The 115,343-nt window shown below is 46.5% G+C and carries 113 protein-coding genes and 1 riboswitch (2 of these 114 only partly in view); of the genes, 57 read left to right on the top strand and 56 right to left on the bottom strand.

All coding sequences use genetic code 11. The annotated features are described in order from the left end of the window. The 5 genes from KNP98_RS07505 to KNP98_RS07485 form a co-directional block, all read left to right on the top strand. Positions 1–43 carry the end of a methyltransferase gene (locus KNP98_RS07505; protein ID WP_214766294.1) on the top strand. The gene continues 590 nt to the left of window position 1, outside the view, so only the last 43 of its 633 coding nucleotides appear in the window; its start codon lies off the left edge, out of view; its stop codon occupies positions 41–43. A 42-nt stretch (positions 44–85) separates the two neighbouring features. After that, positions 86–967 (top strand): ABC transporter ATP-binding protein, encoded by an 882-nt coding sequence (locus KNP98_RS07500; protein ID WP_214802345.1) that lies wholly within the window; start codon positions 86–88, stop codon positions 965–967. Beyond that, positions 964–1,767 (top strand): ABC transporter permease subunit, encoded by an 804-nt coding sequence (locus KNP98_RS07495; protein WP_214811029.1) that lies wholly within the window; start codon positions 964–966, stop codon positions 1,765–1,767. Before KNP98_RS07500 ends, KNP98_RS07495 begins: the two co-directional genes overlap by 4 nt. 145 nt (positions 1,768–1,912) lie before the next feature. Beyond that, positions 1,913–2,986: a dual-specificity RNA methyltransferase RlmN gene (gene rlmN, locus KNP98_RS07490; protein WP_088838241.1), complete on the top strand. Its 1,074-nt coding sequence runs from the start codon at positions 1,913–1,915 to the stop codon at positions 2,984–2,986. A gap of 123 nt (positions 2,987–3,109) precedes the next feature. Further along, entirely contained in the window at positions 3,110–4,555 is a 1,446-nt protein-coding gene (locus tag KNP98_RS07485) for a DEAD/DEAH box helicase (RefSeq protein ID WP_214766300.1), read from the top strand. A gap of 34 nt (positions 4,556–4,589) precedes the next feature. Here the strand turns inward: KNP98_RS07485 and KNP98_RS07480 are convergent, their stop codons facing one another. The 5 genes from KNP98_RS07480 to KNP98_RS07460 all read right to left on the bottom strand — a co-directional run bounded on the left by KNP98_RS07480 (position 4,590) and on the right by KNP98_RS07460 (position 9,085). Further along, positions 4,590–5,912 carry an NAD(P)/FAD-dependent oxidoreductase gene (locus KNP98_RS07480; protein ID WP_214811028.1) on the bottom strand — a complete coding sequence of 441 codons (1,323 nt, stop codon included), beginning with the start codon at positions 5,910–5,912 and terminating at the stop codon, positions 4,590–4,592. Between the two features lie 556 nt (positions 5,913–6,468). Beyond that, positions 6,469–7,104: a nitroreductase family protein gene (locus KNP98_RS07475; RefSeq protein WP_029332098.1), complete on the bottom strand. Its 636-nt coding sequence runs from the start codon at positions 7,102–7,104 to the stop codon at positions 6,469–6,471. Positions 7,105–7,157: 53 nt separating this feature from the next. After that, positions 7,158–7,793 carry a nitroreductase family protein gene (locus KNP98_RS07470; protein WP_088838238.1) on the bottom strand — a complete coding sequence of 212 codons (636 nt, stop codon included), beginning with the start codon at positions 7,791–7,793 and terminating at the stop codon, positions 7,158–7,160. 17 nt (positions 7,794–7,810) lie between these two features. Next, positions 7,811–8,260 carry a MarR family winged helix-turn-helix transcriptional regulator gene (locus tag KNP98_RS07465; protein WP_239456778.1) on the bottom strand — a complete coding sequence of 150 codons (450 nt, stop codon included), beginning with the start codon at positions 8,258–8,260 and terminating at the stop codon, positions 7,811–7,813. Positions 8,261–8,416: 156 nt separating this feature from the next. Continuing rightward, complete coding sequence (locus KNP98_RS07460) at positions 8,417–9,085, bottom strand: YczE/YyaS/YitT family protein (RefSeq protein ID WP_088838236.1); 669 nt, start codon at positions 9,083–9,085, stop codon at positions 8,417–8,419. 158 nt (positions 9,086–9,243) lie between these two features. Here KNP98_RS07460 and KNP98_RS07455 point away from each other — a divergent pair, with 158 nt between their 5' ends. The 6 genes from KNP98_RS07455 to KNP98_RS07430 all read left to right on the top strand — a co-directional run bounded on the left by KNP98_RS07455 (position 9,244) and on the right by KNP98_RS07430 (position 15,059). Further along, positions 9,244–10,023 carry a DUF817 domain-containing protein gene (locus KNP98_RS07455; protein WP_214811026.1) on the top strand — a complete coding sequence of 260 codons (780 nt, stop codon included), beginning with the start codon at positions 9,244–9,246 and terminating at the stop codon, positions 10,021–10,023. Between the two features lie 92 nt (positions 10,024–10,115). Beyond that, positions 10,116–11,384 carry a DUF2325 domain-containing protein gene (locus KNP98_RS07450; protein ID WP_214811024.1) on the top strand — a complete coding sequence of 423 codons (1,269 nt, stop codon included), beginning with the start codon at positions 10,116–10,118 and terminating at the stop codon, positions 11,382–11,384. Between the two features lie 67 nt (positions 11,385–11,451). Further along, positions 11,452–12,126, top strand: coding sequence for a DUF975 family protein (locus KNP98_RS07445; protein WP_088838233.1), 675 nt, complete (start codon positions 11,452–11,454; stop codon positions 12,124–12,126). 190 nt (positions 12,127–12,316) lie between these two features. Next, a riboswitch (SAM riboswitch) is annotated at positions 12,317–12,421 on the top strand. 72 nt (positions 12,422–12,493) lie between these two features. After that, complete coding sequence (locus KNP98_RS07440) at positions 12,494–13,552, top strand: LLM class flavin-dependent oxidoreductase (RefSeq protein ID WP_214770232.1); 1,059 nt, start codon at positions 12,494–12,496, stop codon at positions 13,550–13,552. Continuing rightward, positions 13,549–14,496, top strand: a complete 948-nt coding sequence (locus KNP98_RS07435) for an ATP-grasp domain-containing protein (RefSeq protein WP_214811023.1) — start codon at positions 13,549–13,551, stop codon at positions 14,494–14,496. Before KNP98_RS07440 ends, KNP98_RS07435 begins: the two co-directional genes overlap by 4 nt. A gap of 104 nt (positions 14,497–14,600) precedes the next feature. Beyond that, positions 14,601–15,059: an SRPBCC family protein gene (locus KNP98_RS07430; RefSeq protein ID WP_088838230.1), complete on the top strand. Its 459-nt coding sequence runs from the start codon at positions 14,601–14,603 to the stop codon at positions 15,057–15,059. Between the two features lie 129 nt (positions 15,060–15,188). On the opposite strand, the gene KNP98_RS07425 is transcribed toward KNP98_RS07430, so the two are convergent. Beyond that, a complete protein-coding gene (locus tag KNP98_RS07425; protein WP_088838229.1) occupies positions 15,189–16,811 on the bottom strand; it encodes an ABC-F family ATP-binding cassette domain-containing protein in 1,623 nt (540 codons plus the stop codon). Between the two features lie 294 nt (positions 16,812–17,105). Between KNP98_RS07425 and KNP98_RS07420 the strand changes: the two genes are divergently transcribed. The 4 genes from KNP98_RS07420 to KNP98_RS07405 all read left to right on the top strand — a co-directional run bounded on the left by KNP98_RS07420 (position 17,106) and on the right by KNP98_RS07405 (position 21,528). After that, entirely contained in the window at positions 17,106–17,972 is an 867-nt protein-coding gene (locus KNP98_RS07420; protein ID WP_088838228.1) for a prohibitin family protein, read from the top strand. 255 nt (positions 17,973–18,227) lie between these two features. Continuing rightward, positions 18,228–19,775, top strand: coding sequence for a hypothetical protein (locus KNP98_RS07415; protein WP_214811020.1), 1,548 nt, complete (start codon positions 18,228–18,230; stop codon positions 19,773–19,775). A 15-nt stretch (positions 19,776–19,790) separates the two neighbouring features. Further along, complete coding sequence (locus KNP98_RS07410) at positions 19,791–20,498, top strand: WxL domain-containing protein (RefSeq protein ID WP_088838226.1); 708 nt, start codon at positions 19,791–19,793, stop codon at positions 20,496–20,498. Positions 20,499–20,514: 16 nt separating this feature from the next. Then, a complete protein-coding gene (locus KNP98_RS07405) occupies positions 20,515–21,528 on the top strand; it encodes a WxLIP family cell surface protein (RefSeq protein ID WP_214808454.1) in 1,014 nt (337 codons plus the stop codon). Between the two features lie 48 nt (positions 21,529–21,576). On the opposite strand, the gene pepT is transcribed toward KNP98_RS07405, so the two are convergent. Then, positions 21,577–22,809 carry a peptidase T gene (pepT, locus tag KNP98_RS07400; RefSeq protein WP_214802319.1) on the bottom strand — a complete coding sequence of 411 codons (1,233 nt, stop codon included), beginning with the start codon at positions 22,807–22,809 and terminating at the stop codon, positions 21,577–21,579. A gap of 108 nt (positions 22,810–22,917) precedes the next feature. Here pepT and KNP98_RS07395 point away from each other — a divergent pair, with 108 nt between their 5' ends. Then, the gene (locus KNP98_RS07395) at positions 22,918–23,907 is read left to right on the top strand and encodes a zinc-binding dehydrogenase (RefSeq protein ID WP_214805325.1); all 990 of its coding nucleotides are present in this window, start codon (positions 22,918–22,920) and stop codon (positions 23,905–23,907) included. A 110-nt stretch (positions 23,908–24,017) separates the two neighbouring features. Here the strand turns inward: KNP98_RS07395 and KNP98_RS07390 are convergent, their stop codons facing one another. Then, positions 24,018–25,205: a class I SAM-dependent rRNA methyltransferase gene (locus KNP98_RS07390; RefSeq protein WP_214770221.1), complete on the bottom strand. Its 1,188-nt coding sequence runs from the start codon at positions 25,203–25,205 to the stop codon at positions 24,018–24,020. 447 nt (positions 25,206–25,652) lie between these two features. Between KNP98_RS07390 and KNP98_RS07385 the strand changes: the two genes are divergently transcribed. Next, positions 25,653–26,057, top strand: a complete 405-nt coding sequence (locus KNP98_RS07385) for a (deoxy)nucleoside triphosphate pyrophosphohydrolase (protein WP_088838220.1) — start codon at positions 25,653–25,655, stop codon at positions 26,055–26,057. Here KNP98_RS07385 and KNP98_RS07380 read toward each other — a convergent pair. From KNP98_RS07380 to KNP98_RS07360, 5 genes are all read right to left on the bottom strand, one after another. After that, entirely contained in the window at positions 26,032–29,193 is a 3,162-nt protein-coding gene (locus KNP98_RS07380) for a DUF3427 domain-containing protein (protein WP_214811017.1), read from the bottom strand. The genes KNP98_RS07385 and KNP98_RS07380 overlap by 26 nt on opposite strands. Before the next feature lie 439 nt (positions 29,194–29,632). Next, positions 29,633–30,079 (bottom strand): OsmC family protein, encoded by a 447-nt coding sequence (locus KNP98_RS07375; RefSeq protein WP_029332077.1) that lies wholly within the window; start codon positions 30,077–30,079, stop codon positions 29,633–29,635. A gap of 109 nt (positions 30,080–30,188) precedes the next feature. Beyond that, positions 30,189–31,121, bottom strand: a complete 933-nt coding sequence (locus tag KNP98_RS07370; RefSeq protein WP_088838216.1) for an aldo/keto reductase — start codon at positions 31,119–31,121, stop codon at positions 30,189–30,191. 14 nt (positions 31,122–31,135) lie between these two features. Then, positions 31,136–32,026, bottom strand: a complete 891-nt coding sequence (locus KNP98_RS07365) for an aldo/keto reductase (protein ID WP_214811015.1) — start codon at positions 32,024–32,026, stop codon at positions 31,136–31,138. A gap of 75 nt (positions 32,027–32,101) precedes the next feature. Beyond that, on the bottom strand, positions 32,102–32,587 hold the full coding sequence (locus tag KNP98_RS07360) for a cupin domain-containing protein (RefSeq protein ID WP_214805316.1): 486 nt from the start codon (positions 32,585–32,587) through the stop codon (positions 32,102–32,104). A gap of 145 nt (positions 32,588–32,732) precedes the next feature. Here KNP98_RS07360 and KNP98_RS07355 point away from each other — a divergent pair, with 145 nt between their 5' ends. From KNP98_RS07355 to KNP98_RS07345, 3 genes are all read left to right on the top strand, one after another. Then, entirely contained in the window at positions 32,733–33,014 is a 282-nt protein-coding gene (locus tag KNP98_RS07355) for a putative quinol monooxygenase (protein WP_088838213.1), read from the top strand. Positions 33,015–33,186: 172 nt separating this feature from the next. Further along, positions 33,187–34,593 carry a YfcC family protein gene (locus KNP98_RS07350; protein WP_088838212.1) on the top strand — a complete coding sequence of 469 codons (1,407 nt, stop codon included), beginning with the start codon at positions 33,187–33,189 and terminating at the stop codon, positions 34,591–34,593. 102 nt (positions 34,594–34,695) lie between these two features. Further along, on the top strand, positions 34,696–35,517 hold the full coding sequence (locus tag KNP98_RS07345; RefSeq protein WP_214811013.1) for a DUF1028 domain-containing protein: 822 nt from the start codon (positions 34,696–34,698) through the stop codon (positions 35,515–35,517). A gap of 40 nt (positions 35,518–35,557) precedes the next feature. On the opposite strand, the gene KNP98_RS07340 is transcribed toward KNP98_RS07345, so the two are convergent. Next, on the bottom strand, positions 35,558–37,192 hold the full coding sequence (locus tag KNP98_RS07340; RefSeq protein WP_214811012.1) for a glycoside hydrolase family 55 protein: 1,635 nt from the start codon (positions 37,190–37,192) through the stop codon (positions 35,558–35,560). A gap of 145 nt (positions 37,193–37,337) precedes the next feature. On the opposite strand from KNP98_RS07340, the gene KNP98_RS07335 reads away from it, so the two are divergent. The 3 genes from KNP98_RS07335 (at position 37,338) to KNP98_RS07325 (ending at position 40,200) form a co-directional block, all read left to right on the top strand. Next, entirely contained in the window at positions 37,338–38,108 is a 771-nt protein-coding gene (locus KNP98_RS07335; RefSeq protein WP_214811011.1) for a hypothetical protein, read from the top strand. Positions 38,109–38,283: 175 nt separating this feature from the next. Further along, positions 38,284–39,267: a YhdH/YhfP family quinone oxidoreductase gene (locus tag KNP98_RS07330; protein ID WP_214811009.1), complete on the top strand. Its 984-nt coding sequence runs from the start codon at positions 38,284–38,286 to the stop codon at positions 39,265–39,267. Positions 39,268–39,336: 69 nt separating this feature from the next. After that, positions 39,337–40,200 carry a hypothetical protein gene (locus KNP98_RS07325; RefSeq protein WP_214811008.1) on the top strand — a complete coding sequence of 288 codons (864 nt, stop codon included), beginning with the start codon at positions 39,337–39,339 and terminating at the stop codon, positions 40,198–40,200. Positions 40,201–40,451: 251 nt separating this feature from the next. Here KNP98_RS07325 and KNP98_RS07320 read toward each other — a convergent pair whose 3' ends face one another. The 3 genes from KNP98_RS07320 to KNP98_RS07310 all read right to left on the bottom strand — a co-directional run bounded on the left by KNP98_RS07320 (position 40,452) and on the right by KNP98_RS07310 (position 44,351). After that, complete coding sequence (locus KNP98_RS07320) at positions 40,452–41,987, bottom strand: M4 family metallopeptidase (RefSeq protein ID WP_214802294.1); 1,536 nt, start codon at positions 41,985–41,987, stop codon at positions 40,452–40,454. A gap of 413 nt (positions 41,988–42,400) precedes the next feature. After that, entirely contained in the window at positions 42,401–42,835 is a 435-nt protein-coding gene (locus tag KNP98_RS07315) for a GyrI-like domain-containing protein (protein ID WP_214805305.1), read from the bottom strand. 22 nt (positions 42,836–42,857) lie between these two features. Further along, positions 42,858–44,351, bottom strand: coding sequence for an HD domain-containing phosphohydrolase (locus KNP98_RS07310; RefSeq protein ID WP_214805303.1), 1,494 nt, complete (start codon positions 44,349–44,351; stop codon positions 42,858–42,860). Positions 44,352–44,596: 245 nt separating this feature from the next. On the opposite strand from KNP98_RS07310, the gene KNP98_RS07305 reads away from it, so the two are divergent. The 5 genes from KNP98_RS07305 to KNP98_RS07285 all read left to right on the top strand — a co-directional run bounded on the left by KNP98_RS07305 (position 44,597) and on the right by KNP98_RS07285 (position 50,237). After that, on the top strand, positions 44,597–46,975 hold the full coding sequence (locus KNP98_RS07305) for an immune inhibitor A domain-containing protein (RefSeq protein ID WP_159173227.1): 2,379 nt from the start codon (positions 44,597–44,599) through the stop codon (positions 46,973–46,975). A gap of 260 nt (positions 46,976–47,235) precedes the next feature. Beyond that, entirely contained in the window at positions 47,236–47,436 is a 201-nt protein-coding gene (locus KNP98_RS07300; protein ID WP_012371797.1) for a cold-shock protein, read from the top strand. Positions 47,437–47,557: 121 nt separating this feature from the next. Then, positions 47,558–48,523 carry a ring-cleaving dioxygenase gene (locus tag KNP98_RS07295; RefSeq protein ID WP_088838202.1) on the top strand — a complete coding sequence of 322 codons (966 nt, stop codon included), beginning with the start codon at positions 47,558–47,560 and terminating at the stop codon, positions 48,521–48,523. A 76-nt stretch (positions 48,524–48,599) separates the two neighbouring features. Beyond that, a complete protein-coding gene (locus KNP98_RS07290; protein ID WP_088838201.1) occupies positions 48,600–48,899 on the top strand; it encodes a DUF3817 domain-containing protein in 300 nt (99 codons plus the stop codon). 102 nt (positions 48,900–49,001) lie between these two features. After that, on the top strand, positions 49,002–50,237 hold the full coding sequence (locus KNP98_RS07285) for a DEAD/DEAH box helicase (protein ID WP_088838200.1): 1,236 nt from the start codon (positions 49,002–49,004) through the stop codon (positions 50,235–50,237). A gap of 84 nt (positions 50,238–50,321) precedes the next feature. Here KNP98_RS07285 and KNP98_RS07280 read toward each other — a convergent pair whose 3' ends face one another. From KNP98_RS07280 to KNP98_RS07270, 3 genes are all read right to left on the bottom strand, one after another. Beyond that, the gene (locus KNP98_RS07280; RefSeq protein ID WP_088838199.1) at positions 50,322–50,729 is read right to left on the bottom strand and encodes a DUF2231 domain-containing protein; all 408 of its coding nucleotides are present in this window, start codon (positions 50,727–50,729) and stop codon (positions 50,322–50,324) included. 80 nt (positions 50,730–50,809) lie between these two features. After that, the gene (locus KNP98_RS07275) at positions 50,810–51,976 is read right to left on the bottom strand and encodes a sensor histidine kinase (RefSeq protein ID WP_214766346.1); all 1,167 of its coding nucleotides are present in this window, start codon (positions 51,974–51,976) and stop codon (positions 50,810–50,812) included. After that, complete coding sequence (locus KNP98_RS07270) at positions 51,969–52,646, bottom strand: response regulator transcription factor (RefSeq protein WP_214766348.1); 678 nt, start codon at positions 52,644–52,646, stop codon at positions 51,969–51,971. Before KNP98_RS07270 ends, KNP98_RS07275 begins: the two co-directional genes overlap by 8 nt. 112 nt (positions 52,647–52,758) lie before the next feature. Between KNP98_RS07270 and KNP98_RS07265 the strand changes: the two genes are divergently transcribed. The 3 genes from KNP98_RS07265 to KNP98_RS07255 are packed head-to-tail and all read left to right on the top strand — an operon-like array spanning position 52,759 to position 54,526. Further along, on the top strand, positions 52,759–53,064 hold the full coding sequence (locus tag KNP98_RS07265; protein ID WP_214770178.1) for a hypothetical protein: 306 nt from the start codon (positions 52,759–52,761) through the stop codon (positions 53,062–53,064). Between the two features lie 11 nt (positions 53,065–53,075). Next, on the top strand, positions 53,076–53,966 hold the full coding sequence (locus KNP98_RS07260; RefSeq protein ID WP_214766352.1) for an FAD:protein FMN transferase: 891 nt from the start codon (positions 53,076–53,078) through the stop codon (positions 53,964–53,966). Then, the gene (locus KNP98_RS07255) at positions 53,954–54,526 is read left to right on the top strand and encodes a ferric reductase-like transmembrane domain-containing protein (RefSeq protein WP_214766354.1); all 573 of its coding nucleotides are present in this window, start codon (positions 53,954–53,956) and stop codon (positions 54,524–54,526) included. Before KNP98_RS07260 ends, KNP98_RS07255 begins: the two co-directional genes overlap by 13 nt. A 17-nt stretch (positions 54,527–54,543) precedes the next feature. Here KNP98_RS07255 and KNP98_RS07250 read toward each other — a convergent pair whose 3' ends face one another. From KNP98_RS07250 to KNP98_RS07235, 4 genes are all read right to left on the bottom strand, one after another. After that, positions 54,544–55,329, bottom strand: coding sequence for an alpha/beta hydrolase family protein (locus KNP98_RS07250; RefSeq protein ID WP_214805299.1), 786 nt, complete (start codon positions 55,327–55,329; stop codon positions 54,544–54,546). 1,165 nt (positions 55,330–56,494) lie between these two features. Then, complete coding sequence (locus KNP98_RS07245; protein WP_214766358.1) at positions 56,495–58,051, bottom strand: ABC-F family ATP-binding cassette domain-containing protein; 1,557 nt, start codon at positions 58,049–58,051, stop codon at positions 56,495–56,497. A 35-nt stretch (positions 58,052–58,086) separates the two neighbouring features. Next, positions 58,087–58,260, bottom strand: coding sequence for a hypothetical protein (locus KNP98_RS07240; RefSeq protein ID WP_012371785.1), 174 nt, complete (start codon positions 58,258–58,260; stop codon positions 58,087–58,089). 87 nt (positions 58,261–58,347) lie between these two features. Beyond that, a complete protein-coding gene (locus KNP98_RS07235) occupies positions 58,348–58,794 on the bottom strand; it encodes a hypothetical protein (protein ID WP_214766360.1) in 447 nt (148 codons plus the stop codon). Between the two features lie 144 nt (positions 58,795–58,938). On the opposite strand from KNP98_RS07235, the gene KNP98_RS07230 reads away from it, so the two are divergent. The 4 genes from KNP98_RS07230 to KNP98_RS07215 all read left to right on the top strand — a co-directional run bounded on the left by KNP98_RS07230 (position 58,939) and on the right by KNP98_RS07215 (position 62,850). Next, positions 58,939–59,268: a hypothetical protein gene (locus KNP98_RS07230; protein ID WP_029332046.1), complete on the top strand. Its 330-nt coding sequence runs from the start codon at positions 58,939–58,941 to the stop codon at positions 59,266–59,268. Further along, the gene (locus KNP98_RS07225; RefSeq protein WP_214811007.1) at positions 59,265–60,473 is read left to right on the top strand and encodes a glutathionylspermidine synthase family protein; all 1,209 of its coding nucleotides are present in this window, start codon (positions 59,265–59,267) and stop codon (positions 60,471–60,473) included. The genes KNP98_RS07230 and KNP98_RS07225 overlap by 4 nt, the downstream gene beginning before the upstream one ends. A gap of 14 nt (positions 60,474–60,487) precedes the next feature. Continuing rightward, positions 60,488–61,123, top strand: coding sequence for an NAD-dependent epimerase/dehydratase family protein (locus KNP98_RS07220; RefSeq protein ID WP_214805295.1), 636 nt, complete (start codon positions 60,488–60,490; stop codon positions 61,121–61,123). Between the two features lie 233 nt (positions 61,124–61,356). After that, positions 61,357–62,850: a peptide MFS transporter gene (locus tag KNP98_RS07215; protein ID WP_088838189.1), complete on the top strand. Its 1,494-nt coding sequence runs from the start codon at positions 61,357–61,359 to the stop codon at positions 62,848–62,850. 61 nt (positions 62,851–62,911) lie between these two features. Here the strand turns inward: KNP98_RS07215 and KNP98_RS07210 are convergent, their stop codons facing one another. After that, the gene (locus tag KNP98_RS07210) at positions 62,912–64,183 is read right to left on the bottom strand and encodes a purine/pyrimidine permease (protein ID WP_029332042.1); all 1,272 of its coding nucleotides are present in this window, start codon (positions 64,181–64,183) and stop codon (positions 62,912–62,914) included. 161 nt (positions 64,184–64,344) lie between these two features. On the opposite strand from KNP98_RS07210, the gene KNP98_RS07205 reads away from it, so the two are divergent. After that, complete coding sequence (locus KNP98_RS07205) at positions 64,345–65,040, top strand: alpha/beta hydrolase (RefSeq protein WP_088838188.1); 696 nt, start codon at positions 64,345–64,347, stop codon at positions 65,038–65,040. 55 nt (positions 65,041–65,095) lie between these two features. Here KNP98_RS07205 and KNP98_RS07200 read toward each other — a convergent pair whose 3' ends face one another. The 5 genes from KNP98_RS07200 to KNP98_RS07180 form a co-directional block, all read right to left on the bottom strand. Beyond that, positions 65,096–66,031, bottom strand: coding sequence for a carbohydrate kinase family protein (locus tag KNP98_RS07200; RefSeq protein ID WP_214811005.1), 936 nt, complete (start codon positions 66,029–66,031; stop codon positions 65,096–65,098). Further along, entirely contained in the window at positions 66,031–66,870 is an 840-nt protein-coding gene (locus KNP98_RS07195) for a PRD domain-containing protein (RefSeq protein ID WP_353048586.1), read from the bottom strand. The genes KNP98_RS07200 and KNP98_RS07195 overlap by 1 nt, the downstream gene beginning before the upstream one ends. Positions 66,871–66,982: 112 nt before the next feature. After that, positions 66,983–68,395: a sucrose-specific PTS transporter subunit IIBC gene (locus KNP98_RS07190; RefSeq protein ID WP_214811003.1), complete on the bottom strand. Its 1,413-nt coding sequence runs from the start codon at positions 68,393–68,395 to the stop codon at positions 66,983–66,985. Between the two features lie 175 nt (positions 68,396–68,570). Next, positions 68,571–69,374 carry an endonuclease/exonuclease/phosphatase family protein gene (locus tag KNP98_RS07185; RefSeq protein ID WP_214802262.1) on the bottom strand — a complete coding sequence of 268 codons (804 nt, stop codon included), beginning with the start codon at positions 69,372–69,374 and terminating at the stop codon, positions 68,571–68,573. A 92-nt stretch (positions 69,375–69,466) separates the two neighbouring features. Then, positions 69,467–71,122, bottom strand: coding sequence for a PTS transporter subunit IIBC (locus KNP98_RS07180; protein ID WP_214811001.1), 1,656 nt, complete (start codon positions 71,120–71,122; stop codon positions 69,467–69,469). A gap of 255 nt (positions 71,123–71,377) precedes the next feature. Here KNP98_RS07180 and KNP98_RS07175 point away from each other — a divergent pair, with 255 nt between their 5' ends. Beyond that, a complete protein-coding gene (locus KNP98_RS07175; RefSeq protein WP_088838182.1) occupies positions 71,378–71,662 on the top strand; it encodes a helix-turn-helix domain-containing protein in 285 nt (94 codons plus the stop codon). 90 nt (positions 71,663–71,752) lie between these two features. Here the strand turns inward: KNP98_RS07175 and queF are convergent, their stop codons facing one another. The 9 genes from queF to KNP98_RS07130 form a co-directional block, all read right to left on the bottom strand. Further along, the gene (gene queF, locus KNP98_RS07170; RefSeq protein ID WP_029332033.1) at positions 71,753–72,241 is read right to left on the bottom strand and encodes a preQ(1) synthase; all 489 of its coding nucleotides are present in this window, start codon (positions 72,239–72,241) and stop codon (positions 71,753–71,755) included. A gap of 15 nt (positions 72,242–72,256) precedes the next feature. Beyond that, on the bottom strand, positions 72,257–72,973 hold the full coding sequence (gene queE, locus KNP98_RS07165) for a 7-carboxy-7-deazaguanine synthase QueE (protein WP_088838181.1): 717 nt from the start codon (positions 72,971–72,973) through the stop codon (positions 72,257–72,259). Further along, positions 72,970–73,425 (bottom strand): 6-carboxytetrahydropterin synthase QueD, encoded by a 456-nt coding sequence (gene queD / locus KNP98_RS07160; RefSeq protein WP_029332031.1) that lies wholly within the window; start codon positions 73,423–73,425, stop codon positions 72,970–72,972. The genes queE and queD overlap by 4 nt, the downstream gene beginning before the upstream one ends. Continuing rightward, entirely contained in the window at positions 73,409–74,077 is a 669-nt protein-coding gene (queC, locus tag KNP98_RS07155; protein WP_088838180.1) for a 7-cyano-7-deazaguanine synthase QueC, read from the bottom strand. Before queC ends, queD begins: the two co-directional genes overlap by 17 nt. A 256-nt stretch (positions 74,078–74,333) precedes the next feature. Beyond that, positions 74,334–74,990, bottom strand: coding sequence for a bacillithiol biosynthesis deacetylase BshB2 (gene bshB2, locus KNP98_RS07150; RefSeq protein WP_353048339.1), 657 nt, complete (start codon positions 74,988–74,990; stop codon positions 74,334–74,336). Further along, positions 74,990–75,355, bottom strand: a complete 366-nt coding sequence (locus tag KNP98_RS07145; RefSeq protein WP_088838178.1) for a YojF family protein — start codon at positions 75,353–75,355, stop codon at positions 74,990–74,992. The genes bshB2 and KNP98_RS07145 overlap by 1 nt, the downstream gene beginning before the upstream one ends. A gap of 64 nt (positions 75,356–75,419) precedes the next feature. Then, positions 75,420–76,235 (bottom strand): bifunctional hydroxymethylpyrimidine kinase/phosphomethylpyrimidine kinase, encoded by an 816-nt coding sequence (locus KNP98_RS07140; protein WP_214810998.1) that lies wholly within the window; start codon positions 76,233–76,235, stop codon positions 75,420–75,422. A 132-nt stretch (positions 76,236–76,367) separates the two neighbouring features. Beyond that, positions 76,368–77,372, bottom strand: coding sequence for an inorganic phosphate transporter (locus tag KNP98_RS07135; protein WP_088838176.1), 1,005 nt, complete (start codon positions 77,370–77,372; stop codon positions 76,368–76,370). A 16-nt stretch (positions 77,373–77,388) separates the two neighbouring features. Further along, entirely contained in the window at positions 77,389–78,006 is a 618-nt protein-coding gene (locus tag KNP98_RS07130; RefSeq protein WP_029332023.1) for a DUF47 domain-containing protein, read from the bottom strand. A gap of 335 nt (positions 78,007–78,341) precedes the next feature. Between KNP98_RS07130 and cbpA the strand changes: the two genes are divergently transcribed. The 5 genes from cbpA to KNP98_RS07105 all read left to right on the top strand — a co-directional run bounded on the left by cbpA (position 78,342) and on the right by KNP98_RS07105 (position 84,624). Continuing rightward, on the top strand, positions 78,342–78,980 hold the full coding sequence (gene cbpA, locus KNP98_RS07125) for a cyclic di-AMP binding protein CbpA (protein ID WP_088838175.1): 639 nt from the start codon (positions 78,342–78,344) through the stop codon (positions 78,978–78,980). Between the two features lie 64 nt (positions 78,981–79,044). Beyond that, positions 79,045–79,809 carry a pyrroline-5-carboxylate reductase family protein gene (locus KNP98_RS07120; RefSeq protein ID WP_088838174.1) on the top strand — a complete coding sequence of 255 codons (765 nt, stop codon included), beginning with the start codon at positions 79,045–79,047 and terminating at the stop codon, positions 79,807–79,809. A gap of 174 nt (positions 79,810–79,983) precedes the next feature. Continuing rightward, a complete protein-coding gene (locus KNP98_RS07115) occupies positions 79,984–80,547 on the top strand; it encodes a TetR/AcrR family transcriptional regulator (protein WP_088838173.1) in 564 nt (187 codons plus the stop codon). 38 nt (positions 80,548–80,585) lie between these two features. After that, positions 80,586–83,729 carry an efflux RND transporter permease subunit gene (locus KNP98_RS07110; protein ID WP_088838172.1) on the top strand — a complete coding sequence of 1,048 codons (3,144 nt, stop codon included), beginning with the start codon at positions 80,586–80,588 and terminating at the stop codon, positions 83,727–83,729. A 232-nt stretch (positions 83,730–83,961) separates the two neighbouring features. Beyond that, positions 83,962–84,624, top strand: coding sequence for a C40 family peptidase (locus tag KNP98_RS07105; protein ID WP_088838171.1), 663 nt, complete (start codon positions 83,962–83,964; stop codon positions 84,622–84,624). Between the two features lie 59 nt (positions 84,625–84,683). Here KNP98_RS07105 and KNP98_RS07100 read toward each other — a convergent pair whose 3' ends face one another. Then, positions 84,684–85,655 carry a LacI family DNA-binding transcriptional regulator gene (locus tag KNP98_RS07100; protein WP_088838170.1) on the bottom strand — a complete coding sequence of 324 codons (972 nt, stop codon included), beginning with the start codon at positions 85,653–85,655 and terminating at the stop codon, positions 84,684–84,686. 18 nt (positions 85,656–85,673) lie between these two features. Beyond that, the gene (locus KNP98_RS07095; protein ID WP_088838169.1) at positions 85,674–85,928 is read right to left on the bottom strand and encodes a hypothetical protein; all 255 of its coding nucleotides are present in this window, start codon (positions 85,926–85,928) and stop codon (positions 85,674–85,676) included. Positions 85,929–86,098: 170 nt separating this feature from the next. On the opposite strand from KNP98_RS07095, the gene KNP98_RS07090 reads away from it, so the two are divergent. Together KNP98_RS07090 and KNP98_RS07085 are read left to right on the top strand one after the other, a co-directional pair. Next, positions 86,099–86,557 (top strand): MarR family winged helix-turn-helix transcriptional regulator, encoded by a 459-nt coding sequence (locus KNP98_RS07090; protein ID WP_088838529.1) that lies wholly within the window; start codon positions 86,099–86,101, stop codon positions 86,555–86,557. A 171-nt stretch (positions 86,558–86,728) separates the two neighbouring features. Continuing rightward, positions 86,729–87,361: an NAD(P)H-dependent oxidoreductase gene (locus KNP98_RS07085; RefSeq protein WP_029332013.1), complete on the top strand. Its 633-nt coding sequence runs from the start codon at positions 86,729–86,731 to the stop codon at positions 87,359–87,361. Between the two features lie 49 nt (positions 87,362–87,410). Here KNP98_RS07085 and KNP98_RS07080 read toward each other — a convergent pair whose 3' ends face one another. Beyond that, positions 87,411–88,133 (bottom strand): WecB/TagA/CpsF family glycosyltransferase, encoded by a 723-nt coding sequence (locus KNP98_RS07080; protein WP_088838168.1) that lies wholly within the window; start codon positions 88,131–88,133, stop codon positions 87,411–87,413. A gap of 81 nt (positions 88,134–88,214) precedes the next feature. Between KNP98_RS07080 and KNP98_RS07075 the strand changes: the two genes are divergently transcribed. Next, positions 88,215–88,874: a uracil-DNA glycosylase gene (locus KNP98_RS07075; RefSeq protein ID WP_088838167.1), complete on the top strand. Its 660-nt coding sequence runs from the start codon at positions 88,215–88,217 to the stop codon at positions 88,872–88,874. A gap of 156 nt (positions 88,875–89,030) precedes the next feature. Here the strand turns inward: KNP98_RS07075 and KNP98_RS07070 are convergent, their stop codons facing one another. Then, positions 89,031–89,837, bottom strand: coding sequence for a Cof-type HAD-IIB family hydrolase (locus tag KNP98_RS07070; RefSeq protein ID WP_214808382.1), 807 nt, complete (start codon positions 89,835–89,837; stop codon positions 89,031–89,033). Between the two features lie 126 nt (positions 89,838–89,963). Here KNP98_RS07070 and KNP98_RS07065 point away from each other — a divergent pair, with 126 nt between their 5' ends. From KNP98_RS07065 to KNP98_RS07040, 6 genes are all read left to right on the top strand, one after another. Next, the gene (locus tag KNP98_RS07065; protein WP_214808378.1) at positions 89,964–91,226 is read left to right on the top strand and encodes a hypothetical protein; all 1,263 of its coding nucleotides are present in this window, start codon (positions 89,964–89,966) and stop codon (positions 91,224–91,226) included. 23 nt (positions 91,227–91,249) lie between these two features. Then, positions 91,250–91,942: a response regulator transcription factor gene (locus KNP98_RS07060; protein WP_088838164.1), complete on the top strand. Its 693-nt coding sequence runs from the start codon at positions 91,250–91,252 to the stop codon at positions 91,940–91,942. Continuing rightward, a complete protein-coding gene (locus tag KNP98_RS07055) occupies positions 91,939–93,324 on the top strand; it encodes a sensor histidine kinase (RefSeq protein WP_214766385.1) in 1,386 nt (461 codons plus the stop codon). Before KNP98_RS07060 ends, KNP98_RS07055 begins: the two co-directional genes overlap by 4 nt. 97 nt (positions 93,325–93,421) lie before the next feature. Further along, positions 93,422–93,802 carry a DUF1499 domain-containing protein gene (locus KNP98_RS07050; RefSeq protein WP_088838162.1) on the top strand — a complete coding sequence of 127 codons (381 nt, stop codon included), beginning with the start codon at positions 93,422–93,424 and terminating at the stop codon, positions 93,800–93,802. Then, the gene (locus tag KNP98_RS07045; protein WP_029332004.1) at positions 93,799–95,226 is read left to right on the top strand and encodes a dihydrolipoyl dehydrogenase family protein; all 1,428 of its coding nucleotides are present in this window, start codon (positions 93,799–93,801) and stop codon (positions 95,224–95,226) included. Before KNP98_RS07050 ends, KNP98_RS07045 begins: the two co-directional genes overlap by 4 nt. A gap of 3 nt (positions 95,227–95,229) precedes the next feature. After that, positions 95,230–95,763, top strand: a complete 534-nt coding sequence (locus tag KNP98_RS07040) for a DUF420 domain-containing protein (protein WP_088838161.1) — start codon at positions 95,230–95,232, stop codon at positions 95,761–95,763. Positions 95,764–96,003: 240 nt separating this feature from the next. Here KNP98_RS07040 and motB read toward each other — a convergent pair whose 3' ends face one another. The 3 genes from motB to KNP98_RS07025 form a co-directional block, all read right to left on the bottom strand. After that, positions 96,004–96,777: a flagellar motor protein MotB gene (gene motB / locus KNP98_RS07035; protein WP_088838160.1), complete on the bottom strand. Its 774-nt coding sequence runs from the start codon at positions 96,775–96,777 to the stop codon at positions 96,004–96,006. After that, complete coding sequence (gene motA / locus KNP98_RS07030) at positions 96,752–97,537, bottom strand: flagellar motor stator protein MotA (protein ID WP_088838159.1); 786 nt, start codon at positions 97,535–97,537, stop codon at positions 96,752–96,754. Before motA ends, motB begins: the two co-directional genes overlap by 26 nt. Positions 97,538–97,637: 100 nt before the next feature. Then, a complete protein-coding gene (locus KNP98_RS07025; RefSeq protein ID WP_029331998.1) occupies positions 97,638–97,877 on the bottom strand; it encodes a hypothetical protein in 240 nt (79 codons plus the stop codon). Positions 97,878–98,037: 160 nt separating this feature from the next. Here KNP98_RS07025 and KNP98_RS07020 point away from each other — a divergent pair, with 160 nt between their 5' ends. Further along, positions 98,038–99,429, top strand: a complete 1,392-nt coding sequence (locus tag KNP98_RS07020; RefSeq protein WP_088838158.1) for a TrkH family potassium uptake protein — start codon at positions 98,038–98,040, stop codon at positions 99,427–99,429. A 75-nt stretch (positions 99,430–99,504) separates the two neighbouring features. Here the strand turns inward: KNP98_RS07020 and KNP98_RS07015 are convergent, their stop codons facing one another. The 3 genes from KNP98_RS07015 to KNP98_RS07005 are packed head-to-tail and all read right to left on the bottom strand — an operon-like array spanning position 99,505 to position 103,462. Continuing rightward, positions 99,505–100,245, bottom strand: a complete 741-nt coding sequence (locus tag KNP98_RS07015) for a sugar nucleotide-binding protein (protein WP_214810996.1) — start codon at positions 100,243–100,245, stop codon at positions 99,505–99,507. Next, positions 100,242–101,327 carry an SDR family oxidoreductase gene (locus KNP98_RS07010; protein ID WP_088838156.1) on the bottom strand — a complete coding sequence of 362 codons (1,086 nt, stop codon included), beginning with the start codon at positions 101,325–101,327 and terminating at the stop codon, positions 100,242–100,244. The genes KNP98_RS07015 and KNP98_RS07010 overlap by 4 nt, the downstream gene beginning before the upstream one ends. Continuing rightward, positions 101,324–103,462, bottom strand: a complete 2,139-nt coding sequence (locus tag KNP98_RS07005; RefSeq protein WP_088838154.1) for a PAS domain-containing sensor histidine kinase — start codon at positions 103,460–103,462, stop codon at positions 101,324–101,326. Before KNP98_RS07005 ends, KNP98_RS07010 begins: the two co-directional genes overlap by 4 nt. A 191-nt stretch (positions 103,463–103,653) precedes the next feature. On the opposite strand from KNP98_RS07005, the gene KNP98_RS07000 reads away from it, so the two are divergent. Together KNP98_RS07000 and KNP98_RS06995 are read left to right on the top strand one after the other, a co-directional pair. After that, the gene (locus KNP98_RS07000) at positions 103,654–104,178 is read left to right on the top strand and encodes a restriction endonuclease (protein WP_088838153.1); all 525 of its coding nucleotides are present in this window, start codon (positions 103,654–103,656) and stop codon (positions 104,176–104,178) included. A 171-nt stretch (positions 104,179–104,349) separates the two neighbouring features. Next, entirely contained in the window at positions 104,350–104,826 is a 477-nt protein-coding gene (locus tag KNP98_RS06995) for an LURP-one-related family protein (protein WP_088838151.1), read from the top strand. 43 nt (positions 104,827–104,869) lie between these two features. Here the strand turns inward: KNP98_RS06995 and KNP98_RS06990 are convergent, their stop codons facing one another. Then, positions 104,870–105,490 carry a DUF1836 domain-containing protein gene (locus KNP98_RS06990; RefSeq protein ID WP_088838149.1) on the bottom strand — a complete coding sequence of 207 codons (621 nt, stop codon included), beginning with the start codon at positions 105,488–105,490 and terminating at the stop codon, positions 104,870–104,872. Between the two features lie 117 nt (positions 105,491–105,607). Between KNP98_RS06990 and KNP98_RS06985 the strand changes: the two genes are divergently transcribed. After that, positions 105,608–106,255, top strand: a complete 648-nt coding sequence (locus KNP98_RS06985) for a diacylglycerol/polyprenol kinase family protein (protein WP_214766390.1) — start codon at positions 105,608–105,610, stop codon at positions 106,253–106,255. A gap of 112 nt (positions 106,256–106,367) precedes the next feature. Here the strand turns inward: KNP98_RS06985 and ald are convergent, their stop codons facing one another. Together ald and KNP98_RS06975 are read right to left on the bottom strand one after the other, a co-directional pair. Next, positions 106,368–107,492: an alanine dehydrogenase gene (ald, locus tag KNP98_RS06980; RefSeq protein WP_088838147.1), complete on the bottom strand. Its 1,125-nt coding sequence runs from the start codon at positions 107,490–107,492 to the stop codon at positions 106,368–106,370. A 101-nt stretch (positions 107,493–107,593) separates the two neighbouring features. Next, complete coding sequence (locus tag KNP98_RS06975; RefSeq protein WP_214810994.1) at positions 107,594–108,841, bottom strand: PucR family transcriptional regulator; 1,248 nt, start codon at positions 108,839–108,841, stop codon at positions 107,594–107,596. Positions 108,842–109,009: 168 nt separating this feature from the next. Between KNP98_RS06975 and KNP98_RS06970 the strand changes: the two genes are divergently transcribed. Further along, positions 109,010–110,386: an alanine/glycine:cation symporter family protein gene (locus KNP98_RS06970; protein ID WP_088838145.1), complete on the top strand. Its 1,377-nt coding sequence runs from the start codon at positions 109,010–109,012 to the stop codon at positions 110,384–110,386. A 64-nt stretch (positions 110,387–110,450) separates the two neighbouring features. Here KNP98_RS06970 and KNP98_RS06965 read toward each other — a convergent pair whose 3' ends face one another. Next, positions 110,451–111,305, bottom strand: coding sequence for a sulfite exporter TauE/SafE family protein (locus tag KNP98_RS06965; protein WP_088838144.1), 855 nt, complete (start codon positions 111,303–111,305; stop codon positions 110,451–110,453). A 633-nt stretch (positions 111,306–111,938) separates the two neighbouring features. Beyond that, on the bottom strand, positions 111,939–112,583 hold the full coding sequence (locus KNP98_RS06960) for a TVP38/TMEM64 family protein (RefSeq protein ID WP_088838142.1): 645 nt from the start codon (positions 112,581–112,583) through the stop codon (positions 111,939–111,941). 239 nt (positions 112,584–112,822) lie between these two features. Between KNP98_RS06960 and trhO the strand changes: the two genes are divergently transcribed. Beyond that, positions 112,823–113,740: an oxygen-dependent tRNA uridine(34) hydroxylase TrhO gene (trhO, locus tag KNP98_RS06955; RefSeq protein WP_088838140.1), complete on the top strand. Its 918-nt coding sequence runs from the start codon at positions 112,823–112,825 to the stop codon at positions 113,738–113,740. A 109-nt stretch (positions 113,741–113,849) separates the two neighbouring features. Here trhO and KNP98_RS06950 read toward each other — a convergent pair whose 3' ends face one another. Both KNP98_RS06950 and KNP98_RS06945 read right to left on the bottom strand, forming a co-directional pair. Next, positions 113,850–114,626, bottom strand: coding sequence for an alpha/beta hydrolase (locus KNP98_RS06950; RefSeq protein WP_214766394.1), 777 nt, complete (start codon positions 114,624–114,626; stop codon positions 113,850–113,852). Between the two features lie 15 nt (positions 114,627–114,641). Next, positions 114,642–115,343: the end of a GGDEF domain-containing protein gene (locus tag KNP98_RS06945; RefSeq protein WP_214802229.1), read on the bottom strand. Its footprint extends 975 nt past the window's final position; 702 of the gene's 1,677 nt are visible here — the last part of the coding sequence; its start codon lies off the right edge, out of view; the stop codon is at positions 114,642–114,644.

Raw genomic sequence — 115,343 nt, 5'->3', positions numbered from 1 at the left:
TTATCGATTCGCTACGTCCGACACGATGACAGAACGGGTATAACTAACTGTAGCCATTTCTTAAAAAAGAAATGAGGCGGTTGAAGTGATTCATCTCGAACATGTCACGAAAGCGTTCGCGTCGGGTAAAGGAATATTCGATGTCAGTTTTTCTGTCGAGCCGGGAATGGTCTTTGGTTTCATTGGTCCGAATGGGGCAGGGAAATCAACGGCACTTCGTCAATTGATGGGCTTGATTGCTGCTGACTCCGGTCATGCGACGATTGGTGGATTTGATTGCTGGGTTGAAACAAAAGAAGTGAAACGACTCGTCGGTTATCTGCCGGGAGAAATCAGTTTGCCGGGAGACTTTACGGGAGACCACATCTTACAGTTGATGCAACAATTGCATGGTGGGGACCGGAAGCGTCAAGCGGATTTACTTGAGCGCTTTCCGTTCGATCCGAAAACGAAGGTGCGGAAGATGTCTAAAGGTACAAAACAAAAACTCGCACTCGTCGGATGTTTCATGAAGGACGCACCGGTCTATCTCCTTGATGAGCCGACGAGCGGACTTGATCCGCTGATGCAGGAACGATTTCTGACGTGGTTAGAGGAAGAACGTCGCCTCGGAAAAGCAATCTTGATGAGTTCGCACCACTTCCCGGAGATGGAGAAGTCGTGCGACCGGGCAGCGTTGATAAAAGACGGACGAATCATCGTTGAATCCGATATCCATGAACTGATCCGGTCGAGCCGGAAACAGTATACGGTCGAATTCGGTCTTGCTGCACAGGCGGAACAATTTGCGATTCAAGTCGGGGCGACGCAAAAACAACAACGTGTCTCCTTTTTGACAAGTGACCAATTGACACTGAATCAAGTTCTCCGTCTTCTGACTGCATACGATATTCGTTCGATTCAGACGGCGGCTGATGATTTGGAGCATGTCTTTTTGCACTATTACGGGGAGGGTGACGAATCATGAGCGTGGTCGTCTGGTCTTTACTCAAGCAGAACGTCAAACCGATCGTTGCCTATTCACTTGGTACCAGTTTGTACTTATTGTTGCTCGCCGCCTTGTATCCATCGATGATGAAGACCGGTCTGCTCGAGGCAAAACTCGAAGCTCTCCCAAAAGAATTGTTACAGGCATTCCAATATGACAAGGTGACGTTCAATAATCTGCTCGATCTCTTAGCCGGCAATTATTACGGCTTGATTTTTCAAGTCATTGCGACGTTTTATATGTTGTCCCTCGCGGCACGGTTACTTGCCCGTCCGATCGACAATGGCGAATTGATTTTATATCTAGCATCCCCGATCACGCGGATTCAATATACGGCAGCAGCGCTCATCGTCATGCTGATTGCGAGTACCTGTCTCATTCTATTGAATGGGCTCGTTTTACTGATGGCGGACTGGACGATGTCTGGTATCTCGATTGATGGTATGACTTTATTGCGACTGCAAGTCAATGCCTTGTTTTTGCTGTATGCGGTTGCTGGTTTCACGTTGTTTATCGCGACACTCTTTGACGATGAGCGTCGTGCCTTTTCCGTCGCTGCCGGTGTCCTCGTCTTCTCGATTGTCTTGACGATTGGAGCGGGCTTAAGTGAAAAAACGGACTGGGTGCGTTATGGATCGATCTTCAGTTTGTTTGATACGGGACGATTGCTGGCGGGGACAGAACATTTACTGTTGCACATCCTTCTACTTGTGCTAATCTGTCTGATGTTCAGTAGTTTTGCTTTTATCAGTTTTCGAAAACGGAATTTATCGATTTGAGGCATTTTTTTGACAAAACAAAGCGAAACAGCCTTTCGAAATCTACAGAAAGTGAACATTTAGGATTTGAACGTTGCGTAAGTGCCCGATTTTTACTAAGATAAAGGAATGTTATAGTTCTGGAAAAAGAAATGAGGTCTCACTAATGAATAAACCATCCATTTATGGATTAACAATTGAGCAGATGACAGACTGGTTATCGCATCAAGGTCACAAGCCGTTCCGTGCGAAGCAGGTTTGGGATTGGCTTTATCGTAAACGTGTCACTACTTTCGCTGAAATGACGAATGTCAACAAGGATTGCCTTGAGTTGTTAGATCAGAGTTTTGCGATTGGCTCGATGACAGAATCAGTTAAACAAGAATCAGCGGACGGAACAATCAAGTTCCTCTTCAAGTTGTATGACGGCAGTTTGATTGAAACAGTCCTCATGCGTCACAAATACGGACTCTCTGTCTGTGTGACGACACAAGTCGGTTGTAACATCGGCTGCAGCTTCTGCGCGAGTGGATTGATTAAGAAGAGCCGCGATTTGTCAGCTGGTGAAATCGTCGAACAAATCATGAACGTCCAACATCACCTCGATGCTGTCGGTAAAGAAGAACGTGTCAGCCACGTCGTCGTCATGGGTATCGGTGAGCCGTTTGATAACTTCGACAACATGGTCGACTTCTTGAACGTCATCAAAGATCACAACGGTCTTGCGATCGGTGCACGTCACATCACTGTTTCGACAAGTGGTCTTGCTGATAAAATCTACAAATTCGCAGATTTAAAACTTCAAGTGAACTTGGCGATTTCATTGCACGCACCAAACAACGAGTTGCGCACACAAATCATGAAAATCAACCGTGCGATTCCACTCGAAAAATTGATGCCTGCCATCGATTATTACGTGAAGACGACGAATCGTAAAATTACGATTGAGTACATCTTACTTCGTGGAGTCAATGACCAAAAAGCACAAGCAATCGAACTTGCGAAATTATTCGAAGACAAACGTCACTTGACGTATGTCAACTTGATTCCGTACAACCCGGTTGATGAGCATGGTCAATATCAACGGAGTACGTCAGAAGATATCTCGACATTCTACGATACGTTGAAAAAGAACGGTCTCAACTGTGGTGTTCGTCTCGAGCACGGGACAGACATCGATGCAGCATGTGGACAGTTACGTAGTAAACAAATCAAAAAAGATAAAGTCGCAGCAAAATAAGCAAGTGGAGCTTCCTGTCACTCTGACGGGAAGCTCTTTTGACGTCCTGCGGAAAGTAGCGCATAATGAGAGGTCATGAGATGTACGGTCAATTCGAAACTATATAATAAATGAGGGATTCACATGCCAAAAAAACCATTCACTGATTTTCAACTCAGTTCACCAATTTTAAAAGCGATTGAACAACTTGGTTACCATACTCCGACGGATGTCCAACAAGCCGTCATTCCGGTCGCCTTGTCTGAAAAAGATATCATCGTCAAATCACGCACAGGAAGCGGGAAAACGGCATCGTTCGGCATTCCACTCTGTGAACTCGTCGAGTGGGAAGAAAATAAACCACAAGCGCTAATTTTGACACCGACACGTGAACTGGCGCTGCAAGTCACGGAAGACGTGATGAACATCGGGCGTTACAAGCGGATTAAAGCGACAGCCGTTTTCGGGAAACAGCCGTTCCGTGGTCAGGTCACGGAATTAAAACAGAAGACCCATATCGTCGTCGGAACACCAGGTCGTGTGCTCGATCACCTCGAGCGAGGGACACTTTCGCTTGAAAAGGTCAAATACCTTGTCCTGGATGAAGCGGATGAGATGCTGAACATGGGCTTCCTCGAGCAAGTCGATACGATTTTAAAACAACTGCCGACACAACGGACGACGATGTTGTTCTCAGCGACGTTCCCGCAAGACATTCACAAGCTGAGCGAACGTTACATGCAGTCGCCGAAAGAGGTCGAAATCACGACAAATGCAACCGAAATCGCTCAAATCGATCACAGTTATATTTCTGTAACCGATAAGACGAAATTTGCAATCCTGAAAGACGTCACGGTCGTCGAAAATCCGGACCGTTGTATGATTTTCTGCCGGACGAAGGAACATGTCGATTTCGTCGCCCAAGGACTGACGGCAATGGAGTATCCGGTCGAGAAAATTCACGGCGGAATGGAGCAGGACGAGCGCCTTGCGGTCATGAAGGCATTCCGTGCAGGCGAATTCCGTTACTTGGTCGCGACAGACGTCGCAGCACGTGGAATTGACATCGAAAACATCACCCACGTCATCCAGTACGACATGCCGGTCGAAAAAGAAAGTTATGTGCACCGTACGGGTCGGACAGGGCGTGCCGGCGCAATGGGGAAAGCAATCAGCCTCGTGACGGAAGCGGATATGCGCCGTCTTCGTGAAGTCGAACAGTACCGTGGCGAAGCAATCGAAAAACGTCAAGCACCGACGGAACGTGAATTGATTCGGACGGCAGATGCGTTCGAAGAGAAAATCACGACGACGGATGTCCGCACATCAAAAACACAACAACTGAACGCTGACATCATGAAGCTCTATTTCAATGGCGGGAAGAAAAAGAAACTTCGGGCCGTTGATTTTGTCGGAACGATTGCGAAAATCGAAGGGATGACTGCTCAGGATATCGGGATCATCACGATTCAAGATACGGTAACGTATGTCGAGATTCTGAACGGTAAAGGACCACTCGTCTTACGCGCGATGAAGACGACGAAGGTCAAAGGGAAACAACTGAAAGTATATGAAGCGTTTAAAAAATAAGAACTGAATGAAAAACAGCCGTTTTGAGAGAGCTTTACTCTCCCGAAACGGCTGTTTTTTGCTGTAAGACTTGTCCGAGGTGGAGACCGCTCGCCGCTGCTTGCGAAAGCGAATGGGTCGCGCCAGAACAATCCCCGATTGCATACAGTCCCGTGATGTCTGTTTCGAAGTCACGGGAGGTCGCGAGGACCGGAGCGTAAAACTTCCCGTCCATTCCGTAAAGCAATGTATCAGGGGAGAGCGGAGTTTCGAGCAAACGTTCGAGCCGCTCGAAAAATCCGAGTAACACGGTGAGATCTGTGTCCGGGACCTCGTCGAGCAGGTTTCCTGGTGTTGCTTCGAGCGTCGGGACGACTTGATTGTGAGCGATTCCGGTTGCTGTAGAAGCTACACCGGCAAGCAAGTCACCGAGACGTTGGACGACAATCCGGTCCGACCCCTGGTTGATTTGTCCGATGACTGAAGTCGCAAATTGATTCGCTGCGGTCAACGTATCGAAATAGCGTGGTAAAAACAACGTGAAGTTTAAATTTGCCGTCCCCGTCGTCTGTTCGCGGAAATTTTGTCCGTCCGGCATGACGAGACCTTCTTGATATTTGCGGATGATCCGACCGGTCGGATTCATGCAGTAGGTGACGGCCGTTCCAGCGTCAGATGCGTATGCCAGTTTCGTTTCGAACGTGTCCTGTAATACAGTCCGAAAAGGCGCTTCATCCATTTCAATCCGAATCCCGAGGTCGAGTCGTGTTTTCGTTTGCACCAGACCGAGCTGCTTTAGCTGCTGGCGCATCCAGTCCGTTCCGGAACGTCCGGTCGCAAGCACGACTCGTCGGCTCGAGAACGTCTCTGACGCTGTTTTGAGTGTGAATGTAGTATCCGCTTGTTTCTGTATCTGTTCGACTTGCGTCGAAAAGCGGAACGTGACCGTCTGCATCAACATGTCCTCCAGTCGGGCGAGCACCTGTTTCGTAAGTGAAGTTCCGAGATGACGGACGGACGTCTCGATTGTATGTAAACCAGCGTCTTCAGCACGCGCCGCAAATGACGCATTATGAGTGGAATACAAAGGGACCTCCAGTGCTCCGTACTGACACAGGACAGCATCGACTTGTTGCATTAAGCGAAGTGTCGCTTCCGGACCTAACTTTTGTTCCAGTTCGCCCCCGAACTCTGTTGAATAATTGTATTTTCCTTCTGATTTACCGAGTCCGCCAAAGCCGAGGTAAGCGTCTGTCACGGTTCTTTCGGCTAACGGTTTTCCGGCGTCAATCACTAAGACGGATTGTCCGTCCTGTACGAGTTCGTGTGCCAGAAAAATTCCGGCGACACCTGCGCCGATGATCGTTACGTCATACACCTGCATCCGCTCCTTTTTCGTTCAGTATACAAAAGGATTGAGCCGAATTGAACTTTAATGCAGAGTAGGGACAGGAATATAGCAAAAAAAGCACCCCGTAAAACGAGGTGCTCAGCGTGTAGACAAACGCTTATGAAGCGTGAACATGTTATATCGAGAGGCAATCCGTTTGCGCTTCCCTGTCACGCCTCGTCTTCAAAGCGGCAATCTTCCGCGCCGCTACAGCAAAGCTGCAGGGTCGCGACCGATTGCTTTTCGCGGTTCTAAGCGATTCGAGACGGATTGCGTTCTAAACCGTCTGCCATCCCGGCTTTGCGTCACGACGTTACCTAAAAAGCGTCATTTTTCTGTGGACTCCTACGGGGAAAAGTGCGTTTTTAACGCACGTTCAGAGGCAGGCAAGACCCTGCTCATTGTCCGTGAGGATCAAGGAGCAACGGCTTCCGCCTCGCCCGAGGAAAGCAACGAAAAAAGACGCTTTTATCTCCCGATAGAACTTTGTCTACAGTCGGAGCACCCCGTTAAAACGAGGTGCTCTCTTCGTCGTGCGGATTGCTTATTTCCAATCTGTGATGTCGTTGATTGGAAGACGGACTGATGGATATCCTGCGTCAACGGCTTTCCCGATTGAAAGGAGCATGACAGGGAGGTAACGATCTTTATCCATGCCGAAAGCTTCAGCGATTTGATCTTTTTCGTACCCACCGATTGGGTTCGTATCGTAACCGTGCGCACGAGCGACGAGCATCAATTGCATGGAAACAAGACCGGAGTCGATCAAGATGCTGTCACGAAGTGTGTCTGTATCTTCTGGGCTGTAGAATCCTTTAATTGCTGGTACTTGGCGATCGCGGACTTCTTGCGGCATAAGCCCTTTTTCAACAGCCATGTCGTAGATTGTATCGATGCTATCAACCGCATTCATGTCGCCGAACACAGCGATGACAGCAGATGATGTCTCGACTTGGACTTGGTTGAACTTCGCGAGTGGAGCGAGTGTCGCTTTTCCTTCTTCGCTGTCGATGACGAGGAAACGCCATGGTTGCATGTTGACGGAAGACGGTGCGAGTGTTGCTTCTTCAAGAATTTGTGTCATTTCTTCTTTTGAGATTTTTACGTCCGTGTCGTAGTTGCGGATTGAGCGACGGCCTTTTACGATTTCCATAAAGTCAGTAGTTGTTTGAGTTGTCATAGTATTCAATCTCCCTTGTTGTGTTCTCTATTTTTTGATGAAGCGAATCGAACTTATTTCCAGTCTGCGATATCGTTGATTGGAAGACGGACTGATGGGTATCCTGCATCAACAGCTTTCCCGATTGAAAGGAGCATGACTGGTACATAACGATCTTTATCCATGCCGAAAGCTTCAGCGATTTGATCTTTTTCGTATCCACCGATCGGGTTCGTATCGTAACCGTGTGCGCGAGCGACGAGCATCAATTGCATGGAAGCAAGACCTGAGTCGATCAAGATGCTGTCTTTAAGTGCACTAGCAGGAACGTTTTCATACATACCTTTGATTGCCGGAACTTGACGATCGCGGACTTCTTGCGGCATAAGTCCTTGTGCGACGGCCGTATCGTAAATGTTTTCGAGTTGATCGATGGCGTTCATGTCACCGAAGACAGCGATGACAGCAGATGATGTCTCGACTTGGACTTGGTTGAACTTCGCGAGTGGAGCGAGCGTCGCTTTTCCTTCTTCGCTGTCGATGACGAGGAAACGCCATGGTTGCATGTTGACTGAAGACGGTGCGAGTGTTGCTTCTTCAAGAATTTGTGTCATTTCTTCTTTTGAGATTTTTACGTCCGTGTCGTAGTTGCGGATTGAACGACGGCCTTTTACGATTTCCATAAAGTCAGTAGATGTTTGTGTTGTCATGAGTAAGCTCTCCTTTTTTATCGTGCAGTAGTTTTAGGTAATGTTAACGCGTTATCTTCAATGCGCTGAATCATTTGTGCGAGTTGATCTTGTTCTTCTTCAGTAAAGCCGGTTAACAGACTTTCCAAGAAGTCATCTTTTTGCTGGCGCAATTGTGTGATACGCGTGGCACCCTCTGCAGTTAATGAGACGAGGATGACACGGTTATCGCTCTCAGAACGGACACGTTGAATCATTCCGTTCGTTTCGAGATGTTTTAAATGTCGCGTCACAGCAGCGTTGTCGACATTGACGCGTTGCTGCAATTCTTTTTGACTAATCGTCTTTCCGACCTCGAGTTGGGCTAGTAAGTCCATCCGAGTCTGACTGAAGCCATCTGTACATAAATCAAATTTTTGCGCAATCGTCTTATTGACCGAGACGAGCGCATAAATGAGGCGTCCTTTTTCCGTACAAGAAATACTCAAATCATCACATCCTTCCCTTCGTTCCAAGAAACCTTTGACGTATCAAAGATTGATATGTAAACGAATATAACGTGTATTTTTTCTAGGTGCAACTAATCTGCTTCATCCACGAAAAAAAGATACCATTTCTTTCGAAACGATATCGAGTCAGGCGGCTCAGCTGATTTTTTGTTCGTTCGGTCGAACGACCCCAGCATCGATTGCGGCAATCATCCGCCGGAAATAGACTAACCAAAATTGAAGAAACGGTCCAATCAAAAAGATCGAGAGGATGGTCCCGAAAAAGACGGGGCCACCGAGTAACCAACCGAGACCACATGCCGTTATCTCCATGATTGTCCGCATCATCCGGATTGAGGTTCCGAAACGATCCGCTAACGTCAAGGTCAATCCGTCACGTGGACCGGCGCCGTATCCGACGGCGACGTAAAGTCCTGCCCCCATGCCGATGATGAAAATACCGAAGATGAGCCATACAGCGTTTAGCCAGACAGCTGAAAACGACGGAAGCAAATGAGAACCAAGTACGAGGTTCATGAAGACACCGACGAAAATTGCATTGACGAGTGTCCCGACTTGCGGTCGAATCCGGTCGAGTAAGTATTTGACGAGGACGAGCAGCAGACCGACGAGAAGAATGACCGTCCCGACTGACAAAGGTGTTTTGTTTTGAAGACCGAGATGCAGGACATCCCAAGTCGAGACACCGAGGTTAGCGGTGATCATGATGGAGGAACCGACGGCGAGTAAAAAGAGACCGCTTAAAAATAAGAACCACTTCAACGTTGCGCGCAGCAACCAGGACGTATGGAAACGTTTGAACATCGTTGCGTGTCACCTCGATTCAATAAGATACGTATTCGTTAACTGTATCACGTTCGTGGACTAAAGCAGAAGCAACAAATTGTCGAATGTCCAACTTGAGAAGGAGGGAGGTACGGCGAACGTCTCGTATACTTAAAGAAAGAAGAGGAGGGACGTCGATGCGATTGATCCGCCATCTCATCCGTTTTACATATCTTGAAGCGCTCTGTTGTATCTTTCCAGTAGCCATCTTTGCTGCACTCGCCTTGTCACGTTATTTGCCGAGTGAACCGATTGCCCGTTATGACATCCTGTTACTGTGGTGTCTGTTCGTCCAAGTCGCTTTACTCGTGACCCGTTATGAGACGAAAGAAGAGTTCAAGCTGATTCTTATTTTTCACGTCATCGGGTTAGGACTTGAGCTGTTTAAAGTCCATGTCGGTTCATGGAGTTATCCGGAAGACGCATTTTCGAAGGTGCTGGGTGTTCCGCTCTATGCGGGCTTCATGTATGCCAGTGTCGCGAGTTACATCTGTCAGGCGTTTCGGCGACTTGATCTTCGGTTTACGTCCTTTCCACGTCCGACCCTCGCACTTGCTGTCGGGAGTTTGATTTACTTAAACTTTTTTACGCACCACTGGATGCTCGATTTACGGTGGTTCTTGATGGGACTCGTCATCGTCGTCTTCTTTAAATCGTGGGTCTACTTCCGACTAGAGGATACGGTTTACCGTCTCCCGCTTGTCTTATCATTTTTACTAATTGCCTGGTTCATTTGGCTGGCGGAAAACATCGTCACCTTTTTTAAGGGCTGGGTCTATCCGCATCAGCAAGAGGGGTGGGCACTTGTCGATTTTGGCAAATTATCGTCTTGGTTCTTACTCGTCATCATTACCGTCTTGATTGTCGTCGTCGAAAAATACCGAAGTGGCGACTCCGCAGTCGAAGTTAAATCGTAACCCATAACAAAAAAATACCAGGTTGTTTTTTTGCGCGGGTGAAGCATCATGACCTTGCTATAGTTGGAAAAAATAGCAAAGGGGTTTTTAACATGATGCATCACGTAATCGAACGAGCGAAGGAGTTAGTTACAAGCAAACTGAACATCGTCGAGACAGCAGACGACTGGGGTTTGTTACTTGAAGAAATCAACGGAATCGATGAATGGGTCCAGCTGTCGCAGTACTACGCGCCACGTCAAACAACGACGAAACTAGTAGAACGTCCGGAAACACCATCTAGCCTCCCGATCAAAATGATCCAGGAACGGAAGGAAGAAGTTGAACGGATTGTCGAACAACGGTATTCCTATACGTTCGAACGGCAATTAAAGGGCGGCTCGTTACGGGAATGGCCAAACAGTCATGTCTCAGAAACAGAAATCCGTGACTGGAACCTGGAGCATGGGATGGAAGTCCGTGTCCAAGTCCTACATCAAGATGAGCGCCGGACGTCGCTTGAAATCTTAGCCGTCGTCGCGACGGATCAAGTAAAACCACTTGCAGAGCGAATCGTTTTTGAAAAGTGTATCGTCAAGAACCATGGCATCATCGAAGCAACGATTGACGGTCCACTGCAAGATGAGACGGGAAAACCGTTCTATTACACGACACCACTCGAAGACATGCGGTTCTTCCAACTGAAAGCAGGTCAACTCGTCGACCTCGTCATGTGGAAAGGTCATCCGGAGACATTGACGATTGTCTGGAAACACGCATTTCATTACGAAGTACCGACCATGACGGAATTACCGGCACGCGACGTATCGAGTGGTTCGCCCGAGTCCGCCACTGCGTCACCTGCAAACAAACAGGCGAAAACAGGACGCTACGACAAGATGATGCAACGGAAACCGAAGGCGAAGAAAGTCAAAAAAGAGCGGCGCCTCCGGGAAAAGAAAGTCCAGCAACTCGAACGTCTCGATACGACGACATTACCAGGTCAACCAATCGAATTCGTCGATAAAACGGCACTCGATTTTGCTTCCTACGACGGCATGCGTCTCGTCATCGTCGGTAATGAGCAACAGCGCGCCGTCTACCGCGACTTCTTTGCGGAGACGGGAGTCGAATTAATCCATCTTGGCGGTGATGCCCAAGCTGCGAAAAAAATTGCCTGTCTCGCGAAAAAGACAGATGCGATTGTCGTCATCAAAAGTCGCGTCTCCCACGCAGCAGCGGCACATGTCCTCGTGCAAGCAAAAAAGCACGATATTCCGTTTGCGATTGAACGACTCGATGGACGACGCTCTTTGTATACGGCGTGCCAGCAACAACTTGAAAAAGCAATGGTCCAACGTTTACTAAAAGACGAGCGTTAAAAAGTGAAACCTCCTCAAAAATAAACCGTAAAGAAAGGTAGCACTTATTTTTGAGGAGGATCTTTCGATGTCAAAACAATTAAAATTAGCAGCGCGCGAGTCGTTGCAGGGACGATGGGGCTTCATGGCATTAATGATGTTGTTGTTCTTAATCATTCAAGGCGTTCCGAACGGATTTGCGTCCTCACCCGAAGAGGATTTCCAATTTATCGACTTGATTGGTATGCTCTTGACGGTGTTGACCTTACCGGTTGCAATGGGATGGTCATGGCTCGCCCTATCTGTCGCCCGAGACGAGCAGACGAAAGTCGCCGATTTGTTTGAGCCGTACAAAATGTTCTTGAAAGCCATTGGAGTGTCAATCGTCCAAACCTTTTTCTTAGGGCTATGGTTCTTACTTTTCATCATTCCAGGAATCATTAAGTCATTCTCTTACATGTTGACGTATTACATCATTCGGGACGAACCATCGATTGGCATCCTTGATGCCATTACACGTTCACGCCAAATGATGGATGGACACAAAAAAGAGGCGTTTTTCCTCGTCCTTTCGTTCATCGGTTGGTTCTTGCTCGGAATTGTTACGATCGGAATCGGTTTCCTCTGGATTGGCCCGTACTTCAGCGTCACAATCGCGAAGTTCTACGATCGCGTGCGTGGGGAAGAAGTTTCGACGACTGGTCACCGGACAGCCATGATGGATGCAAATCACAATGACTCACCGTTCGTATCACCAGAATGAATTGATTTTGAACAGCACCATACAAAGCAGGGATTGCCATCTTAAACCGATGTGCAATTCCTGTTTTTAGCTTCTAGACAAAGAAGTATCAAGAAACAGAGTGATTTTCCAAATGTTTTTTAATTCCGATAGGAAAAGAAGGTTTAAAGGTTGCTTTACTCTGCTAAAAGATGTACGCTAATTTCAATTATTCTTATCACGAGAAGTCGAGGGACTGGCCCGACGACACTTCAGCAACCCCGCATGAGCGGAAGGTGCTACTTCCAAGAGGAATTTATTCCTTTGAAGATAAGAGCCGACAGTAGATATTCGTCGCTCTTTTCTAAACGAAAAGAGCGATTTTTTATGCAAAAAGGGGGCACAGGGGATGGAATACGGATTTTGGTTACCAATCTTCGGGGGTTGGTTACGAAACGTCGAGGAGGAACAAATGCCAGCGACATTCGATTATGCGAAACAAGTCGCACAGACGGCAGAACGGATTGGCTTTTCTACGACATTGATTGCAGAATTGAACTTAAACGACATTAAAGGAATAGCCGAACCGAGTCTTGAGGCGTGGACGACGGCAGCGGCGATTGCGGCGACAACGGAACGGTTGGAAATCATGACAGCCGTCCGGCCCGGTTTTCATAATCCGGCGACGACAGCAAAAATGGCGGCGAACCTCGATCAGTTGAGTAACGGACGTTTTACGCTCAACGTCGTCTCGGCCTGGTGGGAGGAAGAAGCCCGTCAATACAATGGGATTTTTACAGCCCATGACGAACGATATGCCCGGACGGAAGAATTCGTGACGGTCATGAAAGGATTATGGGCGGACGCATCACCCTATAGTTTTGATGGGGCGTACTATCAGCTGGAACGGGCAGAGCTTCACCCGAAACCCGTTCAGCGTCCCGGAATCAAGCTCTACGCTGGTGGTGAGAGTGAGACGGGGAAACAGACGATCGTCAATCACTGTGATGCCTATGTCATGCATGGAGGAACGGTCGATGAAGTCGCGACGAAAATTACGGATATGAAAACCCGCCGCGCGGCGACCGGGAAGCAGCCGCTTGCGAGTTTCGGACTGGCGGCCTACATCATCTGTCGCGAGACGGAAGAAGCGGCGCTCGAAGAATGGCACCGGATTACGAACGTTAAAGAAGACGGTGCCGGATATGCCGGGTATGACGACTTCGTCAGTAAATCGCAACTCGAACAACAGGTCAAACGAAATGACTATTCGGTCTCAAACCGGGGACTGCGTCCGAACTTGATTGGGACGCCGGATCAAATCGCAGAACGGATTCTTGAATTTGAAGCAGTCGGCGTGACATTGCTCTTGCTTCAATTTTCTCCGCAACTCGAAGAAATGGAACGCTTTGCCCGCGAGGTCATGCCACGCGTCGAAGCGAAACGAAAGGTAGGTCAACTAAAATGACGAAAATTCATATCTTACACGAAAATCAGGAATGGACGGATCATTTAATCAAGCGACTCGAGGAACTCAACTTACCGTATGAACAGTGGCACCTCAACGAAGGGGTCGTCCCACTCGATGAAACACCACCGGAAGGCGTTTTTTACAGCCGGATGAGTGCCTCGTCCCATACGCGCGGGCACCGCTATGCACCAGAATTGACGGAAGGGTTCCTCGCTTGGCTCGAAGAACATGACCGGACCGTTTTCAACGGAACCCGTGCGTTACGACTCGAGGTCAGTAAGGTCAACCAATACACCGCCTTACGAAAAGCAGGTATCCGTGTTCCGAAAACGACGGCAGCCGTCGGACGTGATCAAATCGTCCAAGCCGCTCAAAACATCGGAGTATCGTCGTTCATCACGAAACACAATCGTGCCGGTAAAGGACTCGGCGTTCAATTGTTCCACTCGATTGAAGCACTCGAGACGTATCTTGACGGACCGACATTCGATGAGCCGGTCGACGGCATCACGTTGATTCAAGAGTACATTCAAGCACCTGAACCCTACATTACGCGTTGTGAATTCGTCGGTGGTAAGTTCGTCTATGCGGTCCGTGTCGATACGTCGGAAGGATTCGAGCTCTGCCCCGCGGATGTTTGTGTCATCGATGATTTGTTCTGCCCGGTCGGAGAAGAGGCGGCAGAGACACCGATGAAATTCCAAATTGTCGACGGGTTCGATGACCCGATCATCGCCCAGTATGAAGCGTTCCTGCAAGAAAATAAAATCGCGGTCGCCGGGATTGAGTTCATCAAGGATGCAGACGGGACGATTTATACGTACGACGTCAATACGAATACGAATTACAATTCGGACGCTGAAGCGGCAGCTGGGAAGTTCGGGATGCTGGAACTCGCAACATTCCTTGGTCATGCGTTAGAACGTCAAACCGTGAAGTGAACATCAAAAACCACTTGAAGTAAGAAAAATACCCTGATTGTGCCGGAGTCGAGCGTTAGAACGACGGACATCAGGGTATTTTTAAACTAAAAGGAGGTGGTGTCATGGTGACGTGGCGTGAAGAAAAAGTACTTGCGATTCCAATCGAACAGGCGTGGCATCTGTTTGATCACGATCGACTGCAACGACTCATTCCGGGTGTCGTCCAGCATGAGGTGATTGAACGTAAGCCGGGCGTCGTCGGATCGACGTACCGGCAAACCTACATGCAAGGGAATCGTCTTGAAACCTACATCGTGACCGATCTCGCTTATACGAATGAACCGGACTATAAACAAAATACGATTGGTTTTACGTTAGCGAAGATGTTTCGCCTTGAGATGTCGTTTGCGCTGAAGCGAATTGATGCGACGAGCTGCCGTTTGATTTACACGGGGAAAAATGAAGGCGTCAACTTCGTCGGTCGCAGTCTCTTATCGTTAGGCGGAGAACGTGAAAACGAGAAAATCGTCAAAGGATTTCTCGAGCGGCTCGAAAAAGAAGTGAAGCAAATCCAAGAATAAAAAGGTACGCTTACTCTCGATTACTGCGAGAATAGGTGTACCTTTTTAAGTAAGGAAGATGATACTTAACAAAAAAATATAAACGTATTTACAAAAAACTGCCCCCGATTAACGAGGACAGTAGACAAATCAATGTGCGTATAACGCAGTCAATTGTTGTTGGATTGAATCGTTGTTGAGGTACTCATCGTACGTCGTTTCTTTATCGACGATTCCGTTTGGTGTGAGTTCGATGATGCGGTTCGCAATTGTTTCGACGAACTGATGGTCATGCGAGCTGAAGAGCATCGCACCTTTGTAAGCAATCAAGCCATCGTTGAGTGCTGTGATTGATTCGAGGTCTAAGTGATTCGTCGGATCGTCAAGGACGAGGACGTTTGAACCACTGAGCATCGCTTTCGATAACATACAACGGACTTTTTCTCCCCCAGAGAGGACTGACGCTTTTTTCATGACTTCTTCTCCGGAGAAGAGCATCCGACCGAGGAAACCACGGAGGAATGTGTCACTTTCATCAGCTGGTGAGTATTGGCGCAACCAATCGAGAATCGTTTTGTCAGACCCTTCGAAGAACTCCGAGTTGTCTTTTGGCAAATACGATTGTGACGTCGTAACACCCCATTTGAATGTCCCGCTGTCTGCTTCCATTTCACCCATTAAAATTTTAAACAGTGTTGTGATGGCGATATCGCTTTGGCTGATGAATGCCACTTTGTCTGTTTTATTTAATGAGAAACGGACGTTGTCGAGGACTTTGACGCCATCGATTGTCTTCGAGAGACCTTCAACCGTCAACAAATCGTTTCCGATTTCACGTTCCGGTGAGAAACCGACGAACGGATAGCGGCGTGATGACGGACGGATGTCGTCAAGTGTGATTTTATCGAGCAACTTCTTCCGTGACGTCGCTTGTTTCGCTTTTGAAGCATTCGAGCTGAAACGCGCGATGAAGGCTTGAAGTTCTTTAATTTTTTCTTCTTTTTTCTTGTTTTGGTCGCCAGCCATCCGTGAAGCGAGTTGGCTTGACTCATACCAGAAATCATAGTTCCCGATATAGAGTTGAATTTTCCCGTAGTCGAGATCGGCCATGTGCGTACAGACGTTGTTGAGGAAGTGACGGTCGTGGGAAATAACGATGACCGTGTTCTCAAACCCGATCAGGAATTCTTCGAGCCATTTGACGGCTTTCAAATCAAGACCATTGGTCGGCTCATCGAGTAACAGAATATCCGGCTTACCGAACAACGCTTGCGCGAGCAAGACTTTAACTTTTTCTCCACCTGTTAATTCAGCCATTGTTTTTGTGTGCAGGCTTTCTTTGATTCCGAGACCTTGAAGGAGCATCGCAGCTTCAGACTCAGCTTCCCAACCATTCATTTCTGCGAATTCTCCTTCGAGTTCAGCGGCACGCATGCCGTCTTCATCCGAGAAGTTTTCTTTCATATAAATTGCATCTTTTTCTTTCATGACTTCATACAGACGTTTGTGTCCCATCATGACGGTTTCGATGACTTGGAACTCTTCATATTCATAATGGTTCTGACGGAGTACGCCAAGACGCTCACCCGGTGTGATGATGACATCGCCTTGTTGTGCTTCGATGTCTCCTGCAAGAATTTTGAGGAAAGTCGATTTACCGGCGCCGTTCGCACCAATCAGACCGTAACAGTTACCTGGTGTGAACTTGATGTTGACGTCTTCGAATAATTTGCGGTCCGCAAAGCGGAGGCCGACGTTTTGTACTGTAATCATATAGAGATGAACCCTCGTTTCTAGTGTGTGATGTGCTGTTACGAGTGTACCACAAAATGATACGGCTCGTTTCAAGGACAAAGTTCTTTACATGTTAAGACAGATTCTAAAAATAAGCAACCATGGTCATGAAACATTTTCTGAAATCAACCGTATAAGTTAAAGAGGCAGGATGAAGGAGGGATGAGAAATCATGGCAACATTGTTTACCTTACTGTTTTTCGCACTCATCGCCTTGTTAGGAATCGAACTGTATAAATATATCCAAGACAAAATTGACAAAGGGGACTCATAATGAGAGAAATCAAACCAAAGAAAAGAATTAACCCAGCGATGATCATCGCCGGTGTCATCGTCGTTGCACTCCTTGCCATGACACCGTTCATCGTCGAACAGATTGAACCGGGGCAAGTCGGTGTCGTCTACAAACCGTCAAGCGGTGTCCAGGACGAAACACTTTCGCAAGGGTGGCACGTCGTTTCACCGATCACACGTGTGACGGAGTATCCGATTCGGACACAAACGAAGTCGCTCGACAATATGACACTCGCGACAAAAGACGGGAAGAACATTGTTGTCGACTTTACGTACAGTTTTGCAGTCTCTCCCGATCAAGTCACGAAAGTATTCAATAAGTTCGGACCGATCGATATCGATGAAATCGCAGATGGCTATTTGAAACAACGTTTATATGATGCGTCACGAGAGCAAATTTCGAAAGTAACGGTACTCGAATTGTTCGGTGAAGAGTCAGGAAATGTTTCGACGAGCATCCAAACGCAATTTGCAGAAGACGTTAAAAAAATCGGTTTCATCATTGAGGACGTTGCACTCGGTGCTCCGAAACCAGATGAAAAAACACAAGAAGCCATCGATTCTCGTGTTAAAGCCTCACAAGAGCTAGATAAGAAGAAAACGGATCTCGCGATTGCCAAAGCTGAAGCAGAACGACTTCGTGTCGAGGCACAAGGGGAAGCAGATGCGCGTTTGATTGAAGCGCAAGGTTTGGCGAAAGCACAGAAGGAACTTCAAAAAACGTTGACTGCCGAAATGATTCAATATGAAGCTGTCAAGAAGTGGGACGGAAAGTCACCACTTGTGAGTGGATCGGGCAGCATGGTGCAGTTGCCGCTTCCGGATCAGGAAACAGAGAAGGAATAAGTAATGGAATACACCTTCCGATGGGAAGGTGTATTTTTTTGAAGATTTTAAACAGTAAATTATAATTTTGATAAAGTGATACGAGAGAATAAATGAGTTATATCAAGCATATAAACATATTTCAGGAAAAAAATAAGAAAGATACATCTTTTAAATTGTAAAATAATTGGTTTATTTTAGTGTTTATAAGGTAATTGTTGAAGTAAGTCGTGAATGAGTTAATCGTAATCGGTCGTTAGGAGGGGGAGGTAGTGGTTGATAAAAAAATCTCCAATCCAATCTATCCCAACAATATTAGTGCTTATTATTTTCTTGTCAGGCACACACGCTTTAGCGAATGCAACTTCGATTACGATTAAAGGTAATCCGACGTTAAAAGAATGTGTAAGCATTCTCGAAGCACAACCGCCACCTGACCAAAATGCAATCGATGTAGTCGATTATTGTGAAAACACCTTGAATGAAGCAGAAAATGAATCCAACGAAGAAGCAAAAAAGGAAGAAGACGATAGGGCAAAAGGTGAGGATCAAGCGGTCGTGCCACCAGAAAACGACGAACTTGATCACGCAGAGCCTGCGTCACCGGAAGCATCTTCAACACCCGAGAGTGAAATACCCCTGACACCAGAACCTCAAGCACCAGAAGAGGAAGAGTCCCCAACACCCGAGAGTGAAATAGCCCTGACACCAGAACCTCAAGCACCAGAAGAGGAAGAGTCCCCAACACCCGAGAGTGAGATACCCCCGACACCAGAACCTCAAGCACCAGAAGAGGAAGAGTCCCCAACACCCGAGACTGACATACCCCTGACACTAGATCCTCAAGTACCTGAAGAGAAAGAATCACTAGAATCCGAGGATGAATCATCAACTGCATCAAAGTCACAAAATCCTGCATTAGAGGATAAGGAAATACCTGTCGACGAAGGAGCGGAAAAAGCAGAACAAAGAGGAGCACTCGATGTCGCGTTGGTAGGATCGGTCAACCTGACCGCCGCCTATGAAGCAGCGCAAAGGAAAATTACGTTGACTGCGGATATGCAATCCGTTTTGAGTTTAGGATTAGGAAGCAAATACGTGATTTTTCAACTCCCACAGGAAGTGATGCAATCGATTCAGGCAGGGACAATCAGTTTGAGTTATTCCTATACAGGATTGCTGGGCGCGAAGGTTGCAAATGTACCGGCCAGTTCGATTCAACAAAACGGTAATCAAATTTATGCAGAAGTCGGTTCTTTGCTTGCACTCTCACTTTTATCAAAAGATATCTTTACGTTAAGTTTCAAAGTCAATCCACTTCCGGTCGGAACAAATTCAGTGTATACATTTGAAAGTTCATTGACGAGTAGTGTAGTCGATTTGGATGTTTTAAATAGTGGTTTTGGAATGGCGACTTTAACAATCGGTCCCGTATTTAACCTTAAAGTACCTGAAGTTCTCGATTTTGGAACACAGGAAATCAAAGGGAGAGAAGGTGTAATCAATCGAAAAACAGCGATGACGATTGAAATCTCGCATCAAAATGCTTTGAATTATGATTGGAAACTTCGCGCTAGGTTGACGGCACCACTCTCGAGCGAGGGAGGTGATGTACTAGATGACGTGCTGCTCTTTAAAGTCGGTGCGACAAATCAAACGTTACAAACCATTGATAGCGAAATTGCATCCGGGAAAATGGGAGCGACATCAACAATTTTGACGTATGGACCAAGTGAAGGAATCATTCTCGATTTGACAGGGAAACGACCACGAGCTACTACGTATCAGACGCAAATTCAATGGACATTAGTTAATGCACCATGAGAAGGGGAGATTTGAATGAAAAAACAGTCAACCGTTACTTCATTGTTTGCTAGTGCACTACTACTAGGTGGACCGTCCCTCGTATTTGCAGAAACGTCGTCAGGAAGTTCAACCGCGACCATCACTTTTGAGACGAATAAAGCACCTGACATTCTGGATCCAGCCAATCCCGATGATTCGTACACACCTGACCCAGGTAAGGGTGAAAACACACCGACCGGTAATACAGGACCGTTGACATTAGATTATGCACCGAATTTTAACTTTGGGACACATGAAATTCTTGGAAGTGATGCTATTTTTGAATCGACTGACGAAAAACCCTTTTTACAAGTGACAGACCGGCGTGTCGTGTTGTCTGAATGGACGGTTACTGCCAAGCTGAATACGTTCACGAGTGGAGGGGAAAACACGTTGCCTGGAGCATCATTATCGATAGCGGAAGGCATCGTGAATACACCTACCTATAACGTCGGGGCGACGGCACCCGTGACAAGCGCGATTGAATTGCTTGCGGGTGGTGAAGCAGTAGATATTTTAACGTCGACAGCTGGATCGCCTTACTCTTGGTTACTATCTTGGTTGGGTACTGATGTATCACCTGAGACGGACGGATCACTTTGGTCGAATGACAACATTACATTGAATGTTCCATTAAATCAACAAATCAAAGGAACCCACGTCGCGACAATCGACTGGGTATTAACGGATTCGATTCCTTGATTAAGGAGGGGATGAGTTGATTAAACGTGGTATAGAGTATCTTGTTGGATTCAGTGGAGTCATCTATCTACTCATGACCGGAGTAGTCGTCAGTGCCGAGAGTAACGTCAATTTTTCGGTTGAAGCGATACCGAATGAATTTCAAGTGGATTCTGGTGTCACGTATTTCGATTTAAGGATACCTCCGGAACAACGAACTGATATGAAAATTCGGATTTATAATCACGGATCAGACGATCAGTCCTATCTTGTCTCGCTCCGAAATGCGACGACGAACGGGAACGGGTTGATTGTATATGAAGAGAAAGGACCATTGACGCTCGCGGAAGTGTCCCTATCCGAGTTAGCTCGCGTGTCGGAAAAGCCAATTACAATTAAAGCAGGAGAGTCGAAAATCGTTTCGTTGAAGCTGACTTTGCCGAAACGAGCGATTGAAGGGGTCCTGCTCGCAGGTATTGAAATCAAGAAACAGGACAAACCAGAAGAGGCATCCGCAGAAGTCGGTGTTCAAAGTCGTCAAGCGTACGTCATTGGTGTAAAGGTTCGATCATCAATCCGGGAGATTGAACCGGATTTGCTGTTCGAGGGAGTAAAAGCAACTTCCTATCTGTCTCGTCCGAGCGTCCTCGTCACCCTCGCGAACCAAGCACCTGCCATCAGTGAAAAATTTCAGGTGGAAGCTGTCGTCAAAAAAGGTGGAAAGGTCATCGTTCGTAAAGAAATGACGGCTCAATTCGCTCCGACGACATACATGACGTTCCCACTTACATCAATGGGAATTTTGAAGCCGGGAACATATCAACTCGATGTTAAAGTAATCGGGAAAGAAAAAAACTGGACGTGGCAGGATGATTTTACAATTAGTGAAAAACAAGTGGAACAGATGAAAAAAACGGTTCCTGACGTCGAACAACATCCGAATTCGTTCCTTGGAGACACATCGAAAATGTTGATGATCGTTTCGTTTTCTATCATCGTTCTTTTACTCGGTTACATTTATCACTTGAAACGAAAAGCATCTTCCGAATGATAAACAAGCGGCCCTGCTGATTCAGCAGGGCCGCACGTGTGAAGGTACTTATTTTTTTTCGGCGAACCCGTTTGCGATGGCGACGATGACTTCTGTCGCCTTCACCATGTTGTCGACAGAAATGAATTCGAATTTCCCGTGATAATTTTCGCCACCTGTGAAGATGTTCGGTGTCGGTAATCCCATGTAGGACAGCTGCGAACCGTCCGTTCCGCCACGGATCGGCTTGATGATTGGTGTGATACCACGCGACTCCATTGCAGCATGCGCGATGTCAATGATGTGCATGTGCGGTTCGATTTTCTCCCGCATGTTGTAGTATTGATCATTTAATTCCATTTCGACACTACCGGCGCCGTACTTTTTGTTCCATTCCTCGACGAGCGCCGTTAAGAAGTGTTTTCGTGCCTCGAAGTTATGGCGATCGAAGTCACGGACGATGTAGTGGACGATCGTCTTTTCGACGGATCCATCAAAGGAAATTAAATGATAGAAACCCTCGAACCCTTCCGTGAACTCGGGCGCTTCATCACCCGGTAAGCGGTTTTGGAAGGCCATCGCGTGTTTTTGTGAATTGACCATCTTATCTTTTGCTGTACCTGGATGGACGTTCGTTCCATGGAACGTGATTTTAGCACCTGCCGCGTTGAAACTCTCATATTCGAGTTCACCGAGTGGTCCACCGTCGACGGTATAAGCAAACTGGGCATCAAATGCTTCGACATCAAAATGATGCGGTCCGCGACCGATTTCTTCGTCAGGCGTGAAGGCGACACGTATCCGTCCGTGTTTCACTTCCGGATGGGCAATCAAGTAAGCCATCGCCGTCATGATTTCGGCAATCCCGGCTTTATTGTCGGCGCCGAGTAATGTCGTCCCGTCCGTTGTCATCAGAGTATGCCCGACGTAGTTCGTCAAGGATGGGAAATCGTTCGGTGACAGTACGACGGGAATCGCGTCATTTAAGACAATCGGTCCTCCATCATATGCATCGACGAGCTGCGGATTGACGTTCGTTCCTGTAAAATCCGTCGCCGTATCGAGATGGGCGAGAAAACCGATCGTCGGAATGTCGGCGTCTGTATTCGCAGGGAGTGTCGCCATGACGTAACCATTGGCGTCGACCGTGACATCCGTCATGCCGATTTCTTTTAATTCTTCAACGAGAAGACGAGCGAGTGTCCACTGTCCTTCCGTCGTCGGGACGGTCGTGCTTTCATAGCTGGATTGTGTGTCGATTTTTGCATATGTAGTCAATCGACGAATCAAATCTTGTTTCAATGAAAAAACGTCCTTTCTGAGTTGAGTTACGTTCATCATATCATGAAGCGATAATATTCGAGTATTCTGAACCATGCTAAAATGGGAAAGAAAAAAGGGGGAGTACAGATGAAAGCATTTGTTGTCGATCAGTATGGGACAGACGCTACGTTAACAGAAAAAGACGTCACACTCGCTGAAACGGGGCATTACGATTTACGCGTTCGTGTTACGGGGACGAGCTTAAATCCACTTGATACGAAGATGTTTTTCGGTCATGTGGCAGCAGCTCCGACAACTGGAATTCTCCAGGGCGATGTAACGGGGGAAATCATCGAAATTGGATCGAGTGTGACGACTTTTTCTGTCGGCGATCACGTCATCGCCTTCGGAGGCGGATTAGGCGAACGATCCGGTGCACTCGCGGAAGAGATGCTTGTCCCGGAAAGCATGGCCGTCTTAAAACCAGCAGCACTGCGTTCGGAAATTGCCGGATGCCTGCCCGTGATTGGTTTAACGGCGATGGAGGCTTTAAAAGAACGGGCTATGGTTCAACACGGGATGCGACTGTATGTCGTCGGTGGAACAGGTGGGGTTGGTCATCTCGTCGTTCAGCTTGCAAAACATTATGGATGCGACGTGACGGCGAGTGCCGCGAACGATGAAAAAGCGAACTGGCTAGAAGGACATGGGATACAAGTCCATCGGTATCGCGACGAAACGAGTGAAGCGCTACTCGAACGTGTTGCGCCTGACGGTTTCGACGTCGTCATCGATACGGTGGGCGGTGATCATTTACAAGAGTCGTTCGTCTTAGCGAAGGAACGTGGGAAAATCATCTCAATCGCGACACGGACGACACAAGATTTGACGCAAATGCATAGTAAGGCATTGACGCTTGAAGCCTTATTCGTCGCATTGCCGTTGTTAAAAGGAAAAGCAGATGAGATGCGCCGCCAACAAGAACACCTTACGGAAGTCGCCGGTTTAGTCGCAGACGGAACGATTGAACTTCGAATCGATTCGCGTGTCCCGCGCCAAGTGGAAGCGTTAAACGAAGCGTATAAAACCTTCGACCAACACTCGCATTTCGGAAAGGTCAGCGTATATGATGTTTAATCAGAATGTCGACTAACCTAAAAGATTCGGCGTTTGGTTTATTTTTCCTTTTAATACAAAAAATAATTCTGCTAATCGATAGAAGATTAGCAGAATTATTTGTTTTGAGCTTATTTACGGCGGACAAGAACGGCTTTACGTTCCGCTTCTTTCATCGAAGGATGCTCCGGAAAGTCTTCAAGCGAGGAACTTTCCCAAACGATTTCGTACGTTTGACGAAGTTTCTTGAAAGCTTGTTCGACCATTTTCATGAAGCGCTGTTGATCAAATAGCTGACAATCCGTCGTAATCAACAACAGTCCACCGCGATGCGTCATGTGAATCGTTTGTTGGATTAAAGCGGGTAAATCGACTTCGGCACGGAAGTGGCGTGCTTGTGTTTTGACGAGTGCCGGTGGATGGACGATGACAAAATCAAAACGTGTTTTCTTATCAGCTTGATCGATATAATCAAACGCATCTTGGACGAGGATCGTTTGCGCCGCTGGATCAAGCTGATGCAGTTCAAGTTGTTCAATCGTCTTGTTCCGGCTCCGGGTCGAGAAATCGACGCTCGTCGTCTCAAGCGCTCCACCAAGCAGCGCAGCGGCTGTCAACGTCCCTGTATCGGAAAATAGGTTCAAGACATTTTGTCCTGTCGCATGTTGTTTGACGGTGGCACGAAGGTCGCGTTGGTTAATGTCGAGACCCGTCCGCATGCCGGCGTCCAGGTGATAGAGAAGCGGAAGACTGTTCTCCTCGAGGACTTCCGGGAAATCTCCCCGTTCACCGGCTAAGAAATCATCGCCTTTGACGGGCTGACCATCGACTTGGAAGGCACGTTTTTCGTAGATGCTCTTAAAGTGGATTAACGACTCAAGGGCAGAGACGATTTCCTGCTTAAATGAATAGATGCCTTCATTTTCGAACGTGATCAAGTAGTGGTGATCAAAACAATCGATTGTCAAACCACCGATGCCGTCACCTGAACCATTGAAGACACGGAACGTATCGATGAGTTCGTTCTCAAAAAAAGCATCGCGCCGGTCGAGAGCAACCTCGATTTTTTCTTTAAAGAAGACGTCATCGATTTCTTGAATCTCGTCCGTCGAGAGCAACCAGCCGAGTCCTTTTTCTTGCTTGCCAAAATAGCCGGTCGCAAGGTATTCTTTATCTTCTGTAGTAAGTCGAAGTAGCGCACCGGCTTCTTTGAGGTGGTTACTTTTTTGGAACAGTTCTTTATAAAGTAAAGGCTGACCATTTTTGATTTGTTCGATAGCCGTCGCTTTGACGACGACAGGATAGATTTCGCGTGGCACGTGAGTTCCTCATTTCTAGTTGTGGATAAGTAGTCAAATTATAGCATAGGAAAAGTTGTCCACATGTGGATAATTCAAATCGATAGATATTTAACATGTCCTTCGTCGGTTTCTGTGGATAAGTTAAGATGATCCAGGTGGAGATAATTTAAGTGAACGTTCTTCAACGAACCATCTCTTTCCACTCGCTTTCCATGGGCGAGCAACAAGCCGCGAAGCGGTCCAATGCTTGTCCCGATTCGGGTCTTGTTCAGCTCTGACGAAAACATGACCGGTCATGTTTTCTTTTCCCATAGGATTCGAGTGGAAACGAAGGTTCTGCTTCGAAAAAAGACCGCCTTCGTAATTACGAAGATGATCTTCTTTTAACTCAGGTATAAAATCAATCATCTTCTATACTTATATTGAATGCTGTAGACAAGATTTAAAGAAAGGGTGGACGTTATTTTGAAAAAAACAATCCAAGTTGTCGGTGCTGTAATATTTAATTCAAGCAATGAAGTACTCTGTGCCTTACGAAGTGAAGCGATGTCGTTACCGAACTTGTGGGAGTTTCCTGGCGGGAAAATCGAACAAGGAGAACGACCAGAACAGTCGCTCTCCCGTGAAATCAACGAAGAATTAAATTGTACGATTCAAGTGAAAGAACATATTGAAACAACACTTTATGAATACGAAAAAATCATTGTTGAGCTGTCGACATATTATGCGGAAATTGTTGCAGGTACACCTAAAGCGTTAGAACATGCGGAACTTAGATGGTTACGCGTTCAAGATTTACAACAGTTAGAGTGGGCGCCGGCAGATATTCCGGCTGTTGAAAAAATTATGAAAGTTTTTTCCACGAAATAAATTCTTCCGCCGTCAAAGGCTCTTTTAAGATCCACTCTACGTTGATTGGTTTAGAACCATGACTACTTTTATGAATCAACTCACCAAAATACGTAAAGGGTAATGAACGGCCTTGTTCTTTTTCTGCTTTACGAATAAATAGGTGAACTTTAATGCCACGCTCCTGATGGTGACGATAGAGTTCTCCTGCTTTTCCATGTGCAGTCGCAATGCTTTGAGATTGCCAATGGAAATGATTTTTATCAATGAAGTAATCTTGGTAATTCAGTTGATCTTCAATTGATTCGTTTTTGTGTAGGTTAACGAACAGTACATAATCTTCCCCTGCTTGCGCGACACCTTCCCGCCATGAACCTTCTTGATGTGGTGACTCAAGTAAACGCTGTATGACAGAGCGGCTATACGTCATTCGTGAAATCAATGATTGATCACTTGCTAACCAGACTTCACCTCCCGATAGTTGTTCAAAAGCATGCAGTCCAGCCTGAATCAATTCATTTAAGTATGAAGCTAAGTGTTCATTGGATGATAACGCTTCTGTCATTTGCGTTGAAAGCTGGAATCGTCCATCGTCTAATACAACAAGTAACGGTAGACGGTCATTTTTAAGTGGTGTCGACCATCGTTTGAATAAATGCTGAATAAGAGACGAACGATGGGACAATGCAGAAGTTGGAATCGCAAAGCGGTTTGCAGCTGCCTGAATAACGTCATCGACCGAAATCGTTTCTTGATTTAAAAGTAACTGCATCATCAATAAACTAAAGGGCTCACGGATTGGGAACCAACTTTCGATATGTTCAATGACTTTTCGTGCATCCGGATTAAGTAAAAGGGAGAGTTCTTCATCCGTTGCGACTTTCTCAAGTTGCTTTAATCGTAGTACACTTTTCCATTGTTGAATGATTGCTTCAATGGCGGGAGCATCACGGTGTGTCACTAAGTCATTGAGTGATGGTGTATCACCAATCATTGTCGTAAGGCGCTGATAACTTTCACGTAGCTGTTTACTTGTAGAAAACTCAATTTTCTTCATTTGCTCGATAATAAAGTTTTCGGTTACACGATCGAGAATCGCAAGTGATCCTTCTGGTAGGATCGGGAAGTGATTTTGGACAGCGTTTGCTACATGATAACGATCAATGGAATGGAACGATTGTTGTCCGGATAAAACGAGTGGGGCTACAAAAGCACGTTGACTGTTCCCGATAAAGTCTAAAATCGTTACATATTCTTTCGAATCATGCTTCCGTAATCCACGCCCAAGCTGTTGAATGAAAATTGTTGGTGATTCCGTCGGACGTAAGAAAAGCATCAAGTTAATTTTAGGAATATCGACCCCTTCATTAAATAAATCGACTGTGAAAATGAAGGACAGTGGATCATGTTCATCTTCTAATCGCTGAATGGCTTGTTCTCGTTCTACTTCACTTTGATTACTTGTGATTGCCAATGCTTCGATGTGGTGCTTATTGAATTCTGCAGCCATAAATTCAGCATGATTGATATTGACACAAAATCCAAGACCGACTTGGGTAGAACCACTATTGCCGAACTTATTGATCATCTCGAGGATATATTCCGTTCGGGAAGACCGTTCAAGTGCTTGAACTAAATCTTTCTCAATATAAAGTCCATTTTTTTGGGGAATCATTTCATAGTCGATCTCTTCATCATCTTGAATCCCGAAGTAATGGAATGGAGTTAATAAATCTTGAGCCAGTGCATCATAGAGACGAATTTCATACGCGATGTTATGATCGACTAATTTAAAGATATTTAGTCCGTCCATTCGTTCTGGAGTTGCTGTGATACCGAGTAAAAACTTCGGTGTAAAGTGATTCAGAACCTTTTGATACGATTCTGATGCTGCATGATGAAACTCATCGATAATAATATAGTCGAATGTTGAAGGGGGAAATTGTGCTAAATGAATTTCTTTGGAAAAAGTTTGAACGGTAGCAAAGGTAAATTGCTTATCCATTTCTTTTTGATCTGCTTGGTAGCGACCGAAAGTAGACCCTGAATCGGTAAAGATCTTTTTAAATGTTTGTTCTGCCTGGGTCAGTAACTTCCCGCGATGTGCAATAAAGAGTACACGTTTAGCTTCAAATTGTTTTACATCAAAAGCAGCTAAATATGTTTTACCTGTTCCTGTCGCAGCGATCACCATGGCTTTAGTTTGTTTTTTTAAGCGCAACCGGTGAAGCTGTTCTAAGGCCGGGAGCTGCATCTCATTAGGGTGGATCGTGTCATAGTCCACAGAGTCTTCAGCAACACGGTCGTTTACAACAAACTGTTTGATCTTTGGCGTATTTAAATGATGTTGTTCATACTGTTCTAAAATTTCTGTTGTACATGTGATTGCTTCGTCGCTCGTCCATAAATTAGTAAACAACGTCTGTGCTTGAGAGACAAGAGAAGTAAGTGGAGAATGAGGAATTCGGACATTCCATTCAAGGCCATTTGTAAGTGCTGATTTTGATAAATTAGACGAACCGATAATGGCACTATGTAAATCAGTTTCTCGTGTAAATAAATAGGCTTTTGGATGGAACGCTTGATTCTTTTTGATCGGTTCATAAATTTTAATCTCAACATTACGGAATTGCATCAGTGTACGAAGTGCTTTCGCTTCAGTGATATTCATATAAAATGAAGTGAGAACACGAATTGGTTTATTTAATCGTTCCGCTTCTTGAAGTGCTGGGACTAACGCTTGAATACCAGAATGTCGAGTGAAACTCACCATCCAGTCCGCCGATTGAGCAGTAGCCAACTCATCAATCAAATGGTGTAATAACTTTTCCTGATTTTCCTGACCGGGTGCGATTAAATCCCAAGCTCTTAATGATTTTTCATATTGAAGTGGGAGCGGTGTTGAAGACGCTGTTAACTGTCGTTGTAATGGAACCGTCAAGCTTGGTTCATTTAATGCGGATAGCCAGCGATTCGTCGTTTCGATCATTTCTTCAGTCAATTGATTTTGTTGAAGATCGACAATCGATTTATAAAAAAGCTCATTTAAATGAGTTAAGAGCTCTGTTGTATAATCTGCTGTTTGAATAGGTGAGCTTTTTGTAGAAGGATCTGTTGTAGAGTGTTGATTCTGTAATTGTTCCTGAAACGAAGACATCTGATTACCTCCAATAAATTCCAAACTAAATTCAGTATACGAAGTAATTGGAAATCGTGCAGCAACAATCTAATTCCAAATGAAAATTACTCTGCAATTGTTCAAAAATAATTGGAATTTTTTTCTTTTCTTATTTTCCTGAAACGATGATGTAAAAAAAGATTACCTTTTCGTGACTCCTACGGGAAGAAGCGCGTTTTCGCGCTGACAGAGGCAAGCGAGACCAGGTTCATTATTCGTCAGAATAAGGAGCCTCGGCTTGCGCCTCGCCCGAGGAAAGCACGAAAAAAGGAAGAATCTTTTTTAGACAGGTTCAGACCGCTCTTTATTTAGAGAAAGATTTTCTAATGAAAAAGGGCAACGCGAATCCCGTAGGAAAGCACGTTGCCAAAATTGAGCGAAGTATAAAAATCTATTTTTATATGGAGAAAGTCATCGATTAAGCTTCGACTTCAATCACCGCTTCAAGCGAGACTTTTACATTTCCTGCAAGCGCACGGGTAATCATGCACGAACCTTCCGCTTTTTCCGCAAGGCGACGTGCCATCTTGACCATTGCCTCTGTCGTATCGGCAGGTAAAATCAACGTGGGACGATGAATGATTTGATCATACGTAAAGACCCCGTTCGTCACATCGACGATGCCTTCAGACTCCATCGTCAGCGATACTTTTTTGATGTTGCTGCGCTCGAGCATCGCGGCAAGCGTGATGATGTAGCAGGTTGCAGCGGCACCGAGTAACATTTCGTCCGGATTCGTCCCGACGCCAGGACCGTCCATCGCTTCCGGAATCGAAATCTTTGTTTTTAAGTCACCGGTCTCGATGTCGCCGATGTCATTTCGGTTTCCCGGCCAGTCTGCTGTTAAGTGAAAATGATGTTTCATTTCAAAATCGCCTCCTCTGTTGTTATCATACGTGTTGTCTTTTTGATTTTCGCGCTATTTGCTCATGAACAAGCCCCCGGTCATCTTGCGACCGAGGGTTTGCATGGCGTTAACTAAAGATTTGATCGATTTTTTTAATGTCTGCATCCGTCAGCTCGACTTCAATCGTTCGGAGCGTATCTGTTACTTGGTCGGCACGTTTTGCACCAGGAATGATGGCATCGATGCCATCTTGCGCAAGGTACCAAGCGAGGACGACATGCGCGACGTCAACCTCTTTTTCTTTTGCAATCGGGCGAAGTAGCTCGACTTTTGCTAAGTTGTCTTTGAAGACATCTTCTTGGAAAAGGGGATCCTTCGCACGTAAATCATCGAACTTCGTATTTTCATCATATTTTCCGGCAAGTAATCCGGCAGCGAGCGGGAAGTACGGAACAAATGAAATCCCGTGTTCGCGGATATAAGGCAGGATTTCTTTTTCTGCATCCCGCTTGAACAAGTTGTACTCGCCTTGATATACGTCGACGTGCCCGTCTTTATTGGCTTCTTTTAATTGTTCGAGTGAGAAGTTCGAGACACCGATCGCTCGGATTTTTCCTTGTTCCTTTAATTCGGCAAGTGCAGCGACTGCTTGATCTTTTGGTGTCGCTTCATCTGGGAAGTGGATGTAGAACAAGTCGATGTAATCCGTTTTTAAACGCTTCAGGCTCTCTTCGACCGACTGTTTCAAAAACTCGGGTGAGTTATCGATGACGACCTCGTCGTCGACGATTTTGTGCGCGCCTTTCGTTGCGAGGATGACGTCTTTGCGTTCGACCGTCTCGCTCCACGTTTCACCAACAAGTTCTTCTGAACGTTCTGGTCCGTAAATAAAGGCCGTATCTAAAAAGTTGATGCCGTTCATCAAGGCGACACGGACTAAATCGCGTCCTGCTTGTTCATCGAGATTCGGGTAAAGGTTATGCCCCCCGACGGCATTTGTTCCGAGACCGATCGGGTGAACCATGAGATCTGATTTTCCGAGTTTGACTTTCGTATCCATAAGCAAATTCCTCCTTAGACGATATCGAGCGATTCTTTTTTAGTTGGAACAGGGAATGCTTCATCAAGTGCTGCGAATTCTTCATCAGTTAGTTGTAAGAGTGCGGCACGACCATTTTCTTCGACGTGCTTCGCCTGACCGGCTTTCGGAATGGCGATGACATCACCACTCCGCACGACGAAGGCGAGTAGGATTTGTGCCGGGTCGACACCATGTGTTTCAGCAAGGCGTTCAACGGTCGGGTGATCAAGTAGCTTCTCCCGGAGACTCCCGCCTTCTGCTAATGGGCAGTACGCCATGACTGGAATGCCGTGCTCTTTTAAAAGCGGCATCAATTCGTATTCAATCCCGCGTGAGCCAAGGTGATAAAGTACTTGGTTGACGGCACATTGATCGCCGTTTTCTAACGCAAGTAACTCTTTCATATCTGCGACGTCGAAGTTCGAGACACCCCAGCGGCGAATTTTTGCTTCTGCCTTCAACTGCTCGAGACCATCGATCGTCTCTTGAAGCGGGATGTCACCGCGCCAGTGGAGTAAGTAAAGATCGAGATAATCCGTCTTCAGGTTACGTAACGAACGTTCACATGCTTCGCGTAACTTGTCTCCGCTAGCATTATGAGGATAAACCTTCGAGACGAGAAACACTTCTTCACGTCGTCCTTCGATTGCTTCGCCGATTAATTGTTCCGATGCCCCTTCACCGTACATTTCTGCGGTATCAATTAATTCCATTCCACTGTCGAGTCCGACGTTCAAAGCTTCGATTTCCGCTTGTCGTTTTGTCGGTTCTTCACCCATGTGCCACGTTCCTTGACCGAATGCCCGAACGTGTGTTGAATCGGGAAATGCTACCGTCTGTTGTTTTAACGCGGCAAGTAGAATCGTCCGTTCTGTCTCATTCATTCTCGCTTCCTCCTCCAAAATTCACAATAATAGGCTTTACCACGGATGGATAAGAAAAAAACGTCAATCGTTTGTTTACCAATGCTCAAACAAAGGACCTGACTGGCCATAAACGGGGTCGGTCGATGGACGCTCGACGCGTTCAATCCGCTCGAGATTACTCGGTCGTTCGCAGGATTCACCTGTCAACGTATCGTAGTCTTGACCATTTGGATAGGCACCAACCACTTTGAAGCGACGACTCGTATCAAGCGCTTTATGTCCGGTTCCGGCAGGTAAGACGATGACATCCCCAGCAGTCAGCGTAAACGTTTTCCCGAGCGGTCCTCCAATCTGAATGCTGGCGTGTCCCTCGAGAATACCGATGACTTCATGAGCGACACTATGGTAATGATGGAAATCAAAAATACCGTCGACCCAGCTGTTTTGCCAATTGTTCGCACGGAAGGTTTTTTCGATGGCAGAAGGGTCTTCGAAGACATGACGATAAATCAAAACCGGGTAACGTGGATTATTTGGAATCACACCATCGTCCTCGAAACGAAAAAGCTCGATACTCATCGTGTGTGCTCCTCTCTGGTGTCAAAAAAAGATACATTTTTTTACCCGAAATCGAATTAAATTAATCGTCTAAGCATCTTTATAGCACTTGCATAATCGAGGTGCTAAACTATGTAAGTTAACGAAAGTTGAAGGAGGAATTTACATGATCGCAATCGAAGCAAAATTAGAAGTTCAACCAGCAAAACGTACTGATTTTTTGGAGGCTACTAAAGCATTGATCGAAGGTTCACGCTTAGAAGCAGGAAACGTCAGCTATGACCTGTTCCAAAGCACAGAAGACGAAAATGTCTTCATGATGATTGAGAAATGGGAAGATCAAGCAGCAATTGAATCACACAACACGAGTGCACATTTCGGACAGTTCGTTGCATTTGCACAAACTGTTCTCGCTAAACCACTTGATGTTCAAATGTTCACTGCATAATAAGTAGGAGAAAAGTCTGGCAATGTCAGGCTTTTTTTTTATGTTTAAATCGAACGAAAGTTCTCTTTTTTGTTACAAAAAAATTAAAACACCTCGAATGCCTGTTACTTTTTCCAAAAATAGGGCATTATCTTAAGAGTAGCTAGATTCAGACTTGAGAGGAGGCAGCTAAATGAACGAACGTAAAGTCCAGGAAGATTCGTCTTCACGCTCTTTCTTTAAAATGCCTCATACATATGCCATTATCATGGGGATTTTACTGATTTCAGTTATCTTGACGTATACGTTACCAGCAGGTCAATTTGATCGTGAGAAACAAGATGGACAAACGGTCGTCATCGATGGTACATACCGGGCGGTCGAGTCGGCACCCGTTAATTTGTTTGGGTTGTTTGAAGCGATACCAAAAGGCATGGAAGCGGGTGCTGGCATCATCTTCTATATCTTTCTCGTCGGTGGTGTCTTCGGTATTATCCGTGAGACGGGAGCAATCGAATCCGGAATCAATCAATTGATTAATCGATTTGGTCAAAAGGGACATATCATGATTCCGATGACGATGTTTGTCTTTTCGATTGCTGGAGCGACGATCGGCATGGCAGAAGAGACGATTATTTTCGTCCCGATCGGTATCATGCTCGCCCGGGCACTCGGTTACGATGCGATGACGGGCGCAGCGATCGTCAGTCTCGGGGCAGCGGTTGGATTTGCCGGCGGAATGCTTAATCCGTTTACGGTTGGTGTTGCACAGTCGATTGCCGAAGTTCCATTGTTCAGTGGGATTGGTTACCGGACTGCAATCTACTTGGCTTTTTTATTCGTGACGATTTTATATGTCATGAACTATGCCCAAAAGGTTAAAAAAAATCCGGAGCGCAGCTTAGTCTATGACTTAGAGAAACATCGGAAAGAAGAAGTAACGACAACATTTTCACGGTTTTCGAAGAAACATGCGTTCGTCCTCATCGTTTTGATTGGTGGCATCACACTGAATGTCATTGGAATCTTTGAGTGGGGCTGGTACTTAACGGAGTTGACGGCATCGTTCCTCATCATCGGTATGCTTGCCGGAATCGCGACGCTCGGTATCAATCGGACGTTCGAAAGTTTGATTGACGGGGCGAAAGCAGTGACGTTCGGTGCCTTAATCGTCGGCTTCGCACGTGCAATCGTCGTCATCTTGGAAGACGGTCGTGTCATCGACACAGTCATCTACGGTTTATCGAACGCCGTCGGACATTTACCGACGTCGCTTGCCGTCATCGGCATGTACATCGTCCAGTTGATTACGAACTTCTTCATTCCATCCGGGAGTGGACAAGCAGCGACGACGATGCCCATCATGGCTCCGCTCGCCGATCTATTAGGGATTGAACGACAAGTCGCAGTCCTCGCCTTCCAGTATGGAGATGGGTTGACGAATATGATTTTCCCGACGAGTGCCCATTTGATGGCATTCCTTGCAATCGCCGGCATTCCGTATGAAAAATGGTTACGTTTCGTTTGGAAGTTGTTTGCGATTTGGGTGACACTTGCCTGCGTCGCCTTGCTTCTCGCCGTCACCTTAGGCATTCAATGAACACCGACCTTCCGTGCAATGGGTGCGGAAGGTTTTTTTCGTGCAGGAATCGGGAACTTCTAAGACAAACGTTAGTTATAAGTTCATAAGGGGGATTTCAACATGACATATTCAATCGTTGGCTATTGTGAAAAAGAACAAGCATGGGGAGTCGCTGTTCAATCGAAGTTTCTTGCGGTCGGCAGCGCCGTCCCGTTTGCAAAAGCAGGTGTCGGAGCAATCGCGACCCAATCATTCGCGAATACGACATACGGTCCGGAAGGATTACGGATGATTTCTGAAGGGAAGTCGGCGGAAGAAGTCTTAAAATTGTTGACGGACGCGGACAAAGGACGGGCAGAGCGGCAAGTCGGAATCGTTGACGCAACTGGTCGGAGCGCAACTTTCACGGGAGACGCCTGTAACGACTGGGCAGGCGGAATTGCCGGTAAACACTTTGCCGCGCAAGGGAATATCTTAGTCGACGGCAACACGGTCAAGGAGATGGCCCGTGTGTTCGAGGCGACGGACGGACCGCTCGGTGAACGGTTGTTACGTGCCCTCGCTGCCGGACAAGCGGCAGGCGGTGACTCACGCGGAATGCAGTCGGCTGCGCTCCTCGTCGTCAAGGAAAACGGTGGATATGGTGGTTTCAATGACCGCTACATCGATTTGCGTGTCGACGATCACCCGAGTCCGATTCAAGAGCTCGAGCGGATTTATCAACTGCACACCCTTTACCTGCAACCAAGTAAACCGGAAGAAATCAAGCCGATTGATGAGGCGCTCGAATCGGAAGTGATGGATAAATTACTCGAACTCGGTTACCGGGGATCGTTCGAAGAAGCTTTCCGGACGTACCTGCATACGGAGAATTTCGAGATGCGTGAGCATCAGGACCGTACGATCGATACACGTGTCCTTGCTTATCTCCGCGCCCAATGAGAAAAAGCTCTGCACTGACCGAGGTCAGGCAGAGCTTCTTTTATGCGGACGGATGGGTCCGGACAGGCACTTGATAACCGGTTGCGATGAAGCGTTCAAGCTCCGGTTCGGATTTAGCATTCAAGCCGACCGTCCCGTCCCCTTTGATCGCGACGTTCATCAAACGGATGCGCTCAATGTGGGGGCCGATCGTAATCCCGTGGCGTGCGGAATCTTCAATCCGGACATCGACGAGCCGGACGTCGTCTGCCCCGTTCTCACCGCCAAAGACTTGAATGTCCGTTTTAGCCTGACGGAATCCCGTCATCTTGACTTGGCTCAAGGTGACGTTTTTCGCCTTGTACTGGATTCCGATCACCGGCTGTTCCTGGTAATCATAGTTCGGGTCACCGAGGACGGTGAAGTCATGGATGACGACGTTCCGATACGCCGAGACGACGAGTGCCCGCGGTTTTGAGTTTGCATAGAGCGGTGTGTATTGAGGCGTCTGCGCGACGAGCCGTGTCGCGATGATGTTATAGGCAGTTTGTGACGTCGGGTCCGTTGCTTGGTGGTGGCCGATATGGCGGAAGTTGAACGAGCGATGATCATCGATTGAGAGGTGCCCGACGATTTTGACGGTCGAAGCAGCGGACGATGTCGCATGTGCCTTGATTTCGAGTCCGCCGAAACAACGGGACGTCGCATTGTTGAACAACCAGACATCGCGCGATCCATCATCGATTTCGATTCCGTTCGAATTCGAAAAGCCGACGGCGTGGGCTCGCCCGCTCGGGTCATGCATGAAGCAGTTCGAGATGAATAAGTGATCGCTATGATGCGTCGTGATGCCATCGTCGCCGAATCCGGATCCCGTCAAGCCGTCGAACCAAATGAAGGAACTACTTAAATTCGCCCGTGCGCCGTCCCCGTTGTAATTGTAGTAAGGTGTCGAAATGTCGAAACAATGGAGCCCGGGATCGACTGCCTCGACGTCGAAGACCCAGCCGTACGTGACATGGGCGTAAGTCAGACAACTCGAATGGTTGCCCCATGTGCTGCTCTTTTTAGCATCACCGATCCGCTCGATGTTCCAGTCGAGGGTCATTTTTTCGACGAGCAGATGATGATTACCGAGTAAGTAATTTTGGTTCGTGATTAACCGGCGTCCTTTCGGGGCAGCATCATGCAATTTTATAATCGTCCGGCCTTTCCCGTCACCCGTCAAAATCGTAAAGTTCGGGAGCCGGATCCCGCGGACGATGTATGTGCCGGCAGGGACGTGGACTTGCCGATGTCCGTCCGCAAGTGCTTCCCTGAAGGCGAGCGTGTCATCGGTCTTTCCGTCACCGATGGCTCCATACGTCCGGACATCGACTTTTTCGACCTGACAGGCCAGTTGTTCGAATTCATAGGTGAGTCGACCGAACCAGCTCGGCCGGACCTCATCCTGTTGACTGACGAATGCTTTTGTCAGGGGCAAGATATGTTTATCGCGGTCCGTTAAAAAAAGTGGTGAGATTAACGAACGTAAGTAGCGGCTCGGATGCGGCGCGCGACGCGGTGCGACGAACGGACTTTCGTTCATCAATTGTTCAGCATGGGTAACGGCCGCGAGGTTCGTGTTACTTTCCGTATATTCAGCAATCAATGGCCCGTTTTGATAGGGATCGTGTGTAGCTTCTAATATGACCATGGTTGAACTCCTCTCTAAAAATCACTACATTCCTTTTCCCATCCCGTCTGTTCTTCAAGCCCTTTTTAATTAAAATCAAAAATTTCCGTTAATTAGGCTTGAATCATTATATAATGGATAAAAATTACATTAAAGAGGTGGGAGCATGCGATTTCGAAGTCGATTACTCTTGATGATGGGTATAGTTTTGCTGGCACTTGGGATCATGAAACCGTTAGTCGAGACCGGGTATCAAGCACTGCGTGATGTCGAGGTTTTTCCGGCGACGGCAACAGCGCAACAGTGCAGAGAAGATTGTAAAAACAAGCCGCTCGACTGGTGGTGGCTGAAGTTACTTTGGAAGAAAGAACCGAAGCCTGAGGGTGTGATTTATGGTTACGATACGGATGAGAAGAGTGAAGGGGGAGGAGAACCTAAAGATAAATTTAAATTCATTTCACTCGGATTTAAACATGATGAAAAAGGTGTGGGAATCGAAGAGGACGGAGGCTTCCCTTACTTCTTAATCGGGTTTAGTGCAGCGGCTGTCCTGTTGCTTGTCCTGCTCATCCGTCGCTTCCGAAAACGCCGTGGTCGGCCAAAAGATGCACTCGAAGACGAAGTGATGCCACCGCAGCAATACCGACAGACTAAGGTGGATTCAGAGGAAACGTTCCCGCCATTGCCGGTCGAACAAGTTCGGCAACAGGTCGTTTTGTTCAATCGTCAGTTGCCGGCGCGCCTGAAACGCCGAGAGACGGAGTCGTTCAGCGAGTGGTTCGGACGAATCGGATTTTTACCGTCGCAGGAATTACGGACGCTGTATGGCATTATCCGTTATGACGAAGGAGCAGACAAAACAGTCGCGAAAGAAACCGTCGAAAAAATCGAACACGATTTCAGATCTTACTTAAAACAAGTTCATCCGAATACTTGAACCACTTCTCCCTCAAGTACTATCCTCGAATCCACAAGTGTCATCACTTGACGTTTTTTAAAAAGTCGGATGAACATGAGACATGATTTGTGCACTGTACGGGTAATTGGGCTATCATGGGGGCATCGCTAAGTCAAAGCATGTCAATTAAGCTTAATTCCTAGGAGGTAGACAGATGGAACAAACGTTTAAAGCATTCGTCGTACGTGAGGAAGAAGGACAATTCGTCGGGGCACTCGAACAAAAACAAGTCGACGACTTACCAGAAGGTGATGTGTTGATTCGTGTCGCCTATTCGTGCATCAACTACAAAGATGCGTTATCGGTCACAGGAAATCGAGGGGTGACGAAAAATTACCCACATACACCAGGCGTCGATGCGGCAGGTCATGTTGTAACATCATCTGATGAACGCTTCAGCGAAGGACAAGCGGTCGTCGTCAACGGCTTTGATTTCGGAATGAATACATCGGGTGGTTTCCAGGAGTATATCCGCGTGCCGGCGGACTGGATTACGTCGCTACCGAACGGCATCACGACGCTTGAAGCGATGAGTTACGGAACAGCCGGTCTGACAGCTGCCCAGTCGATTGATGAACTCGTTCAACGTGTAGCACCGCAAGATGGTCCGGTCCTCGTCACGGGAGCGACGGGCGGCGTCGGCAGTGTCGCGGTCGCACTCCTCGTGAAACTCGGGTTTACAGTCCATGCCGTGACCGGGAAAGAAGCCGAGCATGATCGCTTGAAGCAAGCAGGTGTCGCAGAAGTCATCTCACGCCAGTCACTTCTGGAAGAAACAACGCGACCTTTGAAAAAAGGACTGTATGCCGGTATTATCGACACGGTCGGTGGTTCGCTACTTGCTTCAGTCATCCGTTACGTGCAATATGGGGGTCTCGTCACGACGTGTGGTAACGTCGGTGGTGCTGAACTGACGATGACCGTCTATCCGTTCATCTTACGTGGTGTTCGTTTGATTGGAATCGATGCTGTTCAGTTACCAATCACAGAGCGTGAGCGTTTATGGAATCATCTCGCGAACGACTGGCATTTATCGATTGCCGAGATGGTCCGAATGAAAGCGTTGAGTGATGTTCCGGCAGTCGTCAAGTCGTTGCTTGAAGGGACACATCAAGGCAGAACTGTCATCGAAATTTAAACAATTTGGTTCTGGATTAGATGGTATAGTGAATAAAACATCACTCGGTCAATTCAGGAGGAACCAAATATGAGTCAACAGGAACAAGAGCACGATCAGGCACGGCAATCGCGTCACATGCGTCGAAAACAAAAGCGCAACCGGCGTGGGATTGCGTTCGGTGGCCTTTTGGCGACGGCTTTGATCGTCGGCGGATGGGGCTATATGGTCGCGCATAACGATCCTTCGCAAGCGACATCGACGGTCGAAACACCAAAAACAGATGCTTCTGCCAAAGAAACATCAAAGGATAAAGAAAAAGATTCGGCCGATCAAGAGAAGAAAAAAGAGCCGAAGAAATCGAAAAAAGAAGTAGCACCTGAGATTAGTTCAGCGGCATGGATCAAACGACCGTTTGCAGATGTCTATCAAGATGCAAATCGGACCAGTGTCATCTATAAGGCGGACTTAGGGGATGTTTATGAAGTCCTCGACGCAAAAGACGGCATGGTACATCTGAAGTTAAGTGATGCGGTCGAAGGCTACATCCCGGAGACAGATGTTCAGATGGAGGCTCCGTCTGGTCTAAAAGATGAGGAACTCCTTTCGACACTCGGACAAGTCGTCGCGAATCAGCCGATTGACAAGCCGGAACAATACCTCGGGAAACCGCTTGAAACGTTTGAGGCGAAGTATGGCAAGCTCGGCAACATACAAAAAGATGCCGTCAATACGTACCATTTCTCGAACGCCGGGTACTTGCTCGTCGTATCAGATGGAGTAGTCGAAGCAATTGACTGGATGAATGTCTCAGCGTCAGGTTTAACAGCACTTGGTGATCCGGTCGTCAAGACGGATTACGGCACATGGTACGAGGGTGAGAAATTACAGCTCAAGGCATTCCCGGATAACGGTTCGACGCGCTTGCGTCTCGCACGTGATCTTGGGAAATGAATCGATTGAGACTGGAGCTAGTCAGTTTCTCTAATCAAGAGCCGGACATGGCGAGTTGGATTTGAACGCAACGACAAAAAAGACAGGATCGTCATCTCACAAAGATGCACAGTCCTGTCTTTCATTTTATCTAAAGTCTGAAGCACGTTCATTCCGTCGAGTGAACGTGCTTTTTTGCGTTGGTTCCACAATAAAAACCTCCCGAGTCATCGACTCGAGAGGAAAGAGAAAATCCTTGGGAGGAGGTTTTCTTAGTAGACGCCAACTGCATCAAATGATTTTGCTGCAGCGGCTGCTTCAGCACTTGAAGAACCGTAAAGGTCTTTTGCCGATTGAACGACTGCTGCGCGGAGGTAGCTGAAGTTCGAAGTCGGAGTCAAGTAGACGTTAAGGGCACGGTAGTAGATGGCACCAAGTTTCGGTACGCCGACGCCTGGTACAGTGACACCGTAATGTGTACCACCGTTACCTAAGAGGTAAGCGGCTTTGTTGACGATACCAGAGTTCGTGTGGACACCACCGTTATCAGCCGTACCTGTGTAACGTTTTGAGTAGTGGTCTGGATCTCCGTAAGCGGCAGGGTTAGACATTGAACGAAGAGCATCGCCACTTACACCTGGTGTGTAGATGTCTTCACCGACGAGCCAGTCGAAGTTTGATCCGACTGAGTACTCTGCAACTGTTCCCATGATATCCGAAACAGCCTCATTGATCGCACCCGATTCGTTTTGGTAAACGAGTCCTGCTGTGTATTCAGTGACAGCGTGCGTCAATTCGTGAGCGACTACATCAAGTGCGCCAGAAAGATATGTGAATGTCGAACCGTCTCCGTCACCGTAGACCATTTTTGATCCATCCCAGAACGCATTGTTGTAGCGTGAAGAATAGTGAACCGTTGAATTGAGTGCTGCACCCGCATTATCGTAACTGTTGCGGCCATATGTGTTTTTGTAGAAGTCATATGTTTTCACTGCATTGACTTGTGCGCTGACAGCGGCACGGTCGTAAGTAGCATTGAGAACGTTGTCGGCATCCGCCCAAAGTGATCCTGGAAGTGATGTCCGGTTTTTTGCATCGTACGTCGAGATGCCTTTACCGCGTGTTGAATCTTGAAGGTAGTAGTAAGAACCACTCTTCGTTGTGTTGAATGTAGCACTTGTTCCAAGAACCGTCGTACCTGAACCGACTGTCGTTGTTCCGGTGATTGTCGTAACTGGTTTCGCATGTGCCAGTTGGTCATATTTGTTGATGACCTTACCAGAGTTTGCATCGATGAAGTATGTCCAGCGTGACGGCTCGTCGCCAGCTAAGACAGTCGATGTGATTTTATAAGCATAGACAGCATCGTCTTTGACTGGATAGACAACGAGTTCACTCGTTGGAGCCACTTCGAATTCTGTTGCTTTGATTGATTTTTTATACAACTTTAAAGCTTTCTTTTCAGAGATTGCAATTTTCTTATCGAGACCTGGTTTCCCTTTGACCTTGACTGCATCATTGACGATTGCTTTTAAAGTACCGTCTTTCGCAACGTTACCGACGACGACACTACCGAAGACCGGGACGCCATCCACTTCTTGTTGGAGACGTACGATGTGAGATGATCCATCTTTTTGAACATCTTGTACAGAGAAGTCACCTTTACCTTCGACATACTCTTTAACGATTGATGCAGCTGGATCGGACGATGCTTTCGTCAACTTGCCAGATTGAAGACCTTCTGCGCCTACGACTGTAGGAACGACAAGTACACTTGCGACAAGCGATGTAGCGAGAAACTTTTTCAAAATAAATCGCCTCCTTGTTTGGGTTGAGTCTAACTATGCCAAACAAAATAGAGAACGAGAATAAGGCATTCGGATTAAATAGAATTTTCTGAAAATAGGTATTTAGTACCCGTACTGAACAATTTAGTCATTGAGACAAATCGAGTGAAGAAATACTCTTCTAGCACTCCTATCATTGAAGAAACGGGCTTTCTGGCCTTAAATTCTGTGAGTAGTCCTCAAATTGTAGACAACGAACTATCGGTAGATAAAGCGTCTTTTCCCGTAGCAGTCAACGAAACGTGACGCTTTGTAGGTAATACCAGGAGGAAAAGCCGGGCATGCAGACGGTTTAGAGCACAATCCGTCTCGATATCGTAAGTTCACGCTAAAGTTTGTCTACACGCGGAAAAGACTACTCATTTGAGTAGTCCTTAGAGAATTCGTTGATATAAGTGATGCGTGCCTTCGCGTGTCTCATCGATTTTAAAATCAAGTGGATCAAGTTCAACCCCTTGTTTGTGTGCAAAACGTTGAATCTTTTCAAACGACTTCCAAATCTCGATGTCTGGTCCTTCATGTCTCCAAAAGACATAGCGAGCGGGAGGGAGATGGTATCCTTTCATTCCCTTAGGAACCCGTTCGAGTGAAGAGACAGGTAAGCCGACGCATTGCGTATAGGTCGTTCCGCGATGGGCAAGCGAAACATCTAATGGAAAACTGTCCGGTACGACTGCCTGAATTTCATGCGCCCGACGTGAAAATTCACGCCATAGTTCAGGCATCAATGTATGGAGTTCATTTTCTTCGCACGTCATGCTGAGTCCGATTACATAAAGCTCGTGACGTTCAACAATTTTAGGATGCATTTGAGACTCCTTTCGTCAGAAATCAAGAAGCAGTAGTCAAGTTCCGTCGTTTTAAGTCTAAGAAGAGTTTAGTAAAAGTTGCGTCCCACTGCGTGCCGCTTCCTTCTTCAAGAATCGACAATGCTCGTTCAGCGGGCATCCCCTTTCGATAGGGGCGATCGGAAGTCATGGCATCATAGGCGTCGGCAATTGCCATGATTCGTCCGAAAAGCGGAATCGCGTCGCCGGTCAAGCCTTCCGGATAGCCTTTGCCATCATAACGCTCGTGATGGTACTTTACCCCGGGAAGAATCGGTTGTAACGTCTCTGGTAAATCAACTTGCGATAAAATATGGACACCGATTACCGGATGGCGTTTGATTTCATCGAATTCTTCTTCCGTTAACCGTCCTTCCTTCAAAAGAACGGCATCTCGGATACCGATTTTACCGATATCGTGAAGAAGAGCAGACTTTCGTAATAACTCGATTTGTTCATCAGGTAAGTCAGCGGCACGGGCGATTTCAACGGAATATTCCGCTACACGTAAAGAATGCCCTGCCGTATAAGGATCACGAGCATCTAAAGTCGCGGCAAACAACGTAAATAAACTATTTAAAAGGCGTTCATTTTCTAAATCGCGTCCTTCGATTCCTTCAACCATCAAATTAAATCCGCCAATCAAGTGTGCGAATTCATCGGAGTAGGGATTGGAAATCGTATTCAAATGACCCGACTCGATTTGAGCAACTCCTTCTTGCAAAGCAAGAATCGGTTTTTTAATGTTTTCATATAGTAGAAGACTGCAAAATGTCGCAAGGCAGAGGATGACAATCAAAATTAACGTCGCCCAACTCCAATAAGACTGAAGACTTTCGTTTTCCGTTAACTGAACGGCAGAAGCGAGGACGAACAGTAAGATTGGAAATACACCGATGACGAGTGTACTAATCAACATTTTTTGGCGCAAGCTGACCATATGTTGTTTCTTTAAGACGATGTCGCCGTAACCTGCCGCCTGAGATCGTTTCGTCAACTCGAGCAACATCGGTTCCGTGACCCGGTAAGTGAGGAAAAATTCAATCAGAGCATGAAGAATCGCGACGAGAATCGCCCCGAAACAAGCGAGACCAATCAAATAGTAGGGCATGTCGAGCCAACCACGGTATATGGCGAAAGCTGTCAAGGTAGAAGAAGGAAGTGATAATCCGAGAAAGTGTGGACCGAGAATACGTTGCATCGTCAAAACCGGGAAGCGATGCGTCGTCTGAAAAGCAATTGTCAATTCGTCAGCAGTGGGCTGTTTTGATTGAAATACTATATAAAGGGACCGAACGTGTCGGCGATAGATTGTATATTCCAAGCTGAACATCAGGGTGACAGATCCTGCCATGATACCAAGCAAGAGTATCCGCTCTTGTGGACTGAAGGTCAGTGTTTCGAAGATGAACAAACTGCCGACACCGAAAACGGCAACGAATGAGCCGATTAAATAGTTCGTTAAGACTTGTCGCTCAAAACGTTTTAAAGGTTGCATGGAATTCCTCCTCTTCTTAATCAAAGCGTGCAGCAAAGAATTTTTCTAGTACTATATAATGGTCTATCTTATTAATATCGGCACGATGTAAGAATATTAAACTAAATTCCAAAAATAGGTATAGTTATAAAGTCCTAATTATACAAAAACTAATTGATTAACGAACTAAAATAACATATGATTTGAATATTCAGAAAAGTATATTAAAAGTGTGCTTTTCACTACTACATAGGGGGTAAGTTCACGTGGGGAAAAAGAAACAGCTTAGCTTAGCCGTTTTATCTGGAATCACGGCAGCTGCATTCGCAGTTAGTCCGGTTTTACCTGGTGGGAAGGTAAAATCTGTTGATGCTGCTGAAAAAGCAGCAGTAGGAGCGCCGATGGACTTGAACACAGTCGATCAGGAACGTCTCTTAAAAGTATTGCAGGATCGTGGGGTCGTCTCAAAAGCATCATCTGCAGCTGAGAAACAAAAGGCTGTCCAAAAGTATTTGGATAAAAAGTCGAACGGTAAACCAGCAGCTGAACATGAGTCAGAAAAAGCGAAAGAATTCGATCAAAAAACAAAAGACTTTTTGACGAAACAAAAAGATCAACTCGCAAAACAGTTGAACAAGAAGCACGATAATTATAAAAAAGGTAAAAAAGATGGGTTTGTCAAAGTCGACAAAGCTAAACAAGCAAAATACAACGGTGATACACGGACAGATAAAGTCCTTGTTCTACTCGTTGAGTACAGTGACTTTAAGCATAACAATGTTGTGCAAGAAGATGGATACATGTATTCGAATGACTTCAACCAAAAGCATTATCAAGATTTAATGTTTGGTAATAAAGAGTTCGAACTCTTTAACGGAGACAAGGTCAAGACGTTTAAACAGTATTATGAAGAACAGTCAGGCGGAAGCTACACGGTTGATGGTAAGGTCTCGAACTGGTTAACAGTTCCAGGTACAGCCAAAGACTACGGTTCGGATAATCCAGCGGGCGGAAACGATAACCTTCCAGGCGCTAAGGGTCCACGTGGTCTCGTTAAAGATTCGTTGAATGCTGCAGTAAAATCAGGCATCAACTTAGCAGAGTACGATCAATTCGACCAATACGATATGGATGGAGACGGCGACTTGAACGAGCCGGACGGCCTCGTCGATCACTTGATGATCATCCATGCAGGAACAGGACAAGAAGCTGGGGGCGGAACGCTCGGAGATGACGCAATCTGGTCACACCGTTGGACACTCGGCAACGTATATCCTGTTGCTGACTCAGTAGCGAAAGTAAACTATTGGGGCGGTAAAATGGCTGCCTACGATTACACGGTTCAACCTGAAGACGGCGCGGTCGGTGTTTTCGCACACGAATTCGGTCATGACTTAGGTCTTCCAGATGAGTACGATACACAGTACACAGGTCAAGGCGAGCCGGTCGCATCATGGTCAATCATGAGTGGCGGTAGCTGGAACGGGAAAGTTGCCGGAACAGAACCAACAAGTTTCTCACCACAAAATAAAGAATTCTTCCAAAACGTGATGGGTGGAAACTGGGCGAATATCGAGACAATCGATTTTGATTCGTTATCAAAAGCAGGAACTGCTTCTTATATCGATCAAAGTGTTACAAAATCGAAAAACCCAGGAATCATCAAAGTAGACTTACCGAAAAAACCGGTCAAAGGAATTGCACCGGCGTTCGGTAAAAAATACTATTACAGCACAAAAGGAAACGATCTTCATACGTCAATGACGTCACCAGAATTCGATTTGACAGCTGCTAAAGCTGCTAAATTTGATTACAAAGCGTACTTTGATGTCGAGTTCGATTATGACTTCTTGACAGTTACAGCAACAGCTGGTGGAGTAGAAAAAGTCATCGACGTCATCGGTGACGAAGATACTGATGGTGATCAACGTGCTGAGTCTTCAAAAGGTGCATGGGTCGATAAATCATACGACCTCAGCGAATTTGCAGGCAAAAAAGTAACGCTTAAATTTGATTACACAGGTGATGCTGGTCTTGCACTCGACGGTTTCGCACTTGATAACGCGAAATTGACAGTCGACGGTAAAGTCGTCTTCGAAGATGATGCAGAAGGTACACCGAAGTTTAAACTCGACGGGTTCATCGCGTCTGACGGCTTCAGCTATGCTGACAATGCGTACTACCTCGAATGGCGTAACTACGCAGGCTCAGATAAAGCACTTGAGCATGCGCGTGGCGTGAAATACAACACAGGTCTCGTCGTTTGGTACGCAGATTCTAGCTTCACAGATAACTGGGTCGGTGTTCACCCGGGTGAAGGATTCCTCGGTGTCGTCGATTCACACCCTGAAGCAATCGTCGGTACGCTTAAAGGCAAGCCAGTCGTATCAGGTAGCACACGTTACCAAGTTGCGGATGCTGCATTCAGCTACGATAAAGCACCTTCTTGGTTGATCGATTCACCAACACGTGGTCTTTACGACTACAAAGGTCTCTCAGGTGTAACGAAATTCGATGATTCTAAATCGTATATCAACCAATTGATCCCGGATGCAGGGAAACTTCTTCCGAACAATGGTCTTAAAATTCAAGTCATCGGTGAAGCGAAAGATAACTCTGCTGGAGCTGTCTGGATCCACCGTTAAGAACAAAACAGATCTGGGAAACCAGGTCTGTTTTTCTTTTGAAAAGTGGAATCAATTGGAAAAAATATTGGTCAGACAACTTGACTTTTAAAGCGCATCCATACTATACTGACGTTAGCTTAATATTGTTATTGTCACTACTGATTCACATTGCGTCACGAACAATCTTTTCGTCGCTCCATGTATTTCGGGACAATAATGAATTTCTTTCATATGCATCGTCATATGTATTAAGTAATTTATTTTTGGAGGTTGTTCCCATGAACACAGGTAAAGTAAAATGGTTTAACGCAGAAAAAGGTTTCGGTTTCATCGAAGTTGAAGGTGGAGAAGACGTATTCGTACATTTCTCAGCAATCACTGGTGAAGGTTTCAAATCACTTGACGAAGGTCAAGAAGTTGAATTCGAAATCACTGAAGGCGCACGTGGAGCACAAGCTGCTAACGTCGTAAAACTTTAATTTCAACTATTCAATCGCTCTTCTTCGGAAGAGCGGTTTTTTTATTGTCTTAATATCTTGAATTTAAGATATCTGTGCGCTATGCTTTGCATATAATCAAATTCAAAAGGGAGTGGCAAAGATGGAATTACTCGGTATTCATCATGTTTCAATTTTGACCGGGATGGCGGAACGGAACTATCAATTTTACACGCAAGTCCTTGGAATGCGCTTAATTAAGAAAACAGTGAACCAAGACGACACGACGTCGTATCATTTATTTTATGGGGACGCGGAAGGAAATCCGGGGACTGATCTGACGTTCTTCGACATTCCGCATCTCGGAACAGGTGTACCTGGTGCATCGAGTATTTCTTCAACATCACTTCGCGTTAAGACAACGGCAGCACTCAAGTTTTGGGCACAGCGATTTGAGCAAAAAGAGATTGATCATGATTCAATCATCGAACGGGCAGGGCGACAAACGCTTGCCTTTCGTGACCAAGAAGGGACACGTTTGATTCTCGTCGCAGAAGATGGGGAACAAGGCGTCCCGGGTGGCGTACCTTGGAAACACGACGAGATTCCAGCAGAACATGCAATCGTCGGCTTAGGTGCCGTGACATTGACCGTTAACGACCCGGGACCAACAGCGCTCGTTTTGACGGAAGTCCTCGGTTTTAAAAAAATCGGCAGTTATCCGTCGCTTGCGGGTGAGTTTGCGGATATTGAAGTGTATGCAACGGGTCAAGGAGGAATCGGAGCCGAAGTCCACCTCGAAGCGCGACCGGATCTCGATCGAGAACGTCTTGGTCGCGGCGGTGTCCACCATGTCGCGTTCCGCGTACCGAACAGTGCGGAATATGATCTATGGGTCGAGCGTTTAAACCACTACCGTCTTCCGAACTCCGGAAAAGTTGATCGCCATTACTTTCAAGCCTTGTACTTCCGGGAACCGAATCATATTTTATTCGAGCTTTCGACGGATACACCGGGATTTGCGACAGATGAATCGATTGAGGAGTTAGGCGAGACACTCGCACTACCACCATTTTTAGAACCACAACGTGAGCAGATTGAAGCACGTCTTCGTCCACTCGAAATCTGACAATCCTGTGACACGGGTCACAGAGACGTCGACGTCCCGTATACTAAAAGAAAGAATCACGAAAAGGAGTGACGGGATGTTAAGAACTACGTTAGGTCAATTTCGGTTAATTGCGATTGTAGAGGGAATTTCATTTTTAGTATTGTTGCTGATTGCGATGCCGTTAAAATATATGGCAGGAATTCCTGAGGCGGTCTCGGTCGTTGGAGCCATGCACGGTGTGTTGTTTGTCATGTATGCGTTATGGCTTGTCGTCGTTAAATTTAAATACCGCTGGTCGTTTGTCAAAGCAGGTATCGCCTTTATCGCATCCTTCATTCCGTTTGGTACGTTTGTACTCGATCGAAAGCTAAAACAGGAAGCAACAAACGCGTAAATTGTGTATACTAGTAAAAGCACGGCTGTGGATAACTGTTTTTGTCTATGCGAAGCAGGTTATCCACAGCTTTTTTCTGTGGATAATTTTTAGGAGGATACTATGTCAACATTCGAAACATTAAACATTCAAGAATTGTGGATAAAAAAACTACAAAAGCAAGGCATCAAACAACCGACACCGATTCAAGAACAAGCTATTCCGCATTTGCTTGCGGGACGTGATTTAATAGGAAAAGCACAAACAGGTACAGGGAAGACACTTGCCTTCTTGTTACCGATTCTCGAGCAAATCGATTTAGAGAGTAAAACGGTTCAAGCATTGATCGTCGCACCGACACGTGAACTTGCGCGTCAGATTGCCGACGAAACACATAAGTTGATTCGGAATATGGAAGACATTCGGGCACTTGCTGTATACGGCGGACAAGATGTCTTTAAACAAATCCAACGTCTCGGACGGATGCCGCAAATCATCATCGGGACACCTGGACGAATTTTAGACCATGTCGGACGGGGAACACTCGATTTGAGCGCGCTGAAGACACTCGTCTTAGATGAAGCCGATCAGATGCTTCAAATTGGTTTCTTACCGGAAATCGAAGATATCATCGCAGCAGCACCGGTCGATCGTCAATTCGTCATGTTATCTGCGACGATGCCACCAAAAGTCGAGCAACTCGCGAAAACGTACCTTCGTGACCCGATTGAAATTCAAGTCGAAGCTGAAAAAGTAACGGTCGATGCGATTGAACAATTCGTCGTCGAAACGACGGATCGTCGTAAGCAAGCGACACTTCGGACGATGCTCGACGAAATGCGCCCGTATGCCGCAATCATTTTCTGTCGGACGCAACGTCGCGTAACGAAATTAAACGAAGAATTGCAAATGCAAGGGTATCCGACGGACGAGTTACACGGTGGATTGACGCAAGGAAAACGTGAAAAGGCGATGTCGAAGTTCTATCAAGGGAAAACACCATTCTTGATTGCGACCGATGTTGCGTCACGCGGACTGGATGTCACAGGTGTCACACACGTCTTCAACTATGACTTGCCGGACGATGCAGAAAGCTATGTCCACCGGATTGGGCGGACGGGACGTGCCGGGAACGACGGCGTCGCGATTTCGATCGTCACACCGAAAGACGGTCGGAGTTTCCGTGACATGGAACGCGAACTTGGGGTCGAAGTTACACCAATCGTCGTCGAATTGTCAGATGAAATGATTCGGGCACAGCATGACCAGAGTAAAGGCACGAAAAAGCCGACAACGGAAGGCCGTGGCAATACACGCCGGTCGAATAATCGTCGCCCAGGACGGACACACCGGAAGTAAGCAAATCAATCTACAGAAAAATCCCGTTTCCATTCATCGGAAATGGGATTTTTTATCGTTGAAGAGACGCTTTACTGGTCTGTGTTATTTATAGACCATCTGTCCGCCGAGATGACCGGCATAAGCAAGTAATCCACTACCAATCACAGCGACGATTAGACTGAAGATAAGAAGCATTTTTTTATTTGATCGATAATTGAAAATCAACAATACAAAGGAAATACCGAAAGCAATCAGACTGTAAAGCGCAAAGTGTTCATGATCTTCAATCGCAGCCCGTGTCGCATTGAACGTCGAACGGGCATAGTCTTTTGTCTCATCTCCGGATAGATACGCAGCGACCCCTGCGAGGAGACCGGTGAATAGGGTAATCAGAGCAAACAATTTCAATTGAACCCATTTTAAACTAAAGAATAATAGTAGTGTAGCGAACAGTAACAGACCGATTGGAGCATGGACGAGTAAGGGGTGGAGCGGAACACCGAATAGCATGATAAATCCTCCTTAAGTAATGAGTGTATGACTATTCATTACTTTACCCCTGCTACCTGATAGTTAGCTGACGGCTTTATTTAATGAGGGAAATGAATCGTAAACCGTGTTCCTTCATTTGGACTGGAGTCGACCTCGATGCTCGCGTTATGGGCATCAGCAATCGAGCTAGCGATTGCGAGGCCGAGACCGGTCCCTGTTCCGTGGCGAGCGTGGTCCCCGCGATAGAAGCGTTCGAAGATTTTTGCCTGATCACTTTTCGGGATACCGATTCCCTCATCAGCGATTGTCAGCTGAACTTCGCCAGGGGCTTTTGACAAGCGGACCTTGATTGGTCCGTCACTGTAGACGGAAGCATTTTCTAGAAAGACCATTAATAAGCGCGTCAATTGGTTAGCGTCCCCTTTAATTAAGAGGTTCGGTTCAATCTCGATTCGCAGTGTCCGGTTGGATAATGTATGGGCGAACCGTTCAGCGGTCTTTGAGACGAGCGTACTGAAATCAACGGATTGCAGGGTCATGGATTGACCCCCGCGGGCAAGCAACAGCAAGTCCGCGACGAGTAATTGCATCGAAGTCGTCTCGGCTTTCAAATCGTCGAGAATCGTCTGTCCCTCACGACTGAGCGGTTCAGCTTCAAGCAATTCGATTCCGCTATATAAAATCGTCAGCGGTGTGCGCAGTTCATGGGAGGCGTCCGACGTGAAGCGACGTTGCCGGTCGAAAGCTTGTTGGACGGGCTGGACGGCTCGACCGGCGAGAACATAACTGAGTCCCATCAAAATCAACGTCGATAAGACGGCGATTCCAGATAAGACAGCGATTAAACGTTGGAGTGTATCGCGTGTAGCGGACGTTTCTTTTAAAAGAACGATGGAGCCTTCGTTCGTGTCGCGTTTGTACAATAAAAAATGGTGATCCTCGACAGTCACTTTTTCAGTTTCTTGAGCAGAGGATACGAAACGCTGAACGGTCTCTTCCGTTAAATCATCCGGAAGACTCGAATACTGTTCTTCACCCGTTTCGTCCAGCACTTGAAAATAAATCGGATTAGGTGTCAAGCGATCTTCACCATGTTCGATTCGTTCGAAGACGTCACGGTTCGAGATGTTTTTTAATTGATTGAGCTCTGTCTGGTCGAGTAACCGTGCCGTCGTAAAATAGACGCCAACGAGTATGAGGATTAATAACAGTAAGAAGGTCCCACTGAATAAAAGGGTCAGCCGTTTTCGGATCACTTCAAGCATGGTGGTCACCAAGACGATACCCGAAACCGCGGACGGTCTTGATGAGTGGTGGAGCGCCAACCGCCTCTAATTTTTTACGGACGAGACGGACCAAGGCATCGAGAGCGTTGTCCGTAATGTCGGCACCAATTCCCCAGACGACTTCGATAATCAGTTCGCGACCCATCACTTGTTCCGGTCGACGTAATAAGAGTGATAGAAATTCAAATTCACGACGTGTCAATTCAAGTGGATGATGATTATAGGAAATCATTTGCGATGAAACATCGAGTTCAAGTCCTTGAAAAGATACCGTATCGACGAAGGCCTTTTTTTGTCGACGACTTAATGCGCGGAGACGGGCAAGCAATTCATTCGATTGAAACGGTTTGACGAGATAGTCGTCGGCACCACTATCGAGACCATGGACGAGGTCGATTTCTGTATCACGTGCCGTCAACATTAAAATACCACCTTCAAAACGATTTTTTCTAAGTTCAGCTGCGACCTCAACCCCACTTTTATGAGGCATCATCCAATCGAGAACAAGCAAATCGTAACGAAATGTCTGGCATTGATTGAGTGCATCGACACCATCGTGTGCGACATCGACTTGGTAGCCGGCACGTTCGAGATGGAGTCGAAGCATTTTTGCGAGCCGCTGATCGTCTTCTGCAATCAATACACGCATGAATTTTCCCCCCGCGTTCATTTTTTCTTATTATCCCATAGTTGCCGTCAGCTAGTTATCAGTTTTTAGCGCTACAGTAAAGATAACAACAAACGAGAGAGGATGAAGGAAGATGAAACCAAAGCCGTTTGCAAAATGGATGGTCGGTTTAAGTAGTACGGTGTTTATCGGTCTAGCGATTGGTCAATTAAGTGTCAGCTCAGATGGACAATCGACGACACCGGTCAGTACAGGGGATACGTATTCGAATGAAACGAATTTCCCGAGTCAACCGACGCAAGGGGATTCTTATGGTGACGAGGAGTCAGACGATGATGGCGGATATTATGATGATGATGAGGGATGGTCAGGAGAGGATTCTTCCGGATTCAGCCAGCCGAGCGGAAATAGCGACGGACGCTCGAGTCACTCGAAATAGGAGGTCAAGTGATGGAACGACAACTCTATTCGATGCATAATACGATTCGATTCGTGACGGAAAATCAGATTCCTGAAGAAGAATGGCAGGAGATTGAACGATTTTTCAGCTACGTTGATCGAGAGTGGTCACGGTTTGCTGAAGCGAGTGAAGTGAATCGGTTGAATCGCCTTCGAATCGGTGAAACCTTATCGATTTCGTTACCACTCGCTCGGTTACTAAAGCGTTCGATTCGTTATTTTGAACAGACGGAGCACTATTTTTCTCCGTTTCTTCTTGAACAACAACAGGCGAACGGATACCGGGATTCCTTTCCGTTTCACTATGCGACTGAGTCGGAGCGGGTTGGTCCCCCAGAGATTACACCCTTCATTCTCGAAGGACTTGAAGTGACACGTGTCGGTGGAGGAGCAATTGACTTAGGTGGAATCGGGAAAGGCGCAGCAGCAATGATGGTGGCGCAACGGCTTCGGAAAGAACGACGACGCGGATTGATTGAAGCTGGCGGTGATGTCGTCGTCTGGTCGGACGAAACACCATGGAAGATTGGCATTACACATCCGCATACAGACGAAGAAATCGCGGAAATCAGCCTTCGACAAGGGGCGATCGCAACCTCGAATCGAATTTATCGCTCCTGGCATGTCGGCGAACGGATAAATCATCACTTACTTGACGGTAAAACGGGGCGACCGATTGAGACACCGCTCATTCAAGTGACGGCTTCTGCTCCACAGCTGTATGAAGCAGAAGTAATGACGAAACTTGCTTTTCAGATGACAGAACAGGAACGGCAAGAGAAGTTATTCAAATGGTTTCCGAATGGACGATTATTGTTACTCGACGCGTCAGGTGAAATCATATCCGAGAAGAAAGGGGAGTGTGCACTATGGACTGGTTGAAATGGATGTTTTCGACCTGGACGATGATTCGTCTCAGTGGGCTAGCGGGTCACTTTTTGATGACATTATCCGTATTAGCTGGATTACTAGGCTCATTTCCGAATCTCCGAAAACAAAAAGCACGACTTCATAACATCCATCTCTATGGCGGATGGGCCGGACTGCTCGCGATTGTCCTCCACGCGACGTTGATTATCGTGGATACGTATGCACCGCTATCCATCCTCGAGATTTTGATACCGGGCAACGCTTCTTACGAACCACTGTGGAATGCCTTTGGGACAATCAGTCTTTATCTCTTCGGTTTTGTCCTGATCACGTCGGACTTCCTAAAAGAGACGCTCGGAAAAACCTTATGGAAATTAACGCACTGGCTTGTCTTACCGGCTTGGGGGTTGATGACGCTCCATGGTCTCTTCATCGGGACAGATACGGGAACGTTGTTTACGACAATCTGGTACGCGACTTCGACACTGACATTCATCGTACTGATTCTTTACCGGATGCGTCTGCGTCCTAAAACAAAAGTTCAAATAAAACCGGAATCCTCGACGTCTTAAGAGGATTCCGGTTTTATTCATTGTTGCTCGAGCCACTTCGTCCACGCGACAAAAGCGTCTTCCCGATTTTCGATGTAGTTGTGATCACTGTCGACGACCAGTTCTTCGAAATAACCGGCGTTTTGAAGGAGGTCGTGGTGGAGCGCTTTGACAGATGTTTCATCCCGTTCAGATGTGACGAGCAATGCCGAGCGGTTCTTTAGTTCTTCCTTGAGCGCAAGAAGGTTCCAACTCGCATGGTTAGCTTTTAACTCCTCGAGTAACGTGTCACCGTCAGTCGCTGTAAGGAAAGACGCACCGCGGCTGAGAACACCGCGTAAGGCGTCCTCGTGTTCCGGGTAGTCGAGGATCAGTTGACCGATTAGACCGAAGTTGAACGGAGAAATTCCGATGTAGTGTTTGATGTGCGGAACAGCAGCAAACGCGTGTAGACCAGCAAATCCACCCATGCTGTGACCGACAATCGTAATTTGGTCGCCGAGCACATCATGCTGTTCTATAAAGGTCGGAGAAGCGACGTGCTCCATGATCGCTGTCGCATCTTCCAGGACATGACGAAAACGGAACGCACCCGGGCTGCCGATGCTGCCGCGGTAAGAGGTCACGAGGACATGGTAGCCGATTTCTTGGAGACGGACCGCCCAGTCCATGTTCAATTGTTTCCCGGGAAACCCGTGGAAGAGGACGATTAACGGAGCGGGACCTGTACTTGCCGGAGAATATAGACGACAAAATAGCGCTTCGTTCCCTCCGCTCGGTATGGCAATTAAAGAAAGACTAGCTTTGTTCGTGATTGTTTCCATCTCATTCGCTCCTTTAAAAAGTTTCGTATGTTTCATAGTGTGATACAAGTTAGGAAGCAAAGCAATCGTTAAGTCTATGAACAAAAAATAAAGTAAGAAAAGAACGTTTTGCGCCCCGCCGTTTGAGAGCCGGGATAGGGGTGTGCTTGAAATCGACTAGCTTGTAGTCTGCCGCGCGTCTCCGCCTTGTCTCGTCTCCGAGCGGCGAGCGTCCACGTCGCTTTTCGCTACGGAAGCGATTCAAGCCGGCATGCGCTTCAAAATATTCGCGTTACATGTCGCCCTTCTTAGGGGGAGCTTAAAAAAGCTTTCTTTTTCGTTGACTCCAAGTCAGAGATGTTCCGTTTCGAATTGCAGCATACTGATATAAAGAGGTGCGTAGTGTGACGCGCGTTTCCGCCTTGTCTCGTCTCCGAGCGGCGGGCGTTCACGCCGCTTCACTGCGTTGCAGGGTCGCGGACGCCCGCTTTTCGCTACGGAAGCGATCCAAGCCGGAATGCGCTTCAAGATATTCGCGTTACATGTCGTCCTTCTTAGGGAAATCTTAAAAAAGCTTTCTTTTTTTGTTGACTCCAGGTCAGAGATGCCCCGTTTCGAATTGCAGCATACTGAGATAAAGAGGTGCGTAGTGTGCCGCGCGTCTCCACCTTGTCTCGTCTCCGAGCGGCGAGCGTCCACGCCGCTTCACTGCGTTGCAGGGTCGCGGACGCCCGCTTTTCGCTACGGAAGCGATCCAAGCCGGAATGCGCTTCAAGATATTCGCGTTACATGTCGTCCTTCTTAGGGAAATCTTAAAAAAGCTTCGCTTTTCCGTTGACTCCTACGGGATAAGGCGCGTTTTAACGCGCTGTCAGAGGCAGGCGAGACCCTGCTTCTTGTCCTTACGGGACAAGAAGCAACGGCTTGCGCCTCGCCCGAGGAAAGCAACGGAAAGGAAGAAGCTTTGAATCACGTACCACTGTGCCGTTCATCCAAGGGAGCTGACAAGTCATGCGCTTGAGGAAAGCAACGGAAAGGAAGAAGCTTTGAATCACTATCGTTCACCCAAAGGACCTGACAAAATCCGCATTACTGCCATTCTCTTTTTCGATAAAAAACAAAAAGAGCCGCCCCAATCAACAGGGCGGCTCAAATCATCGTTCTTAAAAGAATAAGAGGGAATCAATCAAAAGACTTTTGTCGTCCATGATTCACAGTTCCATAAGTCAGTTGCGACTGCTTCATAAAATTCAGGTTCGTGTGAAATCAAGAGGACCGTTCCTTTATATTCTTGCAAGGCCCGTTTCAATTCCTCTTTCGCTTCGACGTCCAAGTGGTTCGTTGGCTCATCGAGAACCAGAATGTTTGATTCCGTGTTCATCAGCTTACAAAGACGGACTTTCGCCTTCTCTCCACCGCTGAGTACTTCAATTTTAGATTCGATGTGTTTTGTCATCAAACCACATTTCGCGAGCATCGCCCGGACTTGTTGTTGCGTCAAGGATGGGAACGTCCCCCAAATTTCTTCGATACACGTGTTCGAATTCTTCTCTTTGATTTCTTGTTCGAAATAGCCGATGTGCAAGTTTTCACCGCGATCGACCATCCCTGAAACAGCGGGGATTTCACCGAGTAAACTTTTCAGTAACGTCGACTTCCCGATTCCGTTCGCACCATGCAATGCGATTTTCTGCCCCCGTTCGATCGTTAAATCGAGCGGACGCGAGAGGGGTTCGTCGTAGCCGATGACAAGACCTTTTGCTTCGAACATCAGCTTGCTTGGTGTCCGAGCCGTCTGGAAATGGAATTCCGGTTGCGGACGTTCTTGTGCAAGCTCGATGACATCCATCTTGTCGAGTTTTTTCTGACGGGACATCGCCATGTTTCGTGTCGAGACACGCGCCTTGTTACGGGCGACGAAATCTTTAAGTTCAGAAATTTCTTGCTGTTGGCGCTTAAAGGCAGACTCCAGCTGTTTCTTTTTCGCTTCATGGACCGTCAAGAAATTATCATAGTCACCAACATAACGGCTCAAGCCTTGATTTTCCATATGGTAAATCAAGTTGATGACGCTGTTTAAGAATGGAATATCATGCGAAATCAAAATGAATGCATTCTCGTAATCGTTGAGATACCGTTTCAGCCATTCGATGTGTTGCACATCAAGATAGTTGGTCGGCTCATCCAGTAACAAGATATCTGGTTTTTCAAGTAAGAGCTTCGCAAGTAAGATTTTTGTACGCTGACCGCCACTTAATTCATGGACATCACGGTCTAAGCCGATTTCATCGAGACCAAGTCCGCGGGCGATTTCTTCGACTTTTGCGTCGATCGTATAAAAATCATTATTCGTTAAAATGTCTTGTAAGACACCGACTTCCTCAAGCATCTTTTCGAGTTCTTCGGGCTCGACTTCACCCATCTTCGCATACAGGTCATTGATTTCTTGTTCGATATCGAACAAGTATTGGAATGCCCCTTTTAGCGCATCACGAATCGATAAACCTTTCGCAAGGATGGCGTGCTGATCGAGATAACCGACACGAACGTGTTTCGCCCATTCGACTTTCCCTTCATCCGGTTCGAGCTGAGAAGTGATGATGTTCATGAAGGTTGATTTCCCTTCACCGTTTGCTCCGACGAGGCCGATGTGTTCACCCTTTAACAGGCGGAACGAGACATCTTCGAAAATCGCACGATCACCAAAGCCATGGCTTAAGTTTGATACCGTTAAAATACTCATAACTACTCCCTTATTTCATGAATTCAACGCTGTGATTAGACACCTGTACGTTTTTTCTGGTTGTTCGTCTTTTTCGTCTTCTGGCTCGTCATTTGTTTCGTTTCCGTTCCACGAAGACCAGTCGGACGTTTTGTTTGTGATTGTTTTTTTGCTTTCAATTGTTCAATCATCGCTTCTTGAAGTGATAATTTTTTTGGTTGTTCGCTCATGTGTGTTCACCTCGATTAATTCGTTCTTATCTTATAGTATGCCAAAAAAAACGCTTTTTGAAAACGAACTCTACTTAATTCATCCTTTTAACGGACAACCTGACCGAGATAAATGACATAACAATTCCGGTCGATGTCGATTTCGCAGCTGTCACGTTCAAAGGTTCCATGCTCTGGCACGGTCACCTTATCCTTAATTAAATAGCGCATCGCTTGGACGTGGTTCGGGACGGTCATCGTTTTGATAAGTGGTGATGTACTGCTTGGCATGTACCGGCGAAACTCGATGTGAATTTGATGAGGCGGATAAATCCGGTCCTCTGCATCGAGCGGAGAGGCTTCGACGTGATCGACGATCAGCTGATCGTACTCGCCCTCCATTTCGTTGGAGCGTAATTCATACAGTTGGCCTTCGATGATATGAAATTCACATAATTGATGAGCGATGATTTCATCCGGTTCGATTGCGAAACGACTGTATTGATAAATCGACTTATATTCATCTTGATCTTCGACATAATAAGCAAGTGACATCGTGATTCCTCCTTGTAACGGCATGATATGTTCTACTCGGACGATCAGAAAAAAGTTCCGGTACGACAAGGAAACTTTTTTAAGAGAAAAAGCGTATACTTAGAATAACAAATTGTTAAGAAAGGGGTATGAATCGTGAGATGGATGAAACAAGCATCACTTGCGGCGACGCTTTTGATTGGAACGACACTCAGTGGTTGCGGTGCAGACGATGCGCAAGCCGAACGTCCGGATGATCCGGATTGTGACGATTATGAATATGATAATGAAGAAGGCGTCTGGTATTGTGATGATGCAACATCGACCCATTCTGGTTTTTATTACTGGGGAGGCAGTTATTTTGCATCCCGTGCCCTGATGCATAGTGCGATGCGGACGAAAGGCTATACGCCGAAGTCGAACGCAGTCAAAAGTTATAATGCGAAGACAAAAGGATTCGGGACGGGATCGTCGTCTGGTTTCTTTGGCGGATGAGTGAACGAGAGGATTTATATGGTGACATTGAGTCGTTTTGGGATGAGTTGGATGGTGAAATCTATGCGTTGACTGATGTTTTAACGGTTTCGTCGCGGACGCTGGAGCGCTTGCGGGTAGCTGCCCGAGACGTGTATCTGATTTTTGAGAAAGTCGCACCGATTCTACGAACGATGGAAGACGATGCGTTACTCGAGCTCGGGTATCCAAAACAAGCACTTCCCTTTCTCCGTCTAGAGACGATGCGCCCCTTATCAATCATCAGTCGGCTCGACTTCATCGTGACGGATGATCGGATTTCCGTCATGGAGTGGAATGCCGATACGCCGACGTTCATTAAAGAATCGTTTGACGTCAATGACCGGATTGCGCAAAAACGCCACATGATGGCAGTGAACCCGGATGAAGCGGCGAAATTAGCGACAAGCATCCGTCGCGCCGTCGCAGCAGCGACACATCGAACGCAGCAACGCCCGCATGTCGTCTTTACGTCACATGGGGACAATATCGAGGATCGTCTGACGACAGAATACTTGCAAGGGTTCGTGGACGGGGCAGCGTATTGCCCGCTTAACGCCCTTGAAATTCGACCGGAAGATGGATTGTACGACCAGGACGGACGACGGATTGATATTTTATACCGTCAGACCTTTCCGATTGAAATGGCGCTTCTCGATCGCGATGACACGGGACGTGAACTCGGTGTCTTATTGTTACAACTCGTCGAACAAGGATTGCTCGAGATCATCAATCCACCATCGGCGTTTCTGATGCAAGCAAAGTCCGTTCTTGCAGTGATTTGGGCACTGCATGAAGCAGACCACGCTTATTTAACAGGACGTGATCATCAAATCATAGAACGTTATTTTTTACCAACGTATCTTGAACCAGATGTATTTCTTGAACAGCGACACGCCTTTGTCGAGAAACCGGTTTTTGGCAGAGAAGGTGATACGGTAACGATCTATCAAGCAGATGGTCGTATCCTGTTATCGAATGAACAGCGTTCCTTTAGTGACCAAGCATCGGTTTATCAACAGTATCAAGCATTGCCGACGCATGTACTTAGTAATGGAGTGGAAGTGGCCTATATGTTTGGCGTGTTCGTCCTCGGTGGTCGGGCAAGTGCGATTGCTGTCCGAGCAGGCGAACGAATCACCGGAAATCGTTCTTACTTTTTACCGATTGGGCGATTGCAAGATTGAGAGGAGGAGACAAGATGAAAGCAGCCATTTTAGGAGCAAGCGGTTTAGTTGGACAAGAGTTAGTCGATCAATTATTAGCGAATGATGCGTATGAGGAAGTTCATGTGCTCGTTCGTCGACCCATGAACCGGTTTCATCAAAAGCTGGAAGAATGGGTGATTGACTTTGATCGCGTGACGGAAATCGAATTGCCGACGGTGGATCACGTCTACTGCGCGCTCGGAACGACGATTAAACAAGCGGGGTCACAAGCAGCATTTCGTCAGGTCGACTACACGTATCCGATTGAAGTCGGACGTGAATTGCTCGATTTAGGGGCGACACGCTTCGCGCTCATTTCAGCGCTCGGCGCACATCCGAATGCAAAAACGTTCTACAATCGTGTCAAAGGAGACACAGAGAACGGACTACGGGTTCTTGGCTACGAAGCTTTATTGATTTTCCGTCCATCGCTCTTGTTAGGGGAGCGAGAAGAGTTCCGGTTTGGCGAACAGGCGGCGGCTCGTGTCTCAACGGTTCTTCGCCCGTTATTAAAACGGAGTCCTTATGCCCCAATCGAAGCGAGTAAAGTAGCGAAAGCGATGATGGAGCAAACACTCCATGCGCCCCCGGGTATTACCATCGTTGAATCAAAAGACATGCAAAAATGAGCGAACGGATTCCGTTACGCTCTTTTTTTTTGCTTAAAATTAATATTTGACTAGTCAAATGATTTACGGTTGAATGATAAGGTGCTGTCTCCTATATAAAAAGAAGTGAGACAATTCAGTTAAAAACGTGTAAATCTTTTAATCGATTACGAGACGCTTATCATTTGGGGAAAGCGGGAAAAAAGGTTTTAGATTATGCACGAATACAATGGTAGACGAAAGGAGCCTTCATTATGGCAGATTTTGATCGCGATCAGGTCTACAAGACTGTTCCGCAAAAAGGGTTCTTCGGAAACCCGAAAGGATTGTTCACACTCTTCTTCACAGAGTTCTGGGAACGATTCTCCTACTACGGGATGCGCGCCATCCTTATATTCTACATGTACGACTCTGTTGCGAACGGTGGACTCGGAATTGATAAAACGACTGCCGCTTCCATCATGGCCGTATATGGTTCACTTGTCTATATGTCGGGAATCATCGGAGGATGGGTCTCCGACCGTCTGTTAGGGACATCACGGACCGTCTTTTATGGTGGTATTCTCATCATGCTTGGACATATCGTGTTAGCTCTACCAGCCGGAATCACGGCATTATTCATCTCGATGGGCTTAATCGTCATCGGGACGGGATTCTTAAAACCGAACGTATCGAACATCGTCGGAGATTTGTACAGCAAAACGGATAACCGCCGTGATGCTGGATTCAGTATCTTCTATATGGGAATCAATGCCGGTGCATTTTTAGCACCACTCGTCGTCGGTAAAGTTTCAGATACGGCAGGATACCATGCTGGTTTCGCACTCGCTGCGGTCGGGATGTTCGCCGGTCTTGTTGTGTTCATATTGACGAAGAAAAAGAATTTAGGTCAAGCCGGAACATACGTCTTGAATCCGCTAGAAGGCGAGGAACGGAAACGTTTCTTTAAAATTGCGACAGTTGTCGTCATTGCGCTAGCAGTTCTCGGAACGATTGCCGCATTGACAGGTTTACTAACGATCGACCGCTTTACGTTGATGGTGACGTTCCTCGGAATCTTGATTCCGATTGCGTATTTCACATTCATGTTACGCAGTCCGAAAATTACAGATGATGAGCGTTCGCGTTTATTCGCCTACATCCCACTCTTTATCGCAGCAGCTGTTTTCTGGGCGATTCAAGAGCAAGGGTCATATGTCTTATCAATCTTTGCAGATGAACGGACAGACTTATCTTTCTTAGGCTTTGAGATTCAGCCTGCGTTCTTCCAGTCATTGAATCCATTGTTCATCATCGTGCTTGCACCAGTCTTTGCAAGCTTTTGGGTCCGACTCGGTGATCGTCAGCCGACGACGATGCAAAAATTCTCGTTCGGTCTGATTTTCGCAGGACTTTCGTTCATCGTCATGATGTTGCCTGGACTATTGTTTGGTACAGACACAATCGTTAGTCCGCTCTGGCTCGCACTCAGTTTCTTCCTCGTCGTGATTGGTGAGTTGTTACTATCACCAGTCGGTTTATCGGCAACGACGAAACTGGCACCAGCGGCTTTCTCGGCACAGACAATGAGTCTTTGGTTCTTAACGAATGCAACGGGACAAGCCGTCAATGCACAGATCGTTAAATATTACGGGAAAGAAACAGAAGTCGCGTACTTCGGAATTACAGGTGTCGTCGCGATTGCACTCGGACTTCTCTTGTTTGCTTTTGCACCAAGGCTCCAAAAATATATGCGTGGTATTCGCTAAGCTCGAATCCACAAAAAAAGGCAGGAACTCGGATTCTTTTTCCGAGTTACCTGTCTTTTTGTTAGTCATTTGTCCGAATATGGCGTAATGATTCTGCGAACAGGGCAACAAGCGTCCCGAGCACCAGTCCGTTCGACATCAGTGTCGTGACGAGTGGAGGGAGATCGGCTGTCGCACCTTTTGGTAAGAGCAAGGCACCGATTCCGACGAGGACCGGTAACCCGACCGTAATCATTGCCGTTTGCCGATTTAAGTCGCGTGCTGCTTCCGTGACGCCGATGATAGCCATCCCGGCAACAATCGGGGCAACCATCGCATAACCGACGGCAACAGGAATTTTTGCAATCAAACCGACGAATGGCGTGACGATACTTAAAAATAAGCAAATGACGTTCGCAATCGCAAACGATTTACGATCCGTGTTATCCGTCGAAGCGATGAATCCGGCTGTTCCGGAAATCGCGACGGGACCGACCGTACCGAACATCCCGGCAAAAATCTGTCCGACACCGGCCGTGACACCGGCTGTTCCGACTTGTCCTTTGACGTGTTCGCCACGTTTCGCACTGATGATGCGCTCGATGACTTTGATGTTCGCGAGCACGTTCGTCATCAACAGTAAAGAAATGATTAAGGCTGTCGGGAGAAGGGTCCAGTCCAGATGAATTCCGCCGAACGGGAATAAATCAGGAAGAGTAAAGAATGGACCATCGAAGCTCGGCATCTCGGCGCGTCCGATCAAGGCAAACATGCTCCAACCGACGAGCAGCGTGATGAGTAAGGCATACTGACGCAAACGATCGCTACGTTCGAGATAAAGTGAGATGATGACGGTCAATACGGAAATGACGGCAGGTAACACTTGAATCTTACCGTTTTCCAGGTTGAGTAGCCCTTTCATGACGGAGCCCGACAGTTGGGCAGACAACAGGAGCATATAAACGCCGATGACTTGTGGCGTGAACAAGGGAACGAGTCGTCGTAAAATACCCGTTACTGTCAAAATGATACAGATGATGCCACTTAAGATGAGGAGAAAACCAAGTGATTGGAGTGTGTTCGAGTAACTCCCGTACAATGTAATGCCGATTGAGGAGTAGAGGGCGAAGACACCCCACCAAATCCCGGCCGGTCCTTCCATGATCGGTAGACGGTGACCGAGGAACACTTGGAATAAGCTTAAAATCGCAAAAACGAACAGACAACGAGATAGGAAAGCCAATGTGTCCGCGCTCGATAGTTCAAACGATGCGGCAATGGCGAGTGGCGGGGCGATGTTAGTACAGATAATAAACAAAAACCACTGAATCGTGGAGACTACGGTACGTGGCAAAACAAATGATTCCCCTTTCAAAAGAAACGATACTTTTTTCATCTTAAACCAATTATTGAAAAAGCGATAGATACGCTTACATTGACTGAAAATTTAGAAAATAATTTTCATATGTGATTTTTCACATGAGATGGGGTAGGAGTTAAGAGGGAGGAATGAATATGAAAAAGTGGCTCAAGCGAATCAGCATCGGTTTCATCATACTCATCGGGCTTGTCATCGGAGCCTTCATGGTCTGGGCGCAATTTGATTATGATCCGTCAAAAGAAGCAAACACATATGTTGAACAACAGATTGGACAGGATTATCAGTTTGGTGATCCGGAGAGTGAAGTCGGATTTGTGTTTTATCAAGGGGCGAAGGTCGATCCGGGTGCCTACAGTTATATCGGGAGTCAGTTAGCGAAGAACGGACATTTCGTCGTCATCCCGAAATTACCATTTAATATCGCATTACTCGACGCAAACGCGGCCTTACCGATTATCGATGCACATCCGAAAATCAAACGATGGTATGTGATGGGACATTCGTTAGGTGGAAGTGCCGCTTCGACGGTACTTGAGGATAATTCGAAGATTAAAGGAATCATATTTCTCGCGTCCTATCCGATTGATGCCATCGATACACCGTCCTTGACGGTCTATGGCGGACGGGATGGCGTCTTACCTGTAGCGGACATCGAAGCAAGTAAAAAAAATCTTCGATCGGACGCGACATTCCATTTCATCGAAGAGGGCAATCACGCGAATTTCGGGATGTACGGCGCACAAAAGGGCGACAACACGAGTCCATTAATACCAAAAGTACAACAGGATGAGGCGATTGAAGCAATTGAGTCATTCCTTTCATCGAATTAAAAAAGCCTTTCCGTCTAGCCATTTTACGAAGCTAGACGGAAAGGTTTTTTACGTTTTAGTCGAGACGACGTGATACCTCGTCGAGTGTCGGTAAAGCAGCCATCGCCCCTTTGACGGACGCGGCAAGCCCGCCGGAAATCGCGGCAAACCGCCCGATGTCCTGCAGTTCATCTTCATCCCAATCGAATGCAAAGGACCGCGTCGCACACTGGTGTAGCAAACCAGACATAAAAGCGTCACCTGCTCCGGTCGTATCGACGGCATCCACCGAAATCGCGTTGATCTCTGCCATCGCACGATTCGTATAGAGTAAGGATCCCTTGCTGCCCCGTGTGACGGCGAGCAACTGGATCGGGTATTCAGCGAGCAGTTCGGCTGCCCCTTCGTCCAGGTTCGTTTGGCCGGTCAAGAAGGTCAATTCCTCTTCTGCTAACTTAACGATTTGCGCGTCAGGCAGGACGGACTGAATCGTCATCCGGGCGACATCGAGATTCGACCATAACGATTCGCGGAGGTTCGGGTCGTAAGAAATCGGGACCTGATGCTCTTTTGCGAGCGCGATGGCACGACGTGTTGCTGCGACGGCATCACCGGAGATTAAGGAAATCGAACCGATGTGAAGTAAATCGGCTTCCGCCAGTGCGTCCGGAACATCTTGTTCATGAAAGCTCATATCGGCACGATACGTGTTGATGAATTCAAAGGACCGTTCGCCGTTTTTAGCATTTGTGACGAGGACAAGCCCCGTTTTATTCGTTGCGTCAAGAACGATGTGATCCGTCTTGACCCCATAGTGGTGGAGTGTATCTTTCAAGAAATGCCCCATCGAGTCATCCCCGACAGCACCGAGAAAATAACTGTCGGCGCCAAGGCGGGCAAGTCCGACGGCGACATTGGCGGGAGCACCGCCGGGATTTTTTTGGAACGTCGTATTGCTGTCATCGAGTGGAATCAAATCGATTAATGCTTCTCCAAGACTAAAAATTTTCATCATAGTTCGCTCCTTTCTGAATCCGGTCGAATCCGTTCGACATGAAGTGCCATATAGCCAACTTCAGAGTCGGGGACGGTCGTTTTTAATTCCTGTTCGAGCCAAGCGGCCATACTTTCTGCACAACGAAACGCATCCGTGTAACGTGTTTTGACAGCAGATAAAATGACATCATCCATATCGTGGAGTGTCTGTCCCTGCTCAATCCGGGCGAGGACAAGTTTCATATGTGTGAAGAATCGGTAATACGTCATGGAAGTCGTTTCGATCGTTTGACCAAAGAAACTCTCGATTTGTTCACGTAATTCGTTCAACAGAGTAGCAGTTTGTAGTGCCGTCGCCATATTCGGATGCTGTTGGCGGGCGTTAAAGAGGTGAAGTGCGATGTTCGCGGCTTCCTCCTTTGGTAATACAACAGCAAGTGTCTGTTCGATTTGCGCAACCGCCCATGCACCGATTTTGTACTCGGCTGTATATAACAAGCGAATTTCTTCCGCGAGCCGATTGTGGACGACAAGATTTTCACGTGCTAAGCGAACGGCATGGGCGAGGTGATCCGTCAGACTGACATGGATATAATCATGAAAAGGTGTCTGAAGTTCGCCTTCCGCATAAGAAATGATTTGTTCGGACAAATCAATGATTTCTAATGGGGTCGTCGTTAAGATTTCTTTAAACAGTTCAGCATTTTCGAACGAGGGAATGAACATCTTTTCGATTTTCGAGGGATCGACGGGATCTTTTTTCTTTTTACCGAAAGCGATCCCCGGTCCCATGATGATGCGTTCTTGTCCTTGTTCTTTTGTGACGATGGCATTGTTGTTGAGTACTTTATGAATAATCAGTCTGACTCCTCCCTTCTCCCTTTATTATACGGGTAACAGTGCTCAGAACAAAACCGACAAATGCGACCCGACGAGTATACTCGAGAGGGTCGCATGTCTTTTTTACTTAAGCGGCTAAATCGGTTTGTTTTTGTTTTCGTGCATCAAGACGCATGAGGATGACAGTCGCGATGAACGCTGTCGCGACAGCAATCGCAAAACCGACAAGGTAGTTGATTAAGTTCGAAGCACCAAGTGGAGCGACGATTGCAATCATCGGTATGCCTGTCAAACCATAAGCGTTTGCAGCGACTTGCGTCAAGACGACGTAGCCACCGCCGATTGCGCCACCGATCGCACCACCGATGAACGGTTTACCGAGTCGGAGATTCACCCCGTAGATAATCGGTTCCGTAATACCGAGAAATGCCGAGAAGGCAGAGGGTAAAGCGAGCGTTTTTAATTTAACGTTTTTCGTCATGAAGTAGACAGCAAGACCGGCTCCGCCTTGCGCGACGTTCGCCATCGACCAGATGGGTAACAGGAAGTTTTTCCCGATGCTCTTATCAGCAATGAGTCCCGCTTCAATCGCATGGAAACTATGGTGCATTCCTGTGATGACAATCGTTGAGTAGAGACCACCGAACAAAAGACCGGCGACGACCGAAAATTGTTCATAGAAGAAGACGAGTACGAATGAAATTCCTTTACCGAGCAATGTACCAAGTGGTCCGATGACGATGAGGGCAAGGAATCCTGTGACGAGAATCGTCACGAACGGTGTGACTAACAAATCAAGTGTTTCCGGTGTCCGTTTACGGACTTGCTGCTCAATTTTCGCCATGACCCAAACCGTTAAGAGGACAGGGAAGACCGTCCCCTGATAACCAATCAGTTCGATGTTCATCCCAAGGAAGCGCATCACTTCCGGTTCACTGTTTCCGAGTGTCCAAGGGTTGAGCAGAGAAGGGTGCGTCATGATTCCACCGATGACCGCACCGAGATATGGATTGGCACCGAACTCACGCGCGGCAGAGAAACCGATCAAAATCGGTAAGATGATGAAAGCGGAAGACGAGAACATGTCAAGCAGTTGGACGATCGGTGAAGCCCCGTCGACCCAACCGAAGGCTTTAATCATTCCGAGTAAGCCCATCAAAAGACCGGCGGCGACGATTGCCGGAATCAATGGTACGAAGACATTTGAAAGCGACCGGGCAAGGCGCGCGAACGGATTTAATTTTTGGGAAGCTGCTTTCTTCACGTCGACTGATTCTTCACCATTGACGTTGACACCAGCGAGGGGAGCGAACTCCGCGAATACTTTGTTGACGGTCCCGGTCCCAAAAATGATTTGATATTGACCTGAACTCGAGAAAGCACCACTGACGCCGTCAAGATCTTCGAGTGCCGCTTGATCGACCTTCGATTCGTCATGAAGGACGAGACGGAGACGTGTCGCACAATGCGCTGCTGTGATGATATTTTCACGACCACCGACAAGGGTAAGGACCTGCGCAGCTGTTTTTTTGTAATCCATTTGAATTCCTCCTTTTAGGAAAGGTGTGCGACTGGTCAGCCCACAAAAAAAGGCAAGACCGAACAACACCTAAACGTTCTAGGTGTTGCATCGGTCTTGCCAGCCGTACTGTCACAATCCGCACTATTTGCTTGTTGGCTTTATCATAAAGCAAAAAAGAAAGCGTTGTCAACAGTCAAATTGGATCTTTTTGAATCGCGATATCGACTTCGACACCAAAGTGATCGGAAACGATTGGCGCCAGTACTCCGTCAAACGTCACACCGACACGCGCGACATCAATTTTGCGATTCGAGAGCACTAAATCAATCCGTAAGCCATGCTGGTTCTCTTCCCAACCGTCAATCTTACCTTCGACGGTTTCGACACCAACCGTCTCTTCCGCTAGAAGGAACAGATCATGGAGACCCCGTTCAACCATATAATCGTAACCGGTCTCCCGTTCAAAGGCATCATTGTTGAAGTCACCTAAGAAGAGGGTCCATTCGAGTGGATCCATCCGAGCAATCAAATGATTGAACTGCTCGCTGAACGGTTCGTCGGCATCTTCCCACCAACCGAGATGACAAGAGTTGAACGTAATTTGTGTTCCATCGACATCAATCGTCGCGCGGACGATTTTGCGTGACTTCCAGTCCATCGTATCTTGGCTTCGGCTGACATAGTACGAATCGGATTTCAAAATCGGATGTTTCGTCAAGAGGGCGAGTCCCTCTTCGTACGCATCGTATCCGATGTGCGAGAAGTCCCAAACGAATTCATAGTCATGCCCACGTTCTTTAAGTGCTTGTTGAATCATGTAGACGAAATTATCTTCACGGATTGCACCATAAACGATTGGTGTATCCATTAATTGGCTTACTTCTTGTAAGGCGACGACATCATAATCCTGTTGGATGATTTGAGCGACGATTTGATTGATTTTTTCAAGCTGGTGTTCTTCTTGCCAGGAATGGCAATTGAGTGTGAGTAGGCGCATCTGTCGTTCCTCCTGAGTGTTGATTCTGAATAAAGAAAGGTGAAACTCACGGATGAGCTCCACCTTTTTTTATTTACCCTAATTCGTCTGGTTTATGCGCCAATCCGGTCTTGGATATCAGACTTCAAGACATCCGCTTTCGGACCATAGATGGCTTGCACGCCGTTATTTTTTAGGATAAGACCAAGTGCGCCATTCGCTTTCCAGTCTTGTTCTTTTGCGACGAGGCTTGGATCTTTGACCGTGACGCGTAAACGTGTCATGCAGGCATCGACGTCTTCGATGTTTTGTTGACCACCGAGCAGTTCGATGATGCGTGCTGCTTGCGAACCGTCAGCGACGACAGTTGCAGCGACTTCACTTGTCCCGTCCTCTTTGACGACGATGTCATCGAGGTAGTTTCCGTTACGACCTGGTGTCGCGTAGTTAAACTTCTTGATGACAAAGCGGAACGTAAAGAAGTTGAGGAAGAAGAAGAACACGCAGACTCCGATGAAACGTAACAAATCACCGATCAGACCAGCTTTCGCGATCAATGGAATCCGAGTCAAGAGTTCAATTGCCCCGAATGCATGGATCCGAAGGTGCATGACGTCAGCAAGTGCGAACGCGACACCCGTCAAGACAGCGTAGACGACGTACAGGACAGGTGCGATGAACATGAACATGAATTCGATTGGCTCCGTGACACCTGTCAAGAACACAGCGAGACCGGCAGACAGGAAGACGGGTTTGTATGCTTTCTTTTTATCTTCGTCGACCGACATATACATCGCGACTGCGACACCAATCAAAGAAGCAAGTGACGTGACGACCTGTCCTTCTTTGAAGCGGGCAGGAACGACGCTGTTGAGTAAGTCGTTATAGCCTTGTGTGTTACCGACTTGCTTTAAGTTGACGAGATCGGTCACCCAGGCGAGCCAAAGTGGATCTTGCCCGGCTACTGTCGAGCCTTGTGCAGCACCCGTCAGAATTTTATACGTTCCGCCGAGTTCCGTATAGTTCATCGGCACAGTCAACATATGGTGAAGACCGAATGGCAGTAGGAGACGTTCGAGCGTTCCGTAAACGAATGGGGCGATGATTGGGGCTGTATCACGTGACGTCGCAATCCAACGACCGAAATCGTTTAGGAGGCCTTGGACGAACGGCCAGACGAGCGATAAAACAAATGCTGCGACGACGGAACCACCGATGACGACGAATGGGACGAACCGTTTGCCGTTGAAAAAGGCCAGTGCATCTGGTAATTTGCTGAAGTTATAGAATTTATTAAAGAGAACGGCACCGAGGAAACCAGAAATGATTCCGACGAAAACGCCCATATTAAGAGCGGGTGCACCGAGTACAGAAGTGAAATAATCTTTTACGATCAAGTCAGATCCGAGTAACGAACTAACCGTTGCTTTCGGATCAGCGAGCATCGTTGAATTGACACCGAAGATTGCACCCGTTACGCGGTTGACTAAAATGAACGCGAGTAATGCGGCAAAGGCACCACCGGCACGTTCTTTAGCCCATGAACCACCGATCGCGACGGCGAAGAGGACGTGGAGATTCGTAATGATGGCCCAACCGAGATCTTCAACAATTCTTGCAATCGTTTGCACAATGGTGATATCGCCACCGTACATCCCGATTAATTTTCCGATTGAAATCATGATTCCGGCAGCTGGCATAACTGCAATGACAACCATTAAAGCTTTTCCGAGCTTTTGCCAAAAGTCGAATGAAATTGTTTTACGCATGTTTTCTCACTCCTCAGACAGACTATTTTCTCTTTATTGTGCAAATATGTAAGCGATTAATGCAACCGTTTGCATTTAAAATTGTAAGCGATAACCTTTTAAAAAGCTAGTCTTTTTTAATGAATAATTTGAAATTATATTTCATATAGTGAAAAACATTAAACTAAAATGTGTTTTGAAAATGAAAAGCGGGAATAAACTAAAAGTAGCATCGGGTAGGAGTAGCTGGGAGACGATAAAGGAGACTGAAAACTCATGAATCAAGCGATGAATCCACTTGCGAATTATGGAGAGCGTATCCAAACATTACGTGAGCGACAGAACATCGACCAAGAAAAGCTTGCGCTTATGACGGAAACAACGTTTGAGATGATTCAACGGATTGAGTCAAGTATCGCGCATCCGTCCGTTTCGATGATTGATCGCTTAGCGAAGGCGCTGGGCGTTCCTTATGAGCACCTCTTACGACATATTTGGTCAGCAGAAGCGATTCATGCTCAGGCAGAACGAGAAAAAATCGTGGATTTACCATCGAGCTGACGTTCATACACAGTCGATTAGATAGAAGAAAAGCCAAATTCTCGTGAAATGATCACGTCAGGAATTTGGCTTTTTTTGATGGTTTTCGGATTAACGGTTATCGACCGTTTCTGGATAAAGATCATGGTTGAACAAACGGTGTTCTGCCATTCTTTCGTATTTTGTACCGGGTTTTCCGTAGTTATAATACGGATCAATCGAGATGCCACCGCGTGGTGTAAATTTCCCCCAGACTTCAAGGTAGCGCGGCTCCATCAATTTGACGAGGTCTTTTCCGATGACATTGATGCAGTTCTCATGGAAATCCCCGTGATTACGATAGCTGAAGAGATAAAGCTTCAATGATTTCGACTCGACGAGTTTTTCGTCAGGAATGTACGAAATATAGATGGTCGCAAAGTCCGGTTGATTCGTGATCGGGCAAAGGCTCGTGAATTCCGGCGCATTGAACTTAACGAAGTAGTCGTTCTCCGGGTGACGGTTCGGGAACGCCTCAAGCACTTCCGGTTGATATTCAAAAATATAAGGGACGGCCTTTTGACCGAGTAGAGATAAGTCGTTTAAATCTTCTGGGCGCATGAATAGAACTCCTTTTTAAACGCCACGATCGTTCGCGAAAACGAGGGCGTGCAGTTGTGGTAGAACACGGGCATGATTAAATCGTTCATCTTGTGCGACGCGTTCCCATAAAGTTTTTAAGTCGGACAACATCCGCGGAGCAATCGTACCTTCTTCCGCCGGATCCGGATTACCGAGTGATAGATACAGTGTTTTTAACGCATATCGTTCAGAAATCGCTGCTGCGAAGTCGAGGTCCGCTTCGTCGAAGATGACGATTTTGACAGCACGTTGCAGTTCAGGGAGACGTTTGAAGAAGACGTCGAGCCGATCGTAATCGACCGTCATGCCGCTTGATGGCGGCTTCGGACTGATGGTGACGTCTTCGATATCGAGTAACCAGTTTTGCCAATACGAACCTTGTGTTTCGACGGACATCGTGATGCCACGTACCTTCAAGGCGTCGACGAGCGTACCGATCGATGCGTGGAGCAATGGATTCCCCCCGGAAATCGTCACGTGCCCATACGAGCCGAGCGCATCGAGACGCGTCAGGATATCTTCTGCCGTCAGAAGGTCCGGTTTTTCTGATCCGTCCCAGGTAAAGGCAGAATCACACCAGGCACATGAATAGTCGCATCCGCCTGTCCGGACGAACATTGTTTTTTGTCCGATCGAACGACCTTCTCCTTGAAACGTTGGACCAAAAATTTCAAGCACAGGAATCTTTGGTATTTTTTTCAGTTGACTCATGCTTCATTCATCCATTCGCGACGGACTTCAGCGAATGCAGTCGGTGTCTCATATAACTTGACGAATTCGACACGAAGACCGCGTTCGTCCGGTAAATGCTGTCCGAGCGTTTCAAAAATCCAGGCCGACATGTTTTCAGCCGTCGTATTCATATAGGGAAGCGATTCGTTTAAATAACGGTGGTCGAGCAACGGTTCGAGATGTTCTTTGAAGATTTTTTTCAGGTCACCAAAGTCAAGTGTCATCCCGCGGTGGTCCAGGAATCCACTGATTCCGAGATCGACGTGATACGTATGCCCATGCAAAGCACGGCATTTTCCATCGTAGTCATACAGGTGATGGGCAGCATCAAACGTCAATTTTTTGACGATCATGACGCGTGATTTTGTATAGATGAGCGAGTCGCCGGTCGGGCGCTCGACAGTTTCAGGTGCTTCATAGTTGAATTTCATGGGTAGTTCCCTCCTCGATGTAGGCGTCTAAGCCTTTTTTCCGTAATTCACAAGCTGGGCAGTCGCCGCAACCATCTCCGATAATGCCGTTATAACACGTCAGTGTCCGTTCACGGACGAAATCAAAAGCATCTAGCGAATCGGCTAGCGCCCATGTTTCTTTTTTATCGAGCCACATCAGTGGCGTGTGAATGACGAATGGATAATCCATCGCGAGGTTGAGTGTCACGTTAAGTGACTTGATGAAGGAGTCACGACAATCCGGGTATCCGGAGAAATCAGTTTCGCATACACCCGTGATGATATGGCGGATGCCACGTCCCTTAGCAAGGACGGCTGCGAAAGATAAGAACAGATGGTTTCGGCCATCTACGAATGTAGAAGGAAGTCCATCTTCGTTCGTCGTGATTGTTTGAGTGTGATCGGTCAATGAATTGCTTGTGAGTTGACTGAGGAGTGAGAGATCGAGCTCATGGTGTTTGACACCAAGTTCTGCTGCAATCGTTCGCGCGACTTCGAGTTCCTCGGCATGACGCTGTCCGTAGTTGAAGGTAACGACTTCGACTTCGGAATAGTTCGCGAGTGCCTGAAACAGACAAGTCGTCGAGTCTTGGCCGCCGCTGAAGACGACAAGAGCACGTTCATTTTTCATAGTTTACACTTCCATTCCTAGTTTTTGTGACGGAGGAGGTTACGAACTCCGGAGACACAGTCTCAACTATTCACACTAGCAGACGGGAGAAAAAAAGTCGACTCTTTCTCGCGTCAATCGTTGCGGGTTTCAAAAGATTCAGCCTCCTGTGACGCCTGCAGGGAAAAGCGCGCAGAGTCAGCGTCTTGAGTCGTGTGAATCTTTTGTTCTACGAAAAAAACCTCGAACGACGTCGGAGTCGTTTCGAGGTTCTTCATTATAATGGATAGTGGTAATAGCGTTCTTTGACAAGGAGGTCCCGGATGTTCGAGTCTTCCGAAATGACCTTCATCAGTCCACCTGTTTGAGAAGCGTGGGCTTCAAGTGCAGCAACTTTTTGATCCGTATATGCACTGACATCATGAATGAACGTACCTTCGCCAAGTTCGTCTTTTGTGTTGTTCGCAAAAGCGACGGCAAGAAATTCAGGACGATCGGCTTCGTCGATTGCGCGAAGGGCACGAACGACAGCACGTGCTGTTGCTTCGTGGTCCGGATGGACGGCATAGCCCGGATAAAATGAAATCACGCGAGTCGGACGTGTTTTTTGAATCAACTGTCCAATCCGTTCAGCGAGTGCTGCTTCATCTTCGAATTCGACCGTCTTATCCCGTAATCCCCACATTTGAAGATCGGTAATCTGCATTTTTTCAGCTGCTGCGATTAATTCACGTTTGCGGATCGTCGCGAGTTGTTCCCGGTTCGTAAAGACGGGACGTCCCATGTTGCGTCCCATTTCACCGAGCGTCAAACAGGCGTACGTAACAGGTCCGCGGTTCGTTGCATGCTCGATGATTGTCCCGGCCGAGCTGAATGCTTCATCGTCCGGGTGAGGGAAGATGACGAGCAGGTGATCGTGTTCATTGTAAGCCATCATTCTACCTCCTCTGCGCCTTGAGCGAATGGTGTCGGACTGAGCTCAAAAGCAATCGCGAGGCGGCCTTCGACATCATGTCCTGCGATCAAGAGTTGCTCTCCCGCGAATTCATAATCGGTTAATCCTTCACCGTATAGCCATCCGTGGGCAAGTTTAAGACCAATCCGGTATGGACCGTTTCCTGTGATCAAGCCGCGTTCGTATGTGATTTCCGCATTGCGGAAAAACATCCCCGCACTGTGGAACGTCGGGTCTTGGTGCGTCGCATACGCACCGTTCGTTGTTTCGACATGGACGTAAAGTGGTGTGTTCGCATGATCGTCAATGTACTGTTGAACGACCTTTAAATCAAGTGTTTGCAATAGTATCTCTCCCTTCGAATACAGAAAGAAGCCCGCGAATCACTGCGCGGACTTCCTGAACGTGTTAAGACTTAACTGTACGATGTGCAGCATGATCAGTCGGACCGACATATTCATTCAAACGGAATGAGTTACGAATCGCTGCTGTGATAAACGATTTGGCAGTTCGGACAGCTTCTTCGACCGAAGCGCCTTTAGCGAGTTCTGCTGTAATCGCTGCAGAATACGTACATCCTGCCCCGTGCGTATATGGTGTCTCAATGCGTTCATCCTCAATTAGGATAAACTCTTTCCCATCATAAAGCACGTCAACTGCTCGAGGGTGATCAATCTTGCTGCCACCTTTAACGAGGACATATTGTGCACCTTTTTCATGAATCCGTGCTGCTGCAAGTTTCATCTCGTCAATCGTCGAAGGTGTTTTTCCAAGACCAGACAATTGTCCCGCTTCGAAAACGTTCGGTGTGACGACTGTCGCGAGCGGTGTCAAAATGTCACGTAAGGCATTCGCTGTATCCGGGTTGAGTACTTCATCTTCACCCTTACAGACCATGACCGGATCGATGACGACGTTGTTAACGCCTGATGCTTTAATTTTTTCAGCAATGACTTCGATGATTTCGACAGTCGGAAGCATCCCCGTTTTCATTGCATCGACACCGATTCCTCCGAAGACCGTATGGATTTGTGTCCGGACGAGTTCTGCATCGATTGGATAAACCGCATGGTGCCAAGCTTGATCAGGATCTTGCGCGACGATGACTGTCAGCGCGTTCATGCCGTAGACTTCAAGTTCTTGAAACGTTTTTAAGTCTGCTTGGATACCGGCTCCGCCACTCGTGTCAGAACCAGCAATCGTTAATGCTTTACGTTTTGTCATTTGGAATTCCTCCTAATAAAATAGCGCTACTTCTTTTTCTCATCATAGCGAATTATGACCAGAGCGACAACTGCGGCAACTTATGAAGTGTAAGTAAAACCCCCACCTCAAATGAACGAGTGGGGGACGAGACTATTTAATGAAAAGAAAATCAAGAATCGTATAAATCAGAGCGGCGAATGCCATCGAAATCGGTAATGTGATGACCCATGTGATCAGCATTCGTTTAGCCGTACCCCATTTAACGCCTTTTTTACGATGCGATGTTCCGACACCCATGATGGCAGAGGAAATCACATGCGTTGTTGATACAGGAAGGTGAATCGCCGTCGCACCAAAGATGATGGCAGCAGACGTCAAGTCAGCCGCTACGCCGTTGACAGGACGAATTTTCATGATTTGACCACCAACTGTTTTGATGATCCGCCATCCACCGACAGACGTCCCGAGTCCCATCGCGATGGCACAAGAGAGTTTTACCCAAAGGGCCACATCATGATCGGTCTGAAAACCAGAAGAAATCAGGGCGAGGGTGATGATCCCCATCGCTTTTTGCGCATCATTCGTTCCGTGTGTATATGATTGAAGGGCTGCAGTCGCAATCTGCATATGACGGAAGCGACGATTCGTCTTCGCCAAGTTCCCTTTTTTGAAAACTACTTTAAAAATGCCGTAGACGAGAAAACCGAGTGTAAAAGCAAGGATTGGCGAAATCAATAAGGCTTGGACGATTTTTAAGAAGCCTTTTGTTTCAATACCGCCGAATCCGACTGAAGCAACCGCAGCACCGGCAATCGAACCAATCAACGTATGCGAAGAACTGGACGGAATACCGAAGTACCACGTCAATAGATTCCAAGCAATCGCAGAGAGGAGAGCAGCGATGACGACATAACTTCCGTGTTCTAGTGTTGACGGGTCAACAATGTCCCCGGAAATCGTCTTAGCGACTCCAGTAAATGTGATTGCCCCTAAAAAGTTCATCGTCGCAGCAAGGATAATGGCGTGACGTGGTTTCAATGCACGAGTCGACACTGAAGTCGCGATCGAGTTCGCCGTATCGTGGAAACCATTAATGAAATCGAAGCCAAGTGCGAGAATCACGATTATAGCGGTGATGATAAACAGACTATCCATCTCGTTAGCTCCTCACTTATGCGTTTTTCATGATGATCGTTTCAATGACGTTTGCTGCGTCCTGGCAGTAATCGGCGATTGATTCGAGCGATTCATAGATTTCTTTATATTGAATGATTTTAATTGGATCAGTTTCAGTCGCGAACAATGCTTTGATTGATTTACGACGTAAGTCGTCACAAATCGTTTCTTGTTCTTTTACTTTGATGACATGTTCACGCATCGGTTGAAGCTTACGTGCGACAAGAAGGTCCATCGCTAAAGCGAGTTCGTTGACGGCGATATGAATCTCATCAACGAATTTAATCATATGTTCGTCGGCACGGACGATGTTATAAATCTCAAAAATCGCGGAACATTCTTCAAATCCATCGAGTACATCATCCAGTGAGTTCGCGAGTGCAAGCAAGTCTTCGCGATCAATCGGTGTGATGAATGCATTGTTCAAGTCGATGATCAATTGGTGCATCAAGTCGTCACCAGCCGTTTCAAAGTCTTTGACTTTATGCGCGAATTCTTTAACGTCCGCAATACCATTGATTTTAAAATCAACGAAAAACTGAGACGTCTGTTGCAAGTGTCCGGCAATCTCGGATAATTTCACTGCGAATGGATCTTGTTTTTTACTAAACATTTCTTCTGCCTCCATATTAAGAACAAGAATAGAATAGTGAAGTAACTTCACGAGTTCGATTGTATCAGACGTTATTGTAAAAGAATACAACTATGTACCGCGTTTACGAAAACTTAATAAAACTTAAAGTTAATAGGGTTGATAAATTAATAAATAATCTGGATAAAGATTTTTCAAGACTATTTTCTTTGTATTCAATGGGTTTTATCTGTGTTTTTGTTATTGTAATAGTAGGGAATAGAAGAGAAGCAGGAAAAATGTATAACAGAACGAATAAGTACAAAGGATAAAGAAGTAGGTTACAATATAAAGTGAAATAGAGGAGGACGTTTTGTATGCTCGTGCAAAGTTTATGTATACCAAAACACCAATGTATCAAGATTTCAGAGACGGCAACGCTTCGTGAAGCGTTAAAGACGTTAGAAGATACAGGATATCGTTGCGTACCTGTACTCGACCAGTCAGGTCAAGAATTTAAAGGAAATATCTATAAAATGCATATTTATCGCCATGGGATGAATGGTGGCAGTTTAGATGACAATGTCATGACACTCATTAAGAACACATCAAAATTCATCTATACAGCAAGCAATTTCTTTGAAGTCTTCTTTTCGATCAAAGAATTACCATACATCGCCGTACTAAATGATGACGGTCAATTCTTTGGTATTTTACCGCACGGGAAAATGCTTGGGATGTTGGAAGAGGCATGGAATCGTGATTCAGGAAGTTACGTGTTGACGATCGCACTGAGTGAACAAAAAGGTGCTCTTGAAAAAATCGCAAAAATCGTCAACAAATACTCGACGGTTGCTAGTCTCATGACACTTGATGCCAAAAGTAGTGTCATGCGTCGTGTTCTCATTACCCTTCCGCTTGATTGTGATGAGAAAACAAAAAATAAAATCGTGAAGAAATTGAACGAAAAAGGGCTTCGTGTCGTCGCTGTCGAAGACTTGGAACTTCGTGTATAATTAAAAAGGAAAATACGAAAAGGACCTGGCACAACAGGTCCTTTTTTGTTGTGGGAGGAACGTTATGAACATTTTAATGGTTGGTGCAGGATCGATGAGTGAATCGTTGGTCAAAGGATGGATTGATTCAGGAATTGCGCCCGAATCAATTACGATGACGAATCGTGCAGATCGTAAGCGTTTATCAGAGCTCGCTAATGAACATGGTGTTCAAATCATTGAAGAAGAGAATATCGAGTCATTCGATATCGTCGTCTTAGCCATGCAACCTGACGGCGTACTGGAATACGTAGAGCGTCATGAGTGGACGAATCAACTGCTTGTTTCTGTCGCAGCACATATCACACCGGATGAAATTGAACAGATATCAGGTTGCGGTGCAGTCTGTGCGATGCCGAATACACCGGTCGCTTTTCGGACAGGGATGACAGGGCTTTGGTTCGGTCATCAAGTAGCGATGGAACAAAAACAATTGGCGACGGAACTTTTTCTACGCGTCGGTGAGGTGGTAGAAACGGATGAAACGACTATGCCGTTCTTAATGGCTGCTGCTGGCTGCAGTCCGGCTTTCTTCTATGAAATCGTAGGTGCGATGACTCCTGTTTTGACGGAAGCCGGATTTGAAGCACAACAAGCGCGACGGATCATCGCCCAAGCAATGAAAGGGTCGGCCGAACTTTTGCTTCAAGACGATCGACCGACTGAGGCATTGATTGATGATGTCGCGGCGGAGGGTGGACCAACTGATCGTGGGGTTCAAGTGTTACGTACGCATGAATTGAAGAAAATAATGCGAGCGGCATTAAGTGAGAGTGCACGCGAAGCGTAAATCGAACGACTTTAGGCATATTCCGTCACGGTTCAGACGAGAATGTGTCTTTTTTCGTAAAAATTGAAAACGTTTCACGTGAAACATGCATTGACGGTTGCATTATCAAATGAAAATTCGTATAGTGAAGAAATAAACCGTCTGGACGGTATAGTAAAAGAAAGGAGGTAACGTATGGTTAGTGCGAAAGCGTTAGAAACGAGACGGCGAATCACTGACGCGACTGTTCAAGTCATGATGAGCCGTGGGTTTCCGCAATTGACGTTAGAAGAAGTCGCGAAACAAGCGAATGTTTCTAAGGGTGGCTTATTGTATCATTTCGCTTCTAAAGAAGAGTTGCTGATGGGTGTGATTGAAGAACAAGAATCCCGTCAGTTTAAGCAGTATCAAGAATATCTGGATCAAGGTTTAGGTCAGATGGAAGCGTTTGTCACGTTACAAGCGAATCACGAGGAAGAGTTTCACTTGGATATCGATACGGTCTTGTTTTTGTTATCGTTCTTGAAAGAAAATGAAGCGTTTGTCGAAGAACGAAAAAAGCAAGTTAATCAGTTCTTTAATCAATTGATGGAGAGCGCTGATCCGGTCGAAGCGATGATGATTCGATTCGTATTAGATGGGTTGAAAATGTCGGAGCACTTTAAGTTCGCTCAGCCGTCAAAAGCAGAGCGTCAACAATTGGTCGAGCGTCTATTAAAACGGGCGCGCGAAATCGACCAAGCTTCAGATAAAGAGTAAATATGAAATAAAAAACAGAGAGAAGGCGAATAATTACCATGAAGCGTATCATTCAATTTTCAGTGAATAATAAATTTGCTCTTTGGTTGCTGACGATCATCATCACCGTCGCTGGGATTTATGCAGGAACGACGATGAAACTCGAAACGCTACCAGACATTACGACACCGACTGTTTCGGTAACGACGATTTATCCAGGGGCGACGCCTGAACAAGTCCTTGATGAAGTCAGTCGAGAACTCGAAAGTAAGGTCGAAAATCTAGGAGGCGTCGAGACGGTCCGATCGACATCTTTCCAAAACGCCTCAAATCTACAAATCGACTACAGCTTCAGTACGGATATGGATGAAGCAGAACAACAAGTCAAAGAAGCATTAGCGAATGTTGAATTACCAGAAGGCGCGCAAGAACCAAATGTCTCACGGATTTCATTCGATGCTTTCCCCGTTGTCGGTTTCGCAGTATCAGACGAAAAACGTTCACTCTCCGAGTTGACGAAGCTCGTCGAGACAGAACTTCAACCGAAACTTGAAGGGATCGAAGGCGCTCAAACGGTTCAAATCGCTGGGCAAGAGATTCGTCGGATTGAAATTCGATTCGATGATGAAAAGCTACAGCAATATGGATTGACAGAAGATAACGTCAAGCAACTGATTCAAGCGAATGATTCGCGTTTAGCACTCGGCTTATACGAGCTTGGTGACAAAGAGCAAGCTGTTGTGCTTGATGGAAAAGCTACGACGGTCACGGAATTAAAAAATCTTCGTTTGCCTTATACGCCGCAACAGGCAGCAAGCGATACACCGGCAGCTCCTTCACAAGCTCCGACGACGCCACAAGCGCCAACAGAAGGACAAGCACCAACAGAAGGACAAGCGCCAACACCAACACAAGTCCCGACTGTTAAATTGTCTGAGCTCGCAAAAGTAGAAGATAAAGGAATCGAAGAATCGATTTCGCGGTCGAACGGTGAACGTTCAATCGGAATTCAAGTGACGAAATCACAGGATGCGAATACCGTCGATGTCGTCACTGCCGTCAAAGAAACGATTCAAGATTTTGAAAAAGAAAACGGATCGGTCAAAACGTCAGTCACACTCGACCAAGGAAAACCGATTGAAGAGTCTGTCTCAACGATGATCAGTAAAGCCTTGATTGGTGCATTATTTGCGATCATCATCATCCTTTTATTTTTACGCAACTTTAAATCGACAATCATTGCAGTCATTTCGATTCCGTTGTCGTTACTGATGGCGATTCTTGTCTTGAAACAGATGGATATCTCGTTGAACATCATGACACTTGGTGCGATGACGGTCGCAATCGGTCGTGTCGTCGATGATTCGATCGTCGTCATCGAAAATATTTATCGTCGCTTAACGGATCCCGGCGAAAAACTTAAAGGTAAAGCCTTAATCATCGATGCAACACGTGAAGTGTTCATTCCGGTCGCATCATCAACAATCGTGACGATTGCTGTTTTCTTACCACTCGGGTTCGTAACAGGATTTGTTGGTGAACTGTTCCTGCCGTTCGCACTGACAGTTGTCTTTGCATTATTCGCATCGCTGATTGTTGCCGTAACAGTCGTACCGATGTTTGCTGACTCACTGTTCAAACGTGGGAAAGCACCGAAACCGGAAAAAGAAGATGGCGGGAAATTAGCGAGCTGGTACCGTGGCGTGTTGAACTGGTCCTTGAACCATAAATTAATCGTCTTCGGTCTTGCAGTCTTAATGCTTGTCGGAAGCTTTGCTCTCGTACCGGCGATTGGGGTCAACTTCTTGAATCAAGAGAGTGAAAAAACGTTTTATGTGACGTATAATCCGGAACCAGGTCAAACGCTTGATGACTCGCTTGAGGCAGCGGATCAAGCTGAAGCTTATTTTGATAAACAAAAGAATATCGACAATCTCCAGTTCACGGTAGGAGGCGAAAATCCACTTAATCCGGGAAATACGAAACAAGCGGTCTTCATCGCCCAGTATGATCCAGATACAGAGGAATTCGCAGACGTGAAACAACAGGCAGTGAAAGACTTGAATGAAGCCATCCCGACTGGAGAATGGAAAGAACAAGACTTCAGTGGTGGTGCCGGTTCATCTGGTGTTTCGTATTCAGTCTTCGCGAATTCAATCGAAGATCTAGAAACGATCACACCGAAGTTCGTTAAAGCAATCGAAGGTGAATCAAAATACGTTCGGAAGGTAACGACCGACTTAAAAGATTCATATACGCAGTACACGTTTGAAGTCGACCAACAAAAAGCTGCCGAGTTCGGTGTGTCGACAGCCCAACTCGCGCAAGGAATCGCTAACGTGCAAGGCGTCGAAAAACCACTTTCTACTATAAAAGTAGACGGGAAAGAATTGGACGTCATCGTACCAAACGAACAAACGACGTACGACTCGATTGATGATTTAGAAGAAGCCGATATCACGACGCCGCTCGGTGTTAAAAAGTTATCTGATTTCGTCTCTGTCAAAAAAGGCACGACACCGGACTCGTTAAATGAACGAGACGGGAAACTCGTCGCAACCGTGACGGCAGAACTGAAAACAGATAAAGCGACGGAAGCATCACAAGCAATTGACGATGCTGTCAAAACAATTGACCTTCCGACAGGTGTTTCTTACAAAGTCGGTGGGGTGACGGAGCAGATTCAAGAATCGTTCACACAACTTGGTCTTGCGATGGCAGCAGCAGTCGCGATCGTCTATCTCGTTCTTGTCGTGACTTTCGGTGGAGCATTGACGCCGCTCGTCATCTTGTTCTCACTTCCGTTCGCAATCATCGGTGGTTTACTCGCCCTATTGATTACTGGCGAAACGATCTCGGTTTCCTCACTAATCGGAGCCTTGATGTTGATCGGAATCGTTGTCACGAATGCAATCGTCTTGATTGACCGTGTCATTCATAAGGAAAATGAAGGTCTAGCGACACGTGAGGCCCTGCTCGATGCAGCAGGCACACGACTTCGTCCTATCTTGATGACGGCACTCGCAACAATTGGTGCCTTATCACCACTCGCCCTCGGTCTAGAAGGCGGCGCGTTGATTTCGAAAGGACTTGGGGTCACGGTCATTGGTGGGTTAACGAGTTCGACGTTACTCACACTTCTCATAGTCCCGATTGTCTATGAGTTCTTAGCACGTTTTCGGAAAAAGAAGTCAATCGATTAATTGATTTCAAACAAAAACCTCTCTGAAACAGGAATTATAGAATGGCTTCATAAAGCCGTTCTATAACCTGTTTTTTTTATTTTGTTACAAAAGTATTACAGGAAGGCATTCCTGTCAATAAACTGTAACACGAGCGATGGAATCAAAATGATAGGATAAAAACAGAAATTATCTGACAATTTAATTCGTTTTACATAACCGTCAACTTTACTTAAAAGGGGATTAGTAAAAGATGAAAGTATCGCTCTGGATCCGTTTATTTATACTCGTGACATTAGTCGTTAGCAGTTGGAGTTCCGTCCCACAAGCAACCAAAGCAGCATCGGTAAAAAAAGTAGTCGTTTCAGTCGATGTGTTGAATATCCGTTCGAAAGCCACGGTCAGTGGGAAGAAACTCGGTCAGCTGAAGCTCGGCCAGTCAGTCACTGTCACGAGCAAAACCTCAAACAACTGGTATCGGTTGCGTTATCAAGGTAAGACAGCGTACATCGCTGCGATGTACACGAAGAGCTACAATAAAAAAGCAACAGCGGGACTCTCAAAAACAGGTGCGACGATTGTATCTGTCGCTGAAGGGTTAAAAGGACGTCCATATGTCTTTGGTGCAACGGGTCCGACGAGCTTTGATTGTTCTGGATTCACAAGTTACGTTTACCGTGCGCTCGGTAAATCTTTACCACGTACGGCAGCCTCACAATATGCAGCAACGAAACGGACGGCACCAGCAGCCGGGGATCTCGTGTTCTTCACGCATGGCAGTGGCATCCAGCACGTCGGTATTGCAGTCGATGGTTCGACGATGATCAATGCTAACTCGTATTATGGTCAAGTCGTCAAAGAATCATTCCGCGGTGGGTATTGGGGATCGCGTTACGTCGCGGCAGGAACTTTATAAGAACAAGACAAACACCCGCTCTTGTGCGAGACAAGAAGCGGGTGTTTTAGTTCTCATTCTCAATCGGCAAAGGGAAGCTGTGCCGCAGTATTCCCCATCCGAAGGGTTGCCGGGATTTCGATTTGTAACGGTTGATTCGTGACATCACGCGTTACGAGCGAAAAAGCTTGTTGACCAATTAACGCATACGGAATCGCAATCGTTGTCAAATCGAGCACTTCTGCGAGGTCACTGCCATCGAATCCGATAACAGATAGGTCCTCCGGGATACGGTACCCTCGTTTTCTGAGCGCGATGATCAGTCCGGCAGCGACGTGGTCACTCGTCGTCATGATAGCGGAAGGGCGCTGTTTCTGACTGAGCCAATGTTCGGCGACGCGGGTACCATCTTCAATCGTCAACGTTTGCTCATACACCCAATCATTCGAATTAGGTTCGACGAGGTCGTGATAGGCTTGCTTGCGGGCGCGGCTATTCGTACTATCAGCCCGTCCAAGGCAAATACCGATCTGGTGGTGACCGAGTTGCTGGAGTGCCGTCAAGCCTTTACAAAACGCAGTGTAATGATTGATATAGACGGATGAGACATATTCATGCAACTCGCAAAAGACAATTGGACCGTATTGTTCGTACGAAAGAATTTCAGAGACGGCAAGACTGTGTGAGACGATGATTAAGCCATCGACTTCACGTTGCGCAAGCGCGCGTAAAACAGTTCGTTCATGTTCTTCGAAATAGTTCGTTTGCCACGTTAAAAAGCGATAGGCGTCCTCGAAGGCACTTTTAGCGATTCCTTGAAGAATCGCGGCATGATAGGGATGGTCGACGAACGGTAACATGACGCCAATCGTTTTCGTCCGTCCAGTCGAGAGATGGACAGCTGTCTGATTTCTGATGTAGCCGAGCTTTAAAATGGCTTCTTTGACGGCACGCCGTTTTTCTTCAGCGACATAAGGATGATCGTTGAGGACGCGTGAAACCGTCGTCACGGAAACGTTTGCTTCGTGAGCCAAGTCACGAATGTTCGTCATTCAAAATCCCTCCTATCCTTAGCTAGATAGTTGTTGTTCGAGTTGAATCCAGTGTTGCTTCGTGATCGGTCCGGACGACGAATCAGAGCGTTCGATTTGCTCCGTAATTCTTTCGAGAAGCTTCATTTTTTCAGCCGGTGTTAAATGGGGATATTGTTCAATCAAGGTATGTTTGCAAAGGTAATAACCGGTCGGCGTCCCGAGCTGCTCAATCGCAAGTTCGAAGGCGACGTTCCATTTGTAGAGACGTTTTAGTCGTGTATGAAGCGACATATAGAAGACCTCCTTAGTAGTGTATACCATGACGATAGACTATGGAACGCGTTCCACGGCAAGAACAATTTCAAGAGGAAGAAGGCATGAGGATTTTGACCGCAATTGACCAATGTAAAAAAGAGGACTATGATTATTTGCGAATCAAGATAAAGAGGGGCGAACGTAAAATGGAAGCGACAGATTCGAAACTAGCACTAAAATTGCTCGTAGTCTTATCGCGAACGATGCATGCTGTGACGGAACAAGTAAAAGCAGACATCAAGACCCATCAATTGAATCCTTCAGAATTTGGTGTGCTTGAGTTGTTGTATCATAAAGGCGATACACCGCTCCAGCAAATCGGCGACAAGATTTTATTGACGAGTGGAAGTGTCACTTACGTAGTAGATAAACTTGAAAATCGTGGACTACTAGCACGCAAATCTTGCCCGACAGACCGTCGCGTCACATTCGGTACGTTGACTGAGGCAGGTCAAGCGTTGATGGAAGAAACGTTCCCGAAACATGAAGCATTTTTGATGGACTTATTCAGCGACTTGACGGTTAGCGAAAAAGAACAATTGATTGATCAACTTAAACGAGTCGGGTACCGGGCAGATAATTATACGCATTCTGAAAAAGCGTAATGCCAGCCGATCCATTCAATCTAGATGGAATGTCACCGAAAGGTGAGATTTCATCTTTTTTGTTTGTCTTTTCATAGAGTTAATACTTTGAAATCAAACGAATTGACAAATGAAAATGATGTTGGTATGTTTAGTTACAGAAATTACTTTAAATAAAAAGGGGAAATAAAAATGACTAAATTACTTTATGTAACTGTAAACCCAAAATCTACGGAACATTCGTTCAGCCTTCAAACAGGTGAAGCGTTCCTTGAAAGCTATAAAGCAGCAAACCCGAATGCAGAAGTAGAAGTACTTAACCTCTACAGCGAAGACGTCCAAGAAATCGATACAGACGTATTAAGTGCATGGGGCAAATTCGCGACAGGTGAAGAGCTTTCAGAAGTCGAAATCGCTAAAGTCGGGACAATGACGAAACACCTCGAGCAGTTCATGGCAGCTGACGAATATGTTTTCGTTACACCAATGTGGAACTTCTCATTCCCGGCACGTCTCAAAATGTACATCGACAGCGTTCTTCTTGCTGGAAAAACATTTGCCTACACAGCTGAAGGTCCAAAAGGATTGATGGAAGGTAAAAAAGCACTCCACATCCAAGCAACAGGCGGCGTTTACACAGGTTCTGGTTTGAACTTCGGTGACGATTATCTCCGTCAAGCACTCGCATTCACAGGTGTGACTGAATACGACGCGCTCTTCATCGAAGGTATGGCGATGAACCCAGAAAAAGCAGAAGAAATCAAAGAAGAAGCAATCGCAAAAGCGAAAGAACTAGGTCGTGCGTTCTCAACGGTCAACGCGTAAGTTAAAAAAATCCCTTCGTCCGAATGACTGGACGAAGGGATTTTTTTGATTAGATGTGTGATTTTTTACGTAGAACAAGCAATGCAAACAAAACGAGGTCCTTCAGTTTCTCGAAACCGCGAGGGTGTGTCGAAATACGGTAAAGCCATTCTAGTTTTAGTTTGCGGAACACTTTAGGGGCTCGTTTGCTATGACCGGACCAAACATCGAAGGCACCACCGACCCCGATGAAGATGCCGCGATCGACGAGATCATAAACGGAAGCAATCCATTGCTCCTGCTTGGGTGCTCCGAGCGCGACAAGGATTAAATCAGCCTGTGCAGAGCGAATGGCGTCGGCAGCTTCCTGATCCTTACCGAATCCATGAAATGTCCCGACGAACTGGATATTCGGAAAACGGATCGATAATTGTTTAATCAACGATTTCATGACTTCCGGTCGACCTCCGAGTAAGAAGACACGTTTGTGTAAATTGTCAGCCGTTCGCAACAATTCCCGTGCCGTTTCAATTCCAGGAAGCGTCGCCTGCAACGGGTTGCCTAGACGTTTACTGGCGGCAGTCACACCGATGCCGTCTGGTGTGATGAAAGTCGCTTTTTTCAAGATGACGTTGTATTCCGGATCACGTAAAGAGCGGAGAACGAGCTCAGGATTTGCCGTCACAAGAAAAGCTTTTTCATTGTCGTGTAAGACTGTTTTAATATGGGTATACCATGTCGATGGTGTGGCATTGACGAACGGTAACCCGAATAGTTCTGTTGTTTGAATCATTGTTAATCCACCTCATTTTCCATCATAGCAGAACCCATCTAAACAAACAGGGTCCTAAGACCGAAAAAGGAGTGAAGTTGTATGCATCCTGCTTGGCAAACAATTTTAAAAGAAGAAAAAGAAAAAGAATATTTTCAACAACTTTGGTCGTTCGTTCAATCGGCCTATCAAGAGACAACAGTTTATCCGGAGAAGGATCGGATTTTTCATGCGTTTGATGCGGTCGCACCGTCAGCCGTTCGATGCGTCATTTTAGGACAGGATCCTTATCATGGACCTAATCAAGCGAACGGATTAAGCTTTTCCGTGAACGACGGGGTCAAGATTCCACCGTCGTTACGAAACATGTATAAAGAACTTGTAACCGATTTAGGATGCACGCAACCAACGACCGGAAATCTCGAAAAGTGGTCGGATCAAGGGGTGTTCCTCTTGAATACATCGTTGACGGTCGAAGATGGGAAGGCTGGATCTCATGCTAAAAAGGGCTGGGAGCCCTTTACTGACCGAGTAATCGAAGTACTCAGTGCACAGGAGGAACCGATTGCGTTTATTCTTTGGGGAAATCATGCAAAAAGTAAGAAAGTATTAATTGATACCTCGCGTCATCTGATAGTGGAGTCGGTCCATCCGAGTCCGTTATCGGCGAACCGTGGTTTTTTTGGGAGTCGGCCTTATTCGCGTGTCAATCAGTGGCTTGAAGAACAAGGGCGCCAACCGATTGATTGGTGTATCTCATGAAACGGAAAATATCCTAACCAGGATTAGACGGTTGATAAACGAACAGGGAATTCTGTTTTGGGTAGGAGGTTCACTAAAAAAGCCGAATGATTTCCCCCTTTTGAGTGCGGGAAGGCATTCGGCTTTTTTGTAGTTATCACATCGTCATCTGAAAACTCAATCCATCATGAATTGTTCGATGACGAGTGCGATGCCGTCTTCATCGTTTGAAGCCGTCATATGCTGAGCGCGCTCTTTGACGGTATCGGCAGCATTTGCCATCGCAACACCGAGGCCTGCCCATTCAATCATCGATAAGTCGTTGTTGCCGTCCCCGCAGGCGATGACGTCTGCTTGTTTAATACCGAGGTGACGAGCGAGAAGTTCCAAACTCGTACCTTTCGTCACACCAGCTTCTGTGAACTCAAGGAAGAAAGGTTTAGAACGTGCGACTGCGAGTTGACCCGCAAGTTCGACTTGAAGTTGTTGTTCGACTTCCGCTAAGCGTTGTTCTTCAGCAAGCATCAGACATTTGACGACCGGCTCTGTTACGGAAGCTTTAAAGTTCGGTACCGTGATGACGTCCATCCCCGTCAATTGACCTTCAAGCGTCGTATACTCGTTCGGTGTCTCCGTAAAAATTTCGTGACCGACGTACGTATGGATATAGATGCCTTCACGACGACTTAAATCGTAAAGCCCATGAACCGTTTCCGGGCTGAGTGTACTCGAAAACAGTGATTCGTTTGTCTGACAGTTGATGATGGATGCACCGTTGAAACTAAGGATGAAACTTCCGTAACGTTCAAGTTCAAGTTCCTTCGCTAAATCAGTCATCGCATAAGTAGGTCGTCCGCTCGCGAGGACGACTTTTTTTCCGCGACGTTGTACGTCGAGTAGTGCCTGTTTCGTTTTTTTGGAGATCGTATGGTCGCTCGTCAACAATGTATCATCAAGATCGAGCACAATCATTTCGTAAGCCATTCAGTGTAAGCCCCTTTCAATTATCTGTTCTATCGTATCAAGTTGCCTCCTATTCGACAATATACTCTCCTTAGGAAGAGTATGATACAGTTTGATTAGAGCACGAATGGAAAGGATTCAACCACTATGAGATATGTTGCCATTATTTTATCGACCCTATATTTAGCAGGATGTGGCCTGAGCCTGCCGCACCCTGCGACCTTACTACAGCATCCGGCCCTACCGAAATGGGAGACTGCATTAAAGGAAAAAATTGAGCACGACCTCCCGGAACGAGCAGAAATCATCGCCCCCCGAAACCAGTCGATATCACGGTTATATGAATTGATCGACCTGAATCAGGACGGTCATCAAGAAGCGGTCACCTTTTATCGGACTGAAGTGAACGGAGACTTCCAAATTCATTTATTGGTTCACGAGCGTAAACAAGAGAGTTGGTCATTAAAGGTACGACGACCGATTGCAGAAGGAAAGGCAATCGACCAACTGCATGTTGTGTTGAATCCGATGAAAACGTCTAATCAATTAGTGATTGGTATATCGAACCTTGAGACGAACACGGTTTATCTCTTAAAAAATCTCCTTCAACCAACGGCAGACATTACGAAGGTAGATACATACGATCGAGTCACGATTGCTGACTTAAATCAAGATCAGCAACAAGATATGCTTCTTTTGAAAAAAGGGCGACCGGCAAAAGTGATGTACTACAAGGATGTGTTAAATCCATCTGATCGCCAGGCGATGTCTTTGACGACAAAAGAGGGTGACTTGTTCGCGGATCATGATTTGTTTGAAGTTGATTCGATTGATGTGTCTAAAAAAAGAGGATTGCTCATTTCTTTTACACGTGATGCCGCGATGCATGTGGCGCTGTTTCAACTGGACGAAGGTCGGCTTGTGCAGCATACATTCGGCGATCAAGCAGAAATCATCGAACCGATGTATACGTATCCGAAAGACGTTGATAAAGATGGAATCGTAGAGTTTGCACACCAGTACACACCAAAAAACAGCAGTGGTCCGATTGGTGAGGATAAACCGCGTATCACGGCCTATTACACATGGAACGGCTTGGACGTGTCGCCTTTTCTCGAATCGGGATTTGAACTCCGAGAAGAACAATACATCGATTTAGAATACAATTTCGTCATGCGCTTCCCGGCGCGCTGGGCGACGCGAGAGACGATTGATAAAAAAGATAATCGGATCCGCTTCATCAATCAGGAGACGAACGGAATCGATTTCGAAATCGAAGTGATTCCGAAAAATCAGTACATTGCCAGTCCGCAAAAAAAGAAAATCAAAGAAGGCATTGACTACGTTTATGTCGTGAATGTCACAAAATCATATGAAGAGTACGCAGCGAACGTAACGCTCGTCGAATAGAGTCGAAGTAGGAGGAAGCGAACATGACAAAAATATTAGTGGCTGAGGATGAACACGCGATTCGAAGTTTCATCGTCATTAATTTAAAACGGGCAGGGTATGAAGTGAGTGAAGCGGAAAATGGACGAGAAGCGTTAGAACAATTTAAACAAGAGACATTCGATATTATGTTACTCGATATCATGATGCCTGAAGTCGATGGATTTGCTGTATGCGAGCAAGCACGGGCGCAAGATGAAGTCGTCGGGATCATCATGTTGACAGCGCGGACACGTGAGGAAGACAAAGTCATGGGGCTCAGTGTCGGGGCGGACGATTACATCGCGAAGCCGTTTAGCCCGGCCGAATTACTGGCTCGGATTCAATCGTTGTTACGACGCGTCGAAACGTTACGTCGTCGGAAGCAACCACGCGAGCTGATTTCAGGACCATTCCGGATTGATCTTGGCGCGAAGCGTGTCCAAAAAGGAGGCGTCGATGTCGAAGTGACGCCGACAGAGTACGATTTACTTTGTCATTTCATTAAAAATGAAGATCAAGTCATGTCACGGGATGAATTGCTTGATGCCGTCTGGGGAGAAAACTATTTCGGCGATCGAAAAACCGTCGATGTCAACATTCGTCGTCTTCGTCAAAAAATTGAAGAAAACCCGGCTGAACCACAGTTTATCGAAACGTTGTGGGGGCATGGCTACAAGTGGCGTAACGAAAAATGAAACGACAGATATTGATGCGGTTCATGACGATTATTACGGTGACCGTTCTGCTCGTCATCGGGATTTTATCGTTTGTGACCTATAACTATTATTATGTGACGGCGACAGACGTCTTGAAGCGGCATGCGAATGCGAGCGCTGTCTTATTCGCAAATAGTGGCTTGGCATATGACTACATGGATTCAGATGCGACGATTCATGACGTCCTCGATTCCTATGCGTATGAAGATGCTGAGATTGAGGTGCTGGATGCGAAGGGCGTCCCCCGCTATTCGTCGACTGGCTTCATCTCAAAACGAAAATTAGTGAACGAAGAGATTACACAACTCCAAGCTGGGGAAACAATAACGAAGCGTTATGATGATGTTGCAACGGATGAACATCTGCTTGAAGTGACAGAACCCGTCGTCTCTTTCGGACAGACGACAGGGGCGTTACGCTATACGACGTCACTCAATCAAATCGATCAACGGGTTATGGAGATTTGTTTAGCAATCCTTTTGCTCGGAATCCTCATTTGGGGGCTCGCCTATATTTATTCTTCCCGACTCGTCTCCTCGATCGTCCGACCGATTCAAGAAGTCATCGGGGCGTCAGATCAAATTGCAAAGCAACATTACGACGTTAAAGTGAATGAGGCCTATACGTTCGAACTGGGAGAACTCGCGCGGACGATCAACTACATGGGACAACAGATCAAGCAACAAGAAACGTTGAAAGATGAATTTATTTCTGGGATATCACATGAGTTACGGACACCGCTGACTTCAATCAAAGGATGGAGTGAAACATTGCTCGCAGAGAAAGAGCGTCTACCGGAAGAAGCCTCGCTCGGTATGGGCATCATCCACTCGGAGACGGAACGACTGATTTCACTCGTTGAACAGTTACTCGACTTTTCGAAGCTTGAGACGAGTCGCCTCGTCTTATACCGTCAGGAAGTCAACTTGACGGAAATCATCGAAGCCGTCACGGCTCAACTGCGTCAAAAGGTCGAAGAAAAAGAAGTCACCATCGTGCGGAAGTTACCAGCACAAGTCATCGGTCTCTACGACGAGAATCGACTGAAACAAGTCTTCTTGAACCTCTTAGATAATGCGATTCGTTTTTCGCCCGTAGGTGGCGAAATTACAATCCGTCTCGTCCGTTCAGAACGTGTGCTCTTTTTATCCTTTAGTGACGAAGGACCAGGAATCCCGAAAGAACATTTACGTCATGTCACGGAGAAATTTTATCAAGTCCAAAAAGGAAAAGGTGGGACCGGGCTGGGTCTATCGATTTGCCGTGAACTCGTTGAAGCACATGAAGGAAAACTATTTATCGATAATCAACCAGAAGGTGGTGCTATCGCGACAATCTTGCTTCCGGTGACGAAAGCATAACAGGGGAGTCGAATGAGAAGCGCTTTCGAAATCGAACTGGTAAAGTAAAATGGGAATAGTATTTATTTTTTCAAGAAATGAAACGGAGGAATCAGACATGGCACTTGGCGTCTCAAATGGAGCATTAAGTCTGCTAAATGGAAAACCGAACGCAGTATCGACACAAACGGATCAACAAGCGTTAAAGATGGACCCATTACCGTTCAAAGGTACGATGAAAGATTCGAAATTCCAAGTCATGCGGATTTTGCAAAGTCTCGATCGAGTTAAAATCGTGAAAGAAACACCAGACTATATCCATGCTGTCTTCTCGAGTAAGTTTTTCCACTTTAAGGATGATGTCGAATTTTATTTTGATCAGTCGACTCATCTTGTTCATTTCCGGTCTGCCTCACGCGTCGGTTACTCCGACTGGGGCGTCAATCGAAAGCGGATGGAAGATATCGTTAACCGTTATCAGAAGGAGGAGTCACAATGAAAAGTTATCAACTCGTTGTTATCGGTGGTGGAGCAGCAGGCATGACTATTGCAGCTGGTGCTGCAAGTCTTGGTGCGCACGTCGCTTTGATTGAACGTCATACGCATCTCGGTGGAGATTGTTTACACTACGGGTGTGTCCCGTCAAAAGCGTTGATTGAAGCAGCACACGATGTCTATGTCATGAAGCAGACTGCTGAAAAATATAATGTCACATTAAATGGTGACGCGGTCTACTCGAAAACGAAAGCGAGCGTCGACCGGGCACGAAACATCATTCAATCACATGACGGAACAAAACGGTTCGAAGACTTAGGCGTAGATGTCTATATCGGTGAAGCGAGTTTCCTCAGTGCAAACGAAGTCGAGGTAGCAGGACAACTTGTTGTCGGGGAAAAATTTGCAATCTCGACAGGCTCGCAACCAATCATTCCGCCAATCGATGGTCTTGATACGGTTCCGTATTTGACGAACGAAACGATTTTTGAACAGACGGAGCGTCCAGAACGTCTGCTCGTCATCGGGGGCGGCGCAATCGGGATGGAGCTGTCGCAAGCCTACGCGCATCTTGGAACAGAAGTGACGGTCATTGAAGGTGCAAAATCACTGATGCCGAAAGAAGATAAAGGCATGGTTGAAGTCTTGCAACGCCAAATTGAGCAAGAGCTTGTGTTGCATCTGAACACGACGGTGACGCAAGTTCGAAAAGCGTCAGGTGGGATTGAAGTCACGGTCGAAACGGATGGAGAATCACGTGTCATCGAAACGGATGCCGTACTCGTCGCTGTCGGACGTAAACCGCGGATTGAAGCCTTACGCCTCGATCGCGCCGGTGTTGATGTGCAAAAAGGGTACGTGCAAGTCGACGCATCACTTCGGACGAGTCAACGGCACATCTTTGCTGTCGGTGATACGATTCAATCGTTACCATTCACACACGTCGCGGGTCTTGAAGGTAAGACGGTCGTTACGAACGCCTTGTTCGGTTTACGGACGAAGCCCGATTACCGTGCCGTCCCGTGGGTCACATTCACGACGCCTGAGCTGTTCCATCTTGGATTGACCGAAGAAGAAGCACGCGAAAAATATGACGAAATCAAGGTTTATCAAACAGGCCTCGATGAAGTCGATCGTTTCGTCATCAATGGTCGGACAGAAGGTCGCGTCAAATTGATTGCGAACAAACGTGGTAAACTAATTGGTGCTCATGCGATTGGGGAGCAAGCTGGCGAGTGGATGCAAGAAGTCGTTTATGCGATGGCTCGTAAAGATAAAGTCGGTCAATTGTCACGTGTCGTCCACCCGTATCCGATTCGTGGTGCGGCTGTGCAACGTGCGGCTGATCTTTACTGGCGTGAGCGTCTCTTTGATGGTCCATTGCCGAAATGGTTGAAACGATACTTTGACTGGAAACAAGGAGAATGATTCATGCAAGAACCTGCTAAACGGCGTAATTTTGTGCCGGTCGTCATTATTTTGACGCTCGTCATCAACTTACTTGTCGCCTTACTTTTTTTCGCGCCACCGCTTCAGGTGAGTGATGGCTTTGATTGGACGTTGTTACCGTTTTTCAATGCGATTTTTAACAGTTTTACGTTCATGCTCCTACTTGGAGCATGGATTTCGATTCGTCGTGGAAACCGGATCAATCACCGTCGTTTCATCGGTGGTGCCATGACGACGACGACACTCTTTTTAGTTTCTTACGTGACGTATCACGCCGTGAGTGAGTCGACGAAGTTTGGCGGCGAAGGATTCGTTCGCCCGGTCTATTTCTTTATTTTGATTTCGCATATCATTTTGGCAGCGGTTATCGTGCCGCTCGTCTTGATGTCGCTCGCACATGCGCTCAATCAAAATTTCGAGAAACATAAAAAATGGACACGTTTTACGATGCCGCTCTGGCTGTATGTCAGTCTGACGGGTGTCATCGTCTACATCATGATTCGTCCATATTACTAAAAATGAATGTTCGAGTTAAGTGGGTCTTCACGCAGCTTGTCTGTGTTTGGGACTCACTTTTTTTGTTCCTCACTTAGTGCAATGTGAATTGCTTCTTTGAAGACAAGGCGAGAAAATTGACATTATTCCTGCAGCATGTTCACGCTTCATAAAAAGGTTTTTACAGTCTAAAGGGATTGCGCATCGATGTTAGATGGCAATCCCTTCGTGTATATCTTCATCTTCGAAATTAGTTGTTTCTTACGGTTTGACCGTTGTTTCATCTAGCAAATTCGCTGCTTTGATATCAAGTAACGGACGGACGAGGACTTCGACGCGCCGATTTTGACTCCGTCCACTTTCTGTTTGATTCGAAGCGATGGGTTGGTATTCGCCGTATCCGGTGACGGTGAACCGTTTTGGTTCTAACTTTGGATTTTTTTGCAACGCACGCATGAAACTGATGGCGCGTTCCGTACTGAGTTCCCAGTTCGACGGGTATTGTGCCGTACGAATGGGGATGTTATCTGTATGACCAGACACTTGAATTTGACGTTGTCCAGATTTGACGAGTAAGTTACTCATCCCTTGAGCAATTTGGATGGCTTCGCCTTTGACTTCAGCTTGCGCAGGAGAAAATAGAGCGCGATCTCGAATCGTGAAGACGAGACCTTCATTCGTGATTTCGACTTTAATATCTTTTTCGAGCTTTTCTTTTTTGATATAGTCGGACGCTTGGGCTTTAATTTTTTCGAGCTCTGAGATTTCAAAACTTTGTGCTTTCGTCCGAGCATCCGTCTTTTTTTCGTCCTCTTCTTCTTGTGAAGTCGCGAGCGAGCTATTGGTAATCATGCCGGAGCCACCGTTGAAGACGGAACTGAATGATTGAGACATCGCTTTTAGTTTGACGGCATCGACGTTACTCGAAGCAAAAAGGACGATGAAAAGCGCAAGTAACAGAGTCAAAAGATCGGCATACGGAATCAGCCAACCTTCCGAGATGTGTTCATCATGCGGCTTCTTTTTCCGCTTCATAAGTTTCACGCTCCTTCGGCGTCAGATACACGAGTAGCTTATCCTCCAAGTTTTTTGGAGATTCCCCGTTTTGAATCGAAAGAATTCCTTCAATGATCATTTCATAGAGTTGAATTTCATTTGCTGATTTTTGTTTGAGTTTCGTCGCGAATGGAAACCATAAAACATAGCCGGTGAAAATCCCGAATAATGTGGCGATGAAGGCACCCGAGATTGCGTGTCCGAGCTTCTCGATATCCGACAGATCGGATAGGGCGGCGACTAGACCGATGACGGCCCCTAAAACACCGAGGGTCGGAGCATATGTACCAGCTTGTGTGAAAATGTTCGCGTTCGCATGATGGCGTTCTGTCATGTTTTCGAGGTCGCGTGTCATGACATCTTCCACATATTCAGAAGGTTGACCATCGATGACCATCATGACACCACGTTTCATGAACGCGTTGTCGACTTCTTCAATCGCTGTTTCGAGCGATAAGAGACCTTCTTTACGCGCTTGCGTCGATAGTGTCAAAAATTGAAGCATGAGATTTTGTTTGGTCATTAAATTTTGTTCGAAGAAGATGACTTTGAACAGGGCTGGAATCAATTTGAGCCGTTCCTTCGGGAAGGAAATCATGATGGCTGCTGCTGTACCTGCGAAGATGATGACGAGTGCCGCAGGGTTCAGTAAGGCGATTGGAGGAGCACCTTTTAGAATCATTCCTCCGACGAGTGTGATGAGTCCAAGAATAATACCGATTATCGACACGATATCCATTGTTAATTGTGCCACCTTTCCACATGTTGTTAGGGTCGTGAACGAAAAAATAAAAAGAGCAGAAGAGGCATCTTCTGCTCGGAAATCCAAAAACCGAGAATTAAGCGCCGTTTTCGTCGATTAGCAATTGAATGCTTTCGTTTCGTTCGTCACGCTCTATATCGGTTAATACGTCGTATTTTTTTAATACATTATACAATTCATTTAGAATCGGTTGTTCCAGATGTAACGATAATAATTCCTCGAACTGATAATATAACTGTGCGGGCATCCATTGTGATTGTCGTTCTAGCCTTCGCGAGACATCCTCAATCGAATGGTCAGCCGTCCTAGGGTCCACTGTTTCCCTCAACCTCCTTTAAAGTTAACACGTCTGCTTTTATCTATTTTACCAAAAAAAAACGAAAACGTTTAGTTGATTGCAAATTTCGATAGAACTAATGTTTTCGAGAGAGTATGATAAATGCAATTGAGTAATCTCATCTAGGAGGAGTCAACGCATGTTTTCGCATAAAAGACATACACGTTTAGCGAAATTTGGAGATTTTGGAGAACGAACGTATCATCAATTATTTGATAAACCAGCCCGTTTCATCGCGACTGGATTCACATTGACGATTTTGCTCGGAGGATTATTGTTGTGGATCCCCTGGTTTCAACAAAGCGATAGCCACGTTGCATTAATTGATTGTCTGTTCGTCGCGACATCGGCTGCGACGGTGACGGGGCTTTCGCCGATTAACATTGCAGAGTCCTATAATTTGTGGGGGCAACTGATTTTAATGATTTTAATTCAAATCGGTGGTCTCGGATTCATGACGATTGCACTTGTTCTACTTAGTGTCACAGGTCGAAAAATCGGGATTCGTCAGCGGATCATCATTCAAGAGATGTTCAACTTAGATAGTCCGGGAGGAACGATTCGACTCGTCCGGAACATTCTCTTGACGACCGTCATCCTGGAGTTGATTGGGATGATCTTACTTGCTCTCGATCTGTTCATTCAATACAAATATACGCTCTCAAAATCACTGTATTATGGTCTGTTTCATGCGGTCTCCGCCTTTAATAATGCCGGTTTTGCGTTATGGGGAGACAGTTTGACGTCCTTCCAACAAGATACGACATTCATTTTTACGATTTCTGCTCTATTGATGATTGGGGGATTGGGCTTCACGGTCATCGCTGATGTTTCGGCTAACCGCAGCTTCAAGAAAATTTCATTACACTCGAAATTAATGATTTTATCATTACTCGTCATCAACGGTATCGGGACGGTCGCGATGATGGTGTATGAGTGGGTCTCACATCTCGGTTCCCTTCAAAATTATTCGTTCTTTCAAGCACTACATATCGTTTTCTTCCAAGTCGTGACGACCCGGACGGCAGGGTTCCAGACGATTGATTTGACGACGATGGTGCCACTTTCGATCGGTTTGATGATGGTTTTGATGTATATCGGAGCGGGATCGGCGTCGACGGGATCAGGCATTAAAGTCACGACAGCAGCCGTCATCTTAAAGAACGTCTGGACGTATCTACGGGGACAACGAGAAACGGTCCTGATGCGTCGGACCGTCCAGGCGCAGGCCGTATCAAAAGCTTATGCGATTGCTATTTTCAGCATTTTATTCATCGGTGTCATCACAACGCTCTTGGCACTGTCGCAACCGAATATCTCGTTTACAGGGCTCTTCTTCGAAACGGTTTCCGCATTCGGGACGGTCGGACTTTCGTTAAATGTGACATCAGAGTTGAATGATTTTGGAAAAGGACTAATCATGTTCATGATGTTGCTTGGACGTGTCGGTTCCTTGACGATTCTCTTCACGGTCGCGACGCAACACAATCGCTTGATTCGTTATCCGAAAGAAAATATGCTGATTGGTTGATTGGCTGTCAGTAGCAGATGTCTCCTAAAAAGTGCCTCACCGTTCGATAACGCATCGAATGGCGAGGCACTTTTCTTACATAAATGATAATCGATCTGAGATTGGGGCAATGGTCACCCGAGTATCCTTCATTCGATCATCACGCTGGATTGTATTATCTTCTTCGATTTTCCATTTCGAACCGTGGTATACATTTAATGCTGTAGCGATTTCAAAGAAGGAATGGGTCGAATTTCCATTGGCAAGATAAAGGCCAGGTGTTTGAGTCGTCAAGATTGTATAGAGCGTTTGCGCCGTATCTTCTAAAAAAGAGCAAGCGGGATACCAGTTTTTACTTGCCGGAATGGGACCCGTTGAGGCATGTCGTTCTAAATAATCAATCATATTATTTGATCCGGCAACCTGACCGATTTGCCAGCCGATCCGGACGATGTAGGCGTCAGGATTGACTGCTTGGATAAGTCGTTCGCATGTTCGTTTATAAAAACCGTGGTCATCGTCTGCTTCCGGAAGTACAGATGGATCATGCGGTCCCTGTTGATGATTTGCGTAGACAGAAGCCGTGCTCGTAAAGAGAAAGGGAATGTTACGCTCAAAAGATAGCCGTGCCAATGATTCTGCAAATTCAGCAGAACCCATTCCGATGTGTAAGAGTAGATCAGGTTGGACCTGATCAATAAAAGCTTCCATGATTGCGGGATCAGTCGTCGAGACAACCGATCGATCCCAAGCTGTAACTTCATACTGATGCATGCGTAAGACGTCTGCAAGTACAGGTGCGACTGTACCATTCATACCGGTAACAAGAGAATTCATTGTGTTTTCTCCATTTCGGGATGTTGAATTTTATAGTAATCGACAAGTCGTGGAAGAAACTCAGCAAGATCAGGACACACAATACCAGTTCCGTCTAAATCACGAAGTGTGTTCGTCGTATCGTAGTGAACAGGGTGAACAAAGTAATCAAGCGTCTGCCGCTGCATCTGTAAGCGCGTAGCGATACGCGGGGTCAACAGGGACGTCACGAGGCGAAACGGGACGACACCTCGTGGAGAAGCACCATAGTAGGTATCATGTAACAGCTCATAAATCGTCCGTGCGCCGTGTGGGAATGGATCCGTCAGGTGATACGTTTGACGGACGCCGCTTGGTACATGGCTTAAATAGGTCGTCGCAGCGATGACATAATCATACGGAACGAGATTGACGAGTGCATTGACTCTACCTGCATAAGGAAGGGGGGCGAATTGCTTGAGCAGGCGCAGCGCGTTTAAGACGAAATAAACCCCATCCCACTTTGGTGTCTCCCCTGTCTCGGAGTGACCGACAACGATACCTGGACGAATGATCGTGTAAGGAAGTGAACCGACTTCTTCATGAAAGCGAACTTCTGCCAGGTACTTCGTTTCTTCGTACGCATTTTTGAATGATGCGGCATGTTTGAGGTTTTGTTCAAGAACCGTCCCGGTCCGGAGCCCGGAGACATAGGCGGTGCTGAAGTAGATGTAGCGTTCAAGATAATGCAACGTATGAGCAAACTGCGTCACGTTCGATGTTCCGATGACGTTAATTCGAAAAGCGATATCAAATGTCGTCGCCAAGTCATACAGTGCTGCCAGGTGAAAGAGATGCGTCACTTCAGTCGACAGTCGTTGCTTCGTCTCTGTGTTCAATCCTAATCCGGGTGTTGTGATATCACCTTCTAATAAAACGAGTTGTGCTTCTTCAAGACGCGTGTGTTCGAGTAACGATTCCTTTTTTGCTAAGGCACTTGTTCGTTCGCTCGGTAGATGAAGCAAATAAAACCGGTCAATTTGTTCCGGCACAAGAGCGAGACGTTCAATTAATTTGGTGGCAAGGAATCCGGGGAATCCTGTCATGAAATAAGTCCGTTTCATTTTGCATAATCCTTTCTTGAATCTAAATCGAGTACAACCGTGAAAGTCGACCCTTGATGGAGCTCCGACTCGACGGAAATCGCCCCACCATGTGATTCGATGATTTCTTTACAAATCGCAAGACCGAGGCCGGTTCCGCCAATCTTACGGACGGCTGAATTATCGACACGGTAAAATTTCGTGAAAAGCTTATCGAATGCATTTTGAGGAATTCCGAGACCGTGATCAGTCACAGTAATGATGGCTTGCTCGCCTTGTGTGTGTAGACTGACCGTTACGTGGTCGGCGGATGGTGAATATTTGATTGCATTCGAGAGTAAGTTCAAAACGACTTGTTTAATTTTATTTTCATCAGCGACGATCATGACAGGATCTTCCTTTACATCAAGCACGATGCGATGGGTTTCGGCCGTTTCACCAAAAGCGTCCGTTGTATCGAGGAGCAGTTGACGTAAAGAGAATGATTTAAAATCGTACGGTTGTTTGCCGCCTTCCATCCGTTGAATATCTAAAAATTCATTGAGGAGCGTCGTTAACCGCTTGGCTTCTTCATGCATGATTTCGACATAGCGTTGTATTTTTTCAGGTGTGAGCTTACGATAGCGCAACAACTCCAAATAACCGAGAATCGATGAGAGGGGTGTTCGGAGCTCATGCGATACGGTACTGATGAGTTCATCTTTGACCTGGTCCATTTTTTGCTCTTCTGTCCGGTCGCGGAAGACGAACAAAAAACCATGACGGGAGATGCGACTACGTTCCTTCTTAATTGAAGTCGCATAAAACTCGAAGTAAAGATGATTGGATTCATTCGGACGTTGTAGTGTAAACCGAAATGACAGTTCAGAATGCTTGCCGGCAAGGAGTTCTTCGACTTGTTGTAGCATCTCATAGCGGGTCGCGAGATCGAGATTCGGAATCATACTGATCCGCTCTTGAATCTTGCTTGGTGCAATCCCTGGAACATCGAGCAGTTTTCGGGCTTTGACGTTCATGAAGATGAAGCTGCCATCTTCTTCTGTCAGTAAAAACCCTTCGTTTGAAGCTTGCAGAATCGATTGGGTGATATCGCGTTGACGCATGATGGCATTTTTTTCACGTTCCAACATGCTCTCGATTTTTTTACGCTCACTGATATCCCGAATGACGGCGACACGCATCCGTGTTTTTTCGTACATGATTTCGCGCGGGAAAATTTCAATTTCGACAGGTGTCCCGTCTGCCCGTTGTCCGATGACCTCGTACGGATCATTACGGTGGAGTTCGATACGCCGGCTGACCTCTTCATGAAAGTCAGGATGGATGAAATCCAGGGCATTGCGTCCCTTGATTTGTTCAAGTTTTGTACGGAAAATCACTTCAGCTGCTCGGTTCGCGTCGAGAATGGTACCACGGTCGTGGAAGATGACCGCTTCGACGATTGATTCGGAAAACAGACGGAAACGGCGTTCACTTTTCGTCAGGTGTGACTCAATTTGTTTTTGGGCACTCATATCAACGATGAACAAGAAAAATTGTCCGTCTGCTAGACGGGTCATATACAATCGACCATAGAAGGTCGAGCCGTCTTTACGGTGATACACCCATTCGTTTTCCGCATCACGCCCGTGCAACAATAAGACATCGGCTGGAGATAAGTCTTTTAAATTCAACTGCTCCAAGTGTCGCTTCCGCTCATCAAACTCTGCGTGATCGTGTAAGTCATCAGGACATCTTCCGATCAGCTCGTGTTCTTCGTAACCGAACAAGGTACCTGCTGTTTCATTAAACGCGGTAATATGGAAGTCTGCGTCTGTGACGAGTAGGGCAGCATCTAATGTCGATTCGAGCAAGCGGTCGATCGCGAGCGATTTAACGGAAACGACGAAAAGGGAAGTCTGCGCAATCGGTGAGACGATGAGTTCGTAAGGGATTACCCGGAAGTGGACCGAATCAGATAATGGAAGAGACTGTTCGTCGAGTGAGAAAAGTGAAAACAGTGACTTGTCATTGGAGTCGGTAGGGAATTGGGCGTGAAAGGTATCATTCACAAAGTTAATTCGGCCCATCCGATCCACTAAAGCGAGCGGTTCTGAGACGGCACGTAAGGTCGCACGGATAAGTGCTTCTGCGGATGTGGATGAGTGTTCAGTCATAAGCGACCTCCTTTCAAAAAATAAAGTCCGGTGCATGATGATTATTAAAAAACGTAATCTTCTCTCAACACTTATTCTCCATCTGCGTTGTTCGTTCCTTTCGAGGAAGCGAACCGAAAGAGAATTTAGTATATTAATTTTAAAGAAACCGATTGAATTCGAGTCAACTCAGAGTGAAGGAGAATCAAGTCATGCAAATACGTACGAAACGCAGAATAATCGCACTACTGTTCGCGGTGCTCGGAGTCGCCGGAACTTATTTTTTTTCGAGTTCCTGGGAACTTTTAATTGTCGGAATCAGTATAGTAGGATGTATCGTTTTTTTATTACTTTCCTTCTTTACCCCTTCACTTGCGAATCGAATTGATCGCATGGAAGGCAGGGAGTTTGAAGAGTGGCTCGTCGAACTATTTGAAGGTGCCGGCTATCGCGTTGAACTGACGCCGGCCTCAAGAGATTTTGGGGCGGATTTATTGATTGAAGACGCACAAGGGTATAGAATAGCGATTCAAGCAAAACGTTATGGTGGACCGGTTGGATTAGAGGCGGTTCAACAAGTCGCCGCGGCAGTACCTTTTTACGACATGGATGAAGGATGGGTCGTGACGAATTCGACGTATACGGACGCCGCATGTCGCTTGGCAGAACCGAATCGGGTGCGCTTGATTGATCGAGAAGAATTGCTTGAGTTTGCACGAGAAATTGGCTTTCGCTGATGTTGTCGAATGATTGTCGACAAAAGGGGGTTGTCAATTTGTTCAAACGGTGCAATAATCATTTTCGTTAACGAAATATCATAGAGATAAAGAAAGTTAAACTATTCAGGATGTCTAAATATACTGGGGACGAAATACCAGCACTTTTTAGCAGTGAGAGGAGAATTTCTGTTGCGCAAAGTTGTCTATGTGCAGGGTTGCGTTTTTTCGCAAGGTCATGCCGCGATTTATGATGAAGCACACCAAATGATTGGTGCGGTTCAACACGACGAGACAGGTCGTGTTCAAGTAATGAATGGTGAAGGTAGAGGGGTAGCGTTTGGAAAGTTCATCCCGACATGTAAGAAATGGGTCGTGATGAACCATGATGGTCAAGAGGTAGGTCAAATGCGTGAGAAGTTTTCACTCTTCTCGAAGAAATGTGAATATAACGTGTACGAACGAGGCACGTATGTCATTTCCTTCGACCTGACAAAAGGGAAATTCTCAGTCCGAAGTGCGGCAGGCGAAGTCGTCGCAGAATTGCTGCAAGACGGCGATGAATATCGTCTCGTAAAAGATGCTGACAAACTCTCAATGTATGAACTGCTGTCCGTCTTAAAAAGCTTGACGAACTCCGTCAACTATAAACCACTTACAGCTGTATAAAAAAAGATGTCCTTCAGTTTATTCTGGAGGGCATCTTTTTACTTCAAGATTGTAAAACTTGCTGGAGACGCTGTTTTGCTTCGTGCGTCAGGTGCGAAATACGACGGGCGTACAGACAGAGCTGTAAGACGTGGACCGTCTCAGGTCGATAGGCATGGATACGCTCTAAAGAGCGTCTCAGACGCTTCTCCGTCAGTTCGATTGGTCCACTCGTCTCTGCATGCTGTGTATAGACGAGATAAAAGTCGAGCGGACTGATTAAATCATCTTCATCGATATTGGGGTTCTTAAAAACGATCGTCAATAATTCACGTGTTTCTTCTAAAGAAAAGAGATGCTTTAAGTCATCAAGTAAGTAGATGATGGCTGCCTGATTGATCGAGTATTTTTTCCCGCGATGCGGAACACCGATGATGTCCCGTACTTCACGCTTCGTCCAGTTTTGAATCGTCGTCGCAGACATATGTTCTCCAATTAAGGCATTCGCGAGATGGACGATTTCGTTAATCGATAAACCATTTTTCGTCGCATCAAATTGTTTGAGGCGATGGATGACTTTCGGAAGATCCGATTCATCCTCGGAAACGAGTGTGCCGATCCCTTTTCCTTCTTTTAAATGTGATAGGCAGTTAGATAACGTTTGCACGGCTTGAGCATCATACATTCAGAATACTTCCTCTCTAGGACGTCATTTGACCCTATGTTATCAAATGAAGGTTCGAAAGAGCAAACGGCAATCAGACAAAGTACAATAGAATGGAGCAAAAGAAGGAGGATTCATATGGAATGGGTTGCTGCTGTTGGAACAATCGTCATCATTGGACTCATCTTGTTCTTGTTGGAAGCGATTGGTCGACGCGTCGGAGCAGAGCCGGAAACGGTTCGGAAATGGATTCATATCGCAGTCGGGCATTGGGTCTTTCTGGCGCTTGCCTGGATCGATCATTGGTACATTGCAATCGTCCCGTTATTATTTTTCACGGTCGTTAATCTGCTGACCTTAAAACGCGGGACGGGTCAAATGAATCAAGTGGAACGCATATCTTACGGGACGGTCTACTACCCGATTTCTTTACTGATTCTAGTCGGACTCTTTTTTGAACGAGAACCAATGGCACTCGTCGCCGGCAGCATGGTGCTCGCGTGGGGCGACGGAATGGCTGCTTTAGTAGGTCGACGCTACGGAAAGACGTTCTATACACGTGGGGCGATTAAACGATCATTTGAAGGAAGCATCGCGATGTTTTTATTCTCGTTCCTCGTCCTGACTTCCACATTTCTTATATATGCATTACCGGCTTGGATTGCAATCAGTTACGGTTTTTTGCTTGCGAATATTGCTGCTTTGATTGAAGCCGTGTCCTATCGCGATTTAGATAATGTTTTCATCCCGCTTTCAATCGGTGCACTCGTTGCGTTTGCGCTTTAATAGATGTTGCTACTTGCTTCACCGGTAAGACGTCGCGCGATTCAGGTAAAAACAAAAAAGCAGCGGATTTCTTCTATAAAGAAGAAACCTGCTGCTTTTTTGCTGTTTTCTATTAAGCGTGAAGGTGCAATACATCTTCAACGGATTTATACGTGTAACCGAGGTCGCGCGCGACTGCTTCGTAAGTCACGAATCCTTGCGCGACGTTGAGACCTTTTTCAAGCGAAGTATTTTCAGCAAGTGCACGGTGTGTGCCTTTGTTCGCGAGTTCGAGAACGTAAGGAAGTGTTGCGTTCGTAAGCGCGAGTGTCGACGTCCGTGGAACAGCACCCGGCATATTCGCGACGGCATAGTGAACAACACCGAATTTTTCATACGTTGGATCATCATGTGTCGAAATACGGTCAACGGTTTCGAAAATTCCGCCTTGGTCAATCGCGACATCGACGATGACAGCACCTGGTTTCATTCGTTCAACCATCTCTGCTGTCACGAGCTTCGGTGCTTTCGCTCCTGGAATTAAGACGGCACCAATAACGAGGTCACTTTCAGCGACGGCTTCTGCAATCGTATACGGATTCGAAATCAACGTGTTGATTGAGTTACCGAAAATATCATCAAGTTGACGAAGGCGCTCAGGACTGACGTCGATGATCGTCACGTCAGCACCAAGACCGACTGCGAGTTTTGCTGCGTTCGTCCCAACGACACCACCACCGATGACAGTAACTTTTCCGCGGCGCACACCAGGGACGCCTGCAAGTAGAATCCCCATTCCACCATGCGGTTTTTCAAGGAACTGTGCACCGATTTGTGAAGCCATCCGACCAGCGACTTCACTCATTGGTGTCAGAAGTGGCAATGTCCGATTTTTTTCGACCGTTTCATAAGCGATTGCCGTAATCTTCGAGTCAACAAGTGCCCGTGTGAGTTCTGGCTCCGCTGCAAGGTGTAGATAAGTGAACAAGGTTAAGTCGGGACGGAAGTATTGATATTCTGAAGCGATGGGTTCTTTGACCTTCAATGCAAGCTCAGCAGTCGCCCAAACTTCTGCCGCTGTTTCGATGATTTGTGCACCAACTTCGATATACTCTTCGTTTGTAAAGCCGCTCCCCATACCAGCAGATGTTTCGACGATGACTTGATGTCCATGAATCGTTAACGCTGCTACCCCGGCAGGTGTTAACGCAACACGGTTTTCGTTGTTTTTAATTTCTTTTAATACTCCAATGATCATAAGAGCGATCCCCTTTCGCAAATGAACAACCAATAACCCTTTAACTACTTACTTCTCCCTCAGTATACGAGAAATGAAAGCGTACGACTTTATCGGTGTTTTCAAAAAATAAGAGGATTGTTTGTGAGAAACCACAAAAGGTAACGGTCGGCTTTCAAGTAAAGATAAAGTAACGAACGTTCAGGTAATGATTCCATCCGAATGCCGGCTTCTTCTTCGATGCGCCGCATGCGGTATAAGATCGTATTCGGATGGACGTGAAGGTGGGCGGCAACTTGTTTGACGTTTCCATCGTAATGCAAAAACCACTCGAGCGTTTCGCATAAAGAAGCTGTGTGTTTCAAGTCGTAAGCGCGAAGACGTTCGATTTCTTCCAGTCGAACCGTCCGTCTCCGTAGGCGTTCTGAAAAGATAGGTAATAACTGGAATAGTCCGAGTCGCTCGTATCGCGTCACATTTTGAAGTTCGAAAGGATAGGCGTCTTTGAGACGTAAGACGATACCTGCTTCTTCGTAACGTTCTGGAATCGACTGCACGCCGGTGAAAACTTCACTGCTCGATACAACAAATTCTGTATAAGAAAACCGTTCGGCGAGTAGTTGGCGGAATGACTGGATGAAAGCATCGAACTGAATGCGTTCATGCTGAATGTCACGATCGTTTGTGCTGATCCACAAAATAAAATCTGTCGTGTCGTATGCATACAGCAGGGGACGTACCGTCTGTTGAATCGTCAATAAATAACGGAGGCGATCGGCTAGACGCGGCGTAATGGCTTCCGGGAAACGGATGACCATTAAGCGACTGATTCCCGGCGGAGCGAGATGAAGTTTTGAGAACGTCTTTAGGATTTCACTTTCGGGTAACTCTTCATGGAGTAACTCAAAAAAGAATTGCTCCGTCTGTTCTTCTTGCCGTTTTTTTTGCATGTCGATTGCAAGCAACTGTCGTTGTGCAAGCATGGCACCTTTCTTTAAATCGCCTAGCTCTGAAGCCGTGAAGGGAGTGTTGCGAGCGATTGACCAAATGTAACCGAGAATCTCCATATCTTGTTTAATGGCAATGGCGACGCGGTCGTTCAAACCAACGCTCGTCCGGGCAGTGATGACGAGTGGATCATCTTGAGCCGCTAAGCTTTGGATGACCTCATCTTTCCAAAGTTGATCGATGACGGATTCAGGGACACGGCGGCCGATGATGGTAGCGACACGGGCAGGATCTGTATCAGTCGTATGCGTACTGTAGGCGAGCAGACGATGATTGCGGTCTTCAATCGTTATCGGTGCATTGAGTGCGAGGCCGATCGCTTCTGCTAAATCATCGAGGGAATGGTACGTTGCTTCTAACATAAATGAAGTTCCTTCTTTCTCTATCGTATTCCTTATGTTTAGTATACAACCGTTTGTGTATAACCACAAAAACAATCGATTTATATTGTAAGAATAAACAAAAATATGCTAAGGTGAGCGGCAGAGTCAACTGAGATAGAGATAGAGATAGAGAGGATTTGGAGTGCGATGGAAGTGTTACACATGATTTCATCATGGATTTGGGGAATCCCGAGCATGGTGTTATTGGTCGGGACGGGCTTATATTTTACGGTTCGTCTTCGAGGATTACAGTTTCGCCGGTTAAAACAAGCGTTTCAACTCGCATTGACGAAAACGGGGCATGGTGAAGGGGAAATCAGTAGCTTTCAAATGCTGATGACGTCACTGGCTGCGACAATCGGGAATGGGAACATCGCCGGAATTGCCGTCGCTTTGACGATGGGGGGGCCAGGTGCAATCTTTTGGATGTGGGTGATTGGTCTCGTCGGGATGGCGACGAAGTATGCCGAGAGTCTGTTAGCGATTTTATTTCGTCAGCGAAACGATCGTGGTGAAATTGTCAGTGGACCGATGTACTACATCGAGAAAGGTCTTGGAAAAAGTTTTAAGCCGTTAGCGGTTGCGTTTGCCTTGTTTGGTCTGATTGCTTCTTTTGGCGTCGGAAATACGGTCCAGGCGAATGCGATGTCGACGGTATTGAAGCAGACGTTCCACATCCCGTTACTTGCTTTTGGAGTTGTACTAGCCGTCGCGGTCTATTTCTCGATTCGTGGTGGGCTTGAGCGTGTGAGTTCAATCTCGACGATTTTTGTACCGGTGATGAGTTTGCTCTACATCGTGGCGGCACTCATTATTTTAGTTCTTCAAGCGAACCAAATCATTCCCGCGTTAGGGCTGATTGTACAATATGCGTTTCAGCCGCTGGCACCAGTCGGCGCATTTGCGGGTGTGTCCATCATGGTTGCCATGCAGGTTGGTGTCGCACGTGGTATTTTTACGAACGAAGCCGGACTGGGAACAGCTGCTTTAATTGCCGGGTCTGCTAAAAGTGAACGACCTGCAGAACAAGGATTGATTTCGATGACGAGTACGTTTATCGTGACGTTGATCGTTTGTACGATGACGGCACTCGTTTTAATGACGACTGGATTTTGGGATCCGACGGGAGGGACGTTATCAGGTGTCACACATGACGGCTCATTGACAGGAGCGGCACTTACATCGGCCGCATTTGCCAGTGTACTTGGACCACTGGGTCAATGGACGGTTGCCTTCTCGGTCTTCTTCTTTGGGTATTCGACGATTATCGGGTGGTATGTCTATGGTGAGAAATGTCTTGAATATTTAAGTGGTGCGACGAAATTCAATCGCCTCTACCAAGTCATCTTTGCATTAGCAGCCTGTTATGGAGCAATCGCAAATTTAGAATTGTTGTGGCTGGTCGCTGATATTGCGAACGGTCTGATGATGATTCCGAATTTAATCGGGATGTTATTATTATCGAAAATCGTCATTGATCATACAAAAGAGTACGAAGCCGGTACGATTCGAAAAGTTGCTTAACAAGAAATAGAGAAAAATAGCCGTCCCCTTTTTAACGGGAGACGGCTATTAGTATGAGAAACAGTTAAGAGGATGTTGAACGTTTACGGCTGTATACAAGTAACGTCACTAAGAAGACGACGCTAAGGGTCACTAAGACGATTAACGAAGCTGTATTAAAGCCTAACACTTCAAGCAGCACGCTTGTCGCGACCGTTAAGTAAAAGATCCCTAAATACTTTTTGACGAACGGACTTTCAAAGTGTCCCAATTGTTTGGCGCCGATCGGTGCACCGAGTAAGGCGCCGATAATTAACATGACACCGACGAGCAAATCGACATCCGTACTCGCCACTGTATAATTGACGAGTCCAGATAGGACAATCAATAAGGCAGAGGCGATACTTGTCCCGACCGCTCGTTTCAGTTCATAACCGACGATTCCGACGAGTAGTGGCGTGATGATGAAGCCTCCGCTGACACCGAGTAGCGACGATACGAAACCAGCGAACAGACCGGTAAAGGCGAGAGCGACGTAACGATTACGCCAACCGTCTTGCGAACCGTTCGTCGACTTTGGACGAAGGAACTTATTCGCGAAATAGAGTAGTAAAGCAATGTAAACAATCGAGATGACGAGGTGTGCCCCGTTGACTTCTTCGAGTCGAAGGACGAGGGGCGTTGCAATCGTCGAACCGATAATCCCGACACCACCGATGACGAGACTATCACGCCAAACAACGTTTTTTAGACGAAGATGAGAGAGTGTTCCGGAAACGGTCGAACCAAGTGTCAACATGAGGCTTGTCGCGATGGCGATACTCGGGGTAAATCCAAGAATCAACAAGAGCGGCGTCAAAATGATTCCGCCCCCGATTCCGAAGAAGCCAGAGATAATGCCAATAAAAAATCCAAGCGGTAAAAAATAATAAAATTCCATGCAGGTCCATCCCTTCACAATCCATAGTACGTTAAGTATCGCAAGGGCGGAGCGGAAAGTAAAAGGGAACGGCTCCTTCAAGGGGGTTGAAGGAGCCGTTAAGGGGATTATTCTGTTGATGGAGTGACAGATGCCGCTCCATCGATTCCGGTACAAAAATTACGTACGCTCAATGATACCGGTGACATTGAACGAGGGTGCAAGAGAGACGATGCTCGGACTTGCTGACGAGAGGAATACCCGTCTTAAGGAGTCGATGAATCGTAAATATAGATTCATTATAGGAATGAAGAAGTTGGAAAATCCATCCTATTTTATTGAGTCGAAACGTGAACATTATTCTAATATTGGTCTTACCAATTAAATGTAAGCGTCATCAATAATGTCTAATGTGTGAACAGTATTTTTATATAATTATAGCGAATGAAAATGATTCAAAAGACCTAGTCTTAATCGTAAGTCGATTTAGGCGTAGTTCAAATATCATTCTATCATGAACTAAAATAACATCTGATTCATAAAGAAGGGTGGCATAACCAAAAAAAGATGGAACATCACATGTAAGCGATCTTCCATCCGGATAGTGAAGTAAATTAAACACTTGGGTAAGTCATGTGTTTTTGAGAGAGTTGTTTATTTGTTCTTACCTTCAATTACATTTTCTAGTTCACGTAAGTTTTTCGTACGACGTGCGAGTGCCCGGCGTTTAATCCATTCTTCCATACCGCGACTGATTCCCCAAATCGTAAGTAGGATCAAGAAAAGGAACAGTAGACGAACAGGTCTTTCTAAAAAACTTGACCACTCTTTGCCGATCAAAGAAAACAAAATGACGACAATCAGGCGTCCGGCGCCAGCTGCGATTAAATACGTACGGAGTGATAACTGAATCATCGCCGAGATGGATGTAATGATAAAGGCCGGCATGAACGGGAGCGAAAAGAAAAAGCCGAGCGAAATCGGACTCATGTGACGAACGCGTTCAATCCAGTGTTGTGCTGCCTTATGATTTTCAAGCCACCGGGTGACTGGACGGCGAAATAAATAGCGGATACAAGCAAACACGACGAGTGAACCTAACATGCTGCCGACCCAAGATACGAGCACTCCCATCCAAAAACCATAGGTCGCCGCGTTCGCGGAGATGATCAGGACGAGTGGGAGGAATGGGAATAGTGATTCTAAGAAGGGTGCAATCAATCCAGTCGAAGCTCCACCCGGAAGATCTTGTAGAAATATAATCATGTGCTCGATCCATTGACGGATAGTTTGGAGCATTCGGAATCCTCCTTACAAAATAAACTGCTGATTTCTATTTTACCTCTTTCCGCATCAGAAAGGGAATTGAATTACGATGTAAGTGTCATGGATTTGTCGATTGTACAATTGAATCGGAGTTGGTATTATACTTAAATGGGTGCGTTTTGCAGGCGTTCCCAGCTAGCTATTAGCTATGACGCTTCGTTCGCCAACGTTCGTTTTACTGCAAAAAACTGACATGGGGGCCAATGAGGATTATGAAACCTTATCGCGTACTATTATTTTATAAGTATGTTCCGATTGAAAATGCGGAACAAGTAACAAAAGAGCACCTGGCATACTGCAAGGAACTCGGAATCAAAGGAAGAATCTTGATTGCACCAGAAGGTATCAACGGAACACTTTCTGGAACGGTCGAACAAACAGAACAGTACATGCAAGATTTACTAGCGGATCCGCGCTTTAGCGACATCGAATTTAAAATCGATGAAGTCGAAGAGCATACCTTCAAAAAAATCTTCGTGCGTTACAAAAAAGAGCTCGTCACATGGCGTTTTGAAGATGAGTTTAATGTCCCGAAAGAAAATGCAGCCTATCTTGAGCCTGCTGAGTGGAAAGAGATGATGCAAAATGAAGACGTCGTCATCTTAGACGTCCGAAACAACTACGAATACGATCTCGGTCATTTCAAAAATGCCGTCAAGGTCGACGTTGCGGCGTCACGTGAGTTTCCACAGTGGCTCGATGAAAATGAGCATTTGTTCGAAGGGAAAAAAGTCTTGACGTATTGTACGGGTGGCGTACGTTGTGAGAAGTTCACGGCTTATTTCCGTAAACGTCAAAACAGCGACGACATCTTCCATCTGAAAGGTGGCGTCGTCATGTACGGAAAAGATGAAGTCACGCGTGGAGAAGACTGGGAAGGGGAGCTGTACGTGTTCGATGAACGCGTTCAAGTACCTGTCAATGAAGTCAATCCGACTGTCGTATCCGAGTGTTACTACTGTGGTAAGGCAGAAACACGTTATGTTAATTGTGCGAACCCGGAATGTAATCGTCAGCATTTCTGCTGTGAAGAATGTGAACCGAAAGTAATGCGTTCATGTTCCGACGAATGCCGGGAACATCCGCGGAATCGTTATGAAAAAGAACTGACTGAAGAGCTCGTGAAATAAGATGAAAAAGGATGATGTGTGCTCGTTAGAGCGTACATCATCCTTTTTAGGTTGTACCACTGAAAAAGACGTGTCACGCAGATGATTCAAATGCGTTAACACTTAATTCTTATGAAAAGAGAAATCGGAGCACGTCCGGCATACGTTTCGCCCACGCTGTCTCATGGTGAATACCGTCTGCGATGACGGTGTATTGCATCTGCTCGACTTTTTGACGTACTGCCGCCGAGATGACATCATTCGTGTGCAAATAATCTTCTTCCGTCATCGGACCGCTGACTTCTTTTGTCCCGATATCCATGTAGCAACGGTGCGCGTCAGACAGTGGGAGACTTCGCTCGATGAACTCAAGTAAAGAAGAGAAGTTCGCCCATCCGGCTGTCGATAAGGCGGCGGCACGCGTGATGACTTCCGGATAAGCAAATAGGCCATATAAGGAAATCACGCCGCCCATCGAGCTGCCAATCATCGTTGTATCAGTCGGAATCGTCGCATAGTGCGAATCGATGTACGGTTTCAAGTCATAGATAATCCATTCCATATACGCTTTCCCGTTTCCACCGATCGTCGTCCGGTGTGACGGATATGCGGTTCGCATCAATAACGCGTCATCCGTCCAAGGCGCATATTCATCGTACCGGTCCATCGGGTCATCCGGGCTATCGATGGCGACGATCATTGCCTGTAGACCGACTTCGTGGAGGGCGAGATGAACATCCCATCCTTTACCGAAGGAAGCACTCGCACCACTGAAGACATTTTGTCCGTCATGCATATAGATGACGGGTAATGCAACATCCGTCGCGACCTCAGGGGGACGATAAATCCGCAATGTCCGCCGTTGTTGATTCATCGGAAGCGATAACTCAATTTCAGTAATAGACATGTAAAACACAACCTTTCAAAGATTAGCGTAGTGGGCTGTACAATTTCGACCATTGTGTTTTCCGCCGACATACAGTGCGTGATCTGCCTGACGTAATGATTCTTCAAATGTGCGTTGGTAAGGATGTTCTACTGTATCGACGCCAAGACTGACGGTAATAGAGAGAGGGTGATCGTCGACAATGAAGGGGCGATCGAGAACGGTGTGACGAATTTCTTCAGCAATGGAGATTGCTTGGTCTTGTAAGCAATCCGCAATCAAAACAACGAATTCCTCCCCCCCATAACGTGCCGCGAAGACGGAATCGTTGCGGTGGATGACGTATTTAATCCGTCTTCCGAGCTCACGTAAGACGAGATCTCCGACTTTATGTCCGTACGTATCATTGACGTATTTAAAGTGGTCGATATCAAATAGGATGATCGACAGCGGAAAGTGTTCGGAAGCAAACTGGCGTGCCCCCTCTTCATAAAAAGCACGGCTGTTCGGGAGATCGGTCAAGGCATCCGTCCGGCTTTCGGCATACAATTGAAAGTTTTCTTGGGAACGCTCGAGTACGCGGCAAAATGTTCGAAGCAGGCGATAAATTTCATCCGCTTTTGCTTCATCATAAGCATCAGCGATTTGATGAAATAAAACGATTGAGACATCGACTTCTCCACTTGTGATGGAAGGAATCGCGAGCATCGAATGCCGATCGACGGGAAGCGAGAGTTG

This window comes from Exiguobacterium sp. s127, assembly GCF_018618695.1.
Taxonomy (GTDB): domain Bacteria; phylum Bacillota; class Bacilli; order Exiguobacteriales; family Exiguobacteriaceae; genus Exiguobacterium_A; species Exiguobacterium_A oxidotolerans.
Note: the sequence above shows the minus strand (reverse complement) of the source record. Positions and strands in the feature narration are given on the sequence as shown.

What these genes read in the sequence shown, in the direction of transcription:
- KNP98_RS07495 (WP_214811029.1), top strand. Translation starts at nt 964, where the DNA reads ATGAGCGTGGTCGTCTGGTCTTTACTCAAGCAGAACGTCAAACCGATC.
- rlmN (WP_088838241.1), top strand. Translation starts at nt 1,913, where the DNA reads ATGAATAAACCATCCATTTATGGATTAACAATTGAGCAGATGACAGAC.
- KNP98_RS07485 (WP_214766300.1), top strand. Translation starts at nt 3,110, where the DNA reads ATGCCAAAAAAACCATTCACTGATTTTCAACTCAGTTCACCAATTTTA.
- KNP98_RS07475 (WP_029332098.1), bottom strand. Translation starts at nt 7,104, where the DNA reads ATGACAACTCAAACAACTACTGACTTTATGGAAATCGTAAAAGGCCGT.
- KNP98_RS07470 (WP_088838238.1), bottom strand. Translation starts at nt 7,793, where the DNA reads ATGACAACACAAACATCTACTGACTTTATGGAAATCGTAAAAGGCCGT.
- KNP98_RS07460 (WP_088838236.1), bottom strand. Translation starts at nt 9,085, where the DNA reads ATGTTCAAACGTTTCCATACGTCCTGGTTGCTGCGCGCAACGTTGAAG.
- KNP98_RS07455 (WP_214811026.1), top strand. Translation starts at nt 9,244, where the DNA reads ATGCGATTGATCCGCCATCTCATCCGTTTTACATATCTTGAAGCGCTC.
- KNP98_RS07450 (WP_214811024.1), top strand. Translation starts at nt 10,116, where the DNA reads ATGATGCATCACGTAATCGAACGAGCGAAGGAGTTAGTTACAAGCAAA.
- KNP98_RS07445 (WP_088838233.1), top strand. Translation starts at nt 11,452, where the DNA reads ATGTCAAAACAATTAAAATTAGCAGCGCGCGAGTCGTTGCAGGGACGA.
- KNP98_RS07440 (WP_214770232.1), top strand. Translation starts at nt 12,494, where the DNA reads ATGGAATACGGATTTTGGTTACCAATCTTCGGGGGTTGGTTACGAAAC.
- KNP98_RS07435 (WP_214811023.1), top strand. Translation starts at nt 13,549, where the DNA reads ATGACGAAAATTCATATCTTACACGAAAATCAGGAATGGACGGATCAT.
- KNP98_RS07430 (WP_088838230.1), top strand. Translation starts at nt 14,601, where the DNA reads ATGGTGACGTGGCGTGAAGAAAAAGTACTTGCGATTCCAATCGAACAG.
- KNP98_RS07425 (WP_088838229.1), bottom strand. Translation starts at nt 16,811, where the DNA reads ATGATTACAGTACAAAACGTCGGCCTCCGCTTTGCGGACCGCAAATTA.
- KNP98_RS07420 (WP_088838228.1), top strand. Translation starts at nt 17,106, where the DNA reads ATGAGAGAAATCAAACCAAAGAAAAGAATTAACCCAGCGATGATCATC.
- KNP98_RS07410 (WP_088838226.1), top strand. Translation starts at nt 19,791, where the DNA reads ATGAAAAAACAGTCAACCGTTACTTCATTGTTTGCTAGTGCACTACTA.
- KNP98_RS07395 (WP_214805325.1), top strand. Translation starts at nt 22,918, where the DNA reads ATGAAAGCATTTGTTGTCGATCAGTATGGGACAGACGCTACGTTAACA.
- KNP98_RS07380 (WP_214811017.1), bottom strand. Translation starts at nt 29,193, where the DNA reads ATGTCTTCGTTTCAGGAACAATTACAGAATCAACACTCTACAACAGAT.
- KNP98_RS07375 (WP_029332077.1), bottom strand. Translation starts at nt 30,079, where the DNA reads ATGAAACATCATTTTCACTTAACAGCAGACTGGCCGGGAAACCGAAAT.
- KNP98_RS07370 (WP_088838216.1), bottom strand. Translation starts at nt 31,121, where the DNA reads ATGGATACGAAAGTCAAACTCGGAAAATCAGATCTCATGGTTCACCCG.
- KNP98_RS07365 (WP_214811015.1), bottom strand. Translation starts at nt 32,026, where the DNA reads ATGAATGAGACAGAACGGACGATTCTACTTGCCGCGTTAAAACAACAG.
- KNP98_RS07360 (WP_214805316.1), bottom strand. Translation starts at nt 32,587, where the DNA reads ATGAGTATCGAGCTTTTTCGTTTCGAGGACGATGGTGTGATTCCAAAT.
- KNP98_RS07355 (WP_088838213.1), top strand. Translation starts at nt 32,733, where the DNA reads ATGATCGCAATCGAAGCAAAATTAGAAGTTCAACCAGCAAAACGTACT.
- KNP98_RS07350 (WP_088838212.1), top strand. Translation starts at nt 33,187, where the DNA reads ATGAACGAACGTAAAGTCCAGGAAGATTCGTCTTCACGCTCTTTCTTT.
- KNP98_RS07345 (WP_214811013.1), top strand. Translation starts at nt 34,696, where the DNA reads ATGACATATTCAATCGTTGGCTATTGTGAAAAAGAACAAGCATGGGGA.
- KNP98_RS07340 (WP_214811012.1), bottom strand. Translation starts at nt 37,192, where the DNA reads ATGGTCATATTAGAAGCTACACACGATCCCTATCAAAACGGGCCATTG.
- KNP98_RS07335 (WP_214811011.1), top strand. Translation starts at nt 37,338, where the DNA reads ATGCGATTTCGAAGTCGATTACTCTTGATGATGGGTATAGTTTTGCTG.
- KNP98_RS07330 (WP_214811009.1), top strand. Translation starts at nt 38,284, where the DNA reads ATGGAACAAACGTTTAAAGCATTCGTCGTACGTGAGGAAGAAGGACAA.
- KNP98_RS07325 (WP_214811008.1), top strand. Translation starts at nt 39,337, where the DNA reads ATGAGTCAACAGGAACAAGAGCACGATCAGGCACGGCAATCGCGTCAC.
- KNP98_RS07315 (WP_214805305.1), bottom strand. Translation starts at nt 42,835, where the DNA reads ATGCATCCTAAAATTGTTGAACGTCACGAGCTTTATGTAATCGGACTC.
- KNP98_RS07310 (WP_214805303.1), bottom strand. Translation starts at nt 44,351, where the DNA reads ATGCAACCTTTAAAACGTTTTGAGCGACAAGTCTTAACGAACTATTTA.
- KNP98_RS07300 (WP_012371797.1), top strand. Translation starts at nt 47,236, where the DNA reads ATGAACACAGGTAAAGTAAAATGGTTTAACGCAGAAAAAGGTTTCGGT.
- KNP98_RS07295 (WP_088838202.1), top strand. Translation starts at nt 47,558, where the DNA reads ATGGAATTACTCGGTATTCATCATGTTTCAATTTTGACCGGGATGGCG.
- KNP98_RS07290 (WP_088838201.1), top strand. Translation starts at nt 48,600, where the DNA reads ATGTTAAGAACTACGTTAGGTCAATTTCGGTTAATTGCGATTGTAGAG.
- KNP98_RS07285 (WP_088838200.1), top strand. Translation starts at nt 49,002, where the DNA reads ATGTCAACATTCGAAACATTAAACATTCAAGAATTGTGGATAAAAAAA.
- KNP98_RS07280 (WP_088838199.1), bottom strand. Translation starts at nt 50,729, where the DNA reads ATGCTATTCGGTGTTCCGCTCCACCCCTTACTCGTCCATGCTCCAATC.
- KNP98_RS07275 (WP_214766346.1), bottom strand. Translation starts at nt 51,976, where the DNA reads ATGCTTGAAGTGATCCGAAAACGGCTGACCCTTTTATTCAGTGGGACC.
- KNP98_RS07270 (WP_214766348.1), bottom strand. Translation starts at nt 52,646, where the DNA reads ATGCGTGTATTGATTGCAGAAGACGATCAGCGGCTCGCAAAAATGCTT.
- KNP98_RS07265 (WP_214770178.1), top strand. Translation starts at nt 52,759, where the DNA reads ATGAAACCAAAGCCGTTTGCAAAATGGATGGTCGGTTTAAGTAGTACG.
- KNP98_RS07260 (WP_214766352.1), top strand. Translation starts at nt 53,076, where the DNA reads ATGGAACGACAACTCTATTCGATGCATAATACGATTCGATTCGTGACG.
- KNP98_RS07255 (WP_214766354.1), top strand. Translation starts at nt 53,954, where the DNA reads ATGGACTGGTTGAAATGGATGTTTTCGACCTGGACGATGATTCGTCTC.
- KNP98_RS07250 (WP_214805299.1), bottom strand. Translation starts at nt 55,329, where the DNA reads ATGGAAACAATCACGAACAAAGCTAGTCTTTCTTTAATTGCCATACCG.
- KNP98_RS07245 (WP_214766358.1), bottom strand. Translation starts at nt 58,051, where the DNA reads ATGAGTATTTTAACGGTATCAAACTTAAGCCATGGCTTTGGTGATCGT.
- KNP98_RS07240 (WP_012371785.1), bottom strand. Translation starts at nt 58,260, where the DNA reads ATGAGCGAACAACCAAAAAAATTATCACTTCAAGAAGCGATGATTGAA.
- KNP98_RS07235 (WP_214766360.1), bottom strand. Translation starts at nt 58,794, where the DNA reads ATGTCACTTGCTTATTATGTCGAAGATCAAGATGAATATAAGTCGATT.
- KNP98_RS07230 (WP_029332046.1), top strand. Translation starts at nt 58,939, where the DNA reads ATGAAACAAGCATCACTTGCGGCGACGCTTTTGATTGGAACGACACTC.
- KNP98_RS07225 (WP_214811007.1), top strand. Translation starts at nt 59,265, where the DNA reads ATGAGTGAACGAGAGGATTTATATGGTGACATTGAGTCGTTTTGGGAT.
- KNP98_RS07220 (WP_214805295.1), top strand. Translation starts at nt 60,488, where the DNA reads ATGAAAGCAGCCATTTTAGGAGCAAGCGGTTTAGTTGGACAAGAGTTA.
- KNP98_RS07215 (WP_088838189.1), top strand. Translation starts at nt 61,357, where the DNA reads ATGGCAGATTTTGATCGCGATCAGGTCTACAAGACTGTTCCGCAAAAA.
- KNP98_RS07205 (WP_088838188.1), top strand. Translation starts at nt 64,345, where the DNA reads ATGAAAAAGTGGCTCAAGCGAATCAGCATCGGTTTCATCATACTCATC.
- KNP98_RS07200 (WP_214811005.1), bottom strand. Translation starts at nt 66,031, where the DNA reads ATGAAAATTTTTAGTCTTGGAGAAGCATTAATCGATTTGATTCCACTC.
- KNP98_RS07190 (WP_214811003.1), bottom strand. Translation starts at nt 68,395, where the DNA reads ATGGATTACAAAAAAACAGCTGCGCAGGTCCTTACCCTTGTCGGTGGT.
- KNP98_RS07185 (WP_214802262.1), bottom strand. Translation starts at nt 69,374, where the DNA reads ATGCGCCTACTCACACTCAATTGCCATTCCTGGCAAGAAGAACACCAG.
- KNP98_RS07180 (WP_214811001.1), bottom strand. Translation starts at nt 71,122, where the DNA reads ATGCGTAAAACAATTTCATTCGACTTTTGGCAAAAGCTCGGAAAAGCT.
- KNP98_RS07175 (WP_088838182.1), top strand. Translation starts at nt 71,378, where the DNA reads ATGAATCAAGCGATGAATCCACTTGCGAATTATGGAGAGCGTATCCAA.
- queF (WP_029332033.1), bottom strand. Translation starts at nt 72,241, where the DNA reads ATGCGCCCAGAAGATTTAAACGACTTATCTCTACTCGGTCAAAAGGCC.
- queE (WP_088838181.1), bottom strand. Translation starts at nt 72,973, where the DNA reads ATGAGTCAACTGAAAAAAATACCAAAGATTCCTGTGCTTGAAATTTTT.
- queD (WP_029332031.1), bottom strand. Translation starts at nt 73,425, where the DNA reads ATGAAATTCAACTATGAAGCACCTGAAACTGTCGAGCGCCCGACCGGC.
- queC (WP_088838180.1), bottom strand. Translation starts at nt 74,077, where the DNA reads ATGAAAAATGAACGTGCTCTTGTCGTCTTCAGCGGCGGCCAAGACTCG.
- bshB2 (WP_353048339.1), bottom strand. Translation starts at nt 74,990, where the DNA reads ATGGCTTACAATGAACACGATCACCTGCTCGTCATCTTCCCTCACCCG.
- KNP98_RS07140 (WP_214810998.1), bottom strand. Translation starts at nt 76,235, where the DNA reads ATGACAAAACGTAAAGCATTAACGATTGCTGGTTCTGACACGAGTGGC.
- KNP98_RS07135 (WP_088838176.1), bottom strand. Translation starts at nt 77,372, where the DNA reads ATGGATAGTCTGTTTATCATCACCGCTATAATCGTGATTCTCGCACTT.
- KNP98_RS07130 (WP_029332023.1), bottom strand. Translation starts at nt 78,006, where the DNA reads ATGTTTAGTAAAAAACAAGATCCATTCGCAGTGAAATTATCCGAGATT.
- cbpA (WP_088838175.1), top strand. Translation starts at nt 78,342, where the DNA reads ATGCTCGTGCAAAGTTTATGTATACCAAAACACCAATGTATCAAGATT.
- KNP98_RS07120 (WP_088838174.1), top strand. Translation starts at nt 79,045, where the DNA reads ATGAACATTTTAATGGTTGGTGCAGGATCGATGAGTGAATCGTTGGTC.
- KNP98_RS07115 (WP_088838173.1), top strand. Translation starts at nt 79,984, where the DNA reads ATGGTTAGTGCGAAAGCGTTAGAAACGAGACGGCGAATCACTGACGCG.
- KNP98_RS07110 (WP_088838172.1), top strand. Translation starts at nt 80,586, where the DNA reads ATGAAGCGTATCATTCAATTTTCAGTGAATAATAAATTTGCTCTTTGG.
- KNP98_RS07105 (WP_088838171.1), top strand. Translation starts at nt 83,962, where the DNA reads ATGAAAGTATCGCTCTGGATCCGTTTATTTATACTCGTGACATTAGTC.
- KNP98_RS07100 (WP_088838170.1), bottom strand. Translation starts at nt 85,655, where the DNA reads ATGACGAACATTCGTGACTTGGCTCACGAAGCAAACGTTTCCGTGACG.
- KNP98_RS07095 (WP_088838169.1), bottom strand. Translation starts at nt 85,928, where the DNA reads ATGTCGCTTCATACACGACTAAAACGTCTCTACAAATGGAACGTCGCC.
- KNP98_RS07090 (WP_088838529.1), top strand. Translation starts at nt 86,099, where the DNA reads ATGGAAGCGACAGATTCGAAACTAGCACTAAAATTGCTCGTAGTCTTA.
- KNP98_RS07085 (WP_029332013.1), top strand. Translation starts at nt 86,729, where the DNA reads ATGACTAAATTACTTTATGTAACTGTAAACCCAAAATCTACGGAACAT.
- KNP98_RS07080 (WP_088838168.1), bottom strand. Translation starts at nt 88,133, where the DNA reads ATGATTCAAACAACAGAACTATTCGGGTTACCGTTCGTCAATGCCACA.
- KNP98_RS07075 (WP_088838167.1), top strand. Translation starts at nt 88,215, where the DNA reads ATGCATCCTGCTTGGCAAACAATTTTAAAAGAAGAAAAAGAAAAAGAA.
- KNP98_RS07070 (WP_214808382.1), bottom strand. Translation starts at nt 89,837, where the DNA reads ATGGCTTACGAAATGATTGTGCTCGATCTTGATGATACATTGTTGACG.
- KNP98_RS07065 (WP_214808378.1), top strand. Translation starts at nt 89,964, where the DNA reads ATGAGATATGTTGCCATTATTTTATCGACCCTATATTTAGCAGGATGT.
- KNP98_RS07060 (WP_088838164.1), top strand. Translation starts at nt 91,250, where the DNA reads ATGACAAAAATATTAGTGGCTGAGGATGAACACGCGATTCGAAGTTTC.
- KNP98_RS07055 (WP_214766385.1), top strand. Translation starts at nt 91,939, where the DNA reads ATGAAACGACAGATATTGATGCGGTTCATGACGATTATTACGGTGACC.
- KNP98_RS07050 (WP_088838162.1), top strand. Translation starts at nt 93,422, where the DNA reads ATGGCACTTGGCGTCTCAAATGGAGCATTAAGTCTGCTAAATGGAAAA.
- KNP98_RS07045 (WP_029332004.1), top strand. Translation starts at nt 93,799, where the DNA reads ATGAAAAGTTATCAACTCGTTGTTATCGGTGGTGGAGCAGCAGGCATG.
- KNP98_RS07040 (WP_088838161.1), top strand. Translation starts at nt 95,230, where the DNA reads ATGCAAGAACCTGCTAAACGGCGTAATTTTGTGCCGGTCGTCATTATT.
- motB (WP_088838160.1), bottom strand. Translation starts at nt 96,777, where the DNA reads ATGAAGCGGAAAAAGAAGCCGCATGATGAACACATCTCGGAAGGTTGG.
- motA (WP_088838159.1), bottom strand. Translation starts at nt 97,537, where the DNA reads ATGGATATCGTGTCGATAATCGGTATTATTCTTGGACTCATCACACTC.
- KNP98_RS07020 (WP_088838158.1), top strand. Translation starts at nt 98,038, where the DNA reads ATGTTTTCGCATAAAAGACATACACGTTTAGCGAAATTTGGAGATTTT.
- KNP98_RS07015 (WP_214810996.1), bottom strand. Translation starts at nt 100,245, where the DNA reads ATGAATTCTCTTGTTACCGGTATGAATGGTACAGTCGCACCTGTACTT.
- KNP98_RS07010 (WP_088838156.1), bottom strand. Translation starts at nt 101,327, where the DNA reads ATGAAACGGACTTATTTCATGACAGGATTCCCCGGATTCCTTGCCACC.
- KNP98_RS07005 (WP_088838154.1), bottom strand. Translation starts at nt 103,462, where the DNA reads ATGACTGAACACTCATCCACATCCGCAGAAGCACTTATCCGTGCGACC.
- KNP98_RS07000 (WP_088838153.1), top strand. Translation starts at nt 103,654, where the DNA reads ATGCAAATACGTACGAAACGCAGAATAATCGCACTACTGTTCGCGGTG.
- KNP98_RS06990 (WP_088838149.1), bottom strand. Translation starts at nt 105,490, where the DNA reads ATGTATGATGCTCAAGCCGTGCAAACGTTATCTAACTGCCTATCACAT.
- KNP98_RS06985 (WP_214766390.1), top strand. Translation starts at nt 105,608, where the DNA reads ATGGAATGGGTTGCTGCTGTTGGAACAATCGTCATCATTGGACTCATC.
- ald (WP_088838147.1), bottom strand. Translation starts at nt 107,492, where the DNA reads ATGATCATTGGAGTATTAAAAGAAATTAAAAACAACGAAAACCGTGTT.
- KNP98_RS06975 (WP_214810994.1), bottom strand. Translation starts at nt 108,841, where the DNA reads ATGTTAGAAGCAACGTACCATTCCCTCGATGATTTAGCAGAAGCGATC.
- KNP98_RS06970 (WP_088838145.1), top strand. Translation starts at nt 109,010, where the DNA reads ATGGAAGTGTTACACATGATTTCATCATGGATTTGGGGAATCCCGAGC.
- KNP98_RS06965 (WP_088838144.1), bottom strand. Translation starts at nt 111,305, where the DNA reads ATGGAATTTTATTATTTTTTACCGCTTGGATTTTTTATTGGCATTATC.
- KNP98_RS06960 (WP_088838142.1), bottom strand. Translation starts at nt 112,583, where the DNA reads ATGCTCCAAACTATCCGTCAATGGATCGAGCACATGATTATATTTCTA.
- trhO (WP_088838140.1), top strand. Translation starts at nt 112,823, where the DNA reads ATGAAACCTTATCGCGTACTATTATTTTATAAGTATGTTCCGATTGAA.
- KNP98_RS06950 (WP_214766394.1), bottom strand. Translation starts at nt 114,626, where the DNA reads ATGTCTATTACTGAAATTGAGTTATCGCTTCCGATGAATCAACAACGG.